Raw genomic sequence first — 115,343 nt, 5'->3', positions numbered from 1 at the left:
CGGCGTGCCCAGCAGCGCGGCTCGACCGCGTTATGACACCAGCCGCCGAGAGTCTATTTTCTGCAGCCCCATCGACAACAGCAGGCTGAGCGCCAACGCCACGCCAAATACCCAGAAGATATCCAGTAACGGATGGGCGGTCAGCGTCAGGTGACGGCTGCGCATAAAATTGACGATAATGGCGTGAAAACCGTAGATTGCCAGCGAATGTCGGGAAAAAATGCCCAACCAGCTAATAGGCTCGGGCAGACAATTTTTAAACCATACCACCAGGGATACCGCCGCGATAAACACCAGCGGCCCACAGTAGATGTAATAAATATCGGCAAAGTTACCGTTGATGAACATCTGGCTTTTGGTGCCCTGAACGATCAACGCCACGCTAGCCACAAACCCCAATATCGCCAGCCAACTGATACCTCGCCCCTGGGTGTCCATCATGCCAATCGCCCGGCCGGCCAACGCGTACAGCAGGTAGTAAAAGGTGTCCCCATAGATATACAGATTGACCGGCAGCAGATGAACGTTACCCAGGGTCATTGAGCTGGTATTGGGATTGGCAACCACCGCCAGGATCACCAGCACGCCGGCCAGATAGCGGCGTGATACCGGCTTGACGTTGATCAGCGGCGACAGCAGATAAATCACCGCGATCGCATAGAAGAACCACAGATGGTAGAACACCGGCTTTAACAATATGCCGCGCAGCGACGGCCAGAAACCGATTTTGGTAAACGCCGCGATATAAATCAGCGCGACCGCGCTGTAAAACGCAATACAGCAACCAATGCGGATGAAATGCTTTTTGCCGGCGCTTTTCTCGCCGAAAAACAGGTAGCCGGAAATCATGAAAAACAGGGGTACCGAAACGCGCGACAGTGAGTTCAGTACGTTAGCGATGTCCCAGTTATGTTCGCCCACCGCCACCCCGCTGATGACGTAGTAGGTGGTGGCGTGGATCATCACCACCATCATGCACGCCACTGCGCGCAAGTTATCTATCCAGCCAATTTTATTGCTCAAAAGATCGCCCGCAATATTGTCATCTTGATTTGTTAAAATAAGGTTATAGAGCGAAAGTGTGGGTGGCAACCCTGACGGCGAATATCAGAATGTGCTGAAACAACACCTTATCGTTGCTAAGGTGAACAATTGGCGGCAAAATAGCCGCCACAACTCGCTCAGATTGCGCTTCCCGCCCTGGCAGTTCCTTATTTCTTCTTTACTTTCAGTACGATAAATATGAAAACTACTTTACCACCTGCGGCTCGCTTGGGTCGACAGGCGCTTTTATTCCCGCTTTGTCTGGTGCTGTTCGAATTTGCCACCTATATCGGCAACGATATGATCCAACCTGGCATGTTGGCGGTAGTGGCCGATTTCAACGCCGGAGAAGAGTGGGTGCCAACCTCAATGACCGCCTATCTGGCGGGCGGTATTTTCCTGCAATGGCTGCTGGGGCCGTTGTCGGATCGGCGCGGGCGTCGCCCGGTCATGCTGGCCGGCGTGGCGTTTTTTATCGTCGCCTGTCTGGCTATTTTGCTGGTGACCAGCATCGAACAGTTTATCTTTATGCGTTTCCTGCAGGGGATTGGCCTGTGCTTTATCGGCGCAGTGGGTTACGCCACCATCCAGGAGTCGTTTGAAGAGTCGGTGTGCATCAAAATCACCGCGCTGATGGCCAACGTGGCGCTGATTGCCCCGCTGCTGGGGCCGTTGGCCGGTGCCGCGCTGATCCACGTCGCGCCGTGGCAGAGCATGTTCGTACTGTTCGCCGCACTGGCTGCGTTTGCCTTTTACGGCCTGTGGAAAGCCATGCCGGAGACGGCTTCGCTGCAGGGTGAGAAATTCTCGGCCGCCAACCTGTGGCGCGACTATCGTCAGGTATTGTCCAACCGCCGCTTTATCTGCGGCGCGCTGGCCATCGGTTTCGCCAGCCTGCCGCTGCTGGCCTGGATTGCCCAATCGCCGGTGATCCTGATCAGCGGCGAGTCGCTGTCGACGCTGGATTACGGTCTGCTGCAAATTCCGGTGTTCGGTGCGCTGATCCTCGGCAACCTGACGCTGGCACGTCTCACCGGCAAGAACAGCGTCCCGCGCCTGATCAAATTGGGTGCCGGGCCGATGATGCTGGGTTTGCTGATCGCGGCGCTGGCGACGATATTCTCCAGCCATGCCTATCTGTGGATGACTGCGGGTCTCAGCCTGTACGCTTTCGGCATCGGGCTGGCCAACGCCGGGCTGTACCGTTTGACGCTGTTCTCAAGCAACGTCAGCAAAGGCACGGTCTCCGCCACCATGGGCATGTTGAGCATGATGGTGTTCACCGTCGGTATCGAGCTGGCTAAAGTGGCTTACGTGTGGGGCGGCAGCGGGCTGTTCAATCTGTTCAACCTGCTCAGTGGCCTGTGCTGGCTGGCACTGGTGGCGCTGTTCCTCAGCAAACGCCGCAGCGGCGATGCAACACCGACGCCTAACGCTGCGTTATAACAAGCGCCGAGCTAACGACACGGGAAGAGACGATATCTCTTTCCGTGTTTCAAGATTTACACTGGATTTAACCCTATCAGTCAGATGAATCAGTTCTCAAACTTATAGCCCATGCCAGTACCGCCTCATGGCTGATAAAATTCATCTGTTCAACGTCACTCTGTTCTTTCTCTCGCACAAACCCGGCATACTTTTCATCATCTTTCTTATGGGCAGTGGTGATAAACCTTCAGTATTCATCCTGATGACCTCGCGACTTAATCAAAACACACGGCTATACCCAAAATAATTGGAGTTGCATCACAACAAAGCCGCGGCTTTGTTGAACAGCGCTTGCGCTGGCCCCAACGGGGCGAAGCTTTGCCGAGTAACGCGGCAAGAGCATGAGTCCCCAGGAGCTTACTCAAGTAAGTGACTGGGGTGAGTGCTGGCAGCCAACGCAGAGGCAGCTTCAGGTATGACGGGTATAGAGTCCGCTGTCGCGCAACAGGTGTTGGTTGCCCTTGCGGCGGGTAAATCCGCTGCGGTCGAAAAACTCCAGCACCTGAATGGCCAGTTTACGCCCCACGCCGAGCCGGTCACGAAAATCGGCGGCGTTGGCACTGCCCTGCGTTTCATCCAGTTCACGGATCAACGCGGCGAATTGTTCTATCCGTTGGCTTAGGTAGTAACGATCCACCACCACTGCCGTGACATGGCCCAACTGAGCGGCTTTACGCAGCGTGGTCCGCACCCATGCCTCGTCCTCGCCCAATTCGGCAGCCAGATCGCGCACCCACCAGGCTTCGTCACCGAACAACGGCTCAATACGGGCCCACAGGATTTGCTCTTCGGCGCTGAACGCCAAACCGTGCTCCGGCAGGTGCAGCCACCCGCGCGTATTGCTAAGTAAACCGGCAGCCAGCAGCCGATCGATCATCATAAATGTCAGCGCCTCAGACAGTTGCGGCACAGCCATGCGCCGCAGGCGCGCACGCCCCAGGCCGAGCTGATCGGCATGCTGCTGATGATACTCGGCCAACACCTGTAGCAGACGCTGTTGATCCAGCTGTGCATTCTCCTGCGCCAACGCCCTATCACCGGCAATCAGCAATTCATGACTCGCCAACAACTTCGCCAACGGTTTCTCGGTCAGTTGTCGTGCCCAGGCAAAGGCCGCCAGATCCAGCGCGCCCTTGGGCAAATGCAGCGCCAGCACCTGACAGTCATCGTCGGCCTGTGCCAGCGCCGCCAGCCAGGCCAAATACTCGGGTTGGCGCTTACCCCGTTTGGGCGTCGTCAAGCTCAGCACCCTTGCGCCGCCCAGGGTTTGGCGTGCGCCAATATCGCGCAGCACCAGCCGATCGTTTTCGGCCAGCCATAGCGGACGGTCAAGGATCAGTTCCGCCAGCCCATCACTGAGCAACGAAACTCGCCCGGTAATATGGCTGGCGGCATGATGTAAATGCAGCGGCTGCCAGTGCTTTATCGGCAAATCCTTATCCAACGCCACCAGAATTCGCTCGGCGGCGATCGGGGGCTTTTGCGCCAGCAACCAATCGCCACGTGCGACCTGATCTTTGCTGACGTCACCGCTAATATTCAACGCAATACGCTGTCCAGCCTGCGCTTGCTCAACCGGTTGGTTTTGCGCGTGCAAACCACGAACCCGCACCGGCGCGTCGGCACCGGTCAGCCACAGCGTGTCGCCTACCGCTACCTGGCCACCCAGTGCGGTACCGGTCACTACCAAACCAGCGCCTTTCACGCTGAACGCGCGATCCACCGCCAGGCGGAAGCGGCGCGTTACCGCATGTTCGTCAGGCCGCAGCGCCAGCAAATGCGCGCGCAGTGCGTCGATTCCCTGCGACTGCGGCGCGGCGGTGACAAACACCGGTGCCTGTTGCCAACCCTGGCGCGTCAGCTCCTCGTCAAGCTGCTGTCGAACCTCTTCGACACGCGTTTCATCCACCCGATCGGCTTTGGTCAAGGCCACAGTCAGCGCCGGACGCCCGCTCAATCGCAGTATCGCCAGGTGCTCGCGCGTTTGCGCCATCACGCCATCGTCGCAGGCCACCACCAGCAAGGCATGGTCGATGCCACCAACGCCCGCCAGCATATTGGCGAGGAATTTCTCGTGTCCCGGCACGTCGATAAAGCCCAACACCCGGCCATCGGGCTGCGGCCAGTAGGCATAACCCAGATCTATGGTCATGCCACGGCGTTTTTCTTCCGGCAGGCGATCCGCATTGATCCCGGAGATCGCTTGCAGCAGGGTAGTTTTGCCATGATCGACATGGCCGGCGGTAGCAATAATCATTCTCTCAGGGCCTCAATCAGCGCGTCTTCCTGCTCCAGACAGCGCAGATCGAGCCACAGCCTGCCGTCGTTAATTCGGCCGATCACCGGCTGCGGCAGCCGACGCCAGCGTTCTGCCAACGCTTCCAACGTTGCGCCACGGCCATCGAGCGGCGCAAAGGTCAGCGCATAGCTGGGCAGCCGATCGACCGGCAACGAACCGCTGCCAATCTGCGACCAGCAGGGTTCGGCACGCAGTTGGAAATGCCCGGCAAACTGTGGCGCCAGCACCTGCAACAGACGTTCGGCAGAACCCTGCATCGCCTGCTGCGGGCGGGTCAATAGCCGTAGCGTCGGCAGCTGTTGTGCCAACAGTTCGGGCTGTTGATAGAGTCGTAAAGTCGCTTCCAGCGCCGCCAGCGTCAGTTTGCCAACGCGTAGCGCACGCTTCAGAGGGTGTTGCTGCAGCTTGGCGATCAGCGCCTTTTTGCCGACGATGATGCCGGCCTGCGGGCCGCCGAGCAGCTTGTCGCCGGAGAACGTCACCAAATCTACTCCGGCGGCGAGCAACCGCTGCGGCATGGGTTCCGCCGGCAGACCGTATTGCGCCATATCAATCAATGAGCCGCTGCCCAGATCGGTGGCGGTAGGCAGGCCATGCTCTGCGCCGAGCTGCGCCAGTTCGGCTTCTTCCACCGCGGCGGTAAAACCCTGGATGCTGTAATTGCTGGTATGCACCTTCATCAGCAGCCCGGTCTGTTCGTTAATCGCGCTGCGGTAATCTTTCAGGTGGGTGCGGTTGGTCGTGCCGACCTCAACCAGTTGGCAACCGGCCTGGCGCATCACGTCAGGGATGCGGAACGCACCGCCAATTTCCACCAGTTCGCCACGCGACACCACCACCTGCTTGCCGGGGGCAATCGCCGCCAGCATCAGCAGCACCGCAGCCGCATTGTTGTTGACGATGCAGGCGTCTTCCGCGCCGGTCAATTGGCATAATAAATCCGCTACCGCGCGATCGCGGTGACCACGACCGGCACCGTCCAGATCGTATTCCAGCGTTACCGCCGCGCCCATGGAACTCGTCACCGCTTCTATCACCGGCTGCGCCAGCAGGGCCCGGCCAAGGTTGGTGTGCAGCACGGTGCCGCTGAGGTTGAATACCGGAGCCAATGCCGGACGCTGCCATTGCTCCAGCTCCGCGCTGAGCGCCTGTGCCCAGTCACCGCACCAGTCGGGTAACCTTTGGTGGTGTTTAATGGATTCACGCGCCTGCAGTTGCAATTGACGCAGTAACTCGCCAATCAGCGTTTGTCCGTGCTGCGTAACCAGCGGTTCGATAGCGGGATCGCGCAACAGGCGATCGATGGCGGGTAACTGGCTGTAAAGAAGCTGGGATTCAGTGCTCATGGTCGCTCGGTTTCAGTGTGGAGGTCTCGCATCAAGTAAAACCCCGCCGCAGCGGGGTGAGGGAAATCAGGGGGGCAAGGTGCGGGCAAAGCTTTCACGGGCAAACAGCCGCTCGGCCAGCTTGATCAGCGCCGGTCGCTCGACGCACCAGTTGGGCATGATCCGGCGGAAATTCAGGTAGCCCAGCGCACAACCGGTAGCAATATCCGCCAGCGTCAGCGCTTCGGCATTGAGCAACGTTTTTTCCTGCGCCAGTTTTTCCAGCGCATCCAGTCCGTGCGTCAGCTTGTCTCGCTGGCGCAAGATCCAGTTTTCGTCCTGTTTTTCCGACGCCCGTTTGCTCTCGCGAAACAGCGTGGCGGCAGCTTCCGTCACGCCATCGGCCAGGGCTTCCACCTGGCGTATGCGCAACGCGGCGGCGCGTTCGACAGGCAAAAAAGCCGGGGCCACGGACAACATTTCGAGGTATTCGGCAATCACCCGCGAGTCGTAAAATACGGCGCCATCATCGGCCACCAGCACCGGCACTTTGGCCAAGGGGTTCAGCTCAACCACCCGGCTGCCCGGTTCATACGGCGGATCGTTAACGAATTCGAACGCCATCCCCTTTTCCAGCAGCATCACGGAAATCTTGCGGACAAAAGGGCTGGTGTAACTGCCAATAAGCTTCATCAGTCTTCCCCTCGCTTGCAAACCACAACGTTGTTATTGCACCGCCAGCGTGTCGATAATCTTCTGGACCAGCGCCTGGTGCGCCTCCGGCGTTTTGGCCGGCGACAGCATCTGCAACGTCACCACCCGCTTGTTGAACACCGTCAACATGATGGTAGACACCACCTTCTGCCCGCTGACGCTCTGCTCGGTATCCAGCCGATGGAACTTCTGCTTGCCGACGGTGAAATTCTCTTCTTTGGTGGTCCGAATATTTTGATAGCGATCGGCCAGTTCGGTGAGCATGCTCTGCGTCAGGTCCTTGAGCATTTTATCGCTGCCGTTGAGCTTCATGCCGTCAGGCGGGATCACTTCGGAAGAGACGGTGCTCTGGCGTGATTTCCCGTCGAGGAAGCGCTGAATGGTGGACTGGCTGTCGTTGACGATGCCGCTGTTCTCAGTCTGATCGCTAAAGCCCGGCGGCAATTCAAAGGTGATCTTGCCCTTTTGCATCGAGACTTTCAGCCCCGGGGGCGTCGCTGGCGGGGTGTCGACCGCCGGCGGTGGCGGTGCAGGCTGCGTGACGGTCGGTTTGGGATCCGGCTTCGGTATCTCCGGCTTGGTATCGTCCTTGTTGTCACAGGCTGCCAGCCCTGCCGCTAAAACAGCAACCGCAGTGAATTTCGCAATGGTCTTCAACATCGTCTGTCCCTTTTCCTTTCGCTTCGCGCGTCATTGCGTAAACGTAGCAACTCGCCCGGGCGAATGCCAGAATCCCCGTCCGAAATTAATGGTATTTACGGCCTTAAAGGCGTAGCGGGCAAGGACAGTTTGAGTGCGGACAGCGCGCAGGCCCCGGAGCGTACACGCAGTACGTGAGGAGGCCGAGCACTGCCCAAGGTTAAAATGTCGCAGCCCGGTAGCCGATCATCATTCCCCCGGGAACAGGAATGGATTGATGCTGCTGCGGGCAAAGCCTTCGTCTTCCATTTTGGCGTCGAGCACCAGCGTGGCCAAATCATCAGCGACGGCCTCAACCTGCGGGTCTTTTTCCTGATACAAAATCTTCAGGTAGGTACCGCAGTCACCGCAGCTCTCCGCTTTAACCGATGCCAGCTCGGTGTCCAGCGACCAATAGTTGAGATCGCGGGTCTGCTCACAGTTGCTGCATTTGATCCGTACCACGTGCCACTCGCTTTCGCACAGGTTGCAGTGCAAATAGCGCAGGCCGCTGACGGTGCCGATATGCACCACGCTGGAAACCGGGATGCTTCCGCACACCGGGCAGAATTGACGGTGTTCGCCATATTCGGCGCGCGCCTTGCCGGGGATAAGGCTGGCCATCTGCGCCCAATAGAGCGACAGCGCGGCCCAGATGAACGGCGCTTTTTCGCTGCCGATCTTGGCGAAATCCTGGTTAAGCAACGCATCAGCCAACAATTCCAGCTCGTGCGCCGAGGCTTTTTCCAGGTTATCCAGCACCGCCAGAATGTGCTCCGGCGCCTGCGGGCGTAGCTCGGCAATCAGCGATGTCAGCAACCGGTGCCAGTGTTGGCTACGCGGGAAAACGCTCAGTTCCAGTGGCGGCTTGCCACTGTCGGCACCCTGCTGCAGGACTTCGGTAAGATCAAGCGTCAGCGGGTTGTCGTGCAACGCATGGTGCTGCGCTTCGGCCAGTTGGGCCGCAAAATTCAGGTAGTCGCCCAGCGGGTTGTCGGTCGCCAGCTTACGCAGGCGTTCAGCGCGGCGGCTGTACAGGCTTTTCAGATTAGCGAAAAGTAACGGCGGGATGGTCTCCGCCGTTGTGGACTTCTCGCGCTGTGCCCCTAACTGCTCTTTAGGAACGATGCGGATGCTCATCAGGGTTTGTCTTCCTGTTGTTTCTCGCGGACCTCTCGGTACCAGCGCGGGTGATGTTTTTTAGCCCAGGCCGCCGGCACCCAGCCTTCCACCATCGCGGTAATGGTGCCTTTTACCCACAGCGCGGCGTAAATGTGCACCATAATCACGATAATCAGACCGACCGCAGCCAGCGAATGCACCAGCAGCGCAATGCGGATCAGCGGTATCGGGAATGACGGCGCAAAGTAAGGCCGCCAGATCACCACACCGCTGGCCAACAGCAACACCAGGCTAATGATTGCCGCCCAGAATACGCACTTCTGACCGAAATTATAACGCCCGGTGTCACCCACTTCCTCGTTCATGGCGATTTTATGGATGTTTTTGGCCCAGACGATGTCCTCGCGATTGATCAGATTATGCTTCCAATAACGCAGGAACATCAGCAGGAAAGCCGCAAACATAATCACGCCGACAAAGGGGTGCAGAATACGCGCCAGCTGCGGCGTACCGAAAATGTTCATCAACCAGTTGAAGGAGGGGAAAAAGAACCCCAGCCCGCTGATGGCGGCGAACACAAAGCAGAACGCCACAATCCAGTGGTTAATCCGCTCCGGCGCGCTGTAGCGCTGAATACGCTTTTCCTTTTTCATTTGCGCGTCTCCTCATCATGCAGCTCGTCGTTATCTTCCTCTTCGACGCGGTTTGGTCCGACGCCGACGTAGTGGAACACGCTCGCTGCAAAGGTGGCGGCAAAGCCGATGGCCGCCAGGGGTTTCCACACGCCTTTCCAGAACGTGACCGCCGGGCTGATGCTCGGGTTATCCGGCAGACCGTGATACAGCTGCGGTTTGTCCGCATGGTGCAACACGTACATAACGTGCGTGCCGCCCACGCCCGCCGGATCGTACAAACCGGCGTTCTGATAGCCACGGGTGTTCAGCTCGCTGACGCGATCGGCGGCGACCTGCTTCATCGCTTCCTTGGTACCGAAGTGAATGGCGCCGGTCGGGCAGGTTTTCACGCAGGCCGGTTCCTGGCCAACATCAACGCGGTCGACGCACAGGGTACATTTGTACACCCGGTTGTCGTCCTTGTTCATGCGCGGCACGTCGAACGGGCACCCGGCGATGCAGTAACCGCAGCCGATACAGTGCTCAGACTGGAAGTCGACGATACCGTTGGCGTACTGGATGATCGCACCTTCCGATGGGCAGGCCTTCAGGCAGCCCGGGTCGGCGCAGTGCATGCAGCCGTCCTTGCGGATCAGCCACTCCAGCTTGCCGTTTTCCTCCACTTCGGAGAAGCGCATCACCGTCCACGACTTGGCGGTCAGATCGGCGGGGTTATCGTACACCCCGACGTTGTGCCCGACTTCGTCGCGAATGTCGTTCCATTCGGAACAGGCCACCTGACAGGCTTTGCAGCCGATACAGGTGGTGACATCGATCAGCTTGGCCACTTCTTCCTGGTGGTCACGGGCGCGCGGCGCCGGCGTGAAACCATTGGTGGCGGATTTACGAATGATGTCCTGAGATTGCATTGCCATAATTCGTCTCCGTTACACCTTTTCCACGTTAACCAGGAACGCCTTGAACTCTGGCGTTTGCGTGTTGGCGTCGCCGACAAACGGCGTCAGCGTGTTGGCGATAAAGCCTTTCTTGGCCACCCCTTCGTAACCCCAGTGGATCGGGATGCCGATAGTGTCGACCTCTTGGCCGTGCACCTGCAGGGTACGGATACGCTTGGTCACCACCGCCTTGGCCTTGATGTAGCCACGGTTGGAGCTGACCTTGACGGTATCGCCATGCTGGATGCCCTTTTTCTCCGCCAGTTTTTCGCCGATTTCCACGAACTGCTCCGGCTGCGCGATCGCATTGAGCAACGCGTGCTTGGTCCAGTAGTGGAAGTGCTCGGTCAGACGATAGGTGGTGCCGACGTAAGGGAACTTGTCGGATTTACCCATCGCTGCCAGATCGTCCTTGAACACGCGCGCCGCCGGGTTGGACACCACGTTCGGGTGCAACGGGTTGGTGCCGAGCGGCGTTTCGAACGGCTCGTAGTGTTCCGGGAACGGCCCTTCGGCCATTTTATCGGTGGCGAACAGGCGCCCCATGCCTTCCGGCTGCATGATGAACGGCCCGACGTCACTGCCAGGTGCGGCGGCGCTGTAGTCCGGGATATCCACCCCGCCCCACTTGGCACCGTCCCACTCCAGCAACTGACGTTTTGGATCCCAAGGCTTGCCCTGCGGATCCGCCGAAGCACGGTTGTACAGGATGCGGCGGTTAAGCGGCCATGCCCAGGCCCAACCCAACGTATTGCCGAGGCCGGACGGATCGGCGTTATCGCGCCGCGCCATCTGGTTGCCGGCCGGCGTCCAGCTACCGGCGAAGATCCAGCAACCGCTGGCGGTAGTGCCGTCGTCGCGCAGGTGAGCAAAGGTGCTGAGCTGCTCACCCTTTTTCGCCAAAACTTTGCCGTCGGCGTCGAGAATGTCCGCCAGTGCCTTACCGTTGCTCTCCATCGCCACTTCTTCGGCCGCAGGATTATCCGGCGTCAGGTAGTCCCAGGTCATGTTCAACACCTGTTCCGGCACCGCACCGCCGTCACGCGCGTACATCTCACGCAGACGGGTGAAGATGCCCGCAAGGATTTCGCCGTCGTTCAGCGCTTCGCCAGGGGCATCGGCGCCCTTCCAGTGCCACTGCAGCCAGCGGCCAGAGTTGACGATCGAGCCGTTTTCTTCGGCAAAGCAGGTGGACGGCAGGCGGAACACTTCGGTCTGAATCTTCGACGAATCGACGTCGTTGAACTCGCCGTGGTTCTGCCAGAAGTTCGATGTCTCGGTGTTAAGCGGATCTATGGTCACCAGGAACTTCAGTTTGGACAGGGAAGCCACGACCTTGTTCTTGTTCGGGAACGACGCCACCGGGTTGAAGCCCTGGCAGAAGTAGCCGTTGACCTTGCCTTGCGACATCATTTCGAAGTACTGCAGCACGTCGTAGCCTTTGTCCCACTTCGGCAACCAGTCAAAGCCCCAGCTGTTGTCCTTCTGCGCCTTGTCACCGTAGAAGCTCTTCATCAGGCTGACGAAGAATTTCGGGTAGTTGCCCCAGTAGTTCACCTGGCCCGGCAGCAGCGCCTTCGGCGTGTTGGCTTTCAGGTAAGTCTCGAGATCCGGTTGCTTATCCGACGGCAACGTCATGTAGCCCGGCAGGCTCTGCGACAGCAGACCCAGATCGGTCAGGCCCTGAATATTGGAGTGGCCGCGCAGCGCGTTAACGCCACCGCCCGCCATGCCCATGTTGCCGAGCAGCAGCTGGATCATCGCCATGGTACGAATGTTCTGTGCGCCGACCGAGTGCTGAGTCCAGCCCAGGGCGTACAGGAACGATGCGGTTTTATCCGCCACGCAGGTTTCGGCGATGTATTCACACACCTGGAGGAAGTCTTCCTTCGGCGTGCCGCAGATGTTGGTCACCACCTCTGGCGTATAACGGCTGACGTGTTCCTTGAGCAGGTTCCATACGCAGCGTGGATCTTGCAGCGTGACGTCGCGCTTGGCGAAGCCGTTCTCGTCGAACTGGTAGTTCCAGGTGGTTTTGTCGTATTTGCGGTTTTCCGCGTCATAGCCGCTGAACAGGCCGTCGTCGAAGGCAAAGTCTTCCCGCACCAGCAGGCTGGCGTTGGTGTAGGCCTCAACGTATTCGCGGTTAATTTTGTTGTTGGTCATCAGGTACAGCAACACGCCCGACAGGAAAGCAATGTCGGTCCCGGAACGGATTGGCGTATAGAAATCCGCTACCGATGCAGTACGGGTAAAGCGCGGATCGATAACGATCAGCTTGGCTTTATTGTGAATTTTGGCTTCCATCGCCCAGCGGAACCCCACCGGATGCGCTTCCGCCGCATTACCGCCCATGACGATAATCAGATTCGCGTTCTTGATATCAACCCAGTGGTTGGTCATCGCACCGCGACCAAATGTTGGAGCAAGACTTGCTACCGTTGGTCCGTGTCAGACACGCGCCTGGTTGTCTACGGCAAGCATGCCGAGAGCGCGACTAAATTTTTGCGACAAATAACCGGTTTCGTTGCTGGCGGCAGAGGCGCACAGCATGCCGGTGCTCAGCCAACGGTTGACGGTAACGCCCTGTTCGTTGGTTTTAATGAAATTGGCGTCACGATCTTCTTTCATCAGCTTGGCGATGCGGGTGAAGGCGTCGTCCCAGCTGATGCGTTGCCATTTGTCCGAACCTGGCGCCCGGTATTCCGGGAACTTGAGGCGGCTTTCGCTGTGGATGAAGTCGACCAGGCCGGCGCCTTTCGGGCAAAGCGCACCGCGGTTGACCGGGTGATCCGGATCCCCTTCAATGTGGAAAATGCTTTCTTTGGCGTTTTTGGCGCCATCACCAAGGCTGTACATCAACAGCCCACAGCCGACGGAACAATACGTACAGGTATTACGGGTTTCGCGCGCGCGCAGCAGTTTGTACTGCCGGGTTTCCGCCAACGCCACTTCCGGGGCAAAGCCCAGCGCAGCTACCGTCGTTCCTGCCATACCGCCAGCGCAGATCTTAAAGAACTGCCTTCTGCTGACCTGCATGGGGGTCTCCTTTCACTCTCGATTGTCACATTGTTTCAAATGGCGCTTTCCCCCTTGAAGCGGGAAGCGCTAAAATTACTGTTGTTTTTGCGGTGGCAATATTACCACAGCGTGTATGTGGTTGTTACAAACAGGTGCCAGTTAAGTGAACAATATAAACTCAGACCAACACATAAATGAGACCTCGCTCACAGGGGTGACCCAAGCTCAGGTTTATCAACGCGGGCAACTCGCCACCGCACAGCCGGATTGGCTGGCGGAAGAGGTTCCGGTCGCGCTGGTCTATAACGGCATCTCTCACGTGGTGATGATGTGCACGCCCAAAGATCTTGAGGCGTTCGCCCTGGGCTTTTCCCTGTCGGAAGGCATCATCGAATCGCCACGCGATATCTACAGTATAGAGATTAACCAAACCTGTAACGGACTGGAGGTGCAAATAGAGCTCTCCAGCCGTCGGTTTGCCGGTTTGAAGGAGCGCCGTCGCGCCATGGCAGGCCGCACCGGCTGCGGCGTATGCGGTATTGAACAGCTGGCAGACATTTTCCGTCCGCTGCCTGCACTGCCGTTCACCCAGACTTTTTCCCTGGATAATCTCGACTCCGCATTGAAACAGCTGCGAGAAGTACAGGAAGTTGGGCAACTGACCGGTTGCACCCATGCCGCCGCCTGGTTATCTCCACAGGGTGAAGTACTTGGCGGATGCGAAGACGTGGGCCGTCATGTCGCCCTGGACAAGCTGCTCGGCGTACGCGCCAAACAGGGCTGGTCTCAGGGAGCGGTATTAACCTCCAGCCGTGCCAGTTATGAAATGGTGCAGAAGGCCGCGATGTGTGGCGTGGAGATTTTGTTCGTGGTGTCTGCGGCAACCTCGCTGGCCGTGGAAATCGCCGAGCGCAGTAATCTGACGCTGGTCGGCTTCAGCAAACCCGGCCGCGCCACGGTGTTTACCCACCCGCAGCGCCTGGTTGATCAGATTAAACCCACACTGTAAGTGGGGCATTGATAATCATTTTCAATATCATTTAAATAACTATAATGATCCGACTGCTTACGCGGTGCTCACAACATTGCGCCGCCCATACACCACTGGAGATGATGATTATGAGTTATTCACTGCCATCCCTGCCGTACGCCTACGACGCACTGGAACCGCATTTCGACAAGCAGACGATGGAAATCCATCACACCAAACATCACCAGACCTACGTTAACAACGCCAACACCGTACTGGAAGCCTACCCAGAGCTGGCGCAATACAGCGTTGAAGAACTGATCCAGGATCTGGATAAAGTGCCTGCTGACAAGCGCACCTTCATGCGTAACAACGCCGGCGGTCACGCTAACCACAGCCTGTTCTGGAAAGGCCTGAAAACCGGCACCACGCTGGGTGGCTCCCTGAAAGCCGCTATCGAGCGTGATTTCGGCAGCGTAGAGAAATTCCAGGAAGAGTTCGAGAAAGCCGCAGCGACCCGCTTCGGTTCTGGTTGGGCCTGGCTGGTGCTGAAAGGCGACAAACTGGCCGTGGTATCTACCGCTAACCAAGACAGCCCGCTGATGGGCGAAGCCGTTGCCGGCGCTTCAGGTTTCCCAATCGTGGGCCTGGACGTGTGGGAACACGCTTACTACCTGAAATATCAAAACAAACGTCCAGATTACATCAAGGCATTCTGGAACGTGGTTAACTGGGATGAAGCGGCAGCACGCTTCGCTGCGAAGAAGTAATTCACTCCCGGTACTGAAGATGCCCGCGTAATGCGGGCATTTTTTTGCCTAAAATCCGCTAAAGTTTAACCGCCCTTTGCCGATGATTTGTTCAATTGACGTTCGCCCGGAAAGGAAAATCATTATGGCGGCATTGCAAACACTGGCAGGAAAGTTCGTTCATCTCACCGTGGGTAAAAAGCTCGGTCTCGGTTTTGGCCTGATGCTGTTACTGACGGCCATTATCGCCGGAACCGGCGCACAGTATCTGCATACCATCGAGTCCCGCGCCGATCGCATCGACTTCAGCAACAAGCTGAATGACGAGATCAATCAAGCCAAATACAACCGCGCGCTGTTCGGCCAAACCTATAAGCCTGAATACCTGAAAAATAACCGCACCAGCATCGAGAACGCGGTGAAGATGATTAACCAGGGTCAGGACCTGGACTGGGATCCCCAAAGCCGCAAAGACCTGCAGCGTTTGATGGAGCTGATCGGCCACTACCAGCAGCAGCAAAACGCTTTCGAGAAGGCGGTAGCGGCAAAGGATGCCGTGCGCCAAAGCTGGAACATGTCGGAAGTGCAAGACAGCCTGAATCAGGTAGAGCGTCAGCTTACCAATGGCGACCTGCAGCTGGCCTTCATTCAGTTGAACCAAAAACTGACCCTGGTGCGCTACGGCGCGCGCGGCCTGCTGTTGAGCCTGAGCAGCGAGTCCGAAGCCCCGCTGGTCGCGGCGATAGATGATGCCCGTAGCGCGGCCAACGCACTCAGCCGGCGGCTCAACGACGCTCAGCGTCCTCTGCTCCAACCGCTGCTGACCGCGCTTGATGATTACAAGAACCGTATCCAGGCCTACCTGCCGGCTTATCAGCAGGAGCAAAACATCAGCCAGCAGTTGGGCAACAGCGCGCAGGAAGTCGGTACGCTGGTCAACGCCTTTATGCAGGACGAACTGACGCAAACCCATAACGATATCAACGCCGCGCAGCTGCAAATGGGCATCACCACGCTGGTTGCCATCATTGCCGGGCTGCTGATCGCCTGGCGCATCACGCTGCAAATCACCCGACCGCTGCAAAGTACGCTGGCGCTGGCGGAACGCATTGCCAGTGGCGATCTGCGGCAGGCGCAGACCAGCACCCGTCGCGATGAACTGGGGCAATTGCTGAATGCCGTGGCGGCGATGAGCCAGAACCTGCGCGACATGATTGAGAAAATCCAGATGGGCGTCAGCCAGGTGTCCACCGCCGCTGCGGAGATTGCCGCAGGCAATACCGATTTGTCCTCCCGTACCGAGCAACAGGCCGCCGCGGTGGAAGAAACCGCCGCCAGCATGGAACAGCTCACCGCCACGGTGAAACAGAACGCCGAAAACGCCCATCACGCCAATCAGCTGGCCACGGACGCCTCACAAACCGCCCAGCAAGGTGGCAAACTGGTGGAAAGCGTCGTCAGCACCATGCGCGACATTTCCAGCAGTTCGCAGCGAATCGCCGAAATTACCACCCTGATCAACGGTATTGCCTTCCAGACTAATATCTTGGCGCTCAACGCGGCAGTGGAAGCAGCGCGTGCCGGTGAACAGGGCCGAGGCTTCTCGGTGGTGGCCAGCGAAGTACGCAACCTGGCGCAGCGCAGCGCCCAGGCGGCAAAGGAGATCGAAGGGCTGATTACCGAGTCGGTCAGCCGGGTACAGGCCGGCACCACTTTGGTGGAAAATACCGGCAACACCATGGAGCAGATCGTCCTGTCGGTCACCCATGTGCGCGACATCATGGCGGAGATCGCCGCCGCCTCCGACGAGCAGACCCGCGGTATTGCCCAAATTGGCCAGGCGATTGTGGAAATGGATCACACCACTCAGCAGAACGCCGCGTTGGTGGAAGAGTCTGCCGCAGCAGCCGACTCGCTGGAAGAACAGGCGGAAATGCTACTGCAAAGCGTCTCGGTATTCCGTCTGGCGGAACTTTCTGCACCGGCCGCCGTGAAAGGGACGGTGGTCAAGGCACCGGCGATGCAAAAGCCCGCGGCCAGCACCGAAGCAGAAGATAACTGGACCACCTTCTAACGTTTACCCGCCCGAACCTTTCGGGCGGTTATTGTTCCCTCCGGCCAACTCAGGCTATGCTGAACCTTCGAAGCGAGACATGGAGGCGCATATGCATCATCCTGAGGTTTATATCGGTACCGTTCAACCCTACGAGGGCGGGCGGCCGAGCGGTATCGCCAAGCGCCTGGTGGACGGTACCATCAAGCTGACGCCCCTCGGCCTGGAAGGCGATGAGCAGGCGGAGAAAAGCTATCACGGCGGGCCAGACCGCGCGCTGTGCCACTATCCCCGAGAACATTACCAACACTGGCGCGAACAGTTCCCGACGCAGGCGGAACAGTTCAGCGCGCCGGCCTTTGGTGAAAACCTTTCCACTCTGGGGCTGACCGAACACAACGTGTTTATGGGCGACATCTTCCGCTGGGGCGACGCGCTGATCCAGGTCACCCAACCGCGCTCTCCCTGCTTCAAGCTCAACTACCATTTTGATATCGACGACATCTCGGTGCTGATGCAACAAAGCGGCCGCTGCGGCTGGCTGTACCGTGTGATCTCCGCCGGTAAAGTCAGCGGCGAGCGCCCGTTGGAACTGGTAACACGCAGCAGCGATATCTCTGTCGCCGAGGCGATTGGCATCGCCTGGCATATGCCGTTTGATGAAGAGCAATATCGCCGTCTGCTGGCGGTGGCCGGGCTGTCCGCCAGCTGGAGTAAAACCATGCTGACGCGTATCAGTGAACACCGTATTGAAGACTTTAATCGCCGCTTGCTGGGCCGCTGAGAAACAGCGGCCGCGAAGGTAAAACGTGGCGCAGAATACTGCGTTAAGCCTTTTTACCGACCTATACTGTGATGCAACACAACCGGCAACCTCTTTCAGGCAGGAGCAAAGTTATGACCTCCCCATCTCATTCGATCCACCATGCCGCAGCCGCTGGCTATCAGGCCAATTCCGATCGCTACGTTAAAGGGCGACCGGATTACCCACCGGAAGTTGCCGCTTGGCTGCGCGACACCCTCGGCCTGCATGCCGGTATGACGGTGATCGATCTCGGGGCCGGCACCGGCAAATTCACGCCCCGCCTGCTGGAAACCGGCGCTCAGGTGATCGCCGTTGAACCGGTGGCGCAGATGTTGGAAAAGCTGTCGATTGCGCTGCCGCAGGTGAAAACATTGGCGGGCACTGCGGAGTCGATCCCGCTGCCGGATGAATCAGTGGACGCCGTGGTCTGCGCACAGTCCTTCCACTGGTTCGCCACGCCGCAGGCGTTGGCCGAGATAAAGCGTATTCTCAAACCCGGCGGCAAGCTTGGCCTGGTGTGGAACATGCGCGATGCGCGCGTAAGTTGGGTGCGTAAGCTGAACCAGATTGTCGACCGTCACGAAGGCGACGCCCCGCGTTTTTACACCGGAGAATGGCGTAAACTTTTCCCGTTCAAAGGGCTGGATGCGCTGCAGGAGCAGGTATTTATGCTCGCCCACCAGGGTGCGGCAGAAGATGTGATTTATAACCGGGTGCGTTCCACCAGCTTTATCGCTGCCTTGCCGCCCCAGCAGCAGGAAGAAGTGATCGATGAGATCCGCCAACTGGTGGCAGAAGAAGAGGAATTGCAGGGCAAAGAAAACCTGACCGTGCCCTATCAGACCAAGGCGTATTTCACCACCAAGCTATGAAAACGGGGCGCCATCGACGGCGCCCCTGGCGATCAGAAAGCTTTTCTGGCGTAGCCGGTGACCACTTTCAGGCCCATTTCACGGCCCAGAGCGGTCATTGGGTGCACCACGATCAGGCCGCGCACGTTTTTCTTCAACGAGCCCATATCCGCCTGTTCTTTCTTGGTGATTTCACGGCTGAACGGCAGTTGGCTCAGCTTTTGCGCTTCTGCGCTCAGCTTTTCAACACGTACGCCTTTCAGGCGCTCGATTTCTGCCGCCAGCTTTTCTTTTTCTTTGGTGTGCTGGGCAATCAGATCGGGATTGCCCTGTTGGATCACCAGGGTGTCTTTGTGGTTCAGTGCGTCCAGCAGGTCGCTAAGGCGCTTAATCTCTGCCTTTTCTATCTCTTTCATGGTTTCTGGCCTGTTGTGCCTGTCGGCACGCTAATCAATGATGCCCACATTGTAGCAAAATGCGCGCGTCGTTACCCGTCTTGCGCAATGCCCGGCGGCAAGCCACTCATCTCGCAGGCTTTAGCCCCCACGCGTGCCAGCGCCTGGCTGTAGCGCGCATTAAACGGATAACAACAGGAGAGCCGCAACGCATTACGATAGCGGCCGCTGGGAGAATACAGCGTGCCAGGCGTCAGGCAGATCTGCTCCTCCAACAGCTGGTGGAACAGCGCTACGCTGTCGACCCCGTCCGGAAACTCCACCCAGAACACAAATCCCCCCGCCGGTTGCGTGGCTCGCGTACCGCGTGGAAAGTGACGTGCAATCAACCCTCGCGCCTCATCCACCTGGGCGGCATAGCGCTTGCGCAGGTTACGCAGATGGTGATCGTAGCCACCGGTTTCCAGGAACATCGCCAGAGTTTCCGACAGCAACTGTGACTCGGACATTGACGACACCGCCTTCAGCTTGCGCAACGCATCGTTGAAACGTCCGCCGCTGATCCAACCGATGCGAAAATCCGGCGCCAACGTCTTGGTAAAGCTGGAACAAAACAGCACCCAACCGTCGCGGTCGAATGATTTCACCGCCGGGGAGAGTGCGCCACCGAACTGGATCTCCGCGTACAACCCGTCCTCAATTAGCGGCACCTGATGATCGTTCATCAGCCGCGCCAGGCGTTTTTTCGCCGCCAGCGGCATGGTGCAACCCAACGGATTTTGCACCGTCGGCATGGCGATCACCGCGTTCAGTCGTTTCTCGTTCAGCAATAGTTCCAGCGCGTCCAATGACAGCCCGTGTTGCGGATCGGTGGGGATTTCCAGCGCTTTCAGCCCCAGACTGGCCAGCAGCGGCAGCAGGTAAAAATAGGTCGGAGATTCCAGCCCGATACAGTCGCCCGGTTTGGTGGTTACCCGCAGCGCCAGTTGCAATGCTTCCATGCAACCGTGCGTCAGCGTGATATCGCCCGGTTCCAGCAGCATACCCAGCGTCATCGAACGACGCGTGATCTGCTGACGCAGCCGCAGGCTACCGGGCGGCAGCGCGTACTGACCGATCAGGTTCGGCTGGCGACGCAGCTGCGATGAAAGCATCCGCCCCAATTTCCCACCGGGGTAAAAATCCGAGGTCTGTGGGCAGGCCAGCGAAAGGTTGGTGAATGCCGGGTTCTGCTGGGCGGCAAACACGGTGTCGATCAAGGCCAGCACATCGTCCGCCGGTGGCTCTATTCGGCTGCTGGTCGGCAAAGCGGCTTTCAACGCCGGCAGAGTGTTGCACACATAAAACCCCGACTGTGGCCGCGCCTCTATCAATCCGCGATCTTCCAGCGTGCGGTAAGCCGCGACCACGGTATTGATGCTGACGCTGTGGGTTTGCGCGCAGCGACGCACCGAGGGTAAACGGCTGCCGGGCAGCAGCGTACCGCGGCGAATGGCTTCCGCCAGCGTATCCGCCAGCTGTTGGTAGCGCGTTTCCGACATTTCATCGAGCAGGGTCACAGTTTGTCTCCAGGCAATGGGTACAGTTTAATATTGGTATAACTGTATCCATAACAATAACTGGTTTTTGGTTCTGTCACCATCTATCAGCAGGTTTTATGCTGGTTCCCTTGCTCCCCCAGCCCTGTGAGGAACCCATTATGCTGGACTCCGCTTTTATCAGTTATGTCACTGTCATGTCGATCACCCCAGGTCCCAACAACCTGCTGCTGGCGTCGTCCGGCGTCAATTTTGGCCTGCGCCGTACTCTGCCGATGGTTTTTGGCATCAGCGTCGGCTGCGCAGTGCAGCTGGCCCTGACCACCACCCTGCTGGCGTTGATTTTGAGCTGGGCCGGTATGATCCGTTTTCCGTTGGCGGTGATCGGTTGTACCTATCTGCTGTGGCTATCCTGGAAGCTGTTCAAAGCGGCATCGCCGGACGGCAAACAGCAGGCGCAGCCAATGCGCTTAATCAACGGGGCGTTGTTCCAGGCGGTCAATCCCAAAGCCTGGCTGATGGCCATTAACGTCGCCATTCTGTTCACCCCGCGGGAAGGCGCCAGCCTCAGTCATACGTTGATGATTATCGCTGCCTTTACCGCGCTGAACATTCCCTGCGTCTTGGTCTGGGCGGTGTTGGGCGATCGCCTGCGTGATGCGCTGCGAGTGACCTGGAAACTGCGGTTGTTTAACGGCGTGATGGCGGGATTGATGGCAGCCACGGCACTGTGGCTGCTGTTCGACGAGTGGCGCGCGGCCTTTGCCTAACTGCGGCCGAGAGGAGAGAGCCGGGACGGTTGTTTGGCGCCGATACCGGCTATCAAATCGGTGACGGAAAGCACCATAGTGGAACGCAACACCTGTTGATAGCGCTGGCGCTGCATGGCGATCAGCGACTCTTCCGCTTCGCCGGGCTGCAGGAAAGTCGGCACCGGCGGCAACGCGGTCACGCAGTGCAACTCGCCGAACGGCCCGAGGATTTCATCATCGACAAAGCGGTATTCTGTGCCGTCGTGATTCAACTCTTCGCGCATCGCCATCAGCAACTCGGCATCTTCGTATTCGTGGCGGGAGATCACTCCCAGCCCGTACATCAGCTTCAGGCGCACCGACAACTCCCCCAGCGGACCGGCACCGGACAATAGCGGTTCGACGGCATACTTCACCGCATAATCGTCCTTGCGAAACACCTGCACCACCAGTACGTTGAGCGCTTCCGCCAGCAGCTCTACCGCCGCTATCAGGAAACTGCGCACCGTCTTGCCTGCGTTCAGCCTTTCCAGAACCTTATTTTCAAATGCCTGTGCTTCTTCCATCGTCGCTTTTCGAATGGCGTGGGAGGGGTATGCTGTATCGGCCACTAATTTAATACCATAGGCGTTATTGTCGCAGCCAGTTTGCGGGCGGACAGCGCGCAGAATCCGGAGCGTACACGTAGTACGTGAGGAATTCGAGCACTGCCCAACCATAAAATGGCAAGTAAAATAGCCTATTGGCGCTGCATGGCGTTATACACAGCAATGGCCTGTTCTACAACCTCGCTTTCCGCCGGCAGGCCGGAAATTTGCGCCAGCGCCGCTTTTGGCCCCAGTTCAGCCAGCAGTTCCACCAGCTCTTTAGCCTGCGGATCCTGCTCGCTGCGGTAGCTCATGGCGGCGGCGATGCCCTGAATCAGGTTCGCGTGCGGCAGGCCGTATTCCAAAGTGCCCAACAGGGGTTTGATCAGACGATCGCCCGCGCTCAGCTTGCGCAGCGGTTGGCGCCCCACACGCTCAACGTCGTCGTGCAGATACGGGTTCTCAAAGCGACTGAGGATTTTGTCGATATAAGCGGCATGCTTGGCGGCGTCAAAGCCATAACGTTTGATCAATACCGCTCCGCTCTCCTCCATCGCCCCTTTCACCACGCGGCGGATCGCCGGGTCCAGAATGGCATCGCGAATGGTCTGCAGACCGGCCTGCTGGCCAAGATAAGCGGTGATGGCATGACCGGTATTGAGCGTGAACAGTTTGCGTTCGACAAACGCCATCAGGTTATCGGTCAGCTCCATGCCGGCGATCGCCGGTGGCTGGCCCTTGAACTGGGTCTGGTCGACAATCCACTCGCTGAAGGTTTCCACCGTCACTTCCAGCGGATCGCTGCTGCCCGCTTCCGCAGGCGGCACAATGCGGTCAACCGCCGAGTCAACAAAGCCGACATGCTGCTCGACCCACGCCTGCTCGTCCTGCGGCAATGCATCGAACACATGTTGTTTTAACTGGCTGGTGCCGCGCACCATGTTTTCGCAGGCAATGATGTTCAGCGGTTGGTTGTTGCCCTGTTGATGACGCTTGATCAGCCCTTTGGCAATAGTACCGGCAATTTTACCCAGGATCTGCGGGCCCACGGCGGTCGTCACGATATCCGCTTCGGCGATCAGCGCTACCGCCTCTTCACTGCCGCTGTTCACTGCACTGACGTTGTTGACCGGCTCGACCCGCTCCTGCTCGCCGACCACGTGAACCTGGTAGCTTTTACGGCTGTTCAACAGATCCAACACCGTTTGGTTAACATCGGCAAAAGTCAGTTCGGCCTGCGCGTCCGCCAGCAGCTTGCCGATAAAACCACGCCCAATATTTCCCGCACCGAAATGTAATGCTTTCATATTCCTACCTTTCTAATGTCGAAGGGTGCAGCAAGCTGCACCCCTTAAAATGATTCTGTTATCCGGCTTTTTTGCCGCTAAGCAGGTCCAGCACTTCCTGTACGCTGGTGGTATTCGCCAGCCGCTCGATGACGCCGTCGTCGTCAAGAGCATTGGTCAGGCTGGTGATCACCTGGATATGTTCGTTGTTGCGTGCGGCGATACCGATAACCAGTCGTGCCACCTCGTCCTCTTCATCGCCAAAGCGCACGCCTTGCGGGTACTGGCAGAACACCACGCCGGTGCGCAACACCCGGTCCTTGGCTTCGATGGTGCCGTGCGGCACGGCGATTGACTCGCCCAGGTAGGTTGAGGTGAGTTTTTCACGCTCCAGCATCGCCGCGACGTATTCCGGCTCAACGTAGCCCCCTTTGACCAACTGCTCGCCGGCGAAGCGGATCGCCTGCTCCTTGTCGCTGGCCTGCAGGTTAAGGAACACGTTGCTTTCGCTCAGTTTGAACAGGTTTTGCTCGGTGGCCTCAAAGCTGTCGTCCAGCGTGCTGATGACTTTCTGCTGGTTATCGGTGGTTTTATTGGCCGCCACCAGGCGCTCGGTCAGATCGTTGTACAGCTTGCTGTCGAGGAAATTGGTCAGCGAGATGTGCTGTGCCTGCGGCGCATGACGCATCGCGCGCTCAGTCAGGTCACGGTGAGTGATCACCAGATCCACATCATCCGGCAGGTTGTTGATGGCACTGTTGGTCACGGAGATATTTTTCAGTCCGGCGTCCGCCACTTTTTTGCGCAGTACCCCGGCCCCCATGGCGCTGGAACCCATGCCCGCATCGCAGGCAACGATGATTTTACGCACCGTGGTCAGGTCACCATCCACCGCAGCATGAGCCGCAGCAGCGCCTTTAGACTGGGATTTCATCGCCTGTACGCGGCGAGTGGCCTCTTCCAGGTCATCCTCTTCTTTGGCTTTCGAAGTTTTCAGCAGGAACCCGGCAACCACAAAGGACACCACGAACGCTGCGGCTATCGCCGCCAGGTTGGCGAAGTAAGCGCCCTTAGGAGTCATCGCCAATACCGCCAGAATCGAACCCGGAGAAGCCGGAGACACCAGACCGCCGTTCAGCAGGGTCAGTGTGAACACGCCGGTCATACCGCCCAGGATCACCGCCAGCAGCAGGCGTGGATTCATCAGCACGTACGGGAAGTAAATTTCGTGGATACCACCGAAGAAGTGGATGATCGCGGCACCGCCGGCAGACTGCTTGGCACTGCCGCGGCCAAAGAACATGTAGGCCATCAGCACGCCCATACCCGGGCCTGGGTTGGCTTCAATCAGGAAGAAGATGGATTTACCGGTTTCGGTCGCCTGCTGAATGCCCAACGGCGAGAAGATACCGTGGTTGATGGCGTTGTTCAGGAACAGGATTTTCGCCGGCTCCACGAAGATTGACGCCAGCGGCAGCAGGTTGTTGGTCACCATGATGTTCACGCCGGTCGCCAGGATATGTGACAACCCTTCAACCAGCGGGCCAATGGCCAAAAATGCCAGAATAGCCAGCAGCATACCGATAATGCCGGCGGAGAAGTTGTTCACCAACATCTCAAAGCCGCTTTTGATTTTGCCGTCTACCCAGCGGTCAAAATGCTTGATGGCCCAGCCGCCCAGCGGACCGGCAATCATGGCGCCGAGGAACATCGGCATATCGGCCCCGACAATCACGCCCATGGTGGTGATAGCGCCCACCACCCCACCGCGATCGCCTCCCACCAGACGGCCACCGGTAAAACCGATCAGCAGCGGCAGCAGGTAAGTGATCATTGGGCCAACCAGTTTGGCTAAGGTTTCGTTCGGCAGCCAACCGGTAGGAATGAATAACGCGGTGATGATACCCCAGGCGATAAAGGCGCCAATGTTAGGCATCACCATGTTGCTTAAGAAGCGGCCAAAGTTTTGAACTTTGACTTTGATGTCTGGTGAAAACATAAAACACACCCCTATTGTTACGCGCTGACAATAAGAGCGCGTGATTATTGTTGTTACGATCCAGCCGTGTTGTTGCTGTATGCGAAATGGACTCTATCACGCAGTTTTTACCGTGCGAACTTCACGGAATTTTTGTGACAAACATCACACTAACACCCCCATTATCGGGGCACTTATAGTGATCATGATCACAGTTACTCAGTGTAAAAAAGCCACAACGAGAACAAAATTCGCCTAAAACCCAATTAAATGTGATTTGAGTCACATTTAATTGATGCGCGTTTGTTTTTAAATTGTGATGGTGATCACAATCTATTTTTCAGTGGCTACCGAATCCTGGCTTGAAGAAGGTCTTCCCTGTGAGCATTCATCCCGTCGGGAAATAGCGGTGCGATGAATGAAAGAAAACTACATGTCGGAAATAGATGATTAATTGAAGTGTAGTACAGATGCGTGGTGCAAGAAGTGAGCAAGCCGTTGGAAAGTCAGAAGGGAATGGCAGAAGCCGGACTGCCGGCTTCTGCGTTTGGAGATTACTGAGTAACGCTGGAGACGATTTTCTGTGCGTTAAGTAAATCCTGCTGCTTGGCCACCAGATTCGACATCATGGTGTTGTACTGCGTTGCCTGCTGGGAAGTACGGAACTGCACGCCGTTATTATTAAAGGCCACCTGATTGCCCTGGGCACGCAGGAAATCCCCCACCTGAACCAGATCCTGAACGAAGCTGGCCGTGGTCGGAATCACCGGCATCAGCGCATTGGCCGGCCCGGTAACAATCTTGTCGTACGCCTGGTTATACACGGCTTTCAGATCGTCAGGTTGCTTCAGCGCTGTCCGGGCAGTATCCGCCTGCGACTTGGCTGACTGGATTTGCTGCCCCAGCAGGTTCAGCGCCCCAACGGACTGTTGCAGCGTATCGCGCTTGCTCATGTAGTCCTGTGCGGTGCGGATCTGGTTAATCTGATCCAACGCCGGCGTCAGGCTGGCATCCAGTGATTTGGACAGTTGCTGAGAAAAACCGACCAGGATGGCGTAATCACCGGCATAGTTGCCGAACTTCTGTTTCTGATCTTCGCTCAGCGTCGGGATTTTCGCGCCGCTGCGCATCACCGTATTCTGGATGTAATCAATAAACGCCTTGCGTTGTTCCGGCTCTTTATCGCCGCAGGCAGTCAATTGCATGACCACCAACAATGCCAATACCGGGGCCAACCAACGCGCGAAAACTCTGCTCTTGATCCCTACCGCCATGTGACATAACTCCTGTTATAAACCTGCTTTTTCATCGGACTCCGTCCCTTTTGCTGCACTCCTTGCGCCTATAAGAATAGATCAACTGAATGCGATCCGATACGCGATTCACCTTTTGGTGGTTATTCTTGGGCGAAAGGCCAACATGCAAGGTGCTATACGCGCTGGCAAGGGGCTACTGTACCGACTCAGGGGCATGATACACTTTTGTATCATTTATCACCGGGCCAAGCTGCGCATGTCATCCTATCAGCCACCGTTGACCATCAGCTCACGCATGCTGCATCTGGTAACCGATGTTGGCGATCGGCTTGCGCGTTTAAAAATGCAGGCTGAGCAAGAACATGCCTTACGGCTACGCCGCATCAACCGCATCCGTACCATTCAGGGTTCTTTGGCTATCGAAGGCAATACTTTAAGTGAAGGGCAGATCACCGCCATCATCGAAGGTAAACGTATCATTGCGCCACCTCGCGATATTCAGGAGGCGCTTAATGCTATTCGTTGCTATGGAAACTTGAACAACTGGCGTCCCATGCAGGAGGAGGATTTACTCGCTGCACACCGGCTGCTAATGGCTGGCCTATTGCCAGATGCCGGACATTACCGCCATGGCGGTGTCGGGGTGATGAACGGTAAAACCGTCATTCATATGGCGCCACCTGCGGAAAGGGTTTGCCCGTTAATTCGGCAACTGCTGCTCTGGTTAAAAGAGACCGACCTACCGCCGCTGATCGCAAGCTGTGTATTTCATTACGAATTTGAGTTTATCCACCCTTTCGCCGATGGTAACGGACGAATGGGCAGACTGTGGCAAACGCTGATCCTGTCACGTTGGGAGCCCTTGTTTGCCAACGTGCCGGTTGAAAGCCTGGTACATGACAATCAGTCCGGTTATTACCAGGCGCTGAACACCAGTAACCAACAGAGTGACTGCGCTCCCTTTGTCGAATTTATGCTGGGCATGATCTTGCGAGCGTTAGAACATAGCCTTACCCCCCAAGTCACCCCCCAAGTCGCCGAACTATTGGCGATACTGAAAGACGAGATGTCACGCAAGGAAATTCAGCATGCGCTGCAACTGCAGGATCGAAAATCTTTCAGTGAGCGTTATTTACATCCTGCGCTAAACGCGCGGCTAATTGAAATGACCCTGCCCGAAAAACCCAACAGTCGCCTGCAAAAATACCGACTAACCGCTCAAGGTGTTTCGCTGTACCTACGGCAATAAAAAAGGCGCCCTAAGGCGCCTTTTCACGACAGAACCGCTTATTGCAGTACGGAGATATCCGCGACCTGCAGGAACAGCTCACGCAACTTGCTCAGCAACGTCAGACGGTTTACACGCACCGCTTCGTCATCGGCCATCACCATCACGTTGTCGAAGAACGCATCGACCGGCTCACGCAGCTCCGCCAATTCCACCAGCGCATCCTGGTAGCGGCCTTCAGCAAAGAAAGGCTCCAGCTTATCGCGCAGCACCACCAGGTGGGTCGCCAGTTGGATCTCAGCCGCCTCTTTCAACACCGAAGCGTGAACGCGATCGTTCAGCGTATCGGTAGATTTGGCCAGGATGTTGGAGACGCGCTTGTTGGCCGCCGCCAGCGTCGTAGCCGCTTCCAGCGTACGGAAGTGAGTGACCGCCTTAACGCGTGCGTCGAAGTCCGCAGGCTTGGTCGGACGACGTGCCAGCACCGCTTGAATGGTGTCGACGGCGTGACCTTCTTCCTGATACCAGGCGCGGAAACGGCCCAGCATGAATTCGACAACTTCGTCGACGACCTTGGCGTTGGTCAGCTTGCTGCCGTACAGGCGCACGGCCTCTTCGGTCAGGGTCTGCAGATCCAGCGGCAGGTTTTTCTCAACGATGATGCGCAGCACGCCCAGCGCGGCACGGCGCAGTGCGAACGGGTCTTTATCACCTTTCGGATGTTGCCCAATGCCGAAGATACCGGCCAGGGTGTCCATCTTGTCGGCGATCGCCAGCGAACAGGCCACCAGCGATTCCGGCAGCGCATCGCCGGCAAAACGCGGCTGATACTGCTCGTTCAGCGCAACGGCAACGTCTTCCGCTTCGCCGTCATGACGCGCATAGTGCATGCCCATCACGCCCTGAGTGTCGGTGAATTCGAAGACCATATTGGTCATCAGATCGCACTTCGACAGCAGGCCCGCGCGGGTGGCATGGTTAACGTCGGCACCAATTTGGCCGGCAACCCAGCCCGCCAGCGCCTGGATGCGATCGGTCTTGTCGCGCAAGGTTCCCAATTGCTGTTGGAACAGCACGGTTTCCAGACGCGGCAGATTGTCTTCCAGGCGTTTTTTACGGTCGGTATTGAAGAAGAACTCGGCATCGGCCAGACGCGGGCGCACCACCTTCTCGTTACCGGAGATGATTTGCTGCGGATCTTTGGATTCGATATTAGCCACGAAGATAAAGTTCGGCATCAGGTTGCCCGCGGCGTCATACACCGGGAAATACTTCTGATCGCCCTTCATGGTGTAGACCAGCGCTTCCGCCGGCACCGCCAGGAATTTCTCTTCGAATTTGGCCGTCAGTACCACCGGCCATTCCACCAGCGAGGCCACTTCTTCCAACAGGCTTTCGCTCAGATCGGCCTTGCCGCCAAGCTGCTGCGCTGCCAGCTCCGCATCGCGCTTGATCAGCGCCTTGCGGGTTTCATAATCGGCCACCACTTTACCGCGTTCCAGCAGGATCTGCGGATATTGGTCAGCGTTGTCGAGGGTGAGTTCGGCTTCACCCATAAAGCGGTGACCGCGAATAGTGCGGCCAGAATCGATGCCCAACACGGTGCCCGGGATCAGTTCTTCACCCAGCAACAGGGTCACGGTGTGTACCGGACGCACGAACTGCACGTCAGAATTACCCCAACGCATCAGTTTCGGGATCGGCAGCTTGGCCAACGAATTGCTGACCATGCCCGCCAGCAGCGCTTGCGCAGGCTGGCCTTTAACATGGGCGCGATACAGCAGCCATTCACCTTTATCGGTCACCAGGCGTTCAGCCTGATCGACGGTGATGCCACAACCGCGTGCCCAACCTTCGGCCGCTTTGCTTGGCTTGCCTTCGGCGTCAAACGCCTGGGCAATGGCCGGGCCGCGCTTTTCGACTTCGCGATCGGCCTGCGCAGCGCGCAAGTCGGCCACTTTCAGCGCCAGACGGCGCGGTGCGGCAAACCAGCTCACTTCGCCATGTTCGAGATTGGCACTGTCGAGCTCGGCGGTAAAATTCGCGGCAAAGGATTCTGCCAGTGAACGAAGAGCCTTCGGCGGCAGCTCTTCCGTGCCGATTTCCACCAGGAAAGTCTGTTGAGTCATGGCTGCCTCTTAGTTCTCGTTCTTTTTGCACATTGGGAAGCCCAGCGCTTCGCGGGAAGCATAGTAGGCCTCGGCAACGGCTTTGGTCAGCGTGCGGATACGCAGAATATAACGCTGACGCTCGGTCACCGAGATCGCCTTGCGCGCATCCAGCAGGTTGAAGGTGTGGCCGGCCTTCAGAATACGTTCGTAAGCCGGCAGCGGCAGCGGTTTCTCCAGCGCCAGCAGCGATTGGGCTTCTTTCTCGTACTGCTCAAAGCAGGAGAACAGGAAGTCCACATCGGCGTATTCGAAGTTATAAGTGGACTGCTCCACTTCGTTCTGGTGGAACACGTCGCCATAGGTGGTCACACCCAGCGGGCCGTTGCTCCACACCAGATCGTATACGCTGTCCACGCCCTGGATATACATCGCCAGACGTTCCAGACCGTAGGTGATCTCGCCGGTGACCGGTTTGCACTCCAGGCCGCCAACCTGCTGGAAGTAAGTGAACTGCGTTACTTCCATGCCGTTGAGCCAAACTTCCCAGCCCAGGCCCCAGGCGCCGAGCGTCGGGTTTTCCCAGTTATCTTCCACGAAGCGGATGTCGTGAATGGTCGGATCCAGACCCAGCTCTTTCAGCGAGCCCAGGTACAGTTCCTGAATGTTGTCCGGCGATGGCTTAATCACCACCTGGAACTGATAGTAGTGTTGCAAACGGTTCGGGTTTTCACCGTAGCGGCCGTCAGTCGGACGGCGGGACGGCTGCACGTAGGCGGTAGCCATTGGCTCCGGCCCCAGCGCGCGCAGGCACGTCATCGGGTGAGAGGTTCCCGCGCCGACTTCCATGTCCAGTGGTTGAACGATGGTGCAGCCTTGGCGCGCCCAATAGTCCTGCAGTGTCAGGATCAGGCCCTGAAAGGTCTTGGTATCAAACTTTTGCATGTTGAATTCGCACGCGATACAAGTGGATTTAAATGGGATGGGCCAGTATACCCGTTGACCGTAAGATATACAGCCAGAATCCCGCAACAAGTGTGAATCATCAAAGAAGCGCGGTCTTTTCGCGCACTAAAACGGGGCAAATGCCCCTCTGTAGCGCCGTTTCAGCGTCATAATCCCCCCAATTCCCCGGCCAGAAGGCGTCACTCAGGCTGGCACCAACCTTGCTAGCGTCCTGATATCCCCCTTTCAGGAGATTCGCTGATGACAACCGCCTTAACCGACAGCCGCTATCGCTACCGCATTTTCGCCATGGTGTTCTTCATTGCACTGATCAACTACGTCGATCGCGGCGCACTGTCCTTCGCCGCCAACGATATCTCCCATGAATTCAACTTCAACAAGGCGCAGCTGGGCGCCGTGCTGGGCTATTTTGGCTTTGGCTATTTGTTCGGTTCGCTGTGCGGCGGTTTTCTGGCCGACCGTATCGGCACCAAAAAAGTCTGGCTGATCGCCGGGGCGCTGTGGTCGCTGCTGGAGATTGCGACCGCCTGGGCCGGCGAGCTGGGCGTGGCGCTGTTCGGCGGTTCCGCCATTATGGGGTTTGCCGCACTGCGGATCATGTTCGGCTTTGCCGAAGGTCCGGCCTACGCGCTGATGAATAAAACCATCGCCAACTGGGCGCCGCGCAAAGAGCGTGGCTTTTCGCTGGGTATCGGGTTGCTGAGCACCCAGGTGGGTTCGCTGCTGACCGCGCCGCTGGCCGTGGGGTTACTGCTATTGACCGATGACTGGCGCAGCATGTTCATGCTGCTGGGCCTGTTTTCGCTGATCGCCATTTTGCTGTTTGCCCGTTTCTTCACCGACACGCCGCAGGAGCATCCTGAAGTCAACGCCGCCGAATTGGCCATCATCAGCGCCGATCAGGAAGCCGATAACGCACAAGCACCTCTGCCATGGTGGGCGTTTTTCACCAACCGCACGCTGGTGTTTAACGCGCTGGGTTACTTCTCATTCCTTTACGTCACCTTTGTATTGGTGACCTGGGGCCCCAAATACCTGCAGGATACTTTTAACTACGATCTGCATTCGCTGTGGTACGTCGCGATGATCCCGTGGAGCGGTGCCTGCTTCACCGTGCTGCTCGGCGGCCACATCGCCGATGCGCTGTTGAAACGCTTTGGCAACCTGCGGCTGGCGCGCAACCTGTTTGCGGCAGTCACCTTGTTGCTGACCGCCACCTGCTTCGTCTTGATCCCCTTTATGAGCACGCCGACCGAAATCATTTTGTTGATGACGCTGGGCAATGCGCTGAATGCGCTGGTCAATAACGTGTATTGGTCGGTGGTGATAGACGTCACGCCGAAGGCTTCGGTGGGGGCTTACAGCGGCATGACGCTGGCGATCGCCAATATTGCCTCGATCACCGCGCCGATGCTGAGTGGTTGGCTGGCACAGCATCACGGCTATGGCGCCATGTTCTTCGCCACCGCCGTGGTGTCTTTCTGCAGCATGCTGTGCATGACGCTGCTACAGCCGGAAAAAAAGATTATGGCAGATATCACGCTGCCCAACCGCCCAGGTATGCAGCAAACGGCCCCCTAAGCGATCGGGCATCGGCACTCAAAAACGGGCGCTGACCCCGACGTTATACATAAACTGTTCGCCACTGCTCAGGCCGCCGGTCTGAGAAACGGTGGCGAAAGCCGCCACCTGATCGGTCAACGGCATATTCGCCCCCAGCGTCACATCCACCCAGTTTTTATCCTGGCTGGCGCTGTCGCGAGTGAACGAAGTCTGCGTGGACTTCAGGCCACCGCCGGCACGGTAAACGTCATCACCAAACTGATGCTGATAGCTCACCTCGGCATAGGGATTAAACAGGCCGAACTTGCTGTCCAACCGCCAACCTAACGCACCGATCTGCGAATGGTAGGTCTGATCGTTAAAGCGCATGGCGGTGCTGTCATTGCCGTCTTCGCTGTAACCGGAGACGTTGCTGTAATCCCAGGCAAACTGTGCCATCGGTCCGGTGGTCAGGTAAGAGGTGACGGGGAAGTCGTAACCGGCGGTGATCCGCGCCCCCCACTGCTTGCCGTCGGTGCTGCCGGTTTCGGTACGGGTTAACGCCCCAAGCTGCATGCTGCGGCGAATATCATCGTAATTCATCGTCGCATAGTGCAGATCGGCATTCACCCAACCGTTTTCAAACAGCTCAAGGGCGGTAAAAGCGGAAAATAGCAGGCCACGCGCTTTGTAGTCGTAGCGGCTGGAGGGCTGTTGATCGTCATTGGAGCCGGAAATCAGCGCGCCGATCAGCCAGCCGTCGGTCAACTGGTAATCCACCCCTACCGTCAGATTATGAGTAGTGGCATTGCCGTCGCCCGCCGCCAGATTGGAAGAATAATCATAGTGCTGCCCGGCATAGCCTCCGAACACGCCCAGCGATCCTTGCGGGTTTTCGCCACTGCGCAACTGTTGAAAACGGCTGTCGAGGGTAGCACGGCTGTCACGCGCCATGGCCGCCGTCGCCTGATTCAGCGCCACCACCTGCGCAGGACCGTCGAGCACCGCCTGAATGTAATCGGCAATCAACAGATGCGCCTGCGGGCTGGGGTGGAAATGGTCGGCGAACAGGTAGGCCTGGCTGCTATCAAAACCCGGCATGGTAGAACGGCACACCGCAGAGGAGACGCCCGGCGGACAGGCCATGCCTGCGGTATTGGTGAAGCCAAACTGCGCCGGGTTGGCAATCGCCTCGCCAAACAGTTTGTTCACGTCAACCCGGACGATGTTCCCGCCCCCCTGCGCCAGCAGGTGGTCTTCGCTTTGGTTATAGAAATCGGTCAGTTGTGCCGCCTGCGCGCTGAGGCTGTCATAAGCGGCTATCAGCTGTGCGGCAATCGCCTGCTGCACCTGGGGGATCGCGCTGCCCTGCGCCGCTGCCGCCGTCAGGGCCTGGTGGATAGCCTCGGTACGCGAAGCGTTATCCGGCGTGGCCAGCGAATTCAGGGTGGCGTAGGCCGCCTGAACCGCTGCGTTTTGCACCGGCGTCAACGCCTGCTGGATGATCAGCTCCATCAACTGCGGCGTGGAACCAATATTCGGCACCGTCGGCACGATCACCGTACCGGCACCGGCATTCAGCAATGAATGAACCTGCGCGGCCGCCGCCGCTGCGCTGTTGTAGGCTACGCCCGGCGCGGTCGTCGGGTTTAATGCCGCCGCCGCCAGGTCGTTGCCGCCAATCCAGTGTATATACAGGCCATCGCCGTCAGCCCGTCCATTGACCTGACCGAGGTAGCTCTGCACCTGATCCTGCGTATTGTCCGCCGGGTTGAGCGCCGGCACCGCCACGCCCCCGCCGGCGGCGTAGTTATTGCCGCCATCGTCCGAAGCCACTAACGCCGCGCCGATGCGTTGCGCCAGTACTTCGTCGTATAACAGATGTTTATTGCTGTCATAGGTAAAGCGGCCATTGTTACCGGTATCGCTCAGACTGTCGCCGAAGACGTAGAGTTGGTCATAAGCCAGCACCGGGGTCGTCATACTGCATAATATCGCCACTGCAAGCACCGCCGGGCGGGGCAGACAGGTTATTTTAAGAGGCATGAATAGACTCCTGAGAGCCAGCAAATGAAGGAAAATACGTTTTTATCATTGGCCTTTTTACCTGCCGGCCATCTAGTAAATATTGCTGGCTTTTCCCCCACGTCAAGCCAACTGATGATAAAACAATCAGGGGCTTGCCAAGTGCACCACTTCAGGTAATGATTACTGTAAATAAACACAGCACAAGGACAGTCAGTATGGCCAATGAACGTTGCGGTTGGGTGACGGCGGATCCGTTATATCTCGAGTATCACGACAAGGAATGGGGCGCACCAACCACCGATGCGCGCGAGCTGTTTGAAATGCTATGCCTTGAAGGCCAGCAGGCCGGGCTGTCCTGGATCACCGTGCTGAAAAAGCGTGAGAATTACCGGCGCGCCTTCCACAATTTTGATCCGCTGCGCGTGGCCGCTATCGATGAACAAGAGATAGCCGCGCTGTTGCAAGACAGCGGCATTATCCGCCACCGGGGCAAAATTGAAGCCATCATCGCCAATGCCAAAGCCTATCTGGCCATGGAAGCGGCCGGGGAAGATTTTGTCACTTTTATCTGGTCATTTGTCGACGGCGAACCGCAGCTCAACAGTTGGCAGCAACTGAACCAGGTGCCGGCGAAAACCGAACGCTCGGACGCGATGTCCAAGGCACTGAAAAAACGCGGCTTCAAATTTATCGGCTCCACCACCTGTTACGCCTTTATGCAGGCCAGCGGGTTGGTGAACGATCATCTCACAGGATGCCTCTGCTACCCAAAGCCGCAGTGATCCGCCCCTGCCACCCGGCAGATATGGAGCGGTTAATGGCCTTGTGGTTGCCGAGCACCATTGCTGCGCACCCGTTCGTCAAGGAAAGCTACTGGCAAGAAAGCGCGACGCTGGTGCGGGAAAACTATCTGCCGCGAGCGCAAAGCTGGGCCTATTGGCATCAAGGGGAAATCGTCGGGTTTATCAGCGTGTTGGATCAACGCTTTATTGGCGCACTGTTCGTTGAACAGGCCTTTCACGGCCATGGCGTAGGACAGGCGCTGATGGCGCACGTACAACAGCGCTATCCCCAGCTAAGCCTGGAGGTGTATGAGCAAAACCTGCGCGCCTGCGCGTTCTACCACAAGCTGGGTTTTCAGGTGACGCAGCGTCTGTTTAACGAAGAAACTCAGGCCTATACCTTAATCATGAACTGGCCGTCCGCAGTTTAAATCTTGTCACTTCCGGCTAAAAAAGGCGCATCCCGCACCGGGATGCGTTCAATTCAGAATGCGCTGCATGGTATTCCCTCGCTTTTTGCCGGATAACAGGCTCAAGCCCGTTATCCGCTTATATTTTGTCACGTTTTTTTCCGGAACTGCCGGAAAGTATCCGCGTCATAGTAGCGCCTCGGCACGTCTTGGCATGCCGACAACGGTTTTTTAGCGCCCCAAAATTGGATTGGCGCACCCAGATTCTGATGCCACAAAGGAAAAAAGATGAAAAAACGCATTGCGATTATTGCCGGCGCGGTGAGCGTGGCGCTCACGCTGTCAGCCTGTACCACCAACCCGTACACCGGGGAATCCGAAGCCGGTAAATCCGGTATTGGCGCAGGCCTGGGCGCCGCGCTGGGTGCCGGCGTTGGCGTGCTGTCCTCGTCGAAAAAAGACCGCGGCAAAGGCGCACTGATCGGCGCAGCGGCCGGTGCAGCATTGGGCGGCGGTGCCGGCTATTACATGGACGTGCAGGAAGCCAAGCTGCGCGACAAAATGAAAGGCACCGGCGTCAGCGTTACCCGTCAGGGCGACAATATCGTGCTGAACATGCCGAACAATGTCACCTTTGACAGCAGCAGCGCCACCCTGAAACCGGCGGGTGCCAACACCCTGACCGGCGTTGCCATGGTACTGAAGGAATACCCGAAAACGGCGGTTAACGTGGTCGGCTACACCGACAGCACCGGCTCCCGTTCACTGAACATGACCCTGTCGCAGCAACGTGCCGACGGCGTGGGCAGCGCGTTAATCACCCAGGGCGTGGCGGCTAACCGCATTCGCACCACCGGGGCAGGCCCGGATAATCCGATCGCCTCCAACAGCACGGCAGAAGGCAAGGCGCAAAACCGTCGCGTCGAGATCACCCTCAGCCCGCTGCAATAATCCCGAGCGGGGCACAATGCCCCGCCATTTTTATCCTGTCGATCCCCTTCCCGTACCCCATTCAACATTCCCGGCTATACATTCTGTGTGATAGTCTCCTTGGCAATTAACCTCAGGGGAGATCGGTTGTGAGCAGTGTTAAGGCAATACGCGCCTCGGGGCGGGCCACCATCAGCGATGTGGCGAAAACCGCCAAGACCGGTAAAACCAGCGTATCGCGCTACTTGAATGGTGAGCAGCACCTGCTTTCTGACGATCTCAAACAGCGCATCGAGCAGGCTATCCTCCAGCTCGACTACCGTCCAAGCCAGATGGCGCGGAGCCTGAAAGGCGGACAGACGCGGCTGATTGGCCTGATCATCGCCGATATAACCAACCCCTATTCGGTGGACGTGATGCGCGGCATCGAAGCCGCCTGCCGTCAGCACGGCTTTACCCTGCTGGTGTGTAACACCAACAACGAAGTCAATCAGGAACAGCACTACCTGCAACTGCTCAGCAGCTACCGGGTAGAGGGCATTGTGGTCAACGCCGTTGGTATGCGCGAAGAGGCGTTATCGACGCTGCAACAATCCATGCTGCCGATGGTACTGATCGACCGAAAAATTCATGATTTCGCCTGCGATGTCGTGGGCCTCAACAACCACGAGGCCGCAACGACCGCCACGGAACACCTGCTGCAACAAGGTTTCGAAGCCATTTTGTTTCTCAGCGAGCCCATTGGCACGGTCAATACCCGCCTGGAGCGGCTGCACGCGTTTAACCAAACCATGGCGCAACATGCCGGTCTGTTGGCCGAACAGGCCGAAGTTCCGCTGAACGACGTCAAGCTGCTGGAAGGGGTGCTCGGCGACTTCAATACTCGCCATCGCGGCATGCGCAAAGCGGTGATTTCCGCCAACGGTGCCCTGACCCTGCAGGTAGCGCGCGCCATGCGTCGACTGGGTATCCAATGGGGCAGCGATATCGGCCTGCTGGGCTTTGACGAACTGGAATGGGCCGAACTGGCCGGCGTAGGCATCACCACGCTGAAACAGCCGACCTATCAAATGGGCCACGCCGCGCTAGAGCAACTGGTGCAACGCATTCAGGGTCTGGATACCCCCATCAGCGAGCAGATGTTCCCCGGTGAACTGATCGTGCGCGGCTCCACCACCCGATAATCCCCCCTTCTTTCCCGCTCAGGGCGCGACATACGGCGCCCCAGCCACATCCTCCTCAGACTATTTTTTGCTCATGTTCGTGATTGCGATCATATTTTTACACTCTGTCGCTTTCGCCTGGAACCGGTACCATTTAACGTGTGGTTAACAGCAGCGGTGGGATAACGCCACCTCAGGAGCAAAAAATGACAAGAGAAATTATCGTGGTGAGCGGTGCCTACGGCACCGATACCGTCCAACAGCTCGGCGGCCAGACCGCATTATTGCCGATCATTGCCGATGCCGGCGCCGACGGTGTAGAGATCCGCCGCGAACTGTTTTCTGCCCAGGAGCTGGAAAACCTGCCGGCACTGGCTCAGGCCATCGAACAACAGCAGCTGTTTGCCGTTTACTCTGCGCCTGAGGCTCTGTTCACTCCACAACATACGCTCAACCCGAACCTGCCGGCACTGCTGGCGGAAGCCCAAACGCTGAACGCGCGTCAGTTGAAACTCTCGCTTGGGCATTACCAGCCGGGCTTCGACTTTACCGAACTGAAAGTGGCACTGGAGCAACATCCGGTCAGCCTGGTGGTCGAGAACGATCAAACGCCTGACTGCGGGATTTTGTCGCTGCTCAACGCCTTTTTCCACGCCGCAGAAGATAACCGTCTGCCGGTCAGCATGACGTTCGACATGGCCAACTGGCACTGGGTGGGGCAAGACGCCTTCGCCGCCGCCGATCGCCTGGCCCGCCACGTCAGCTACGTTCACGTTAAAGCCGCAACTCATAGCCTGAAAGGCTGGCGTGCCGTGGCGCTGGATGACAGCGACGGCAAATGGCGCGATCTGCTGACTCGCCTGCCGCTGGACGCACCACGCGGCATTGAATTCCCACTGCAAGGTGACAGTCTGGAAGACGTGACCCGCTACTACGTTAACCTTTTGCGCGCGGAGTAAACATCATGACAACGCTGACTACCGCGCATCGCGCGCAACTGGACGTCGTCACTCTGGGTGAAGCCATGGCGATGTTCGTGGCAACCCAAACCGGCGATCTGGCGGAAGTGGACAACTTCACCAAACGCATTGCCGGCGCCGAGCTGAACGTCGCAATCGGCCTGGCTCGCCTGGGGCTGAACGTCGGCTGGGTCAGCCGCGTCGGCAACGACACTTTCGGCCGCTTCACCCTGCAGCAGTTGAAAAAAGAAGGCATCAACGCCCAGCAAGTGACGGTGGATGCTAATTATCCGACCGGCTTTCAGATCAAATCTAAAACCTCCGATGGTACCGATCCCAGTGTGGAGTATTTCCGCAAAGGCTCGGCGGCCAGCCACCTGTCGGTCGACGACTTCAACCGCGATTACTTTGGTTCCGCACGCCACCTGCACCTGAGCGGCGTGGCGGCAGCGCTGTCCGGTCAATCGCTGGCGCTGTGCAACCACGCGGCGCGCGAGATGCGGGCGATGGGCAAAACCATTTCATTTGACCCCAATCTGCGCCCGGTGTTGTGGTCCAGCCAACAGGTGATGATCGAGCAGCTGAACAAGCTGGCGTTTGCCGCCGACTGGGTGCTGCCGGGGCTGAAAGAAGGGCAAATTCTTACCGGCCAGTCGACACCGGAAGGGATTGCCGATTTTTATCTGGAGCGCGGCGTACAGGCGGTGATCATTAAAACCGGCCCGGACGGCGCCTGGTTTAAAACCGCAGCGGGCGATCAGGCGGCGGTAGCCGCAATCAAAGTCAGCAATGTGGTGGATACCGTAGGTGCAGGAGACGGCTTTGCCGTCGGGACCATCAGCGCCCTGCTGGAAGGCAAAACGCTGAAACAGGCGGTGCAACGCGGCAATAAAATCGGCTCGCTGGCCATTCAGGCCATCGGTGACAGCGAAGGGTTGCCGACCCGCGCGGCACTGGCTGAATAAATATAACAAAACAATATCAGTTAATAGCCTTCTCCGAACGGCTGATGTCTCTGGCCCTACAACCAGATCCGCCGGGAGAGCACCACGACACCACTGAAGGAATCTGAACATGACCAAAGCGACTATCGCGGCTAAACGCTGGTGGTACATCATGCCCATCGTGTTTATCACCTACAGCCTGGCCTATCTCGACCGAGCCAACTTCAGCTTTGCCTCGGCGGCTGGCATCAATGACGATCTGGGCATCACCAAAGGCATGTCATCGCTGCTGGGCGCGCTGTTTTTCCTCGGCTATTTCTTTTTCCAAATCCCGGGGGCGATCTATGCCGAACGCCGCAGCGTTAAAAAACTGATTTTCTGGTGCCTGATCCTGTGGGGCGCCTGCGCCTCGCTGACCGGCATGGTCAGCAATATCCCGATGCTGGCGGCCATCCGTTTTATCCTCGGCGTGGTGGAGGCCGCGGTGATGCCGGCAATGCTGATTTACATCAGCAACTGGTTCACCAAGTCCGAACGTTCGCGTGCCAATACCTTCCTGATCCTCGGTAACCCCGTCACCGTGCTGTGGATGTCGGTGGTTTCCGGCTACCTGATCCATGCCTACGGCTGGCGTGAAATGTTCATCTTTGAAGGCATTCCGGCGGTGATCTGGGCCTTCTGTTGGTGGGTGCTGGTCAAAGACAAACCGGCGCAGGCCAAATGGTTGAGCGATGACGAAAAGCTGGCCCTGCAGCAGCAGTTGGAAGAAGAGCAGAAAGGCATCAAAGCGGTGCGTAACTACAGCGAAGCCTTCCGCTCACGCAACGTGATCCTGCTTTGCGTCCAGTACTTCGCCTGGAGCATTGGCGTGTATGGCTTCGTGCTGTGGTTGCCTTCTATCCTGCGCAGCGGCATGGAAATGGGCATGGTGGAGGCCGGCTGGCTGTCGGCAGTGCCTTACCTGGCGGCGACCATCGCCATGATCCTGGTGTCCTGGGCTTCGGACAAAATGCAAAACCGTAAGCTGTTCGTCTGGCCACTGCTGCTGATTGGCGCGCTGGCGTTCTTTGGTTCTTATGCCGTAGGCGCCAACCACTTCTGGATCTCTTATGCCCTGCTGGTGATTGCCGGTGCGGCAATGTACGCCCCTTACGGGCCGTTCTTCGCCATCATTCCCGAGATGCTGCCGAAAAACGTCGCCGGCGGTGCCATGGCATTGATCAACAGCATGGGTGCGCTGGGTTCCTTCTTCGGTTCCTGGTTCGTCGGTTACCTCAACGGCGCAACCGGCAGCCCGGCAGCTTCGTATATGTTTATGGCCATTGCGCTGCTGGTGGCCGTGGTGGTGACGCTGATCGTCAAGCCCGCTCGCAACGAGGCTCACCCACAACTGGCTTAGTCTCGTTATAATTTATTTTCTGTTGAATATACCCAATGGATTTCAGGCTGCAGCCAGGCGACAAACGAACTTCCCCCAGACGCTGACTTAAGTAAGTCACTGGGGGAAGTTCGAGCAGTTAACAACGCTGCAGTCTGAAAGACGAAGGGTATTGCTGGAGTAAGTGATGAAGCCTTCTATCGTGTTATACAAAAGCATTCCCACCGATCTGCGTGAACGACTGGAACAGCACTTCACCGTGCACGCCTTCAACGGGCTAAATCCGGAAAACCGCGATGAGTTACGCCAGGCGCTGCAACAGGCAGAAGGGATCATCGGTTCCGGCGGCAAAATTGATGAGGCTTTCTTGCAGCAGGCACCCAAACTGCGCGCGGCTTCAACCATTTCCGTCGGTTACGATAATTTCGACGTTGACGCGCTTAATGCCCATAACGTGCTGCTGATGCACACCCCAACCGTGCTGACTGAAACCGTCGCCGACACCATCATGAGCCTGGTTTTGGCGACAGCTCGTCGCGTGGTAGAAGTGGCCGATCGAGTGAAAGCCGGCGAATGGCAAGGCAGCATCGGGGCAGACTGGTTTGGCGTTGACGTGCACCACAAAACTATCGGCATCCTCGGCATGGGTCGTATTGGTCTGGCGCTGGCGCAACGCGCTCATTTCGGCTTCGGCATGCCGGTGCTGTATAACGCCCGCCGCACTCATGAAGAAGCAGAGCAGCGTTTTAATGCCCGCCGCTGTGACCTGGATACCCTGTTGGCCGAATCCGATTTCATCTGCATTACGCTGCCGCTGACCGACGAAACTTTCCATATGATCAGCCGTGACCAACTGGCGAAGATGAAAAAGAGCGGCATTCTGATCAACGCCGGCCGTGGTCCGGTGGTGGATGAAGCGGCACTGGTTGAGGCGCTGCAACACGGCACTATTCATGCCGCCGGGCTGGACGTGTTCGAACAGGAACCGCTGCCGGTATCTTCACCGCTGTTGACGTTGCCAAACGTGGTGGCGCTGCCGCATATCGGTTCTGCGACCCATGAAACCCGTTATGGCATGGCCGCCTGCGCCGTGGACAACCTGATCGCCGCGCTGACCGGCAAGGTCACAGAAAACTGCGTTAACCCGCAGCTGCTGAAGAAGTAACTTTCATGGGCGGGAGTTTTCCCGCCCTATCTCTTGCCCTTCACCTCCCCCTGCCTTCTCCTCCCTGAAAATCTCGCGCCGGGATGAGGCTATTTTTTCATCGTTCGTCACACTGGGCGTTACCCTACGATAAAAACGCTTCCTGCCACGCGTAAGGAGAGCCATGAAACGCCTGACCCTTCCCCTGCTGATGCTGCTGTCGCCTGCGGCAATGGCAAGCTGGACGCTGCAAAGCTTCCCAGCCTTTGACGGTACCTCCGCCGACGGCTTGTTCACCAGCCACGCCACGCTGCCCAAAGGCGAACTGCCGCTGAAAATTTACCAAGACCAGCAATGCTGGCAGCCAACCACGCCGGTCAAACTGAACCAGACGTTGTCACTGCAACCCTGCGGCGATAACCCGCCGGTTAACTGGCGGCTGTTTCGCACCGGGGAATACCAGGTGCGCATCGACACGCGCAGCGGCACGCCGACGTTACAACTCAGTCTGAAAACCGCAGCGGAAATCGCCACTGCCGCCGCCACGCGCACCTGCCAACGCTGGGACGGTAAACCGGTCACCCTTGACGTCGCGGCAACCTTTGACGAAGGCGAATTGGTACGCGATTTCTATTCAGGCCAAACGGCAAAGGTCAGCCAGGGAAAAATCACCCTGCAACCCGCCACCGGTAGCGGTGGATTGCTGTTGTTGGAATCTGCCGGTAGCGAAAAACCGGCGCCCTTCAATTGGCACAACGCCACGGTGTATTTTGCCCTTACCGATCGCTTTGAGAACGGCAACCCGGCCAACGACCACAGCTACGGACGCCGCAGCGACGGCATGCAGGAGATCGGCACCTTCCACGGCGGCGATCTGGCTGGCCTGATGAACAAACTGGATTATTTGCAACAGCTTGGCGTCAATGCGCTGTGGATCAGTTCGCCGCTGGAGCAAATCCACGGTTGGGTCGGCGGCGGTACCAAAGGAGACTTCCCGCATTACGCTTACCACGGCTATTACGCGCTGGACTGGACCCGACTCGATGCCAATATGGGCAGCGAGCAAGACCTGCGCACGCTGGTCGATCAGGCGCACCAACGCGGTATCCGCATTCTGTTTGACGTGGTAGTGAATCACGTCGGCTACGCCACGCTGGCAGATATGCAGACCTTCCAATTCGGTTCGCTGTATCTGAAGGAGGAAGAAATCGAAAAAACGTTGGGTAAACATTGGGGCGACTGGCGACCAGGCCCAGGTCAAAACTGGCACAGCTTCAACGATTACATCAACTTCAGCGATAAAGCGGGCTGGAGTTCATGGTGGGGCAAAAACTGGATCCGTACCGATATCGGTGACTACGATCCACCCGGCTATAACGATCTCACCATGTCGCTGGCTTTCCTTCCGGACATCAAAACTGAAGCGCCCGGAGCCAGTGGTCTGCCCCTGTTTTACCGCCATAAACCCGATACCGCCGCGCGGGAGATTTCCGGCGCCACCACACGCGACTACCTGACCACCTGGCTTAGCCAGTGGGTACGTGACTATGGCATTGACGGTTTTCGCGTCGACACCGCCAAGCACGTAGAAAAACCAACGCTGGCGCTATTGAAACAGCGTGCCACCGCAGCTCTGGCAGAGTGGAAAACCGCCCATCCACAACAGGCGCTGGATGATGCTCCTTTCTGGATGACCGGCGAAGCCTGGGGCCATGGCGTGATGAAAAGCGACTATTACCAGAACGGCTTCGACGCGATGATCAATTTTGACTTCCAGGATCAGGCTTCCCAGGCCTTGGCTTGCTTCTCCAACATCGATGCCACCTACCGACAGATGGCTGACAAGCTGCAGGATTTCAACGTGTTGAGCTACATCTCCTCGCACGATACCCGGCTGTTCTTTGCCAGCGATGCTAAAGGGTCGCTAACGCTGCAGCAGCGCGCTGCCGATCTATTGCTGTTGGCACCCGGTGCGGTGCAGATTTACTACGGCGATGAAAGTGGCCGTGATCTAGGCCCTACCGGTTCAGATCCGTTGCAGGGTACCCGTTCCGATATGAACTGGGCCGAGTTGCAGGGTAGCAAAGCTCCTCTGTTGGCACACTGGCAGCGGCTGGGTCAATTCCGCGCTCGTCACCCGGCGATCGGTGCCGGCACACAGCAGTCGCAGCAAACGGCACACTACTATGCTTTCAGCCGTCGGCTCGGCGACGATAAAGTGATGGTGGCCTGGGTCGGCGATCGGTCACAATAATTCAGAGAGATATGCTGCTAAAAAACCATCGGGTGAAGTTTACTCCCGGTGGTTGTTTTATGAACCGCATTGCACCGGAAATTGTCTGGCGGTATGGTGGGGTATTACCTGCTAAAAACAATACAGTTGCACCTATGACTTTTTCACTTTTCGGCGACAAATTTACCCGTTACGCGGGCATTACCCGTTTAATGGATGACCTGAACGAAGGCCTGCGCACCCCCGGTGCCATCATGCTCGGCGGCGGTAATCCGGCGCAAATTCCAGAGATGGAAAGCTACTTCAAACAACTGTGCCAGGACATGCTCGATCAGGGCAAACTGACCGAGGCGCTGTGTAACTATGACGGCCCGCAGGGCAAAGACGCCCTGCTGAAAGCGCTGGCTAATTTGCTGCGCGATGAGCTGGGCTGGCAGATCTCGCCACAGAACATTGCACTGACAAATGGCAGCCAGAGCGCGTTTTTCTACTTGTTTAACCTGTTTGCCGGGCGCTATGCCGACGGCAGCCGTCGCCGCGTGCTGTTTCCGTTGGCGCCGGAATATATCGGCTATGCCGATGCCGGGTTGGACGAGGGGCTGTTTGTTTCGGCCAAGCCCAACATTGAGCTGCTGCCGGAAGGTCAGTTCAAGTATCACGTTGACTTCGAACATCTGAATATTGGCGACGATATCGGCATGATCTGCGTGTCGCGCCCAACCAACCCGACCGGTAACGTGATCACCGACGAAGAGCTGATGAAACTCGATCGGCTGGCGCAGCAGCGCAATATCCCGCTGGTGATCGATAACGCTTACGGCGTACCCTTCCCCGGCATTATCTTCAGCGACGCTACGCCGCTGTGGAACCCGAACATTATCCTGTGCATGAGCCTGTCGAAACTTGGCCTGCCCGGCTCGCGCTGCGGCATCGTGATTGCCGATGAGAAAACCATCGGCGCCCTGACCAACATGAACGGCATTATCAGCTTGTCGCCAGGCAGCATGGGGCCGGCCATGGCAACGGAAATGATCGAACGTGGCGACCTGTTGCGACTGTCAAACGAGGTGATCCGTCCGTTCTACAAGCAGCGCGTCGAGCAAACTATCGGCATTATCCGCCGCTATCTGTCGCCGGAACGCTGCCTGATCCATAAACCGGAAGGGGCGATTTTCCTGTGGCTATGGTTCAAGGATCTGCCGATCACCACCGAGCTGTTGTATCAGCGCCTGAAAAAGCGCGGCGTGCTGATGGTGCCAGGCCACTACTTCTTCCCGGGGCTGGAACATGAATGGCCGCATACTCATCAGTGCATGCGGATGAACTACGTGCCGGATCCGGAGAAAATTGAACGTGGCGTGGCGATACTGGCGGAAGAGATCGAGCGTGCTCATCAGGAGGCTGGCTGATTTGAATAAGGGGCGCTCAGACAGCGCCCCAAAGCCTTACATTGCCCAGAACAGCACCGCCAGCAGCTGCGGCGACATGATGCGCAGGAACATCGCCAACGGATATACCGTGGCGTAAGACAGCGCGGCAGCGCCGCTGGTCGGGTGCAGGCCGTTAGCAAATGCCAGCGCCGGCGGATCGGTCATTGAACCTGCCAGCATGCCGGACAGCGTCAAATAATTCATCTTGCCCACCATCCGCGCCAATATGCCAACGCTGAGCAACGGAATTGCGGTGATCAGTGCACCGTAACCAATCCACGCCAACCCTTCGCCATTAATCAGGGTATCGACAAAATTGCCGCCCGACTTCAGCCCCACCACCGCCAGAAATAGCACGATACCCAGTTCACGCAACGCCAGGTTAGCGCTGGGCGGCATAAACCAATACAGCTTGCCAATGCTACCGATACGCCCGAGTATCAAGGCCGCAACCAGCGGCCCACCGGCCAGGCCCAAGCGCAACGCAGCAGGGAAACCCGGTATAAACAGCGGCACAGATCCCAACAGTACCCCCAAACCGATACCGATAAACACCGGCAGCATTTGCACCTGCTGCAACTTCTGTTGGGCATTGCCGACAATGGCCGCCACCGCCTCGATGGACTCCGGGCGGCCAACCAGATTGAGGATGTCGCCGAATTGCAGCGTTACATTGCTGCCTGCCACCAGTTCAACCCCCGCGCGGTTGAGGCGCGAGATCACCACGTCGTACTTTTGCTTCAGGTTCAGATCGCGGATTTTGCTGCCCAAGACTTTTTCATTGGTCACCACCGCCCTCACCACCTGCAGTTCCGTCCCCCGCGTTGACAGCGAGACGTCAACCTCTTCGCCAATCACCAACCGCGCATTTTCCAGACTTTCACGTTTGCCCACCAGATGCAGATAGTCGCCCAGCTCCAGCCTCTCAAGCGGCGCCGGTACCATCAGCAACTCACCGCGTTTCAGGCGTGAACAGATAATATCCTCACCGTTCAGCAGCGGCACATTCTTGATCGCCATCCCTTGCAGGTTCGGGTTACGCACCGCGATATTCATGGTTTGCAGCAGCTCGCGCTGGTTGCCCAGGCTGCTTTCAAAAGCCTGAGCCTCCCGTTCGATATTGATGCGGAAAAACAGGCGTATCAGCCACATCACCAGCAGAATGCCGCAGATACCGAACGGATAGGCCATGGCATAGCCCATCCCCATGCGATCGACCATTGCCGGATCTGAGCCCAAATCGGTAAGAATTTGCTGCCCGGCGCCGAGTGCGGGGGTATTGGTGACGGCACCGGAGAACACGCCAAGAATGATCGGCAGCGGGACGTCAAACAGCTTGTGAACCACCGCCGCGACCACCCCGCCTACCAGCACCAGCAAAATGGCGAAGCCGTTGAGCCGCAACCCGGACACCCGCAAAGAAGAGAAGAAACCAGGCCCGACCTGAATACCTATGGTGTAAACGAACAGGATCAGGCCAAACTCCTGAATGAAGTGCAGCATGTCGCCATTCAGACTGAGCTGCCAACTCTGGGCGAAATGCCCGACGATAATGCCGCCAAACAGCACCCCGCCAATCCCCAACCCAACCCCATACAGCTTCCAGTTACCCATCCACAGCCCGAGAACGGCCACCAACGCCAACATACTGACGGTCAGGGCGATTTCGCTCATAGGTCACATCCTTGCCAGAAGTTTAACAACCGGTTTGCGGTCAAAGTCACACAATTAACAGGGATTTTGGCATAGGTAGGAAAACGCGACTGTGGGTTAAGCCACATAATGCAACGGGGGAAGCCCGTTTGGACTTCCCCCGTCGATACCTTTCCTCTTTCAGGCCGCCGTACGAACCTCTGCGGCCTGAAATGCATAGGTAAAACTATGAATTTTTCAAAGCGTTATTTTGATTCCAATCCCGGCGTGGTGCCGATGGCGATACGCTGTGGCTGCAGAGCTTCTGGGACATGACGCACCAGATCGATATGCAGCAGACCGTTTTCAAACTTGGCCTCAGAGACCTGCAGGTGTTCAGCCAGCGTGAAGGTCAGGTTGAAGTCTTTGAACACCAGCCCCTGATGCAGATATTCCACCTGTTTTTCTGGCGGTGTCGGCTTGCCACGCACGGTCAGGCGTGGGCCTTCTACTTCAATATCCAGCTCACTTTGTTTAAACCCGGCTAACGCCAGAGAAATGCGGTAATGGTTGTCGTCGCTTTTCTCTATGTTGTAAGGCGGGAACCCCTGTGGCTCCTGGCCGCCCATTGAACTGGCCAGTTTGTCGAAACCAATCCACTGACGAAGCAAAGGTGAAAGATCGTAATTACGCATGATGTAAACTCCTTCTATGAAGCGAGATTTTACCCGTAGCTTGAAATTCATAGGGTAAATTAAGGTATGCCCCCTGTCGGCAGGCATTAACATTGCACCAGCGAGACGTTTCGCCGATGAAATATGAATTATTTAATTTCTATACGACGCGGTTTTAATGTTTCCGGTACCAGTCGTTCCATATCGATATACAGCAACCCGTTTTCCAGTTTGGCGCCTTTAATTTGGATATGCTCGGCCAACTGGAATTTACGTTCAAAGTTTCGCTCGGCAATACCTTGATATAAGTAGGTTCTTTCCGCTGGATCGTTATTATGAGCGCCACGGACTATCAGCAGATTGTCCTGGGTAGTGATTTCCAGCTCCTGTTCGGCAAATCCGGCCACCGCGATCGCAATGCGGTAATGATTTTCATCGACCAGCTCAACGTTATAGGGTGGATAACCGCCATTGCTTTGGCTCTGACCTGCCTCCAACGCGTTAAACAAACGGTCAAACCCAATAGCGGAACGGTAAAGCGGTGAAAGATCAAAGTTACGCATAAAACAGCCTCCTAAGGCACTTCAGCGAGGTTGAATAATTAAGCCTTCCATCATGGACAGACTAAATAGCCAGAATTCCCTTACGGCAAATTCTTAATTTGGCCTTGATAAGAAAATGGGGGTCGCTTTCACCATTTCAACCGCTCACGATCAAAAAAATGACAATCAGTTCGGCGAAAGTTTTTTTATCCCTTACAATAAAGTGAGACAACCGCCACAGAGCGGGTCCTTGCTCCTTTTAAAACATCCAGAGGATGTTATAGATCAGCAGATTTTGGGGAACAGCACCCTGCAGGATGGAAAATGAAAACGATAAGAGTCATAGCAACCAGTTGCATGCTGTTAGCGACCAACGGCTGCTCCAGCGTAATGAGTCATACCGGCCCTAATCAGGGTTACTATCCTGGCACCCGTGCCAGCGTGGATATGCTGAAGGACGACAATACCAGCTGGGCAATGATGCCGCTGGTGGCGTTGGACCTGCCATTCTCGGCGGTGATGGATACCGTATTACTGCCTTACGACTACATGCGCTCCGGCAGCGACAGTACCGCGGACTCACCTAAAGCGCGTATTTTGCGCGGCGAAGAGCAGAACCTGGCCGCTAGCGGCGATCCGGCCCATGCCGCTACGACCACACCCCAGTAAAATATTCTGATGCGGGCTTCTCGCCCGCCCCCTCGATCAGACTTCAACCACAAAAATCTGGCTGAATCCGTCGACCTCGCGCATAAAGGCCACTTTGTTTCCATCCGGTGAAAATACGATAGCATCGCCCGATGGGGGTAGCGCCGTCCGCTGAGTCAGGCGCTGCATGCGGCCGCTGGCCACCTCGCACAGCATCAGGCTGTTGTCACACACCAGCGCAATTCGCCCACCCTGTGGGTGCCAACTGAACGCCGATTGGATCCCCTGTTCACCACGAGTGACCTGCCGCGGTTCACCGCCGTTTGGCGAAACCGTCCACAGCTGTACCACACCCGCATCATCCTTCATTAAACAGGCAATCATGCTGCCATCGGGCGAGCTGCGCAGCCAGTGACGAGGGGCGGTTACCACGCCTGGATAACGACGCTCGCCGGTAAAGGTCAACCGCCGTTGGTGCACGCCCCGCGGTGGCGCAGGCAAGCTGTTTGCGGTCCCCTGCAGCGGCCGGGAACCTGCCCTGGCGTAATCAGCGTCATCCTGCGGCAAATCCACAATGAATACTTCCGGCAACTTTTCACCGTGATGAGAAAGAGTGTCGCCGATAAATGCCAGCGCCCAGCGCTGCTGACGCCCATCGGGCCGTACATAGCCCCTTTGCCCGACCCAGCCCTCTTCATAGGCGCGGTTAATCTGATCGCTGCCGGGTTGGGGTTGTGTCGTGGTCTCGCTCACCAGCACGCAGTAATGGCTGCCGTCATATTCACGAGGATGCTGCTTCGGCGGGTTCACTCCCTGTAACGGTACGGCCACGCCAACGTTACGCAGGTCCTGCGCCCGATCCAGTTCGTGCATGACGTGGTCGTTATAAGTAAAGCTCAGGCGACTGCCGTCCGGGCTGAACACATGTACGTGAGTGCCGCCACGCAGTGCACCCGGCGTATAAGGGGGAGTGATATCCATCGCATCAAGGGTAATAGCCAGCTCACGGTCGGGTTCGCTGACGATCACCCCGCGGCGATGGTGAAAATCGTAATGCCAGACGCTGTCTGGGTGTTCAGGCCCATGAATGAAAGCATAGCGGGCGGGTTCATCCGGGCAGACGGTCACTACACCAACGTGGGCGCCCTGTTGGGCGCGATACACGACTTCGACTACGCCGGTATCGACATTCACCCGCTCGATGCTCAGACCGGTGAAGGAGGCACCGTTCGGGCGTACGTCGTAAGCCAGCCACTGGCTGTCCGGCGTCCAGACATTAATATTGGTTAACTGATGCCCACGTGGGTCAAAAGTCAGCTGTTTTTCCCGATGGCTCATGGCGGCTCCCCTGCGCATGCTGGCACTGAGCCGCCATCTTACCGGATCACCCGACGCGTTTCACATCACCCACCAACAGCAGGTACGACAGCGCACCAATCAATGCCACGACGGAGATATAAATCAGCGAAGGAGCAAAACCATAATCCTGCGCCAAATATCCCACCACCAGTGGTACGGTGATGCCACCCAGCCCGCCGACAAAGTTGAAAACCCCGCCGGTCAGGCCAATCAAGCGGGTAGGCGCCAGCGATGACACCAGCGACCAGGTGATGGAAGCGAAACCGTTGCCAAAGAACGCCAGTGCCATCAGCACCATAATCCACAGCGGATCATTGGTGTAATTTGCCCCCATGATGCAGGTGGAAAGCAGCAATCCGCAGATAATCGGCGTTTTCCGCGCAAAACCGATAGAGCGGCCGCTGCGTAGCAAACGATCGGCCACGAAGCCGGATAGCAAGACGCCACAAAATGCGGCCAGAAATGGCACCGTAGTCATAAAGCCTGCGGTCAGTGCGGCGATATGCTTTTCCTGGGTCAGGTAGTTAGGGAACCAGGTGAGGAAAAACCACAGCGTAGAGGTAATGGCAAACTGGCCGATATAAACCCCCACCAACTTGCGGTGGAACACCAGTTTCCAATCGGCGGCGGTGAGCGCCACGCGGCTTTTCTTTTCCGATGCAACGTCGCCGTCGACCATGCCGCCACCGGCTTGAATATATGTCAGTTCGGCAGCGTTCACCCCTTTGCTGTTGCGCGGTGATTGGTACACCCGCTGCCATATCAGCGCCCAAACGATGCCGATACCGCCAGTGATAATAAATACCCAGTGCCAGCTCAAAATTTCCTGCACCCATATCAGCAGCGGCGTCAGAAACGCCAGCCCGACAAACTGACCGGATGTATAAAACCCAACCGCCGATGCACGCTCCTGCTCGGGGAACCAACTGGTGACTATCCGGTTATTGGTGGGAAACGCGGGCGCTTCAAATAAGCCGGTCACTGCGCGCAGACCGATCAGGGATGCCAGACCGCCAGCAAATCCCTGCAGCAGCGTGGCGATCGACCAACCCATGATGGCAATAAAATAGGTTAGTTTTGACCCGACGCGATCCAGAAACCAACCGCCGGGGATCTGACACAGAGTATAGGTCCAGGCAAAAGCCGAGAAAATATAGCCCATCTGCGCCTTGCTGATGCCAAATTCCTGTTGAATATGCGCCGAAGCTACCGCCAGGTTGGCGCGGTCGACATAACAAATGACTACGGTGACAAATATCATTAATAGCGTCAGGTAGCGGCGTTTACTTCGTGGTGTTGAGGTCAAGGTTGTGTCCATTCTTGTTATTCCGTTATTTTTCGGATTTTAATAATGGTGAGAAGAAACTGTAGGGCAACTCACCAGCTGAAATTACAAATGATGATTAATGGTTTTTATATTCTCAGGCGAGACTGTACTTTTTCTTTGCCTACCCAGTTTTATGCCCATCACGCCGCCGATAATTAATGCTATAGCGACAATAATCAGCGCTGCCGTATAACTGTCGGTTACGTCCTTAATTCGCCCCATCACCGGTGGAAAAATAAGTCCGGCAATATTGGCCACCGCATTAATCAAGGCGATCGATGCCGCACCGGCAACCCCCGCCACCGTTTCTGTCGTCACGGCCCAGAATATGGGAGTGATCGCCCAATTCAGACCCACGGTCAGCACCAGCAGACCGTAGGCCAGGATCAGGTTATGGCTGTAAATCGCCAATAGCAGCAATCCCCCGGCGACCATCAGTGGAAGCCCAAGGTGCCAAGAGCGCTCCTTGGTAAGATCGGAATGCCTTCCGTTCAAATACATAAAGAGACAGGCGAAAAGGAAGGGGACCGCGGAAAGCAGACTAACAATAAAATTGCTCTGCTCGGCCACCACGCCCTTAACTATCAGAGGTAAAAACAGCGTGATGCCTATGGTGCCGAATGCCTGCAACAACCACAGTAAACTCAACGCCCACACGCGTTGGCTTTTCAGCGCCGCCTTCCAGCCATGGTGGTGGCCCAGAGTCGCCTGCCCAGATTCATTCGTCAGGGTTTCGGCTAACCATGCACGCTGTTGTGGCGTCAGCCAGCGCGCTTTCTCCGGCGCATCGTCAAGGTAGAAATACACCATGATACCCAGTGCCATCGCCGGAATGCCTTCCAGCAGGAATAACCAGCGCCAGCCTTCAATTCCGAAAAAACCATGCATGCCGAGGATGGATCCGGATATCGGCAACCCAATCACCGAAGCCAATGCAGCACCTATATAAAACAATGACATCGCACGTGCACGATCGCTGCGGGGATACCAGCAGGAGAGATAATAGATAATCCCAGGGGTAAACCCGGCCTCCGCAATACCCAGCAAGAAACGCATCGCATACAGCTGATTCGCGGTTTGCACCAGGCTCATGCCGGCGGCGACAACCCCCCAGGTGATCATAATGCGCGCGATCCACAGTTTGGCGCCCACGCGGGTTAATATGACGTTGCTCGGCACCTCGAAAATAATATAAGAAATATAAAATATACCGGCCGCAATGCCGTACATTTCCGCCGTCATGGCCAAATCGGCATTCATCTGCAATGCAGCCACGGAAATATTTGAGCGATCTATATAAGCAACCAGGTAAAGAATCATAATGAAAGGTATGATTCTTATATTCATTTTTTTAATTATTGAGGAGTACAGATCGTTATTCATCGCCTACCCTCACATTCTATTTTGCAGGTGTGCATCTCGCCTGACAGCAATGACAGGCGAGACCTGATCGAGGTATCTTTTCAGCGTTAATTTACAATGTGTTATTTAATAAAGAATTACCACTCGGCAATGGCACCGTCCGGGTGACGCCATACCGGATTACGCCAGTCAGGCGCCTGTTTACTGCGTTCGATCACCAGTTCTTCGTTGATCTCTACGCCAAGACCCGGCTTGGTCAGTGGATAAAAATGACCATCGGTCATTTTGAAATCCTCTTTATTCACAACATAATCCAGCAACTCGGCACCCTGGTTATAGTGAATGCCCATGCTTTGTTCCTGGAACACCGCGTTGCGCGCTACAAAATCCACATGCAGACAAGAGGCCAGCGCGATCGGCCCCAGTGGGCAATGCGGTGCCAACGCGACGTCATAAGATTCCGCCATGGCAGCAATCTTAAAGCATTCGGTAATGCCGCCGGCGTGGGACAGGTCAGGCTGAATAATTGCCAGGCCACCGTCCGCCAACACCCTTTTAAAATCAAAACGCGAGTACATACGTTCACCGGCGGCAATCGGGATATGGGTCTGCGCAGCCAGTCGTGGATAGTATTCCGCCTGCTCCGCCAACACCGGCTCTTCTATAAACAGCGGGCGATAAGGCTCCAGCTCTTTGATCAGGATTTTCGCCATCGGTGCATCAACACGCCCATGGAAGTCCAAGCCAAACTCGATCCTGTTGCCAAAAGCTTCGCGGATCTGCGCAACCACCGCCACCGCAGCATCCACCTTGCGCGCGCTGTCGATAATGCCCATTTCTTCACAGCCGTTCAGCTTAAAGGTATCGAAGCCGATTTCCGTCAGCTTGTTGATTCCCGCTATCACATCGGAGGGACGGTCGCCACCTACCCAGCTATAGGCCTTGATTTTGTCACGCACCAGACCACCCAGCAGCTGATAGACCGGCACACCCAACGTCTTACCCTTGATATCCCACAACGCCTGGTCGATACCGGCTATCGCGCTCATCAGTATCGGCCCGCCACGATAGAAACCGCCGCGATACAGCGTTTGCCAGATATCGTTTATCCGCGCCGGATCCTGGCCGACCACATATTCCGACAGCTCATGTACCGCCGCTTCTACACTACGCGCGCGCCCTTCAATAACCGGCTCGCCCCAGCCGACAATGCCCTCGTCGGTTTCAATTTTCAGGAACATCCAGCGCGGCGGCAGCCGATAGGTGGTCAGTTTGGTTATTTTCATTGAGTCGCTTCCTTATAGGCCCGAACAAATGCAGCAGCCTGCTGTGCCGTGCGCTCAACCGATTGACCGGCGCGATAGAGATCGCCCCCCAACCCGGCACCCGCACAGCCTGCGGCCAGATATTGATGCAGGTTTTCCGGCGTAATACCGCCGACGGCAAACACCGGCACCTGCGGTGGCAATACTGCCTTCAATGCCTTTATGTAATCTGGGCCAAAGGACACCGACGGAAAAATCTTCAGCGCCTGGGCGCCGGCTTCCAGCGCGTTGAACGCTTCCGAGGCGGTGGCGCAACCGGCACAGACCGTCATGCCGAGCTCAACCGCCCGGCGGATCACCGTCGGCTGGGTGTTGGGCGTCACTACCAGTTTGCCCCCCAACCTGGCCAACTCATCGACCTGTGTCGATTGCAGCACGGTGCCGGCGCCAATCAACGCACGATCGCCGTATTTTTTTACCATATCGCCAATGCTTTGCTGCCAGTCCGGCGAGTTCATCGGTATTTCGATCGCGTCGAACCCTTCACGTAATAGTGCCTGGACGTGTTCGCCTACATCCTGCGGCGTAATACCGCGCAAGATGGCGATCAACGGCAACTCAGTATTCCAGCTCATGCACAATGCTCCTTATCCCCGATTGAAAAGCCCGATCGCCGTCCAGTATCTGGTGGCATATCCCGGCCATATTCAGCGCCTGAGCGTAACGTTCACCCAGTTGCGGATTACCGATTACCGTGAGCTCCGCTCCCGGCGGCAGCGGATACTCACGCTGCATCTGCGCGACCTCGTTGCCAATCAGCAACCCCGAAAGCCAGTCGCTGACCGCGCTTTTTTCCAGTTTTCCAAGCACATGAGCGGCACGGGTTTCAAACAGGCTGCGCACAATATGAGTTTCATGCATGCCGGTCTCCAACCCACGCACAAATGCCTGCGGATCAGGATGCTGCCTGCCCAGCCCTGCACCAATCAGCGAATGCTGGAGCAGCAGATGATGCAACTCACCGGTCATGACCGTGCGGAAATCGGCCAAAGTATCCCCCTCCATCCGCACCCATTTGCTGTGGGTGCCGGGCATCACATACACCGCCGAGGGCCGTTCCGCATAAGCGCCAATCAGTTGGGTTTCTTCACCGCGCATGACATTGCAATTATCTGCACGTTCGACGCATATTCCCGGGATGATCCATGCGGAATAAGGTAAAGCCTGCTCTACCACGGTTAACTGCTGCGCCACATCGTTCAGACGGGTTGGACATTGCAGATAAGGTGCCTGCAACCAACCGGCATTGCTGCCGATCATCCCCGCCATCACCACCGGCAGCGGTTCCGCCCAGCGAGCCATCAGCTCACTGAAAACCTGCTGCGGCGAACGGTCGCCAAGGCGGGTAACACCGGCCTCCGACTGCAGGCTGTCGACACAGACACCCTGTTCGTAGCGCCAGACACGCAAGTTAGTGGAACCCCAGTCAATCGCGATAAAGCTGTCACTCATGTAATGTCCTTTAACCTTTTGGTAGAGCTGGCAATCATTGCCAGTGCCGCCTGTTCGGCAGCATCTGGATCCTGATGACGGATAGCGTCATACAATTCCCGATGCTCACGCAGGGTACGCGGCATATTGCCCTCATCCGGCATATAGGTACGCTCAAACACCGCGCGCTGGAGCGAACTAATCGCTACGCTAAGTTGTTGCAATACCGGGTTATGCACCGCCGCCAGCACCGCTTCGTGGTAGCGGATATCAGCTTCATTGAAGCGTTCACGATCCTGGTGATGGGTCATCATGTCGTTCAGCGCCGACTCAATCACCGCCAGTTCGCTGGACGTCGCCCGTTCCGCTGCCCAGCGGGCTATAGAAGGCTCCACCAGGTTACGAACCTCGCTCATCGCAGCAATCAGCCGTGGGTCGTAATCCTGGGCCAACACCCAGTTCAGTACGTCGGTATCCAGGTAATTCCACTGATTGCGCAGGGTGACAAAGGCGCCGCGATAGCGTTTAACCTCGACCAAACGCTTTGCCATCAACGCGCGGAGCACTTCGCGGATAATGTTGCGCGAGGTCTGAAACTCTTCGCACAACTCGGCCTCGGCCGGCAGTGGTGAACCCGGCATATACTTTCCGCCGACGATCTGCCGGCCAATCTCAATAATGATTCGGTCTGTTTTCCCGATCTGCTGCTTATTCATAATGACTCCGTGGCGTTCGCCATGCTGTGGTGACGGATTCACTTTACCCGTAGCGCCTGCTGGCGTCCTGCGGTTGCAGCACAATCTTCATAACTCACTCACCTACCGACGCCTGATTGTAGTACTAATTATTAATATCGTACTACAATCAAGATCACAAAAAAGACAATAAGATAAACGCCTTCTGGTTGTGTAACTTCGGGGTTTACATAAAAGACTAAAAAGTACAAACTGGATTCTAAAGTCTACATCACCTTCTTTACTGGAGCCGTCATGAGCCACTTATTCGATGCAATTGTTTCCGCCCATCAACAATTGCGCCCACAGGTTCGCGTCACCCCACTGGAACGCAGCGTACTGTTGTCGCAACGCTTGGGTTGCGAACTGTTCCTGAAATGCGACCACCTGCAGCCTACCGGCTCTTTTAAGTTTCGCGGCGCCAGTAATAAACTGCGGCTACTGAGTGAAGAGCAACGCCAACGCGGAGTGATCGCCGCCTCCAGCGGCAATCATGGCCAGGCGATGGCGCTGGCGGGAAAGTTGATGGGCGTTGAGGTCAAGGTTTATGCCCCGGAGACGGCAGCGGCGATAAAACTCGACACCATTCGCGCGCTGGGCGCGCAGGTCGAGCTGGTGGCGGGCGATGCGCTAAATGCCGAGCAGGCGGGGGAAAAGGCGGCGCAGGAACAAGGGAAGGTTTATGTCTCTCCCTATAATGACGAGCAGGTCATCGCCGGTCAGGGGACCTGCGGCATGGAGCTGGTCGAACAACAGCCGGATTTGGATGCGGTGTTTGTCGCGGTGGGGGGTGGCGGCTATATTTCGGGCATTGGCAGCGTTTTGCAGCAACTATCGCCGAAAACGCAGCTAATTGCCTGTTGGCCGGAAAACGCCACCAGCATGTACAGCGCATTGGAAGCCGGCCACATTTTCCCGGTGGAAGAGCAAGATACCCTGTCCGACGGCACTGCCGGGGGCGTGGAGCCAGGCGCCATTACCTTCCCTCTGTGTCAGCAACTGATCGACCGAAAAGTCTTGGTCAGTGAAACTGAAATCAAGCAGGCTATGCGCCAAATTGCCGTCAGCGATCGCTGGATTATCGAAGGGGCGGCCGGGGTAGCCTTAGCCGCCGCCATTAAGCTGGCACCGGAATTTCAGGGGAAAAAAGTGGCCGTCGTCCTGTGCGGAAAAAACATCGTGCTCGAGAAATACCTCAAGGCGATCGCCGATGAAAATCCTTAACAAAAGGCAGATACTTGAAGCTTTCGACGCAGATGCCACCACGTTACTGCTAAAAGAAGGGTTTATTGCCTATTCAAAACGGCAGGTACAGCAACCGCCGGTACAACATTTTCTGTTTGAGCAGGCAGCCGGCGACTGCTGTATTAAATCGGCGTGGCTGGAAGGAGACGAGCAGTTTGTCCTCAAGGTTTCCTCCGGTTTTTACCGTAATCCAGCGCAGGGGTTGGCCAGCAATCAAGGGCTGATGATGGCTTTCTCAGCACAAACCGGTGAACCGCAGGCGTTGTTGCTGGACGAAGGCTGGTTAACCGCATTACGCACCGCTCTGGCCGGGCGCATCGTCGCCGAACTGTGCGCACCGACGGAGATCCCGGCCATAGGTATCGTCGGCTGCGGCATGCAGGCCCTGCTGCAGTTGCAACAGCTAAAACCTCTGACCGCCTGCCGTGAAGTCTGGGTATGGGGCCGCAACGAGTCGGCGCTGCAAGCCTACCGCCACAGTGCCGAGGCCGAAGGATTTCGGGTGCATACAACCCAGGATGCGGCAGAACTGGCGGCACACTGCCGGTTGATTATCACCACCACGCCCAGCCGAGAGCCAATTCTGCGGGCGACGGATATTCGGCCCGGCACCCACATCACCGCGGTAGGCGCCGATTCCCATGGCAAGCAGGAACTGGAGAGCGGTCTGGTGGCCAGGGCGGATGTGTTGCTGGCAGACTCTGTGTCTCAATGTACAGAATACGGCGAAATCGCCACGGCTTACCGGCAGGGATTGTTGGCTTCGATACCCATCGTCGAATTAGGTACCGCCCTGGCGCAAGGAAAGAAGGTGCGCAGCGATCCGGAGCAAATCACCCTGGCCGATCTGACCGGCTTGGCGATTCAGGATGTGCAGATTGTGAAGGGAATTTTAGCGCGGTTATAACGAAATTAAGGGGCGCAACTGCGCCCCCTGATGCAAAACAACGTTAGGCATTCAGTACAAATTTCTCGATGGCGCGTGCCACGCCGTCTTCGGTATTGGTGGTGGTCACAAACTGCGCCACCGCCTTCAGTTCCTCAATGGCATTGCCCATGGCCACGCCAACGCCGGCATACTCGATCATTGCGGTGTCGTTGGCTTGATCACCCAACGTCATCACGTTTTGCTGTGCAATACCGAGATGATCGGCCAGCATTTTCACGCCGGTCCCTTTATCCACGTTCTTATGCAGGATCTCCAGGAAATACGGCGCGCTTTTCAGGATGGTATAACGCTCACGCGTTTCAGCCGGGATCCGGGCGATGGCACGATCCAACAGCTCAGGCTCGTCAACCATCATCAACTTAGGGAAACGGATCGCCGGATCCATCTCTTCCACGCTGCGGTACTTGAGCGGAATGCCGGTCATCTCCGATTCGTGCACGGTGTATTTGCCGATATCTTTGTTCGGTGTATACAACGTATCGAAATCAAACGCCTGATAGTGAACGCCGAGTTCGCGCGCCATCTGCTCGAAGTAGAGATAATCCTCAAAGCCCAGCGTTTCCTGCAGGATGCAGGCACCATCTACCGCCTTCAAAACCAGCGCACCGTTATAGGTAATACAAAAATCACCAGGTCCCTGAATGTCCAACTGACGCAGATAGTCTTGCACGCCGACGTAAGGCCGCCCGGTGGCCAGCACCACATGCACCCCTTTGCGGCGCGCCTCGGTGATTGCCTGCTTTACCGCCGGCGTAATTTGGTGCTGCGGGTTGAGCAGCGTGCCGTCCATATCAATCGCAATCAGTTCAATAGCCATTCGATCCTCTCCCAGTGGTTTTTTCCCATGCTAACGCGTTTCAGCCCGCCGTGTCAGCGTCAAAAACGGCGTAAAAAAATCCGCGCGGGTTGCCCGGCGCGGATTTTCACAGTCATCAATGCGTTAGATATCGATATTTGCCGCTTTCAGGGCATTCTCTTCGATAAAGGCACGACGAGGTTCAACCGCATCACCCATCAGGGTGGTGAACAATTGGTCTGCAGCAATGGCGTCCTTTACGGTCACGCGCAGCATACGGCGGCTTTCCGGATCCATGGTGGTTTCCCACAGCTGCTCTGGGTTCATCTCGCCCAGACCTTTATAGCGTTGTACCGCCAGGCCGCGACGTGACTCTTTCACCAGCCACTCCAATGCCTGCTCGAAACTTTCAATCGGCTGACGGCGCTCACCACGTTCGATGAAGGCCCCCTCTTCGATCAGGCCGCGCAGTTTCTCGCCCAACACGCAGATTTTGCGGTACTCGCCACCGTGGATGAAGTCGAAGTCCAGCGCGTAATCGGTATCCACACCGTGGGTACGAATGCGCAGCACCGGCTCAAACATCTGGCGCTCGCGGTTCTCGAAGATCACCGAGTCATAGCTGCTACCGTGCTGCTCTTTGTCGTTCAGCAGTTTCACCAGAGAATCAATCCAGGTCTTAACCTTGGACTGATCGCTCAGGTCTTCTTCCTGCAGAGTCGGCTGGTAGATCAGGTTGTTCAGCAGCGCGCGCGGGTAGCGACGCTCCATACGACCGATCAGCTTCTGCACGCTGTAGTGTTCGGCAACCAGTTTTTCCAGTTGCTCACCGCCCAGTGCCGGGGCGCTGGCGTTGGTGTGCAGGGTTGCGCCGTCCATCGCGATGGCGATTTGGTATTGATCCATCGCCTCGTCATCTTTGATGTACTGTTCCTGCTTGCCTTTTTTCACCTTGTACAAAGGCGGCTGAGCAATGAACACGTGGCCGCGCTCAATGATTTCCGGCATCTGACGGTAGAAGAAGGTCAACAGCAGCGTACGGATGTGCGAGCCATCGACGTCGGCATCGGTCATGATGATGATGCTGTGATAGCGCAGTTTGTCCGGGTTGTACTCGTCACGGCCAATACCGCAGCCCAGCGCGGTGATCAACGTCGCCACTTCCTGCGAAGACAGCATCTTGTCGAAGCGCGCCTTCTCTACGTTGAGGATTTTACCTTTCAACGGCAGGATTGCCTGGTTCTTACGGTTACGTCCCTGCTTGGCAGAGCCGCCCGCTGAGTCCCCTTCCACCAGGTACAGTTCAGACAGCGCAGGGTCACGTTCCTGGCAGTCCGCCAGTTTGCCCGGCAGGCCGGCCAGATCCAGCGCGCCCTTGCGGCGGGTCATTTCACGCGCTTTACGCGCCGCTTCACGAGCACGTGCCGCGTCGATGATTTTACCGACGACGATTTTCGCATCGCCCGGGTTTTCCATCAGATAATCGACCAGCTTCTCGTTCATCAGCGTTTCAACCGCGGTTTTCACCTCGGAAGACACCAGCTTGTCTTTGGTCTGAGAAGAGAACTTCGGATCAGGCACCTTCACCGAAACCACGGCAATCAGACCTTCACGCGCATCGTCGCCGGTGGCGCTGATTTTGGCCTTTTTGCTGTAGCCTTCTTTATCCATGTAGCTGTTCAGGGTACGGGTCATCGCGGTACGGAAACCGACCAGATGGGTACCGCCGTCACGCTGCGGGATGTTGTTGGTGAAGCAGTAGATGTTTTCCTGGAAACCGTCGTTCCACTGCAGCGCCACTTCCACACCGATGTCGTCTTTGACGGTCGAGAAGTAGAACACGTTCGGGTGGATCGGGGTTTTGTTCTTGTTCAGATATTCAACAAACGCCTTGATACCGCCTTCGTAGTGGAAGTGGTCTTCTTTGTCGGTACGTTTGTCTTTCAGGCGGATAGACACGCCGGAGTTCAGGAAAGAGAGTTCGCGCAGGCGCTTGGCCAGAATGTCGTACTCAAATTCGGTATTGTTGGTGAAGGTTTCATAGCTCGGCCAGAAACGGACCGTGGTGCCGGTCTGATCGGTTTCACCGACCACTTTCAGCGGCGACAATGGCTCGCCCATGGCATAGGTTTGCTCATGCACCTTGCCTTCACGACGGATCACCAGTTCCAGCTTCTCAGACAGGGCGTTAACAACGGAGACGCCCACGCCGTGCAGACCGCCGGAGACCTTGTAGGAGTTGTCATCAAATTTGCCGCCGGCATGCAGCACGGTCATGATCACCTGTGCTGCGGAAACCCCTTCCTCTTCGTGAATACCGGTTGGGATACCGCGGCCATCATCCTGTACCGAAACGGAATTGTCGGCATGGATGGTCACCTGAATGTCACTACAGTGGCCAGCGAGTGCTTCGTCGATAGCGTTGTCCACAACCTCGAATACCATGTGGTGCAGACCGGTGCCATCATCGGTGTCGCCGATATACATGCCCGGGCGCTTACGCACCGCGTCCAGCCCTTTTAATACCTTGATACTTGAGGAGTCATAAGAATTCGACATCAACGTTTCTCGCTCATTTTAGTCCTGTGGTTGAACCTCTATTTTACCTTGTTCCACGCGGAACATCTTGCCCTTTTCACCGGCCATATCGGTCACTTGTTCAGCGCTCACGGCACTGACAAAGACCTGGGCCTGGGTGGCTTTCAGGCGATCGGCCAGCAACCGGCGACGGCCGGTGTCCAGCTCGGAGGCAAAATCATCAATCAGATACAGGCAACGCCGCCCGCTCTGCCGGGTGAGAAACTCACCCTGCGCTAAGCGCAATGCGCACATCAGCAATTTAAGCTGACCGCGCGATAACAAATCCTCTACCGGCGTGCCGTCGGCACGAATGCGGAAGTCCGCCTTATGCGGCCCCACCGCGGTATAGGTTAACGCCCTGTCGCGCTCAAACTGGCGCTCCAGCAGCTCTCCGTAGTCGCTCTCTTTGTCCCAGCCGCGCTGGAAAGAGAAACTCAGGGCAAATTCGGGCAAAAACTGCGCGCACGTCGCGGTAATATCCGCGGCAATCGCGTCGCTGTAAGCTGCCCGCCACTCGCTGATGCGCTCTGCCAACGGGATCAGTTCCTGATCCCAGGCGCGGATTTGCGCATAGCGACTGACCTGGCGCAGCGCGGCATTGCGCTGCTTCAGTAACCGTTTCAGGTTGCTCCAGGCGGTGAAAAAACCGGGTTCGTTATGAAAACAGCCCCAGTCCAGGAAGGCGCGCCGGAATTTCGGCCCGCCGTTTAGCAGGGTAAAACCTTCGGGGGTGATCAGTTGCATCGGCAATAACTGCGCCAGTTCAGCCACTTTGTGGCCGTCGCTGCCATCGATGCGTACCTTGCTGTCACCCTGACGGCTCTTGCTTAATCCTACGGATATTTCACGTTCTACACCGTCAATGCGGCCGTGCAAAATGAACTCCGGCTGGTCGTGGCGGATCACCCGGCCGGCCTGCAGGCTGCGAAACGCACGCCCGTGCCCAAGGGTATACACCGCCTCAAGCACGCTGGTTTTCCCGCTGCCGTTGGCACCAACCAGGAAGTTGAATCCCGGCGCCAGCGCCAAATCCGCCGCTTCTATATTGCGGAAGTCTTTAATCAGTAAACGCGTTAATGCCATGCAATCTCTTTACCGATAACGGTGCTGTAATTCAAGGTAACGAGACTACAGCCGCATTGGCATGACGACGTAAGCAGCAGACTTACTGGCACCGTCTTCGATCTGCACGCTGGAAACCGAGTCGGTCAGCAGCAGACGCACATCTTCACACTTGAGCGCGTTCAAAACGTCCAGCACGTAACTGACGTTAAAACCAATTTCCATCTCAGTGCCGTCGTAGCTGACATCGAGGATCTCTTCCGCTTCTTCCTGTTCCGGGTTATTGGCGGTGATCTTGAGCTGGTTCTGGCTAACGTACAGGCGCACGCCGCGGAACTTTTCGTTCGACAAAATAGCCGCACGGGCAAACGCCTGCTTGAGCAAGTCGCAGCCGGCTTCCAGCGTTTTGTCCGGGTTCTTCGGCAATACGCGGCGATAATCAGGGAAACGGCCGTCAACCAGCTTGGAGGTGAAGATAAAGTCACCGACGTGAGCGCGAATGTTGTTGCTGCCGATCTGCAGTTGCAACAAGGTCTCGCCACCGTCCAGCAGACGCACCAGCTCCATCACGCCTTTACGCGGCACGATCACCGAATGCGACGGCAATTCCTGGCCGATCGGCATCGAGCACACCGCCAGGCGGTGACCGTCGGTCGCCACGGTACGCAGCTCTTCCCCTTCGGTTTCGAACAGCATACCGTTTAAGTAGTAACGCACGTCCTGATGAGCCATCGAGAACTGCGTAGCTTCAATCAGGCGCTTCAGCGTTGCCTGTGGCAGCGAAAATTCAACTTCGCTCTGCCAGTCGTCCAGGTTCGGGAAATCCGACGCCGGCAACGTAGAAAGTGAGAAGCGGCTGCGGCCGGAACGCACCAGCATGCGCTCGCTTTCAAGCGTTACGGTGATCTCGGCCCCTTCAGGCAGACCACGGCAGATATCAAAGAATTTACGCGCGGGGACGGTAGTCGCGCCCGCTTCATGGGGCTGGGACAGGGCAACGCGCGCCACCATCTCCATCTCCAGATCGGTGCCGGTCAGCAGCAGGGAGCCTTCCGTCACCTGCAACAGCAGGTTACCCAGAATTGGCAAGGTTGGGCGGCCGCCCAGCGGGCTGCTCACCTGTTGCAGCGGTTTTAGCAGATGCTCACGTTCAACGATAAATTTCATAGCGCTAGGAAGATAATGTTCTGATTAAATTGGAGAAATCTTCTTTGATGTCGTGACTTTCCTCACGCAACTGCTCAATCTTCCGGCAGGCGTGCAACACCGTGGTATGGTCGCGGCCACCAAACGCATCGCCGATTTCTGGCAGGCTGTGGTTGGTGAGTTCTTTTGCCAATGCCATCGCCATTTGGCGCGGGCGGGCAACGGAACGCGAACGCCGCTTGGACAACAAATCCGCGACTTTAATTTTATAGTATTCCGCCACCGTCTTTTGAATATTATCGATGGTGACCAGCTTTTCCTGCAGAGCCAGCAGATCGCGCAGCGCTTCACGCACGAAATCAATGGTAATGGCACGGCCGGTAAAGTTTGCGTTGGCAATCACGCGGTTCAGCGCCCCTTCGAGCTCACGCACGTTGGAACGCAGGCGCTTGGCGATAAAGAACGCCACTTCGCCCGGCAGACGGATATCGTTCTCGTCGGCCTTTTTCATCAGGATCGCCACGCGGGTTTCCAGCTCAGGCGGCTCGATCGCTACCGTCAGCCCCCAACCGAAGCGCGACTTCAGGCGATCTTCCACGCCGTTAATCTCTTTCGGGTAGCGGTCTGAGGTCAGGATAATCTGCTGATTGCCTTCCAACAGGGCGTTAAAGGTATGGAAGAACTCTTCCTGCGAACGCTCTTTATTGGCAAAAAATTGGATGTCATCGATCAGCAGCGCATCGACCGAGCGGTAATAACGCTTAAATTCTTCAATGGCATTGTTCTGCAAGGCTTTGACCATGTCCTGAACAAAGCGTTCAGAGTGCATATAGACCACTTTGGCGTTGGCCTTGCGGGCCATGATGCCGTTGCCTACCGCGTGCAACAGGTGAGTTTTACCCAGGCCGGTGCCGCCATACAGGAACAGCGGGTTATAGGCGCCGCCCGGGTTATCCGCCACCTGGCGGGCCGCCGCGCGCGCCAACTGGTTGGATTTACCCTCAACAAAGTTATCAAAGGTATGCTTTGGGTTAACGTTGGAGCGGTAGGAAAGTTCAGGCTGAGGAGCCGCGTTGTCCCAACTGGGGCGGGACGGCGCCACGGCGCGCGCTACCGGTGCGCTGGGTGCGCTTGCACTCACGCTGGCGGTAACGGTCTGGCTGATGATTTGGGAGATCGGTTTGCTGCCCACTTCAAAACGCAGCAAGGGGGCATCCGTACCGCAGAAATCATTCAACAGGCCATTGATATTGTTTAAGTACTTATCGCGAACCCAATCCAGCACAAAACGATTGGGCGCATAAAGCGCCAGGGTGTTGTCACTCAGTTCCGCCTGCAATGGGCGTATCCACATACTAAATTCTGTGGCAGGTAACTCATCCTGCAATCGGGCAAGACACTGCTGCCAAAGCGAAAGTGACACGGCGGACTCCACTCGAACAAGATCAATAAAAGAAAAGAATCAGGCTAATTTTTTATAACTCATGATTTTTGACACATACCCGGCATCGGCTGTTTGCCTGTGGGGGATGCGAACCGCCTTTCACGGTTTATGTCCCTCACGATCCCCGCTTGAGAGATCGCGATCGGAATGACGGATCATAGCGCAATCCGCGCAAGAGATCCTCCCCTTCATCACAGATTAGATCCATTTTATCCACAGGCCCCGGCCTGCGGCGATCTTTTCGCCAGCCACGCCAAATTGCAGGCGAAATACCGCCTGAGGAACGGTATTTTTTACATTGTCAACCGGTTATACCCTGTTATCCACGTCGGATCCTTGGCTTTAACCACAAGGATCGCGTCGGGATCCTTGCGATTTACCCCCGAGTCCGTATAATCTTCGCCCTACGTGTGTACCTGGTTCCTTAATGGTGTGTCATTAACCAGACAGGATTCTGCGGTGACCACGGGCCAAGACCGGATTTTACTCCGTATTGGCAGACAACCAGGTAGGCTAGCGCGATGTGAATTGACTCAGGACTGTACAATTATTACAATCCCGCTTCTTTATATATTGCGATTGAGGCGTCGGTCGTCTTCACGCCGAATAGCCAAACGCGTTTACTGATCAGTAATTATTTAAGTTTAGGTAGAAATCGCCATGAAACGCACTTTCCAACCGTCCGTATTGAAGCGCAACCGTAGCCACGGTTTCCGTGCTCGTATGGCCACCAAAAATGGTCGTCAAGTTCTGGCCCGCCGTCGTGCGAAAGGCCGTTCTCGTCTGACTGTTTCTAAGTAATAAAAGCTAACCCGCTGAGTGGTTAAGCTAGCTTTTCCCAGGGAGTTACGTTTGTTAACTCCCACTCATTTCACTTTCGTCTTCCAGCAGCCACAACGGGCTGGCACGCCGCAAATCACCATCCTCGGCCGCCTGAACCAGCTGGGGCATCCCCGCATCGGTCTTACCGTCGCCAAAAAACACGTCAAACGCGCGCATGAACGCAATCGGATCAAACGCCTAACCCGCGAAAGCTTCCGTTTACGTCAGCACGAGTTACCGGCGATGGATTTTGTCGTGGTGGCCAAAAAAGGGATAGCGGATTTGGATAACCGCGCGCTGACGGAAGCTTTGGAAAAATTATGGCGTCGCCACTGTCGCCAGGCTCCCGCATCCTGATCGGGCTGGTGCGGGCTTACCAGCTCGTCATCAGTCCGCTGCTTGGGCCTCGTTGTCGCTTCCAGCCGACATGCTCTCATTACGCAATTGAGGCATTAAGCAGGTTTGGCATGATAAAAGGCAGTTGGTTAGCATTGAAACGCGTATTAAAATGCCACCCCTTGAACCCAGGTGGCGATGATCCCGTGCCGCCGAAACCCGACGATAACAGAGAACACTAACGATGGATTCGCAACGCAATCTTCTCCTCATCGCTCTGCTGTTCGTGTCTTTCATGATCTGGCAAGCCTGGCAAACGGACAACGCTCCGCAACCAGTCGCCCAGACCACGCAACAGACTTCGAACACTGCTACCGGTGATGCCGCAAGCTCAGCAGTTCCAGCCAGTGGTCAGGGTAAACTGATTACCGTTAATACTGACGTGCTGTCGCTGACCATCAACACCCGTGGTGGTGATATCGAGCAGGCTAAACTGTTGGCTTACCCGGACACTCTGGGTTCATCGACGCCATTCCAACTGCTGGAAACCACACCGTCATTTGTTTATCAGGCGCAAAGCGGCCTGACCGGCAGAAACGGCCCGGATAACCCGGCAAACGGCGAACGTCCTCTGTTCCAGGCGGCGCAGGACAGCTACACCCTGCCGGAAGGCCAGGAAGAGCTGCGCATTCCGCTGACCTTTACCGGTAAAGACGGCGCTATCTACACCAAGACTTTCGTGCTCAAGCGTAATCATTACGCGGTTGCTGTTGACTACAACGTCGACAACAAAGGCACCACCCCGCTGGAACTGACCCTGTTCGGCCAACTGAAGCAGACGACCGAGCTGCCTAAGCACCGTGACACCGGCAGCAACAACTTCGCTCTGCACACCTTCCGTGGCGCGGCGTACTCTTCCAGCGAAGACAAATATCAGAAGTATGCGTTCGATAAGGACGAAAACCTGAGTGTCACCACGCAGGGCGGTTGGGTTGCCATGCTGCAACAGTACTTCGCCACCGCATGGGTGCCGGCAACTCAAGGCAGCAACACCTTCTATACCGCCAAGCCTGGCGACAACCTGTCCACCATTGGCTTCAAATCTACTCCGGTAGTGGTGCAGCCTGGTGCGCAGCAGCAGCTGAATGCCACCCTGTGGGTGGGGCCGGAACTGCAAGACCAGATGGCCCAACTGGCGCCGCACCTGGATCTGACCGTGGATTACGGTTGGTTGTGGTTCATCTCTCAGCCGCTGTTCAAATTGCTGAAGTTTATCCACGGCTTTATCGGTAACTGGGGCTTCTCAATTATCATCATCACCTTCATCGTGCGTGGCATCATGTACCCGCTGACCAAAGCGCAGTACACCTCGATGGCCAAAATGCGCATGCTGCAGCCAAAACTGCAGGCGATGCGTGAGCGTATCGGTGATGACAAACAGCGCATGAGCCAGGAAATGATGGCGCTGTACAAGTCTGAGAAAGTGAACCCGTTGGGTGGGTGTTTGCCGCTGGTTATCCAGATGCCAATCTTCCTGGCGCTGTACTACATGTTGATGGGCTCGGTTGAGCTGCGCCATGCGCCATTCGCCCTGTGGATCCATGACCTGTCGGCGCAAGACCCGTACTACATCTTGCCAATCCTGATGGGCGTGACGATGTTCTTCATCCAGAAGATGTCGCCAACCACCGTCACTGACCCGATGCAGCAGAAAATCATGACCTTTATGCCGGTGATCTTCACAGTGTTCTTCCTGTGGTTCCCGTCAGGTCTGGTGCTGTACTACATCGTCAGTAACCTGGTGACCATCCTCCAGCAGCAGCTGATTTACCGCGGCCTGGAAAAACGTGGCCTGCACAGCCGCGACAAGAAAAAGACCTAAGCGTATTGTAGGGGTTCGGCGCGCTGAACCCTTGCAGCAAAAGATAAGAGGCGGTCATTAAGACCGCCTTTTTGCATATTGAATCGTCAGAGAGAATCACTATGAGCACTACCGATACCATCGTAGCCCAAGCCACCCCGCCGGGACGCGGCGGCGTCGGCATTTTGCGTATTTCCGGCCGTGGCGCCAAAGACGTAGCCCAGGCCCTGCTCGGCAAACTGCCGAAGCCGCGTTACGCCGATTACCTGCCGTTCCGTGATGCCGAAGGCGCCACTCTGGACCAGGGCATCGCGCTGTGGTTTCCTGGCCCGAACTCGTTTACCGGCGAAGACGTGCTGGAACTGCAAGGCCACGGCGGGCCGGTTATCCTCGATTTGCTGCTCAAACGCGTACTGGCGCTGCCCGGCGTGCGTATCGCCCGTCCCGGCGAATTTTCCGAGCGTGCCTTCCTTAATGACAAGCTGGATCTGGCGCAGGCCGAAGCGATTGCCGACCTGATCGACGCCAGTTCCGAGCAGGCGGCACGCTCTGCAATGAACTCGCTGCAGGGGGCGTTCTCCACCCGCATCAACCAGCTTGTGGAAGCACTTACTCACCTGCGAATCTATGTAGAAGCAGCGATAGACTTCCCGGATGAGGAAATCGACTTCCTGTCTGACGGTAAAATCGAGGCGCAGCTCAACGGAGTCATGGCCTCTCTTTCCAACGTACGCGCAGAAGCGCGTCAGGGCAGCCTGCTGCGCGAAGGGATGAAAGTGGTGATCGCCGGGCGTCCTAACGCCGGTAAATCCAGCCTGTTGAACGAACTGGCCGGTCGCGAAGCGGCTATCGTCACCGATATCGCCGGCACCACTCGCGACGTGCTGCGCGAGCATATTCACATCGACGGCATGCCTTTACACATCATCGACACCGCCGGCCTGCGCGAAGCCAGCGACGAAGTGGAGCGTATCGGTATCGAACGTGCGTGGAACGAGATCGAACAGGCCGACCGCGTGCTGTTTATGGTCGATGGCACCACCACCGCGGCAACCGAACCGGCAGAGATTTGGCCGGAGTTTATGGCACGTCTGCCGCATCGTCTGCCGATCACCGTAGTACGTAACAAAGCCGACATCACCGGTGAACCCTTGGGCATGACAGAAGTAAATGGTCACTCACTTATTCGCCTGTCGGCGCGCACCGGTGAAGGTATCGACCTGCTGCGGGACCACCTGAAGCAGAGTATGGGCTTCACCAGCAATATGGAAGGCGGTTTCCTGGCACGTCGCCGCCACCTGCAGGCGCTTGAGCAAGCAGCCCAGCATCTGGTCGAGGGCAAAGAACAGTTAGTGATCGCTTACGCGGGGGAGCTGCTGGCCGAAGAATTGCGACTGGCGCAGCAAGCGCTGAGTGAAATCACCGGCGAATTTACCTCAGATGACCTGCTGGGACGCATTTTCTCCAGCTTCTGCATCGGTAAATAAACGGCGGTAACGTAACAAGCGACCTATTCACGGCCAGGACAAACCTTTGTTCTGGCCGTTTTTCTTTGCCCCGCTCTGCGCCTTGGCTCACAGAGCCGTCATAACTCCCTAGATATACTGGTGGGTCAGGGATCCTTCTCAGGAACGAGCAAAGATGGCATTAACCTTCAAGGTGCTGCTGGAAAACCGCCGCGCCGCCAGCGCCAATCCGTCACTGCTGGCCAAGGCAGGCTTAAGCCTGCTGCTTCAGGATGAAACTGCCAGCGTTTTATTTGATACCGGCCCTGACGGCAGTTTCCTGCACAATGCGCGGCTGATGGGCGTAGATCTCTCCACAATAACCGCAACCGTGCTCTCTCATGGCCACTATGACCACTGCGGCGGCGTCACCTGGCTGCCTGACGGCAGCCGCATTATCTGCCATCCGCAGATCGGCGACGAACGCTATGCGGCGCTGAAGGTACTGGGCCACACCCGCAAAATCAAAAAGCTCTCTTTGGATATCGATTACTCACGCCACCGCATGGAGTACAGCCGCAAACCACTGTCTATCAGCGATCGTTTTATGTGGTCAGGCGAAATCGTAGTACCCGCACCGCGCGCCTATGGCGTGATTGTCGGGGAAAATGCAGGAGTGGACTATGTCATCGACGAAGGCGTGCTGATTTATAAATCCGATCGCGGGCTGGTGATTATTACCGGTTGCGGGCATCGCGGGATCATTCACATCGTGCGTCACTGCCAGAAAATCACTGGGATCGATCGGATCCACGCTTTGATCGGCGGTTTTCATCTCCGCTGCGCGTCGCCGCGCACCCTATGGCGGGTAAGACATTTTCTTCATCAGCAAAAACCAGAGAAATTAATGGGGTGCCATTGCACCGGAACCTGGGGACGCCTGTGGTTACCGGAGGTGGTGTCACCCGCGACCGGAGACACTTTCGTACTGGAATAAGACGTTAACAAGCCAGCTGGTTTTCGCTTCCTGCCACAGAATCTGGCAGGAAGAACCCCCGACAAACGCCTGCTTTCTCCTCCTTCTTGCCAAAATTCACCTAAGCTTATCTCAGCAATTTCCATCAAAGAGATAAGAAAAAATGAATGAACCACTGGATTTACTCGGCGTCGGCCTTGGCCCTTTCAACCTCAGCCTGGCGGCGTTGGCCTATGAAAGTGGTGCACTGAATTATGCCTTTCTCGATCGCAACGCCAGCTTCCGTTGGCATCCCGGCATGCTGCTCCCTTCCGCCTATATGCAGACCTATGTGTTGCAGGACCTGGTTACGGCGGTAACGCCTCGCAGCCAATTCTCCTTTATCAATTACCTGGTCGAGCAGAAAAAAATTTATCGTTTTCTGATTACCGAACAGCAAATTATCAGCCGCGAAGAGTTCTCCGACTATTTGAGCTGGGCCTGTAATAGATTAGAAGGGTTACAGTTTTCGCAGTCGGTTGAAAGCATCGATTTTGACGATGAAAAACAGCTGTTCAAAGTACGCACCCGCGACCAAACCCTGTGGGCGAAGAATATCTGTCTGGGCACCGGCCACGACCCCTGGCTGCCTGAGGAGTTTTATCCGGCGCTGGGCGAAAACTGCCTGCATGCCGCCGAAATCGGCCTGCGTAATCCGGATCTGACCGGTAAGCGGGTGGCGGTGATTGGCGGCGGCCAAAGCGGTGCCGATATTTTTCTGAACGCGCTGCGGGGGCACTGGGGCGAACCGGCACAGCTCGACTGGATTTCCCGTCGGCCCAATTTTCAGCCGCTGGACGAGTCTGCCTTCACCAATGAATATTTCACCCCGGAGTACGTCGATTATTTTTATACGCTGCCGCAGGATATCCGCGAGCGCGAACTCAAGACTCAGAAACTGCCGGCCGACGGTATTAGTAACCATACGCTACGTACTTTGTACCGGGAGCTTTATATGCGTTTCGATGTGATGCACCAGCCGCGCAACGTGCGTCTTTTGCCGCATCGCACTCTGCTGGCGATCGAGCCGACAGGCAAAGGGTTCCAATTGCGCACCCGACACGGCCTTGAAAATCGCCAGGAAGGATTCAATGCCGATGTCGTCATTTTAGCAACCGGTTATCGCCCTTCACTCCCTGCCTATTTAAAACCCCTGTTGCCACGCATTCCTTTCGACGACCAACAACACTTGCCGTTACTGCCCGATTTTAACCTCGAATGGCAAGGGCCTGAGCAGAATCGCATTTATGCGGTGAATGCCGGTATCCACAGCCACGGCAGCGCGGAAGGCGGGCTCAGCCTGATGGCCTGGCGCTCAGCACGAATTCTGAATCATCTGCTCGGTAAACCCCATTTTGATCTGGCACCAAACGCCTCGCTGATCCAATGGTGGAGCGGCGCTGCCCCGGACGATGATATTACTCAAACAGATAAATAGGATAAAACGCATACTGTTTTTTGATGATAAATCCTCGACTTATGCTTAATCTAACTCCCCTGCGTTTTCAGCGACCCTTCTGGTATGGAGTGAATAATGGCGTGTCATTTTGCCCGATGGATCCCCACGTCCACCGCACTGGATACCCGGAGGCTCTCCGCCGAGGTCGTTGCTGCTACCACCGCTTTTTCCATTAAACGCCGCCAACGCTTTCTGCAGGGGCGTATCCTGCTCGCCGAAATGATGTTTTATCTCTACGGCCTGCCGACATTGCCCCCCATCGCTACCACACCTACCGGCCGCCCCTGCTTTGTCGATAACCACCTGCCCGATTTCAGCCTGGCCTACGCCAGCGATACGGTAGGGGTTTTATTAAGCGATGAAGGCAAGGTGGGGCTGGATATTGAAGTCATGCGCGCCCGGGGCGGGCAACAGAAAAGGCTGCAAGACCAATTTCAAACGCCGGCAGAAAGTGCCTGGATCAGTGCGCAATACGATCGGCTGGAGGCGGAAACGCAGCTGTGGAGCATCCGTCAAAGCGTGTTGAAAATTTCCGGCCTGGGTAACAGCGGGCAATCGTCGCTGCTGCTGCACCCTTTTTCCGGCCACCTGCGATCCAGCATCACCCCCCAGGTTCAGGTGATGAGCGATGCCGACGAATATCTGAGCTGGGCTTGCGCGCGCGAACCCAGCCTGGAACGTCTGGTATGCTGGCAGTATGAAGCCAATAAAGGCCTGCAGAAAAACGGGGAGATCTCTCCACGAGCACCGGCCAGTTCCACCCGCTTTATCAAACTGACCAGCCTGGCACTTCACCGCTGACATCGGCCGCTTACCCTGCGACGAACCCCTGAGATAAAACTTTCTTTAACGCATAAATTCCTGCATAAAACTGTAAAGTCAGCTAAATATTCAGCAATCATCTATTCTCTCCTGCAGCTTTGCCCTACTATCTCCTGATGTTCTAAGCTGAATCTGTTCATTCGAAAGGGAGAATCACCATGTCAGACCAAGCATTAAAAATCGTTACCCTGCTCGGCAGCCTGCGTAAAGGCTCGTACAACGCCATGGTCGCCAATGCCCTGCCGGGCCTTGCGCCACAAGGCGTCACCATCGAAGCGCTTCCTTCAATCCGTGATATCCCGCTGTATGATGCCGATGTGCAACAGGAAGAAGGTTTCCCTGCTGCAGTGGAAGCGATCGCAGAGCAAATCCGTCAGGCGGACGGCGTTATCATCGTTACCCCGGAATATAACTACTCGGTGCCGGGCGGGTTAAAAAACGCCATCGACTGGCTGTCTCGCCTGCCGAACCAGCCGTTAGCCGGTAAACCCGTAGCCATTCAGACCAGCTCTATGGGGCCGATTGGCGGCGCGCGCTGCCAGTATCATCTGCGTCAGATCCTGGTGTTTCTCGATGCCATGGTGATGAACAAACCGGAATTTATGGGCGGCGTGATCCAGAATAAAGTGGATGCTCAGGCTGGGGAGTTGATTGATCAGGGCACGCTGGACTTCCTCACCGGCCAGCTGTCCGCATTCAGTGATTATATTCGTCGACTGAAGTAAGATTATTTTACAGACGCCTTCGGCAGAAAATTGACTGAAGGCGTCATTCTTATGAGAGATCACTTTATAACCCATTAAAATTAAAGTCATAAAATTATGTATTTTCTCATTTTAGCCATATTACTGGCTTTCATCACCAGACCATTATCAGCCGCAGAAATGCGTTATCCCGCCGGAGAAGAGCCGATCGAGCTGCCGGTACATAGCCCTTTGAATGCCCAATACCCACGCACCGCCCAGGGCCAGGAAGACAAAAAGATCGCGGCCATGTCGCTGTACCTGACGCTGATGCGCGAAGACGGGCGGAACATATGGGCCCCCTATCAATTGGCGGCCTCTTCGGCGGAAAAGGGCCAAACCGAACTGGCGGAGCGCTATCTGCAGCTGAGTGCCGATCGCGGGTTGTGGTATTACTACAACCTGTTGGAGGACGACGCCTTCAATAGCATTCAGCACAGCAGGACCTATCAATCAATATTGGCGGTCACCAAAGCCCGCTACCTGCAACATGCGCATTGGTACGAAGGCAAAGCCAGCTACGCCATTCCTGAAGGCACACCGCCTGCCGGCGGCTGGCCAACGGTGGTGTACCTGCATACCTACGGCAAGAGCGCCAGCATCACACCCGAAGAGCGTTTGTTGTTTAGCGAGATGGGCGTGGCCTATGTTGAGATCAACGGTACCCAGATGCTGTCGGAGAACAGCTTCCGCTGGTCGAATTACAGTGACGAAAGCACCCAAAGCGCGATCCGGCGGGCTTTGCAACCGGCCGCAGAACTAAAACTCAACCCGCAGCAGGTCTACCTCACCGCCCGTGGGCAAGGAGCGCTGCACGCGGCCAATCTGCTGGCCAAATATCCCCAGCTATATGCCGGCGCGATGCTGATCGCCCCCAATGGTGAGATCAAGCAGGCTCAGCAATCGCTGGCGACCAATAAGCGCTTGGTGGTGGCGTATTACGATCGGCAAAACTTCAGCGATCAGGCGCTGGCGATGCATTTCGCCAATTTGTTCAGTGAGAATAACCAGGTAGAAACGCTGCATTTTTCTCAGGGAGAGAACCCCGACGGCGGCTGGCAGGCCCGTTTTAAACGGCCTTTACAGTGGATGTTGCAGCAGGCGCCCGACGCAACGCCGGGTGCCTAAAAGATAACAGGGCCGACCAGCGTCGGCCCTTGCCGTATTAATGGCCGTCTACAAACACAATTTTCAGCACAAACAGCAGCGCCACCACCACCACGCACGGGCTGATTTCGCGCCAGCGACCGGTCCCCAGCTTCATCACGCAATAGGAAATAAAGCCGAGCGCAATGCCTTCGGTGATCGAGAAGCTGAATGGCATCATCACTGCCGTGACGAACGCCGGAACGGCTTCGGTCAGGTCATCCCACTTCACCCGCGCCAAACTTGATGTCATCAGCACGCCAACGTAGATCAACGCGCCGGCTGCGGCATAAGCCGGCACCATACCCGCCAACGGCGACAGGAAAATCACCAACAGGAACAGGATACCGGTTACCACAGCGGTCAGGCCGGTACGGCCGCCGACAGACACCCCGGCGGAGCTTTCAATGTAGGCGGTAACCGAAGAAGTGCCGACAAAGGAACCGGCTACCGAGCTGATGCTGTCGACATACAGCGCCTGCTTCATGCGCGGGAACTTACCCTTGTCGTCAGTCAGCCCGGCCTTGTCGGTTACGCCAATCAAGGTACCAGAGGAGTCGAACAGGTTGACCAGCATAAAGGAGAAAATCACCCCGGCCAGGCCAATATTCAGCGCCCCGGCCAGATCAACCTGACCCACTACCGAAGTGATGTTAGGAGGCATCGAGAATACGCCGCCGTATTTCACATCACCCAACGCCCAGCCGATCAGCGTAGTCACCACGATAGAAATCAGCACTGCCGCATGGAAGTTGCGTGAAGACAATACCGCGATGATAAAGAAGCCCAGCGCGCCCAGCAGCACGTTGTGCGAAGTCAGGCTGCCGATGGTCACCAGCGTGTCCGGGTTAGCCACCACGATACCGGCATTTTTCAGCCCCATCATGCCGATAAACAGACCGATACCGCTGGTAATGCCCACCCGCAGGCTCATCGGAATATTGGCAATCATCCAGTAGCGAACGCGGAAAATGGTCAGCAGCAATAAACCGACTGCCCCCCAGAAAATGGCACCCATGCCGATCTGCCATGAGATGCCCATTGCGCCGACCACCACAAACGCGAAGAACGCATTGAGGCCCATCGCCGGTGCCAGCGCTACCGGCAGGTTCGCCAGCAGGCCCATGAAAATGCTGCCGAAGGCGGCAATCAGACAGGTTGTCACGAACACCGCCTGCGTATCCATGCCCGCCGCGCCCAGGATTTGGGGGTTAACGAACACGATATACACCATGGTCAAAAAGGTAGTAATACCGGCAATCGTTTCCGTACGCGCCGTAGTGCCATGTTGCTTGAGTTTAAACACGCGCCCAAGCAAGCCTTGCTCGACGTCAAGGCCAGATACTGGTTTGCTCATTATCAGAATTCCGAAGAGGGGAATGGACAGTCGCCGGCTATCCTATACCCAAAATAATTGGAGTCGCATCACGGCGGCAAGAACGCGAATCCCCAAGAGCTTACTCAAGTAAGTGACTGGGGTGAGCGTTCGCAGCCAACACAGATGCGGTTTCAAGTATGCCGGGTATATAACAAAAAGTCAGGGTTTTGATGCTGATCACAGGTTTTTTTCGCCGTCCTTACGGCCATAAACCCCAACAGGTTGTATTTGCTGATATTCATCGGAAAACCAGGATTCAGGAGTCGCAATCCTGCCTGATGCGGTTAAAGTGGCATTATCGCTGTTGACTCGAAGGACACTGACGCTGATGAACCAGATTGACTGTATTTTGTTTGATTGCGACGGCACGCTGGTGGACAGCGAAGTGCTGTGCAGCAAAGCCTATGTGCACATGTTTGCCCACTTCGGCATCCACCTGTCGCTGGACGACGTGTTCAGAAGATTCAAAGGAGTGAAGCTGTACGAAATTATCGAACAGGTTAATGCAGAACAGGGCACCACGCTGGCAAAGGAAGAGCTTGAACCGCTGTACCGCCAGGAAGTGGCCCGCTTGTTCGATAGCGAGCTGCAACAAATCGCCGGGGCGCGTGAACTGCTGGCGCAGGTGAAGGTGCCAATGTGCACGGTTTCCAACGGCCCGGTCAGCAAAATGCAACACTCGCTCGGCCTGACCGATATGCTGCACTATTTTGATGACCGGTTGTTCAGCGGTTATGACATCCAACGCTGGAAGCCGGATCCGGCCATTGTGTTCCACGCCGCCGAAAAAATGCAGGTGCCGGTGGAGCGCTGCATCCTGGTGGACGATTCCGCCGCCGGTGCACAGGCAGGGATCGCCGCCGGGATCCCGGTGTTTTACTTCTGCGCCGATCCGCACAATAAACCTATCGATCACCCCTTGGTCACCGCATTCGACAATCTGGCGCAATTGCCGGCGCTCTGGCGTGAACGCGGCTGGCAGCTGACTAACTAGCCGGCAACGGCGGTTTGTTGCGCCACCAGCGCCATGACCGTTTTACAGCCCGGGTCTGCGGGCTGTAGCGGCGATTGATCGCATTGGCCAGCAGATCCAACGCCAGGCAGAACACGAAGTACACCAACGCGATAAACAGGAATACCTCCATCGGATACACCATGCTGCGGTTGTTGACCTGTGTCGCCAGAAAGGTCAGCTCACTGACACCAACGATATAGGCCAGAGAGGTGTCCTTGATCAGCGAAATCCACTGGTTGATAAACGACGGCACCATCATGCGCAGCGCCTGCGGCAGCACTATCAACCACAGCGTTTGCCAGCGGGTCAGCCCCAACGATAACCCGGCCTGCCACTGCCCCGGCCCGATGGCGGCAATGCCGGCTTTCACCGCATGCGCCAGATAGGCGGAGGCGATCAACGCCAGAGCGCAAACCACCGTGGTAATTTCAGGAATATCTACGCCAAAAACGATGGGCAGCAGGAAATAGGTCCAGAAAATCAGCATGATCACCGGGATTGCGCGGAAAAAGCCCAAAATCGCCGCCAACAGCCCGGCTACCACACCGCGTGACATCGCCAATGCCACCCCCAGCAGCGTGCCGAGAATAGCCGAAGCCACCCCCGCCATCAGGCTGATAGCCAGTGTCAGCGCCGCGCCCCCCAGCGGCCCATCCGGCCAGGTGCCCCACAGCAGATATCCCAGGTTGTCGTAAATGATGCTGAAATCCATCTTAATGTCCTCCCAGCGGTTTACGCTGCTGCCGCCACATGCCCCAACCTTCTAATAGCGCAATGATGGCGATATACAACACCGTCGCCACGCCAAAGGCCTGGAAGGTGCGTAGCGTCTCGGTTTCTACCTGACGCGAAGCATAGGAAAGTTCAGCGACGCCGATCGCCATGGTCAGCGAGGAGTTTTTTATTACGTTCATGTATTGGCCCAGTAGCGGCGGCATGGCAATTTTAAGCGCCTGCGGCAGCACCACATAGCGCATGGCCTGCCATCCGGTCAGCCCCAGCGCGTTGGCGGCGTACTTTTGTCCGCTGGCGACACCACGGATGCCGGAGCGGATCTCTTCAGCGATAAAAGCGGTGGAGTAAAGCGTCAGGCCGAAGAAACCGGCCAGAAATTCAAATGAGGGCCACTCAAGCAGGCCGATGTGGTGTGGCGTATTCAGCCACTGCATGGCGGCAGACGGCAAAATCTGCCCGGCGGCGAAATACCAGAAGAACAGCTGCACCAGCAGCGGCGTATTGCGAAACAATGAGCTGTAACCGACCGCCAGCCAGCGCAGCACCCTCAGGCGGCTGTCACGCATCGCCGTCAGTAAAAACCCCAACAGCGTGGCTGCCAGGCTCGCACAGGCGGAAAGCCACAGCGTCAGCAGGAAGCCATCCCATAACCAGCTCAGATACTGCGGCGCCAGCAGCCAGTCTGAGAGTTGTTGCAGATTCATGCCTAATCCTTGTTTTGCACCATGCGCCAAGGGCGCAGCAAGCTGCGCCCCTCCGTTCTGACTTCACGACCCCGCAGAATCAGGCCTTAGGCTGCTGATCCAGGGGTGCGATGGTGAAATCGCCGCGCGGTTGAGCCGTTTTGGTTTCCGGCCCGAACCAGCGATTGTAGATTTTCACCGCTTCGCCGTCCTTTTCCAGTTTGATCAGCGTGTCGTTAACGCTGGCGGTCAGGCGATCTTCGCCTTTGGGAATGCCGACTCCCTGGTACTCTTTGGTAATGCTGAACGGCGAGATCTCGAAGTCAGCTTTCTGGGCGGCCGGCAGGTTGCCGAGCAGGCCCACCAGCTTGGCGTCATCCTGGGTGATCGCCTGCACGTTACCGTTACGCAGCGCCACGAACGCCAGCGGGGTATCGTCGTAAGAGATCACTTTCGCCGTCGGATAATGTTCACGCAGGGTAATTTCCTGCACCGTGCCTTTGTCCGCGCCAATGCGCAGCTTTTTGATGTCTTCCGGGGTTTTCAGCACGCCTTTATGGGCGATAAATTTCTGGCCGGTGGCGAAATACGGCACGCTGAAGTTCACTTCCTTGGCGCGCTCGTCGGTAATGGTGAAGTTAGCGGCAATCAGGTCGACCTTTTTCGAGACCAGCAAAGGAATACGGTTGGCCGGGTTGGTGGCTCGCAGCTCAACCTTCACGCCCAGCGCTTTGCCGATCGCATCGGCGACATCTACATCGTAACCCACCAGCTTTTTGCTTTGCGGGTCGATATAACCGAAGGGCGGATTGCTGTCGAACACCGCGATACGCACTACGCCGGCTTTCTTGATGTCGTCGAGTTTGTCCGCATGCGCGGCACCGGTGGCGAGGCTGGTCAGGCTGGCTAATAAGGTTAAGGCCAAAGCGCGATGTTTCATGGGGAGCTCCTAAGGGTTGATGTCCTGCTGGCTGCTAAGCTAGCAAGACCCACTTAGGTCAGGAAATAATATAAAAAGCTATATTTATAACCTTTTTGTCTTTAAGGGTTTTAAACAGCATAAAGGCGCAGTTTTCTGCGCCTTCAGGGGTAACTCTCGGGGGAAATTACTCTTTTTTATCGTCTTTTCCGTCGGATGACAGCAGCTTTTCCAGCGCGTCGCCACCGATATGACGGAAGTCCTGACCTTTGACGAAATAGAAGATAAATTCGCAAATGTTCTGGCAGCGGTCACCGATACGCTCGATCGAACGGGCACAGAATAACGCGGTCAGCACGCTTGGGATAGTACGCGTATCTTCCATCATGTAGGTCATCAACTGGCGTACGATGCCCTCATATTCCTGATCGACCTTCCGGTCTTCGCGGTAAATGCGGATAGCTTCATCCAAATCCATGCGCGCGAAGGCGTCCAGCACGTCGTGCAGCATCTGCACGGTATGGCGACCAAGCGACTCCAGGCTGACCAGCAGTGGCTGGTGCTGGTGCGAGAATTTCTCCAGCGCGGTGCGGCAAATCTTGTCCGCCACGTCGCCGATGCGTTCCAGCTCGGAAATGGTTTTGATGATCGCCATCACCAGACGCAGGTCGCTGGCGGTCGGCTGGCGTTTGGCGATGATCCGCACGCAGGCTTCGTCAATCGCCACTTCCATCATATTGACCTTGGCGTCGCCTTCGATCACGCGTTTGGCCAATTCACCGTCCTGATTGTGCATCGCGGTGATAGCGTCGGTCAGTTGCTGTTCCACCAGCCCGCCCATGGTCAATACCTGGGTGCGGATATGCTCCAGTTCTGCGTTGAACTGGCCGGAAATGTGCTTATTTAAATTCAGGTTATCCATGATGCATCCTATCAACCATAACGGCCGGTGATGTAGTCTTCGGTCTGTTTTTTCTGTGGCGCGGTGAACAGGTTATCAGTATCACTGAACTCGATCAGTTCGCCCAGATACATAAATGCCGTGGAGTCGGAGCAACGCGCGGCCTGCTGCATGTTGTGGGTTACGATCACCACGGTGTAGTCAGACTTCAGTTCGCTGATCAGCTCTTCAATCTTCCCGGTGGAAATCGGATCCAGCGCCGAGCAAGGTTCGTCCAGCAATAACACGTCCGGACGAATGGCAATGCCGCGGGCGATGCACAGACGTTGCTGCTGGCCACCCGACAGGCTGTAACCGCTCTGGTGCAGCTTGTCCTTGGTTTCGTTCCACAGCGCCGCCTTGGTCAAGGCCCACTGCACACGCTCATCCATGTCGGCACGTGACAGCTTTTCAAACAGGCGCACGCCGAAGGCGATATTGTCGTAAATCGACATCGGGAACGGCGTCGGCTTCTGGAACACCATGCCGACTTTGGCACGCAGCAGTGCGATATCCGAGTTGTCGGTCAGAATGTTCTGCCCATCCAGCAGAATGCCACCTTCGGCACGCTGCTCGGGGTAAAGCTGATACATTTTGTTGAAGGTGCGCAGCAGGGTAGATTTGCCGCAGCCGGACGGGCCGATAAACGCGGTGACCTTGTTCTTGGCGATATCCAGCGTGATGTTTTTCAGCGCATGGAATTTGCCATAGTAGAAGTTCAGATCGCGTACCTGAATTTTGCTGCTGGAAGCGTCAGTAACCATACTCATCAAGACTTCTCTCTTTTCATCAGCGCCGCCACGGCAGCGCTCAAAATTTTATGAATGCTTTTTCTTGGCGAAAACCACACGCGCCAGGATATTCAGTAGCAGTACGCACAGGGTTATCAACAGCACCCCGGCCCAGGCCAGCTCTTGCCATTCGGCGAACGGGCTCATGGCGAATTTGAAAATGGTCACCGGCAGGTTGGCGATCGGCTGCATCAGATCGGTGCTCCAGAACTGATTCGACAGCGAGGTAAACAGCAACGGTGCGGTTTCCCCTGCGATACGCGCAATCGCCAGCAGCACGCCGGTGATGATGCCGGAGACCGAGGCTTTCAACGTGATGGCGGAAATCATGCGCCATTTCGGCGTGCCCAGCGCATAAGCGGCTTCGCGCAGCGTATCCGGCACCAGCTTCAGCATATTCTCGGTGGTACGGATCACGATCGGTACCTGCAACAGCGCCAACGCGATGATCCCGGCCCAACCGGAGAAGTGTTCCATCTTCGCCACCACGATGGTGTACACGAACAGGCCCACAACAATCGACGGTGCCGATAACAGAATGTCGTTAATAAAACGGATGACTTCCGCCAGCCAGGATTTACGGCCATATTCCGCCAGGTAAATCCCCGCCATGATGCCCAGCGGCGTACCGAACACGGTAGCCCACAGGATCAACAGGCCGCTACCGGCGATGGCGTTTGCCAGGCCACCGCCCGCGGTATTCGGCGGAGGAGTCATTTCGGTGAACAGCGCCAGCGACATGCCGTCGATGCCCTTGGTCACGGTGGAGAACAGGATCCACACCAGCCAGAAAAGGCCAAACACCATGGTCGCCATCGACAGGAACAGCGCCAGTCGGTTCTTCTGGCGGCGCCAGGCCTGCATTTTGCGGCGGCTTTCCAGCAGCGCTACGCTATTTTGCATATCCATAGTCGTCACGTTAGCGTCCCTCACTCTTTGCCAGGCGCATCACCATCAGCTTCGACAGCGCCAGCACGATAAAGGTGATAACAAACAGAATCAGCCCCAACTCCATCAACGCGGCGGTGTGCACGCCCGACTCCGCTTCGGCGAATTCGTTGGCCAGTGCAGAGGTGATGCTGTTGCCCGGCATATACAGTGAAGCGCTGTCGAGCTGGTAGGTGTTACCGATGATGAAGGTCACCGCCATGGTTTCCCCCAGCGCACGGCCCAAGCCGAGCATTACACCGCCAATTACGCCATTCTTGGTAAACGGCAATACGATGCGCCAAATCACTTCCCAGGTGGTGCAGCCGATGCCATAGGCCGACTCTTTCATCATCACCGGGGTTTGTTCGAACACGTCGCGCATTACGGCGGCGATATAAGGAATAATCATAATCGCCAGGATCACCCCGGCAGCCAGAATACCGATACCGAACGCCGGGCCAGAGAACAGCTCACCGACAATCGGAATGCCGGACAGCACCTCGCCGACCGGGGTCTGGAAATATTCGGCAAACAGCGGGGCGAACACGAACAGGCCCCACATGCCATAAACGATACTCGGGATCGCCGCCAGCAATTCAATGGCGATACCCAGCGGGCGCCTCAGCCAGTTTGGTGCCAGCTCGGTCAGGAACAGCGCAATGCCGAAGCTGACGGGTACGGCGATAATCAATGCGATCAGCGAGGTGACGACGGTGCCGTAGATCGGTACCAGGGCGCCGAACTGCTCAGCAGGCGCGTCCCATTCTTTGGTCCACAGGAAGGAGAAACCGAATTTCTGTATGCTCGGCCAGGAGGCGAAGATCAGCGAAACAATAATGCCGCCCAGCAACAATAGGGTAATCAGCGCCGCCAGTTTAACCAGCGCGCTGAAGATGACGTCACCATTTTTACTCGGTGCTTTAATGGTCGGCTTGTACTCAGCCATAGATCACTCTCTGTGTTAACCCTGGCAGGCCCAACCTGAATTGAGCCCTGAAAAACTGAGTGGGGCGCGCCGAATCACGCGCCCCTGCGTTGTTAGTACAGCGCTTTACCGGAACTGTCTTTTACGTTGGTTTTCCATGCTGCACGCACCTGCTCGATAACTTCGTTCGGCAGCGTGGCGTAATCCAGGTCGTTAGCCTGCTTGGCGCCGGTTTTGTACGCCCAGTCAAAGAACTTCAGAACTTCGGTGCCCTGAGCCGGGTTTTTCTGCTCTTTGTGCACCAGGATGAAGGTGGTGGAGGTGATTGGCCAGGCGTTGTCACCTTTCTGGTTAGTCAGGTCCTGGGCGAAGGTTTTGCTCCAGTCAACGCCTTTAGCGGCGGCGCTGAAGCTCTCTTCTGTTGGGCTAACCGCTTTGCCGTCGGCAGAAATCAGCTTGGTGTAAGCCAGGTTGTTTTGTTTGGCATACGCGTATTCAACGTAACCGATGGAGCCTGGCAGACGCTGTACGAATGCGGCGATGCCGTCATTGCCCTTGCCGCCCAGACCGGTTGGCCAGTTAACGGTAGAACCTGCACCGATTTTCTCTTTCCACTGCGCGTTGGCTTTAGACAGATAGCTGGTGAACACGAAAGAGGTGCCTGAACCGTCCGCGCGACGAACAACCGCAATGTTCTGATCCGGCAGCTTGACGCCTGGGTTCAGCTTGGTGATCGCCGGGTCGTTCCATTTTTTCACGTTGCCCAGGTAGATATCACCCAGGGTTTTCCCATCCAGGGTCAGCTCACCGGATTTGATGCCCGGGATGTTAACGGCCAGCACCACGCCACCGATCACGGTAGGAAACTGGAACAGGCCATCGGCCGCCAGCTTGTCATCACTCAAAGGTGCATCGGAGGCACCAAAGTCAACGGTATTGGCGACGATTTGCTTCACGCCACCAGAAGAGCCGATGCCCTGATAGTTAACTTTGTTGCCGGTTTCTTTCTGATAAGAATCTGCCCACTTGGCATAAACCGGAGCGGGGAATGTCGCACCTGCACCGGTCAGGCTAGCAGCAGCGAACGCGGACACGGCGGTCAGGGAGAAAGTCGCTGCCACAATACTGGCGACGGTGGTACGCATCAGTTTCATAATCCCTCCTAATGGGATATTCAAAAATCGACTTTGAGTCGTTTTCATCAGAGTAAGTATTGCTGCAGGAGGGAAAATAGGACAGTTTGGTGACAGTAAAATGTACGAAATATGACAGTTATATTACAGTGAGAGCGCGGATATGATTACTCTATAAAAATCAAACCATTAAACATAAAACCACTCAGTAATTAATCAATAAAAAAAACCTTTCCAGCGCCGCTATCCGTTTGAATATGACAACTTTTATCTCCGCTGTAGCACTCTTGTCATATTTGATCCCGTTATGAAAAAAGCCGGCACAGTGGCCGGCTTTTAGAGATTAACAGCAGCGGATTACTCTACGGTGACAGACTTAGCCAGGTTACGCGGTTGGTCAACATCGGTGCCTTTGATCAACGCCACATGGTAAGACAGCAGCTGCAACGGCACGGTATAGAAGATAGGGGCCACGATTTCTTCTACGTGCGGTAATGGAATGATGGTCATCCCTTCGCTGCTGACGAAACCGGCATCCTGATCGGCGAACACATACAGCTGGCCGCCACGCGCGCGAACTTCTTCGATGTTGGATTTCAGTTTTTCCAACAGTTCGTTGTTCGGCGCCACCACGATCACCGGCATATCGGCATCGATCAACGCCAGCGGGCCGTGCTTCAATTCACCGGCCGCATAGGCTTCCGCGTGAATGTAGGAGATCTCTTTCAGCTTCAGCGCACCTTCCATGGCAATCGGATACTGATCGCCACGGCCGAGGAACAGCGCGTGGTGCTTGTCGGAGAAGCCCTCCGCCAGCGCTTCAATGCTTTTGTCCAGCGACAGCATCTGTTCGATACGCGCCGGCAACGCCTGCAGGCCGTGTACGATTTCATGCTCAACGCTTTCCGCCACGCCTTTCAGTCGGCCCAAACGCGCCACCAGCATCAACAACACCGCCAACTGGGTGGTGAAGGCCTTGGTAGAGGCCACGCCAATTTCGGTCCCGGCCTTGGTCATCAGCGCCAAATCGGATTCACGCACCAGCGAAGAACCGGCCACGTTACACACCGCCAACGAACCGAGGTAGCCCAATTCCTTCGACAGGCGCAGCGCCGCCAGGGTATCGGCGGTTTCGCCGGACTGTGACAGCGTGATGATCAGGCTGCCCGGACGCACGGCAGATTTGCGGTAACGGAATTCAGACGCGATCTCGACGTCGCAAGGCACACCGGCCAGAGATTCGAACCAATAGCGAGCAACCATGCCAGAGTGGTATGACGTACCGCAGGCAATGATCTGCACATGCTGCACCTTCGCCAGCAGCTCATCGGCGCGCGGGCCCAGCTCGCTCAGGTTGATTTGGCCATGGCTGAAACGCCCTTCCAGGGTGTTTTTCAGCGCCAGCGGCTGTTCGTAAATCTCTTTTTGCATGTAATGGCGGTAAGCGCCTTTATCACCGGCGTCGTATTGCACTTGAGATTCAATCTCAGGGCGTTCAACGGCGTTACCCTGTTTGTCGAAAATGTTGACGGTGCGGCGGGTCATTTCCACCACGTCGCCTTCTTCCAGGAAGATAAAGCGACGGGTCACCGGCAGCAGCGCCAATTGGTCGGATGCCAGGAAGTTTTCACCCACGCCGCGGCCGATCACCAGCGGACTGCCGGAACGCGCTGCCACCAGTACGCTCGGGTCGCGGCTATCCATTACCACGGTGCCGTAGGCGCCACGCAGCTGTGGGATCACGCGCTGAACCACTTCCAGCAAGCTGCCGCCCTGGCGCTGTTCCCAATGCACCAGGTGAGCAATCACCTCGGTATCGGTCTCGGAGCTGAAGTGATAGCCCCGTTCGATCAGCAATTCACGCAGCGGTTCGTGGTTTTCGATGATGCCGTTATGCACCACGGTAATGTAATCAGAAACATGCGGGTGCGCATTCGCTTCGGTAGGTTCACCGTGCGTTGCCCAGCGGGTGTGAGCAATACCGGTGCCGCCGTGTAATGGATGTTGTTCCGCGGCTTCGGCCAGTTTATTGACCTTGCCCACGCGGCGTAAACGGTTCACGTTGCCTTCCGCATCCACCACTGCCAAACCGGCTGAGTCATAGCCACGGTACTCAAGGCGGCGTAAACCTTCCAACAGGATCTCTGCAATATCACGTTGCGCTACTGCGCCTACAATTCCACACATCAGTTGTATTCCTAATTAAACGCCTTTCGGGGCGCTTTCGATGTCTTGACCTGATTTTGCCGGTTTTTACCGTGCGTCCCCGAGCCTGTAGAGAATGGGGATTATTATGTTTTGTATTGGGCTCGTCCGCGGAGCCCAACGCAAAACACAATGCTTATTTCTTTTTCACCGGACGCTGCCAGCCCTGGATGTGCACCTGCTTAACGCGGCTCAGCACCAGTTCGTCCTCGCCGATATCACGGGTAACCGTAGTGCCAGCGGCGATGGTAGAGCCTTTGCCGACGGAGACCGGTGCCACCAGTTGGGTATCGGAACCAACAAACACGCCGTCGCCAATAATGGTTTTATGCTTGTTGGCGCCATCATAGTTACAGGTGATAGTACCGGCGCCGATATTCACATCGTCACCAATCTCGGCATCGCCCAGGTAGCTCAGATGGCCCGCCTTGGAACCTTTGCCCAAGCGTGCTTTTTTCATTTCGACGAAGTTGCCAACATGGGCGCCCACCGCCAGCTCTGCGCCCGGACGAAGACGGGCGAATGGCCCCACGGTGCATTCCGCTGCCAGCACCGCATCTTCCAATACGCTATACGGGCTGATCTCGCAGTCGTCGCCAATTACGCAGTTTTTCAGCACGCAGCCGGCACCGATTTTCACGCGGTCGCCCAGCTTGACCGAACCTTCAATAATCACGTTGGCATCAATAGAGATGTCGCGACCGTGCACAAGTTCCCCGCGCAGATCAAAACGCGCCGGATCCAACAGCATTACGCCGGCCAACAGCAACTTTTCAGATTGTTCTGCCTGATAAATGCGCTCAAGTCGCGACAGCTGCAGGCGGTTATTCACGCCTTCCACTTCACTCAGGCGAGATGGATGGACCGCCTCAATTTTCTTGCCGTCGGCATGTGCCAACGCGATGATATCGGTGATATAGAACTCACCCTGCGCATTGTCGTTGTTCAGCATCCCCAGCCAGCGCTTCAGATCGCGCCCGTTGGCCACCAGGATACCGGTATTGATTTCATTGATCTGACGCTGGGCTTCGCTGGCATCCTTGTGCTCAACAATTCCCACCACCGTATCCTGCTCGCGCACGATACGACCGTAACCGCTTGGGTCAGCCAGTTTTACGGTCAGCAGACCAATACCGCCCTGAGGCTTCGCCGCCAGCAGGCGCTGCAGGGTATCGACAGAGATCAGCGGAACGTCACCGTACAGCATCAGCACGTCTTCATCATCGGCAAAATGCGGTGCAGCCTGCTGCATGGCGTGGCCGGTCCCCAACTGCTCGGCCTGCAGCACCCAGTTCAGCGCACTGTCGGTCAGGGTCTTTTTCAGCAACTCACCGCCGTGGCCGTAGACCAAATGGACGTTTTTCGCGCCCAGTTTCATCGCGGCATCAATGACGTGCTGCACCATCGGCTTACCGGCCAATGGATGTAACACCTTGGGAAGATCGGAATACATGCGTGTTCCCTTGCCCGCGGCGAGGATCACCACACTCATTGCGCTGTTCGACATAAGCAACCTGATAACTCCATTTTGATAGACGAAAGTAGAACTCTTTAGTGACGATATTACTACATATTTCTCTTCACGAACCCGGCGCAGGCCATGGGGCACTAGGCGCGCCGCAGTTAACATTCAGATAACCCCAGTCTGGGTGGAACTGTCGGCGATCGGAGACATTTTTAGCCTCTCTCGAGGGTTATACATCACAATGCCCACCGGGTTGAAACGCTTATTTTAAAGCAAAAAAAAAGCGACCAAATAGGCCGCTTTCTTAATTTTGGTTGCGTTATGCACGCGCCAAAATGTTACATCGCTCTTCTGGTGAGCTCGATAACGCGCAGTTTTGCGATCGCTTTCGCCAGTTCCGCAGATGCCTGAGCATAGTCGACATCGCCATGAGAGCTACGGATGTGCTCTTCAGCTTTACGCTTAGCTTCCAGCGCTCTCGCTTCGTCGAGGTCCGTTCCACGGATGGCAGTGTCCGCCAACACGGTGACCACGCTCGGCTGTACCTCAAGGATACCGCCGGACAGGTAGATGAACTCTTCTTCACCGTGCTGTTTAACAATACGCACCATGCCAGGCTTGATGGCAGTCAGCAGCGGCGCATGGCCAGGGAAAATCCCCAGTTCGCCTTCGCTACCTGTCACCTGGATCTTTTGCACCAGGCCGGAAAACATATGTTTTTCCGCGCTGACTACATCCAGATGGTAAGTCATAGCCATATCACCCTCCTCTCAAGGCGTTACAGTTTCTTGGCTTTTTCCACTGCTTCTTCAATGGCGCCAACCATGTAGAACGCTTGTTCAGGCAGGTGGTCATAGTCGCCGTCCATAATGCCTTTGAAACCACGAATGGTGTCTTTCAGCGATACGAACTTGCCCGGAGAACCGGTGAAGACTTCTGCCACGAAGAACGGCTGAGACAGGAAGCGTTGGATTTTACGCGCACGGGATACGACCAGTTTGTCATCTTCTGACAGCTCGTCCATACCCAGGATTGCGATGATATCTTTCAGTTCCTGGTAGCGTTGCAGAATAGACTGCACGCCACGCGCTACATCGTAGTGCTCCTGGCCAACTACCAGCGGATCCAGCTGACGGCTGGTGGAATCCAGCGGGTCAACGGCCGGGTAGATACCCAGAGAAGCGATATTACGGCTCAGTACCACGGTTGCATCCAAGTGAGCAAAGGTGGTGGCTGGTGACGGGTCAGTCAAGTCATCCGCAGGAACGTAAACGGCCTGTACGGAAGTGATAGAACCGGTCTTGGTAGAGGTGATACGTTCTTGCAGAACACCCATCTCTTCCGCCAGCGTTGGCTGATAACCTACCGCAGATGGCATACGGCCCAGAAGTGCGGACACTTCGGTACCGGCCAGGGTATAACGGTAAATGTTATCAACGAACAGCAGAACGTCGCGGCCTTCGTCACGGAATTTCTCCGCCATGGTCAGACCGGTCAGAGCAACGCGCAGACGGTTACCCGGTGGCTCGTTCATCTGGCCGTAAACCAGGGATACTTTGTCCAGTACGTTGGAGTCGTTCATTTCGTGGTAGAAGTCGTTACCCTCACGAGTACGCTCACCCACGCCTGCAAACACGGAATAACCGGAGTGCTCGATCGCGATGTTACGGATCAGCTCCATCATGTTTACGGTTTTACCAACACCAGCACCACCGAACAGACCAACTTTACCGCCCTTAGCGAACGGACAAATCAGGTCCATAACCTTGATACCGGTTTCCAGCAGATCCTGGGAGTTTGACAAATCTTCGTAGCTTGGCGCTGGACGGTGAATCGCCCAACGTTCTTCTTCGCCGATGTCGCCTTTCATGTCGATTGGTTCACCCAATACGTTCATGATACGGCCCAGGGTAGCTTTACCTACCGGTACTTCAATTGGGTGTTCCAGATCGTTCACTTTCAGACCGCGGCGCAGACCATCTGAGGTCCCCATCGCGATACAGCGAACTACGCCACCGCCCAACTGCTGCTGAACTTCCAGCACCAGCTTCTCGGTACCGTTTTCTACCTCAAGAGCATTGTACACTTTTGGTACGGCATCCTGAGGGAACTCGACGTCCACTACGGCGCCGATTACCTGGATAATCTTTCCAGTAGCCATCTTGAATCCTCTACGTAATTCGTAAACCTAGCTTAAACCGCGGAGGCTCCCGAAACGATCTCGGTGAGTTCCTGAGTGATGCTGGCCTGACGAGCCTTGTTGTATACCAACTGCAGCTCTTTGATCAGGCTACCGCCGTTATCGGTTGCGGCTTTCATCGCTACCATTCGTGCGGCCTGCTCGCTGGCCAGGTTTTCCACGACGCCCTGATAAACTTGCGATTCCACATAGCGGCGCAGCAAGGTATCAAGCAGCACTTTTGGATCGGGTTCATACAGGTAATCCCAAGATTTTTTCTTCAGCTCACCGTCATCGGAAGGCGGCAACGGCAGCAGCTGAATAATCTGTGGTTCCTGGGACATCGTATTGATAAATTTGTTGCTGACAATGTACAGCTTGTCCAAACGACCTTCGTCGTAGGCTTGCAGCATCACTTTCACCGGACCGATCAGTTCCGACAGGGAAGGTTTATCCCCCATGCCGGTAACCTGGGCAACCACGTTGCCGCCCACGGAACCAAAGAAAGAGGCCGCTTTAGAGCCAATCAGCGCCAAATCAACTTCAACGCCTTTTTCGGACCAGCCTTTCATCTCTGCCAACAGACGCTTGAACAGGTTGATGTTCAAGCCGCCACAGAGACCACGGTCAGTAGACACCACCAGATACCCGACGCGCTTAACGTCACGCTCATCCAGGTACGGGTGCTTATATTCCAGATTACCCAACGCAAGGTGACCAATCACTTTGCGCATGGTCTCTGCATAAGGACGGCTGGCCGCCATGCGTTCCTGCGATTTACGCATTTTGGAGGCGGCGACCATTTCCATCGCTTTAGTGATCTTTTGCGTGTTTTGCACGCTCGCGATCTTACTACGTATCTCTTTTGCGCCGGCCATCTCTGCTTCTCCTCATTGCCAGACGGCCTGCTGTCTTTCAACTGCAGGCCGCTGAGCGTTACCAGGACTGGGTTTTCTTGAAGGTCTCGAGGACGGCTTTCAGTTTGCCCTCGATCTCATCGTTGAAATTGCCAGTTTGGTTGATGTGGTTCAGCAACTCGGCATGCTCGCGGTCTGCGTAAGCAACCAGCGCGGCTTCGAAGCTCACGACTTTCGCGACTTCAACGTCGTTCAGGTAGCCACGTTCTGCGGCAAACAGCACCAGAGACTGTTGTGCGACGGACATCGGCGCATACTGTTTCTGTTTCAGCAGCTCGGTCACTTTCTGACCGTGGCTCAGCTGTTTGCGGGTCGCATCATCCAGATCGGAAGCGAACTGAGAGAACGCAGCCAGTTCACGGTACTGTGCCAGCGCGGTACGAATACCACCGGACAGTTTTTTCATGATCTTGGTTTGCGCTGCACCGCCCACACGGGATACGGAGATACCCGGGTTAACCGCCGGACGAATACCGGAGTTAAACAGGTTGGATTCCAGGAAGATCTGACCATCGGTAATCGAGATTACGTTGGTCGGAACGAACGCGGAAACGTCACCTGCCTGGGTTTCAATGATCGGCAGAGCGGTCAGTGAACCGGTTTGGCCTTTGACTTCACCTTTGGTGAAGGCTTCAACGTAGTCGGCGTTAACACGCGCAGCACGCTCCAGCAAACGGGAGTGGAGGTAGAATACGTCGCCTGGGTAAGCTTCACGACCTGGTGGACGACGAAGCAGCAGGGAAATCTGACGGTAAGCAACGGCCTGTTTGGACAGGTCATCATAAACGATCAGTGCATCTTCACCGCGGTCACGGAAGTATTCGCCCATCGCACAACCGGCATATGGCGCCAGGTATTGCAGTGCAGCGGATTCAGACGCGGTAGCAACCACAACGATGGTGTTTGCCAGTGCGCCGTGCTCTTCCAGCTTGCGCACCACGTTAGCGATGGTAGACGCTTTCTGGCCGATAGCCACGTAAACACATTTGATGCCGGAGTCGCGTTGGTTGATGATCGCATCGATAGCCAGAGCGGTTTTACCGGTCTGACGGTCACCGATCACCAGCTCACGCTGGCCACGGCCGATTGGGATCATGGCGTCGACAGATTTGTAGCCAGTTTGAACCGGCTGATCTACGGACTGACGCTCGATAACACCAGGGGCGATAGCTTCAACCGGGGAGAAACCGTCGTTATCAACCGGGCCTTTACCGTCAATAGGTGCACCCAGGGTGTTAACTACACGGCCCAGCAGGCCACGGCCAACCGGAACTTCCAGAATACGGCCGGTACATTTTACCTTCATGCCTTCGGCCAGATCCGAGTACGGACCCATAACCACGGCACCTACGGAGTCGCGCTCCAGGTTCAATGCGATTGCGTAACGGTTGCCTGGCAGTGCGATCATTTCGCCCTGCATAACTTCGGCCAGACCGTGTACGCGGATGATCCCGTCGCTGACGGAAACAATAGTACCTTCATTGTGAGCTTCGCTCACCACATTGAACTGAGCAATGCGCTGCTTGATCAGTTCGCTGATTTCGGTGGAATTCAGTTGCATGCTCCAGTCCCCTTAAGACTGCAAGACGTCTGTCAGGCGTTCAAGACGACCGCGAACGCTGCCATCAATCACCATATCGCCAGCACGGATAATTACGCCGGCCAGTACAGACTTGTCAATTTTGCAATTCAGCTTAACTTTGCGTGACAGACGTTTTTCCATCGCAGCGGCAATATTAGCCTGCTGTTTGTCGCTCAGTGCGCTCGCAGAGAGCACGTCGACTTCGACGGTGGATTCCAGCAAGGCGCGCAGTTCGTTGAACTGCTGCAGCACGGCAGGAAGAACCAGTAAACGTCCATTTTCGGCCATTACACGGATAAAGTTCTGGCCATGTTCGTCGAGTTGATCGCCACATACCGCGATGAACGTCTTGGACAGCGTCTCTGGCGCCATAGCGCCAGACAGCAGTTCAGAAATCTGTTCATTGCGAGTGACATCAGCAGCAAACGCCAGCATATCTTGCCAGCGCTCTACGCTTTGATGCTCAACGGCAAAGTCAAAAGCTGCTTTGGCGTAGGGGCGAGCTACAGTTACAAATTCAGACATCAGCCCCTCCCTCCTTACAGTTCAGCGACCAGTTTATCAACGATGTCGCTGTTAGCAGCTTCATCCACGGAACGTTCGATGATCTTCTCGGCGCCGGCAATTGCCAGCATCGCGACTTGCTTACGCAACTCTTCACGAGCGCGCTTACGTTCGGCTTCGATCTCAGCCTGAGCCTGCGCCACGATTTTGTTACGTTCCTGCTCGGCTTCGGCTTTCGCTTCATCCATGATCTGAGCTTTGCGTTTGTTTGCTTGCTCGATGATCACCTGAGCTTCTGCTTTAGCAGTTTTCAGCTGGTCGGTCGCATTGGCTTGCGCTAAGTCCAAATCTTTTTTGGCACGTTCTGCAGAAGCGAGACCGTCAGCAATTTCTCCCTGACGCTTCTCGATGGCTGCCATAATCGGCGGCCATACATACTTCATGCAGAACCAGACAAACAGAACGAACGCGATGGCCTGGCCGAGGATTGTTGCGTTAAGATTCACAGCACAATGCCTCTTTAAAAGTTAATAGTGTGGTTTCAGTGTAGAGAAATTCTCTACTTACGCGACAGCGAACATCACGTACAGACCCAGACCAACAGCGATCATCGGGATGGCGTCAACCAGACCCATAACGATAAAGAACTGTGTACGCAGCAGAGGAATCAGGTCAGGCTGACGTGCAGCGCCTTCCAAGAATTTACCACCCAGGATGCCGATACCGATCGCAGCACCGATTGCCGCTAAACCCATCATCACAGCGGCAGCCATGTACAGCAGATCCATACTCAGGTTTTCCATGACAGTCTCCAGTTTGTTTCAGTTTAAAAGTGCAAGTGTTTTAAGAAAATCAGTGCTCTTCAGATGCCATCGAGAGATAGACAATCGTCAGAACCATGAAAATAAAGGCTTGAAGCGTAATGATCAGGATGTGGAAAATAGCCCAAGGCAAGCTCAGGACCCACTGTGACCACCACGGCAACAGGCCGGCAATCAGGATGAAGATCAACTCACCCGCATACATGTTGCCGAACAGTCGCAGGCCCAGTGAAACAGGCTTGGACAGCAGGCTGACACCTTCAAGGATCAGGTTGATAGGAATGAATACAGGGTGGTTGAACGGCTGCATGGTTAACTCTTTAACGAACCCACCAACGCCTTTCATTTTAATGCTATAGAACAGAATCAGGATAAATACGCCCAACGCCATCGACAGGGTGACGTTCACGTCAGCCGTAGGCACCACACGCAGTGCCGGCAGACCGAGCTGAGCACCGATGAATGGCAGGAAGTCGACCGGGATCAGGTCCATCATGTTCATCAGGAATACCCAGACAAACACCGTCAGCGCCAGCGGAGCAATTACCTTGCTCTTGCCGTGGTACATATCGCGTACGCTGCTGTCGACAAACCCGACGACCAGTTCCACTGCGGTTTGCAGCTTACCCGGTACGCCGCTGGTGGCGTTTTTGGCAACCCGGCGGAAAATCACCAGGAACAGAACCCCGAGGACAACGGAGAAAAACATCGAGTCGAGGTTAATCGACCAAAAACCAGTCCCGACCTGAAGTTGCGTCAGGTGGTGACCGATATACTCCTGTGGACTGTTGTATCCCTCTGCAGACATGATGCCTCTACCCTTATTTAGTTAATTTCGGTAACTGTTAATCACGGCGGGTGCGATAATTTGCACCGCTAACACCGCTAAATAGGTCAGGCCAAGCGGTATAAACTCCGCTTTGAACACCCCAAGCGCCACGATCAACAAAACTATGGTGATCAAGACCTTTAACCCCTCGCCGATGGCGAATGACCAGGCGACCCGACCGGGTGCCTGCGTCTGCGTCTGATGACGCAAGGCAAACAGCATAAACATGGTACTCGGCAACCAGGCTGCGAGACCGCCCGCCAGTGCCGAACCGCTCCATTCCAGGCTTTTCAGTCCGAAAGCAGCGCTGATCAGAACAAAAGTCATTAACTGCAGAAACAGCAATTTACGAGCAACTTTTCCGCTGTAAAGGGACACAGACATGACGTTTGTTCTCTCCGTACCCCAGAGGGGGTATGCTGAGTGACGTATAAAACTGTTTTTACTGATCTGAGTCAAGCAGCAAAAAACGAGCAAATTATACGGGGCATACCAACGAATTCAATCGATAAGTAGCGAAAAGGTGAACAATTATTTAAATTCCCCTATTTCAGGCTATTTTCACAAGAAAACGGTCGGAATATAGGGCGCATTAAATTGTCTGATTATTCCAGCGTTACAGTACGAAACGTCGAACCGCTCACAATAATGCCTCTTTCTGATTTATAACTCACCGACGTGTAAACCGTCTTTAGCAAATTGAGTGATCAAAAAACATTATAAATCAAAATATTACAAGTTAACCGTTCAAAAACAATCCATCTACTCGGTAAAAACCTTTTATTGACAGCTTGTCGCGTAATATTACAACAGCCAATTAACATTAGCGCCAAAGCAGAATCGTTAACTTATCGTTGCTAACGTGACTATTTCGAACTGCAATTAGTCTATTGTCGCTAATTGGCGGCTATTTTTGTGTTAATAAAAAGTAAATTAACTAAAAAAACTGCCATTTAATTAGCATGCTTACATTTACTCTGGGCACTATCTTTTAATTCACGCTTATTTGATCAAAAACAAACTCAGTTTGCTTTAAGTATCACCAAATGACGTTCGCCTTCGAGTTCCGGCACCTGCAAGCGCACCACCGACTCGAGTTCGATACCTTCCGGCAGCTGCGTCAGCTCTTCATCAGGACGAACCCCTTTCAGCGCGTAGAAACGCCCCTGCCCTTTCGCCGGCAAATGGTGGCACCAGGACAGCATGTCCTGCAGCGAAGCAAAAGCACGGCTGATCACACCGTCAAACGGTGGTTCGGCCGGGAACTCCTCAACGCGGCTCTGTACCGGCTCAACGTTGGTCAGGCCCAGTTCGTGCTGCACCTGACGCAGGAAGCGCACGCGCTTGCCCAGGCTGTCCAGCAAGGTGAAATGGGAATCAGGACGAACGATCGCCAACGGAATGCCCGGCAGACCGGGGCCGGTGCCTACGTCGATAAAACGGGAGCCCTGCAAATGCGGGTTTACCACGATGCTGTCGAGAATATGGCGTACCAGCATTTGCTGAGGATCGCGCACCGAGGTGAGGTTATAAGCCTTGTTCCACTTGTCCAGCATGCCGACATAGCCCAGCAATTGCTGTTTTTGCTGATCGGGAAGCGCAATGCCTGCTGCAGTGAGCAGCGAGTCTAATTTTTTCTGCACAACGGGTCCTCTGACTGGCGTGGAACGACGAGCCAAATTGGGGCTGGCCAAGAAGCCAAGCATGATAATTCAGGCACGGGACGATGTCAGCGACCGTTTGTCTATCAAGTAGACAAACGGTCGCACAAAAACAAGATTTATGCGCTGCGGCGCAGCAAACCCTGCTTTTTCAGCCAGATCAGCAAAATTGAGATCGCCGCCGGTGTGATGCCGGAGATGCGTGAAGCCTGGCCGATCGAGTTCGGCTTGTGGTCATTCAATTTGGCAATCACTTCATTCGACAAGCCGGAAACTTGCTGATAATCGAGATCCAACGGCAGCACGGTGTTTTCGTTACGCTGTTGTTTTTCGATCTCTTCCTGCTGACGAGCGATGTAGCCTTCGTATTTTACCTGGATCTCAACCTGCTCTGCGGCCTGGGTATCGGCCAACGGCGGCGCAAATGCGGCTACGGAGGTCAGCTGTTGGTAATCCATTTCAGGGCGACGCAGCAACTCTTCGCCATTCGCTTCACGCGACAGCGGCGCTTTCAGCAGTACGTTGACCTGATCGACATTCTCCGCATGCGGGTGCATCCAGATGTCGCGCAGGCGCTGACGTTCTTGTTCGATGTGTTCCAGCTTTTCGCTAAAGCGCGCCCAGCGGGCATCGTCCACCAGACCCAGTTCGCGGCCTTTTTCGGTCAGGCGCAGATCGGCATTGTCTTCGCGCAGCATCAGGCGGTATTCGGCGCGTGAAGTGAACATGCGATACGGTTCTTTGGTACCCAGGGTACTGAGATCGTCCACCAGCACGCCGAGGTAAGCCTGATCGCGACGTGGTGACCAGCCTTCATCTTCGTTGGCATAACGTCCGGCATTCAGACCGGCCAGCAGGCCCTGTGCAGCGGCTTCTTCGTAGCCGGTGGTGCCGTTAATCTGACCGGCGAAGAACAAGCCTTGGATAAATTTGCTTTCCAGCGTCGGTTTTAAATCGCGCGGATCGAAGAAATCATACTCGATGGCATAACCCGGACGAACGATGCGGGCATTCTGCATCCCTTCCATCGAACGAACGATCTGCATCTGTACGTCAAACGGCAGGCTGGTGGAAATGCCGTTAGGATAAATTTCGTTGCTGGTCAGGCCTTCCGGTTCAAGGAAGATCTGGTGAGCGTTACGATCGGCAAAGCGCATGACTTTGTCTTCGATCGATGGGCAATAGCGTGGGCCGATCCCTTCGATGATCCCGGCATACATCGGGCTGCGATCGAGGTTATTGCGGATCACGTCATGAGTTTTTTCGTTGGTATGGGTGATGTAGCACGCCATTTGCTCCGGGTGTTGCCCGGCATTGCCCATAAACGAGAACACCGGGATCGGTGTATCACCGTGTTGCGGCGTCAGAACGCTGAAATCGATAGTGCGTGCATCGATACGCGGTGGCGTACCTGTTTTCAAGCGATTAACGCGCAAAGGCAATTCACGCAGGCGCTGTGACAATGAGATCGACGGAGGATCCCCGGCGCGGCCTCCGCTGTAGTTTTCCAAGCCGATATGGATCTTGCCATCCAGGAAGGTGCCGACGGTCAGTACCACCGCTTTGGCACGGAACTTCAGCCCCATTTGGGTTACCGCACCAACAACGCGATCGTTTTCCACAATCAGATCTTCGACCGGCTGCTGGAAGATCATCAGGTTAGGCTGGTTCTCCAGGGCGGTGCGTACAGCCTGCCGATACAGTACGCGGTCAGCCTGGGCACGAGTGGCTCGTACCGCCGGGCCTTTGCTGGCGTTTAGTATCCTAAACTGGATGCCGGCATGGTCAATCGCCGTGGCCATCAGGCCGCCAAGTGCATCAATTTCCTTAACCAGATGCCCTTTACCAATACCGCCAATCGCCGGGTTGCAAGACATCTGCCCCAGCGTATCGATATTGTGTGTCAATAATAAAGTCTGACGCCCCATGCGTGCCGCAGCCATTGCGGCTTCGGTACCGGCATGGCCACCACCGATGATGATGACGTCAAATTGCTCTGGATAAAACATGGAACTGCACCTCGCCGTATTGCGAACGATCGTTGTTTGCCCTGGGGAGGGCGATTCTACTCAAGTTTAGTCGATCGACCAAGTGGTCAGGATCGTCGGTAATTAAAAGAAGATCTTTTTTATTTAAAGATCTCTTTATTAGATCTCTTATTAGGATCGCGATCTTCTGTGGATAAGTGATTATTCGTGATTGAGATCAGCGGATTAAGGAGGATCGTTAGCTGTGAATGATCGGTGATCCTATAGCTTATAAGCTGGGATCTAAATGGCATGTTATGCACAGGACAAAAAGCGACCTAAGGTTGTTATTGGGATAACTACCGCTTTTACCCTGCTTTTAAGCATAGTTATCCACAATCGTTCGGGTGTTCTTTGAACAAATTAGAGTAAATTAATCCAAATTTTCACCCATTCCTCTGCCGGATCCTCAGGAATTTCGTGTTCAGTCACGTCGATCTCGAGCCGATCGCCGATCCTTTTCGCCCCGCGAGCGATCAGAAGATCGTCGATCCGTTGGATCGCACCACAGAAAGTGTCGTATTCCGAGCTGCCCAAACCGACTGCGCCGAACTGCACCTGGGATAAGTCAGGAAGCTGTTCTTCTATTTGTTCCAGCAGCGGTTGCAGGTTATCCGGTAAATCGCCAGCACCGTGGGTAGAAGACACCACCAGCCAGCGCCCGGACAGGGTCAGTTCATCCAATTCAGGGCCGTGCAGGGTTTCGGTCGTAAAACCCGCAGCTTCCAGTTTTTCAGCCAAGTGCTCGGCTACGTACTCGGCGCTGCCAAGCGTACTGCCACTGATCAGAGTAATGTCTGCCATGAAATGAATGATCCCAGCCTTCTCAAAGTGGCAGCATTGTACGCTGTGAATCGGCTGGGATCTACCTGTGGATAATATGGGTATAGTAATTAATTGGCTAGGGCGTGATGGTACGCATGATGGGGTTCTGCAGCGAGATCAGCGTTTCGGTGGACTGGATCTCGTCAATGGTCTGGATCTTGTTGATAAGTACCTGTTGCAACGCATCTATTGAGCGGCACATCACTTTGATAAACACGCTGTAGTGGCCGGTGGTGTAGTAAGCCTCAACCACTTCCTCCAGGCTTTCGAGCTTTTTCAGTGCCGAAGGATAGTCTTTGGCACTCTTTAATATAATGCCGATAAAACAGCAGACATCGTAACCCAGGCGTTTAGGGTTCACGTCAACCCGTGCGCCGGTGATGATACCGGCCTGCTTCATCTTTTCTACTCGCACATGAATGGTACCGGGACTGACGGCAAAGTTCTTGGCCAGTTCGGCATAAGGCGTGCGGGCATTCTCCATCAAAGCGTTAAGAATGCCGCGATCGAGATTATCGATCTGATAATTTTCAGCCATTTAATCCCCCACTAATTGCTGATTGTTGAATTATTACCGCATCAAAATGAACGATTAAAAGTGAAAAGGCAATATTGATTAGCGGATATTGAATTACGGTGCCGTTCTGTTGCTTAATCGTTGGCAACAGAGACAGGTTTATAAGAGATACGGCAATGAAAAAACAGTTTATTCAAAAACAACAACAAATCAGCCTGGTTAAATCCTTCTTCTCACGCCAGCTGGAACAGCAGCTTGGCCTGATCGAAGTGCAGGCGCCGATCCTCAGCCGCCTGGGTGACGGTACCCAGGATAACCTGTCAGGCAGTGAGAAAGCGGTGCAGGTAAAGGTCAAAACCCTGCCGGAAGCCACCTTCGAAGTGGTGCACTCACTGGCGAAATGGAAACGTAAAACGCTGGGCAGCTACGATTTTGGCGCCGGTGAAGGCCTGTATACCCATATGAAAGCATTGCGTCCTGATGAAGATCGTCTGAGCGCGATCCATTCGGTCTACGTCGATCAATGGGACTGGGAGCGGGTGATGGGGGATGGTGAGCGCAGCCTGGATTACCTGAAAAGCACCGTGAGCAGTATTTATGCGGCGATTAAGGCCACTGAAGTCGAAGTGAGCCGCGAATATGGCTTAACGCCGTTCCTGCCAGAGCAGATTCATTTTGTTCACAGTGAAACCCTGTTGCAACGCTACCCGGAACTGGATGCCAAAGGCCGTGAGCGGGCGATTACCAAAGAGCTGGGCGCGGTATTTCTGATCGGGATCGGCGGTAAGCTGTCGCACGGCAAATCACACGATGTCCGTGCGCCGGATTATGATGACTGGACGACACCGGCGGCAGAAGGCCTGGCAGGTTTGAACGGCGATATTCTGGTCTGGAACCCAGTATTGCAGGATGCCTTCGAGCTTTCTTCTATGGGGATTCGCGTTGACGCCAGTGCGCTGAAGCGCCAGTTGGCGCAAACCGGCGATGAAGATCGTCTGGCACTGGAGTGGCATCAGTCATTGCTGCGTGGCGATATGCCGCAGACTATCGGTGGCGGTATCGGCCAGTCACGCCTGGTGATGCTGTTGCTGCAACTGTCGCACATTGGTCAGGTGCAGTGTGGCGTGTGGTCACCGCAAGTGCGTGACGCGGTCGAAGGGCTTCTGTAACAATCAGCGCCGCCAGCGGCGCATCAAGCGGCTTTTTAACCCGGTATCAAAGCGCCAGATATGATCGAAGATGCGCATGATGCCGGGTTTGCCATAGCTGGACATCGCCACCGCGTGAAAGCGTTGCTGGTGGTTCTGCTGCTGCTGTTTGACCTTCTTTATGACCTCCTCCGGTAACCGCTGGGCAATAAAGTCAGAAATGATCACCGCATCCGCGTCGAACCAGCCGCTCTCCGCCATTTTACTCACCGTGGCGTTCAGGCAGGCTGCCAGATCGGTGCCGCCGCGAAACTGCTGACCGAGAAAACGCACTGCCTGTTCAATTCCGCTGGCGGCCGTAAGCTCGTAATGCACTATCTGGTTGGCAAACAGCATGATGTAGCAGCGGCGATTATCCGCCAGCGCAATGCGCAGCAGCGCCAGACAAAACGCCTTGGCGCACTGCTCATTGAACCCACCCATGGAGCCTGAGGTATCGACACAGACGATAAACGGGCCGCGTGGCTGCTGATCCTGCTGCTGGTGGGTGACCTGCCGGATCGTTATCTGTTCCTGCCAGACATCGCCCTGCAGGCGGTAGCTCAATAACTGCTTTTCCAGCAGGCGCCGGTAAAACTCAAATTCCAATTCTTCGATACCCAGCGTGACCAACTCAGGCGGCAGCAGGCGCAGAATATCGTCGCTCTGATGAATACCGCTGACCTCTTCCGGCAGCGTGGCGGGTACCTGCACCATGACGCGAAACGGCTCTGGCAAAGCATCCTGTTGCTGTACCGCTTTGGCTTGATAGCTGCGCCCAAGCTGCTGCGCCAGCTTTTTCAGTTCCGGCTGCTGCTGCAGGAAGTTGCCGTATTCCACCAGCCGTTGATAATCGCCGCGCTGAAGATGGCCTTTGCTCATGTCCCACAGTCGCCCGGCGGCGGTGTCGTTTTCCGACAGCAGCGGTTCCAGCGCCCCACTCAATGCCAGACGCTCCTGCAGCTCTGCCATCAGCTGTTCGCGTTCCTGTTCCAGCAACTGGTGATGCATCATGGTGGCCTGCAGCGTCAGGCTGATACGCCAGCGTTGTAAAAACAGGGTCTGGAAACTGTCGTCCAGCGGATGATTGGGCAGATCGGCGGCGTCCACCAGCGAGCGGGCCTGCTCATAGAAAGGAGAAACCAGTTGGCGCAGCAGGTCCAGAGTGTCATTGAGGTTATGAAAGAACTGGGTATTGTTCTCTAACTGGCACTGTTGATAGCGGTAAAATTCTTGCGCCAGCGCAGGTGGCACCATGGCTTCATGCAGACGCTGTTTCAACTGCAGCTTCCAGCGCGGCAGGTCGCGATCCAGCGCCCGGCGGATCGCCGGAAACTTCTTGAAGAAAATCGACAGCTGCGGGGCCGCCAGCATACCGATGATCATCTCCTCGATCAGTTCACCTTCGGTGATCGCCAGCAGCAGATCGAGCGTTTCCAGGCTGAGCATGCTTACTGACCGCGCATCTGCTGGTGCTGCTGTTTGATTTGTTCCGCCACCTGCAACAGGCTGGCCTCAATTTTTGCCAGCCTGGCGGCCGGGGTAAACAGGCAGGGCTGATGCTGACTGAACAACCGACGCTGTTCCGCCAGACGCTGAGCCAACTGGTCCATTTCGTCGAGCATTGCCTGAGGCGTTCCCCCGGTCTTTATACCGGGCAGGGCCAGCAGCGAAGGCTGACGACTGACGTCCAGTACCGTCAGATGCAGTTTTTCGTCCACTTCCAGATCGATCTGCTGGGCAAAGCCGATGCCGTTCAGTTTGGCGCGTACGTCGCCGCCTTTTTGCAGCCAGTTTTCCAGTACGCTGTTTTCAATACTCAGATGGTTAACCTGAATATCATGCAGCTGCAGCGGTTTTTGCAGCAACAGTGTCAGGGGGCCGGTGCCGAGCGGCGTGGCCAGGGCAAACTGCGGCTTTCGGCTGAACATGCCGCCTTTTTTTACCAGTGTGATCGCCTGACTGTCGCTCTGCTGTTGTTGGTGCTGCAGCCAGCGGGTGTGGATCTGTTGCAGCTGGATCAGCAGCGTTTGCTGTTGGTAGGCCGACTCGTTCAGCAACTGCTCTACTTGCTGCTGCAGCAGTTTTAGCGAGGTGAGATCGTGCCACAGGCAGTCTTTCAGCAGCAGCAGGTCGATCGGGGCCACGGCGTCGCGACCACTGAAAAAGGCGCAGGCCTGCAACAGGCGCAATGCCTTTTTCCATCGGCGATCGGAAACGTAAGGAGCATAGTCCAGCGCATCCAGCCGCTGACGCAGTTGGAATATCAGTTCGAAGCAGCTTTCAGGCAGCTTGATTTTGTCGATCTGCGATTGCCACTGATGATACTCCTCGTCGGTGATGCTCAGGGCTTCCGGCACCGGGTTTTCATTCTCGTTCTGGCGGCTGACCAGCAACGAGCGAAAGTTCTGCTTGTCCTGCACTTTGTCCAACCATAGGCGTATCAGCATGCGGTCGTACAGCGCTTCCAGGCTGCTGTCGGCTTCCGGTAATTCATTGGAGGCGGTAACCAGCAACCGCAGGGGGATCGGTTCCTCCGCGTTGCCGTTACGGAAGCGACGTTCGTTGATCGCGGTCAGCAGGGTATTGAGGATTGCCGGGCCGGCTTTCCAGATCTCATCCAGAAATACGATTTCCGCTTCGGGCAGGTAGCCGGCGGTCAGGCGCTGATAGCGGCCTTCGTCTTTTAACGCCTGGATGGATAACGGGCCGAACACCTCTTCCGGCGTCGAGAAGCGCGTCATCAGGTATTCAAAGGAGCGCGCATGGCGAAAGGCGAATTTTAACCGTCGTGCAATCAGGCTTTTGGCAATGCCCGGTGGACCGAGCAGGAACACGCTTTCACCGCTGAGCGCCGCCAGCAGACACAGGCGAATGGCTTCCTGACGTTCATAAAGACCGCTCTCCAGCGCGCTGCTGAGGCGGGAAATCCGTTCTGCAAGAAGTGATGATGGCGCCATATTATTGTCGTGTTGTCCGAGAGTTAGCCAATCTTGGTGGATAATCCGATGATAAACCACCATTATTTTTAATGGTATAGCTTGTTGATTAGTAAAATCTTTCTATTATCAAAAGAGCGGCCGGTTCACATTTTGTTTATTTTTTGGGTCTGATATAAGAGTAGGCAAGCAGTATAAATCGTGCATACTGTGCGCCTTTTAGTGGGCGTAACGGATCTTAGAGCCCGTATCTCTGGCTGATGCGGATGCATCGCTAACGGATGTTCTAATAAAGAAACGAATTATGAGCACAGAGCATAAGCAGTCCTTATCGGCGGTAACCCTGGCGGCAATTGGGGTGGTTTACGGTGATATCGGCACCAGTCCTCTCTATACTCTCAGAGAGTGTTTCTCCGGCCATTACGGCTTCGATGTTCGTCCAGACGTAGTTTTCGGCTTCCTGTCGCTGATTTTCTGGATGCTGATCATCATTGTTTCCCTTAAATACCTCACTTATGTCATGCGGGCAGATAACGCCGGCGAAGGCGGGATCCTGACGCTGATGTCGTTGGCCGGGCGTAATACTTCAGCGCGCACTACCGCAGTGTTGGTGATCCTGGGCCTGATTGGCGGCAGCTTCTTCTATGGCGAGGTGGTGATCACCCCGGCGATATCGGTGATGTCCGCGATAGAAGGTTTGGAAATCGCCGCTCCGTCGCTCGATGGCTATATCGTTCCGCTGTCGATACTGGTGCTGACGCTGCTGTTCGCCATCCAGAAACACGGTACCGGCAGCGTCGGTAAGCTCTTTGCACCGGTGATGCTGCTGTGGTTTATCGTCCTGGCGGTACTGGGTGCGCGCAGCATTATGGCTAACCCGGAAGTGTTGCAGGCGTTGAACCCGAAATGGGCGCTGAACTTCTTTATTGAATATAAGAAGGTTTCGTTCTTTGCGCTGGGTGCGGTGGTGCTGTCGATTACCGGCGTTGAGGCGTTGTACGCCGATATGGGCCACTTCGGCAAATTCCCTATTCGCCTGGCCTGGTTCACCGTGGTGCTGCCTTCACTGGTGCTGAACTATTTTGGTCAGGGCGCTCTGTTGCTGAAAAATCCGGAGGCGATCAAGAATCCGTTCTTCCTGTTGGCGCCGGACTGGGCGCTGATCCCGCTATTAATTCTGGCGACGCTGGCCACGGTTATCGCCTCGCAGGCGGTGATCTCCGGCGTGTTCTCTCTGACCCGTCAGGCGGTGCGCCTGGGTTATTTGTCGCCAATGCGCATCATCCATACGTCTGAGATGGAATCCGGCCAAATCTACATTCCGGTGATCAACTGGACGCTGTATATCGCGGTGGTGCTGGTGATTGTCGGTTTCGAACACTCCAGTAATCTGGCGGCGGCCTACGGCATCGCCGTGACCGGCACCATGGTGCTGACCAGTATTCTGGTGACGTCGGTGGCGATTAAAAACTGGCACTGGAATCGCTTCTTCGCCGTCGGCATTCTGGTTGTCCTGCTGATTATCGACATCCCGATGTTCTCCGCCAACGCCCTGAAACTGTTCTCGGGGGGTTGGCTGCCGCTGATGTTGGCGCTGGTGATGTTCATCATCATGACCACCTGGAAGAGCGAACGTTTCCGCCTGCTGCGCCGCATGCACGAGCACGGCAATTCCCTGGAGGCGATGATCGCCTCACTGGAAAAATCGCCACCGGTGCGGGTGCCTGGCACCGCGGTCTTTATGTCACGCGCCATCAACGTGATCCCTTTTGCGCTGCTGCATAACCTAAAGCACAACAAGGTGCTGCACGAACGCGTGGTGCTGTTGACGTTGCGTACCGAGGATGCACCTTACGTTCACAACGTGCGGCGAGTGACCATCGAACAGCTGTCACCGACCTTCTGGCGGGTGGTGGCCAGCTATGGCTGGCGTGAAACGCCGAACGTTGAAGAAGTGTTCCACCGCTGCGGGCTGGAAGGGCTGCCGTGCCGGATGACGGAAACCTCGTTCTTTATGTCGCACGAGTCGTTGATCCTGACCAAACGGCCGTGGTACCTGTTCCTGCGCGGCAAGCTGTTTATTGCATTGAGCCGCAATGCGCTACGCGCGCCGGACCAGTTTGAGATCCCGCCCAATAGGGTGATCGAGCTGGGAACCCAGGTCGAGATTTAACACCCCCTCAAGGGCTCAGCCACCGCTGGGCCCTTTCTGTTTAACCCCGTCATACTTGAAGCTGCCTCTTTGTTGGCTGCACCAGCTCATTCCGGTCACATAGTGGACTATGCTCCCGGGAATTCGCAGGCTTGCCGTTGCGATGCAACGTCAATTATTTAGGGTATCTGTTCTCGGTAACACGAGCGAAACGTTTCGATGACGATCACACTTCTGCATTATCCCGGTTGCCTTCTACTGACGTTTTTTTAAACTCCAGACACAAGCGAAACGTTTCGCTGGCGGAATGAGAAGAACAAGATGAAAAAAGGCGTGTTGCTGAATGCTGATGTCTCTGCCGTGGTTTCCCGTCTCGGTCATACCGATCAGATAGCTATCGGCGATGCCGGGCTGCCTATTCCGGCGGCCACGCAGCGCATCGATTTGGCGCTGACTCAGGGGGTGCCGACTTTTCTACAGGTACTCGAGGTCGTGACGCAGGAGATGCAGGTCGAAAGCGCCATTCTGGCGGAAGAGATCGTTAAGCAAAATCCACAGCTTCATAGCGCGTTATTGGCTCAGCTGACCGAACTTGGCCAACGCCAGGGGAAGAGCATCAGCCTGAGCTATATCAGCCACCAGGCTTTTAAAGCACAAACGGAACACTGCCGTGCGGTGATCCGCAGCGGGGAATGTTCGCCCTACGCGAACGTGATCCTTTGCGCCGGCGTAACTTTCTGAGGCACCTATGCAACCTTTACTGCAACTGAAAGGGATCGATAAAGCCTTTCCCGGCGTGAAGGCGCTTTCCGGCGCTGCGCTCAGCGTGTACCCGGGCAAGGTGATGGCGCTGGTGGGTGAAAACGGCGCCGGGAAATCCACCATGATGAAGGTGCTGACTGGCATTTATAACAAAGACGCTGGCAGTCAGTACTTTCTCGGAAAAGAGGTGGCGTTCAACGGCCCAAAGGATTCGCAGGAAGCGGGCATCGGCATCATCCATCAGGAACTGAACCTGATCCCGCAATTAACCATTGCGGAGAACATCTTCCTCGGGCGTGAGTTCGTTAACCGTATCGGCCGCATCGACTGGAAGCGCATGTATGCCGAAGCAGACAAACTGCTCGCACGACTGAACCTGAGTTACAGCAGCCACCGGCTGGTGGGGGAACTGTCGATCGGCGATCAGCAAATGGTGGAAATCGCCAAGGTGCTGAGCTTCGAATCGAAAGTCATCATTATGGATGAGCCGACGGATGCGTTGACCGATACCGAGACGGCCTCTTTATTTAAAGTGATCAATGAACTGAAGGCCGAAGGGCGAGGGATTGTTTACATCTCCCACCGGCTGAAAGAGATTTTTGAAATTTGCGATGACGTCACGGTGTTTCGTGACGGGCAGTTTATCGCCGAGCGTCCGGTCAGTGAGCTGCAGGAAGATTCGCTGATAGAAATGATGGTCGGCCGCAAGCTGGAAGAACAATACCCGCGCCTCAACCAGCCGCGCGGTGAAAAACGGCTGGAGGTCAGTCAGGTTTCCGGTCCGGGTGTACATGACGTCAGCTTTACGCTGTACCGTGGCGAAATTCTTGGCGTCGCCGGGTTGATGGGCGCCGGACGTACCGAGCTGATGAAAATTCTCTACGGGGCAGCACCACGCAAGGCCGGCACGGTCAGCCTCGATGGCCGCCAGGTGGTCACTCATTCTCCACAGGACGGTTTGGCGAACGGCATTGTGTATATCTCCGAAGACCGCAAGCGCGATGGTCTGGTGTTGGAGATGTCGGTGAAGGAAAACATGTCGTTGACCGCGCTGCGCTATTTCAGCCGTGCCGGCGGCAGCCTGAAACAGGCCGAAGAACAGCAGGCGGTGGGGGATTTCATCCGCTTGTTCAATATCAAGACGCCGTCGATGGAACAGCCCATTGGCCTGCTCTCCGGCGGCAATCAGCAAAAAGTGGCAATCGCCCGCGGCCTGATGACGCGGCCAAAGGTGTTGATCCTCGATGAACCGACGCGCGGTGTCGACGTCGGTGCCAAAAAAGAAATCTATCAGTTAATTAACCAGTTCAAGCAGGAAGGTCTGAGCATCATTCTGGTGTCGTCGGAAATGCCGGAGGTCATGGGCATGAGCGACCGCATTCTGGTGATGCACGAAGGACACCTTAGCGGCGAGTTCCCGATTGAACAGGCCACCCAGGAAGCGTTGATGGCTGCGGCCGTTGGCAAGCAATACGGCGTAAAGCAGGAGTAATCAGATATGAGTTCCCAGAGTGTGGCAAAGCGCTGGTTCAGTAAAGAGTGGCTGTTAGAGCAAAAATCACTGATTGCTCTGCTGGTGCTGATCGCCGTGGTCTCTTCAATGAGCCCAAATTTCTTCACCCTAAATAACCTGTTCAATATTCTGCAGCAAACCTCTGTTAACGCCATTATGGCGGTGGGGATGACGCTGGTGATCCTCACTTCCGGCATCGATTTGTCGGTGGGATCGCTACTGGCGTTAACTGGTGCGGTAGCGGCATCGATCGTGGGCTTTGAAGTTAACGCGGTGGTGGCCGTGGCGGCGGCACTGGCATTGGGGGCCGCGGTCGGCGCCTGTACCGGGGTGATTGTTGCCAAAGGCAAGGTGCAGGCATTTATTGCGACCCTGGTGATGATGCTGCTGTTGCGCGGCGCCACCATGGTGTACACCAACGGCAGCCCGGTGAACACCGGCTTTACCGACGTGGCCGATACTTTCGGCTGGTTCGGCATCGGCCGGCCGCTGGGCGTGCCAACCCCGATCTGGATCATGGCGATCGTCTTTATCGCTGCGTGGTACATGCTGCACCATACCCGTCTGGGCCGCTATATTTATGCTCTGGGCGGCAACGAGGCGGCGACCCGCCTGTCCGGTATCAGCGTCGATAAAGTAAAGATTATCGTTTATTCGCTTTGTGGTTTGTTGGCGGCGTTGGCGGGCGTGATCGAAGTGGCGCGCCTGTCTTCCGCGCAGCCGACCGCCGGCACCGGCTATGAGTTGGACGCCATTGCCGCAGTGGTGCTGGGCGGTACCAGCCTGGCCGGCGGCAAGGGCCGCATCGTTGGTACCTTGATCGGGGCGCTGATCCTTGGCTTCCTGAACAACGGATTGAATTTACTGGGTGTTTCTTCTTACTACCAAATGATCGTGAAGGCAGTGGTGATACTGCTGGCGGTTCTGGTAGAGAACAAAAGCAACAAATAACCTCCCCCTACAGGAATCACGATGATGAAAATGAAAAAACTGGCAATTTTGGCTTCAGCCTTCGCACTGAGCGCCACCCTGAGCGCTAACGCGCTGGCGAAAGACACCATTGCGCTGGTGGTTTCCACGCTGAACAACCCGTTCTTTGTCTCAATGAAAGAGGGGGCGCAGCAGGAAGCCAACAAGCTGGGTTACAACCTGGTGGTGCTGGATTCGCAGAATAACCCGGCGAAAGAGCTGGCTAACGTGCAGGATCTGATGGTGCAGGCGCCTAAGCTGCTGCTGATTAACCCAACCGATTCCGATGCGGTCGGTAACGCCATCAAGATGGCCAATCAGGCCAAGATCCCGGTCATCACCCTGGACCGCGTGGCGAGCAAGGGCGAAGTGGTCAGCCATATCGCTTCGGATAACCGCGTTGGCGGCAAAATGGCCGGTGATTTCATTGCCAAAAAAGTGGGCGCAGACGCTAAAGTGATCCAACTGGAAGGGATCGCCGGTACCTCCGCTGCCCGTGAGCGTGGCGAAGGCTTTAAACAATCACTGGATCAGAACAAATTCAAACTGTTGGCCAGCCAACCGGCAGATTTCGACCGTACCAAAGGCCTGAACGTGATGCAGAACCTGCTGACCGCTCACCCAGATGTGCAGGCGGTGTTTGCCCAGAACGATGAAATGGCGCTGGGCGCCCTGCGTGCGCTGCAAACCGCCGGTAAAACCGATGTGGTCGTGGTAGGCTTCGACGGCACTGCCGACGGCGTGAAAGCGGTTGAAAGCGGCAAGCTGGCGGCTACCGTCGCGCAGCGTCCGGATCAGATCGGCGTGATCGGCGTAGAAACCGCCGATAAAGTGCTGAAAGGCGAGAAAGTGTCGGCTACCATTCCGGTGGATTTGAAACTGGTCACCCAATAAGTCATACCAGCGCCATCAAAACGGGGCGTTTATGATGGCGCGTAATTCAGGAATCAATGCGATGGCAACAGGTAAGCTGGTGGTTCTGGGCAGTATCAATGCCGACCATATCCTTAATATTGAGCAGTTTCCTCGCCCGGGCGAAACGGTGATCGGGAAACAGTATAAAGTGGCGTTTGGCGGCAAAGGCGCAAACCAGGCAGTGGCGGCTGGGCGCAGCGGTGCAGATATCGCTTTTATCGCCTGCGTGGGTGCCGATGACATCGGTGAACGCGTACGTCAGCAACTGGCAAGCGATCGCATTGATACCCAACCGATAGAAGCTATTGCTGACAGCACCACGGGCGTCGCGCTGATTTTTGTTAATGCGGAAGGCGAGAACGTGATCGGCATCGATGCGGGTGCCAATGCCGCAGTGACCCCCGATTATCTTGCACGTTATCAGCAAAAGGTTATCGACGCCGACGCGTTGCTGATGCAGCTCGAGTCTCCGTTGGAAACCGTTATCGCAGCCGCCAGCCTGGCGAAACAGCATCAGACGCAGGTTATCCTTAACCCGGCACCTGCTCGTGAGCTGCCGGACGAGCTACTGGCGACTATCGATATGATTACGCCAAACGAAACCGAAGCTCAGCGCCTGACCGGTATTGCGGTCAATGACGATAATGATGCCGCGCGCGCCGCTCAGGCGTTGCACGATAAAGGTATCGCAACGGTGATCATCACCCTTGGTAGCCGTGGCGTGTGGCTGAGTGAGAACGGCAACGGCAAATTGGTACCCGGTTTCAAGGTTAAAGCGGTCGATACTATCGCCGCTGGCGATACCTTCAACGGGGCGCTGGTCACGGCGTTGCTGGAAGGCAAAACCATGGCGGATGCGGTGCGCTTTGCTCATGCAGCAGCGGCAATTGCGGTGACCCGTCCCGGCGCCCAACCTTCCGTGCCCTGGCGCGAAGAGATTGACGCCTTCTTGCAGCAGCAGGAGTAACCCCCTTGGCCACCATGAAAGATGTCGCCCGCCTGGCGGGTGTTTCAACCTCAACGGTTTCGCACGTCATTAATAACAATCGCTTTGTCAGCGACAGCGTGCGAGCCAAAATCATGGCGGCTATAGAACAACTGAACTATGCGCCTTCCGCCCTGGCGCGCAGTCTCAAACTGAATCAGACGCGAACCATCGGCATGCTGGTCACTTCCAGCAACAACCCCTTTTATGCTGAGGTGGTGCGTGGCGTCGAGCGCAGTTGTTATGAACGTGGCTACAGTTTGATCCTGTGCAATACCGAAGAAGATGCCGCGCGCATGAACCGCAATATGGAGACGCTGCTGCAAAAGCGCGTCGACGGTTTGCTGTTGATGTGTACCGAAAACCATCGGCCATCGCAGGATGCGCTGAGTCGCTACCCGTCTCTACCAATAGTGATGATGGACTGGGCGCCGTTCGAAGGGGCTAACGACATCATCCAGGACAACTCTTTGTTGGGCGGCGAGATGGCGACCGATCATCTGATCGCTCGCGGGTATCGCAAAATCGCCTGCATCGCCGGCCCGCAGGATAAAACCACGGCACGCCACCGACTGGAAGGCTACCGCAGCGCCATGCAGCGTGCTGGGCTGGCGATCCTGCCGGGGTATGAAGTGCACTGCGATTTTGAATTTGAAGGTGGTGTCATCGCCATGAAACAGCTGTTGGCCTTGGCTGAGCCACCCCACGCGGTGTTCGCCGGCAACGACGCGGTCGCGGTGGGGGCTTACCAGGCGTTGTATCAGGCTGGGTTATCGGTACCGCAGGACATGGCGGTGATGGGTTACGACGATATCGAACTGGCCAAATACCTTGCGCCGCCTCTAAGCACTATCCATCAACCTAAAGATTCGCTGGGCGAATTGGCGATCGATGCGTTGATCAACCGCCTGCAGAATCCGGAACGTGAAGCTCAGGTTCTGGTACTGACCCCTGAGCTGGTGGAACGCGCTTCTGTTGGCCGCCGCTAGCGAGTAGCTTCGGCTTCTTTCTTGCTGTCACGGCCACTGATCAGGTTACGGCCATCCTTCCTTTTTAACAGCATAAAGACAAACGCTGAGGCCAGGGTGACAATCCCCATGGTGATAAAGGTGTAGTGGAAGTGATCGACCATGGTGCCGAGCGACATAGATTCATAGAAACGCAGCACTGCTGCGCTGATCGCAACGCCAAAGCTGATGGAAAGCTGCTGAGTAACCGCCAGCACGCTGTTGCCGGAACTGGCATTGGCATCGTTTAAATCCGCCAGGCTGATGGTATTCATGGCGGTGAACTGCGTAGACATCGCCATCCCCAGCACGAACAGCGGCAGGATCATCAACCACAGCGGCATTCCCGGGCTTTGTAATGCAAACTGGGCGATCAGCACGCCGATAATCAACGTGATACCAACCAGCGTTTTGCGATAGCCGAACCAGCGCAGCACTTGAGTCACGGTGGATTTCGCCATCAGTGAGCCGATGGCCGTTGGTGCCATCATGCAGCCCGCAATAATCGCCGAGTAACCGAAACCGACCTGCAGCATCAGCGGCATCAGGAACGGCACGCAGCCGGTACCCAGGCGTGAAGCGACATTGCCGGCGATCCCCACGGAGAAGGTGCGAGTCTGGAATAAATCCAAACCAATCAGTGGCTGAGGGTGCCTGCGGGCATGAGCGATATAGCCGAACAGCATCACCACGCCGCTGAGCAGAATACCCAGTGAGATATAGCTGGCCAGCACCTGTTCGCCAAACAGCTCAAGCCCGGTAGAAACCAGCACCAGACTCAGGCCAAACAGCATAAAGCCGAGGAAATCGAACCGACGCTTGGGCGTGGTGAAGTCCGGCATATATTTGCGTGCATAGAAGATGCCGAGCAGGCCAATCGGGATGTTGATAAGGAAAATCCAGTGCCAGGTGGCATAGGTGACCAGCCATCCCCCCAGCATCGGCCCCATGATCGGGCCAACCAGCCCGGGCATAGTCACGAAGTTCAGAACCGGCAACAGCTCGCTGCGCGGGTAGGCGCGCAACAGGGCCAAACGTGCTACCGGCATCATCATCGCACCACCAACGCCCTGAATGACGCGTGAGGTCACCAACACGCTTAGCGTTGGGGAAAGCGCACACAGCAGCGAACCGAGAGTAAATAGCGAAACCGCAAAGATAAACACCCGCCGGGTACCGAAACGGTCTGCCAGCCAGCCACTGACCGGGATCAGCATGGCAACCGTCAACGTATAGCTGATTACGGCAGACTGCATCGCCAGTGGCGAGCGCTCCAGGCTTTGCGCTATCGCAGGCAACGCCGTGTTGAGGATGGTGGCGTCCAGCGCCTGCATAAAGAATGCCATTGCGGCGATCCAGGGGAGCCCTGCCATACTGCGCGCGGATTTAGTCATTATGATTCCCGGTTAACTGTCGTATTCGTCCCTTCATTGTTCTTCTATATATAAGTAGGGCATGAGTTAGTCTTTCTCTCTGAGCAAGACCTGGCAGGCGGCTAATGCCCCTGCGCCGTCGCCGGCGAGTATCGCATCGACAATGGCCTGATGGTTCTGGAGCTTAATCACTTCGTTACCTGTGATGGCGCGGAAGTAACTTTGATACACCGAACTGAACAGGTTGGCGAATGATGTGAGAAACGGATTACCGCTGGCCTCATAGATAAGCTGGTGGAACTGGGTATCAACCTGGATCCAGTGCTCGCGGTCAAACTGAACATGCAGTGCCCGCATTTCCGCCATCAGTTCAGCCAACCGCGCAGTTTGCTGCGTGCTGGCGTTGGCAGCCGCCAATGAGCAGGCCTGAGGTTCCAGCGAGGTTCGCAGGATAAGGAAATGCTGCATCACCTGATCGAAGTTCTCTTTGGTCATCCACCAGGTCAGTAAATCCTGATCGAGAAAGTTCCACTGGCTTTGCGGCATGACCCGGGTGCCGATGCGCGGACGGGGGAGCAGCATGCCTTTGGCGGCCAGCATCTTCACCGCTTCACGTACCGCGGTGCGGCTCACGCCAAATTGTTCCCCGAGTTCCATCTCCCCGGGCAGGATACTGCCGGCCTGATAATCGCCTGCCAGAATTTGTTGGCCGAGTTTTTCTGCAAGTAGATAAGAAAGATTGCGTTGGGCGGCCTGTTGTTGAGCATTAAATTGCATGGCTGCGAGTCCTTACTGACATTGTTACTCTTATTTTACTCTACGGATCGCCAGCTTTTGTCGCTGATTTCCGGAAAAAGTGACGAAAACGCTGGCTTGTGCAGCGTTTTGTCGAAAAATACCGCGCTTGAAAAGTTTTTTGCATTTAGGGG

103 protein-coding genes (1 of these 103 running past the window's edge) are annotated in these 115,343 nt (G+C 56.1%); 42 read left to right on the top strand and 61 right to left on the bottom strand.

What is annotated here, in order from left to right; genetic code table 11:
* Positions 1 to 36: the 3' portion of a GlxA family transcriptional regulator gene (locus tag AC1RKC_RS12595; protein ID WP_020824688.1), read on the top strand. It extends 888 nt beyond the left edge of the window; the window shows 36 of its 924 coding nt (coding positions 889-924); its start codon lies off the left edge, out of view; it ends in the stop codon at positions 34 to 36.
* Here the strand turns inward: AC1RKC_RS12595 and AC1RKC_RS12590 are convergent.
* Positions 31 to 1,023, bottom strand: coding sequence for an acyltransferase (locus AC1RKC_RS12590; protein ID WP_493092587.1), 993 nt, complete (start codon positions 1,021 to 1,023; stop codon positions 31 to 33). The genes AC1RKC_RS12595 and AC1RKC_RS12590 overlap by 6 nt on opposite strands.
* A 219-nt stretch (positions 1,024 to 1,242) precedes the next feature.
* Between AC1RKC_RS12590 and AC1RKC_RS12585 the strand changes: the two genes are divergently transcribed.
* On the top strand, positions 1,243 to 2,490 hold the full coding sequence (locus tag AC1RKC_RS12585) for an MFS transporter (protein ID WP_128864800.1): 1,248 nt from the start codon (positions 1,243 to 1,245) through the stop codon (positions 2,488 to 2,490).
* A 451-nt stretch (positions 2,491 to 2,941) separates the two neighbouring features.
* On the opposite strand, the gene selB is transcribed toward AC1RKC_RS12585, so the two are convergent.
* From selB to fdnG, 8 genes are all read right to left on the bottom strand, one after another.
* The gene (selB, locus tag AC1RKC_RS12580) at positions 2,942 to 4,789 is read right to left on the bottom strand and encodes a selenocysteine-specific translation elongation factor (protein WP_493092588.1); all 1,848 of its coding nucleotides are present in this window, start codon (positions 4,787 to 4,789) and stop codon (positions 2,942 to 2,944) included.
* Positions 4,786 to 6,177 (bottom strand): L-seryl-tRNA(Sec) selenium transferase, encoded by a 1,392-nt coding sequence (gene selA, locus AC1RKC_RS12575; RefSeq protein ID WP_493092589.1) that lies wholly within the window; start codon positions 6,175 to 6,177, stop codon positions 4,786 to 4,788. Before selA ends, selB begins: the two co-directional genes overlap by 4 nt.
* A gap of 66 nt (positions 6,178 to 6,243) precedes the next feature.
* Positions 6,244 to 6,849 carry a glutathione S-transferase gene (locus tag AC1RKC_RS12570; protein ID WP_116691495.1) on the bottom strand — a complete coding sequence of 202 codons (606 nt, stop codon included), beginning with the start codon at positions 6,847 to 6,849 and terminating at the stop codon, positions 6,244 to 6,246.
* Positions 6,850 to 6,882: 33 nt separating this feature from the next.
* Complete coding sequence (locus AC1RKC_RS12565) at positions 6,883 to 7,530, bottom strand: DcrB/PsbP domain-containing protein (RefSeq protein WP_493092590.1); 648 nt, start codon at positions 7,528 to 7,530, stop codon at positions 6,883 to 6,885.
* A 228-nt stretch (positions 7,531 to 7,758) separates the two neighbouring features.
* Positions 7,759 to 8,688, bottom strand: a complete 930-nt coding sequence (fdhE, locus tag AC1RKC_RS12560; protein ID WP_493092591.1) for a formate dehydrogenase accessory protein FdhE — start codon at positions 8,686 to 8,688, stop codon at positions 7,759 to 7,761.
* Positions 8,688 to 9,323, bottom strand: a complete 636-nt coding sequence (gene fdoI / locus AC1RKC_RS12555) for a formate dehydrogenase cytochrome b556 subunit (RefSeq protein ID WP_013810963.1) — start codon at positions 9,321 to 9,323, stop codon at positions 8,688 to 8,690. Before fdoI ends, fdhE begins: the two co-directional genes overlap by 1 nt.
* Positions 9,320 to 10,219: a formate dehydrogenase subunit beta gene (gene fdxH / locus AC1RKC_RS12550; protein ID WP_020824680.1), complete on the bottom strand. Its 900-nt coding sequence runs from the start codon at positions 10,217 to 10,219 to the stop codon at positions 9,320 to 9,322. Before fdxH ends, fdoI begins: the two co-directional genes overlap by 4 nt.
* Before the next feature lie 12 nt (positions 10,220 to 10,231).
* On the bottom strand, positions 10,232 to 13,279 hold the full coding sequence (gene fdnG / locus AC1RKC_RS12545; RefSeq protein ID WP_129941232.1) for a formate dehydrogenase-N subunit alpha: 3,048 nt from the start codon (positions 13,277 to 13,279) through the stop codon (positions 10,232 to 10,234).
* A 145-nt stretch (positions 13,280 to 13,424) separates the two neighbouring features.
* Between fdnG and fdhD the strand changes: the two genes are divergently transcribed.
* The 5 genes from fdhD to AC1RKC_RS12520 all read left to right on the top strand — a co-directional run bounded on the left by fdhD (position 13,425) and on the right by AC1RKC_RS12520 (position 18,710).
* Positions 13,425 to 14,270 (top strand): formate dehydrogenase accessory sulfurtransferase FdhD, encoded by an 846-nt coding sequence (gene fdhD, locus AC1RKC_RS12540; RefSeq protein WP_046374813.1) that lies wholly within the window; start codon positions 13,425 to 13,427, stop codon positions 14,268 to 14,270.
* 110 nt (positions 14,271 to 14,380) lie between these two features.
* A complete protein-coding gene (sodA, locus tag AC1RKC_RS12535) occupies positions 14,381 to 15,001 on the top strand; it encodes a superoxide dismutase [Mn] (RefSeq protein WP_041414081.1) in 621 nt (206 codons plus the stop codon).
* Between the two features lie 124 nt (positions 15,002 to 15,125).
* On the top strand, positions 15,126 to 17,054 hold the full coding sequence (locus AC1RKC_RS12530) for a methyl-accepting chemotaxis protein (RefSeq protein WP_258090444.1): 1,929 nt from the start codon (positions 15,126 to 15,128) through the stop codon (positions 17,052 to 17,054).
* Between the two features lie 91 nt (positions 17,055 to 17,145).
* Positions 17,146 to 17,817, top strand: coding sequence for a 6-hydroxyaminopurine reductase (gene yiiM / locus AC1RKC_RS12525; RefSeq protein ID WP_142816170.1), 672 nt, complete (start codon positions 17,146 to 17,148; stop codon positions 17,815 to 17,817).
* A gap of 113 nt (positions 17,818 to 17,930) precedes the next feature.
* Complete coding sequence (locus tag AC1RKC_RS12520; protein WP_020824673.1) at positions 17,931 to 18,710, top strand: methyltransferase domain-containing protein; 780 nt, start codon at positions 17,931 to 17,933, stop codon at positions 18,708 to 18,710.
* Positions 18,711 to 18,742: 32 nt separating this feature from the next.
* Here AC1RKC_RS12520 and AC1RKC_RS12515 read toward each other — a convergent pair whose 3' ends face one another.
* A complete protein-coding gene (locus AC1RKC_RS12515; protein ID WP_020824672.1) occupies positions 18,743 to 19,105 on the bottom strand; it encodes a YibL family ribosome-associated protein in 363 nt (120 codons plus the stop codon).
* Between the two features lie 71 nt (positions 19,106 to 19,176).
* Positions 19,177 to 20,643 (bottom strand): aminotransferase-like domain-containing protein, encoded by a 1,467-nt coding sequence (locus AC1RKC_RS12510; protein ID WP_493092592.1) that lies wholly within the window; start codon positions 20,641 to 20,643, stop codon positions 19,177 to 19,179.
* 140 nt (positions 20,644 to 20,783) lie between these two features.
* Between AC1RKC_RS12510 and AC1RKC_RS12505 the strand changes: the two genes are divergently transcribed.
* Positions 20,784 to 21,392 carry a LysE family translocator gene (locus AC1RKC_RS12505; RefSeq protein ID WP_020824670.1) on the top strand — a complete coding sequence of 203 codons (609 nt, stop codon included), beginning with the start codon at positions 20,784 to 20,786 and terminating at the stop codon, positions 21,390 to 21,392.
* Here AC1RKC_RS12505 and AC1RKC_RS12500 read toward each other — a convergent pair.
* The 4 genes from AC1RKC_RS12500 to AC1RKC_RS12485 form a co-directional block, all read right to left on the bottom strand.
* Positions 21,389 to 21,940, bottom strand: a complete 552-nt coding sequence (locus AC1RKC_RS12500) for an MltR family transcriptional regulator (RefSeq protein ID WP_020824669.1) — start codon at positions 21,938 to 21,940, stop codon at positions 21,389 to 21,391. The two genes, AC1RKC_RS12505 and AC1RKC_RS12500, sit on opposite strands and share 4 nt — an antisense overlap.
* A gap of 173 nt (positions 21,941 to 22,113) precedes the next feature.
* On the bottom strand, positions 22,114 to 23,268 hold the full coding sequence (locus AC1RKC_RS12495; protein WP_020824668.1) for a mannitol-1-phosphate 5-dehydrogenase: 1,155 nt from the start codon (positions 23,266 to 23,268) through the stop codon (positions 22,114 to 22,116).
* Positions 23,269 to 23,326: 58 nt separating this feature from the next.
* Positions 23,327 to 25,246 carry a PTS mannitol transporter subunit IICBA gene (locus tag AC1RKC_RS12490; protein WP_261136423.1) on the bottom strand — a complete coding sequence of 640 codons (1,920 nt, stop codon included), beginning with the start codon at positions 25,244 to 25,246 and terminating at the stop codon, positions 23,327 to 23,329.
* A 533-nt stretch (positions 25,247 to 25,779) separates the two neighbouring features.
* The gene (locus AC1RKC_RS12485; RefSeq protein ID WP_020824666.1) at positions 25,780 to 26,499 is read right to left on the bottom strand and encodes a DUF3053 domain-containing protein; all 720 of its coding nucleotides are present in this window, start codon (positions 26,497 to 26,499) and stop codon (positions 25,780 to 25,782) included.
* Between the two features lie 277 nt (positions 26,500 to 26,776).
* Between AC1RKC_RS12485 and AC1RKC_RS12480 the strand changes: the two genes are divergently transcribed.
* Entirely contained in the window at positions 26,777 to 27,730 is a 954-nt protein-coding gene (locus AC1RKC_RS12480) for a Fic family protein (protein ID WP_401661535.1), read from the top strand.
* Positions 27,731 to 27,768: 38 nt separating this feature from the next.
* On the opposite strand, the gene glyS is transcribed toward AC1RKC_RS12480, so the two are convergent.
* Positions 27,769 to 29,838, bottom strand: coding sequence for a glycine--tRNA ligase subunit beta (gene glyS / locus AC1RKC_RS12475; RefSeq protein ID WP_020824664.1), 2,070 nt, complete (start codon positions 29,836 to 29,838; stop codon positions 27,769 to 27,771).
* Between the two features lie 9 nt (positions 29,839 to 29,847).
* On the bottom strand, positions 29,848 to 30,762 hold the full coding sequence (gene glyQ, locus AC1RKC_RS12470; protein WP_020824663.1) for a glycine--tRNA ligase subunit alpha: 915 nt from the start codon (positions 30,760 to 30,762) through the stop codon (positions 29,848 to 29,850).
* 261 nt (positions 30,763 to 31,023) lie between these two features.
* Here glyQ and AC1RKC_RS12465 point away from each other — a divergent pair, with 261 nt between their 5' ends.
* Complete coding sequence (locus AC1RKC_RS12465) at positions 31,024 to 32,364, top strand: MFS transporter (RefSeq protein ID WP_493092593.1); 1,341 nt, start codon at positions 31,024 to 31,026, stop codon at positions 32,362 to 32,364.
* A gap of 18 nt (positions 32,365 to 32,382) precedes the next feature.
* On the opposite strand, the gene AC1RKC_RS12460 is transcribed toward AC1RKC_RS12465, so the two are convergent.
* Complete coding sequence (locus AC1RKC_RS12460; RefSeq protein WP_198639907.1) at positions 32,383 to 34,371, bottom strand: autotransporter outer membrane beta-barrel domain-containing protein; 1,989 nt, start codon at positions 34,369 to 34,371, stop codon at positions 32,383 to 32,385.
* A 197-nt stretch (positions 34,372 to 34,568) separates the two neighbouring features.
* Between AC1RKC_RS12460 and AC1RKC_RS12455 the strand changes: the two genes are divergently transcribed.
* The 10 genes from AC1RKC_RS12455 to AC1RKC_RS12410 all read left to right on the top strand — a co-directional run bounded on the left by AC1RKC_RS12455 (position 34,569) and on the right by AC1RKC_RS12410 (position 45,705).
* Positions 34,569 to 35,135 carry a DNA-3-methyladenine glycosylase I gene (locus AC1RKC_RS12455; protein WP_020824660.1) on the top strand — a complete coding sequence of 189 codons (567 nt, stop codon included), beginning with the start codon at positions 34,569 to 34,571 and terminating at the stop codon, positions 35,133 to 35,135.
* Positions 35,132 to 35,566: an N-acetyltransferase gene (locus AC1RKC_RS12450; protein ID WP_170868541.1), complete on the top strand. Its 435-nt coding sequence runs from the start codon at positions 35,132 to 35,134 to the stop codon at positions 35,564 to 35,566. Before AC1RKC_RS12455 ends, AC1RKC_RS12450 begins: the two co-directional genes overlap by 4 nt.
* Before the next feature lie 267 nt (positions 35,567 to 35,833).
* Positions 35,834 to 36,496, top strand: a complete 663-nt coding sequence (locus AC1RKC_RS12445) for an OmpA family lipoprotein (protein ID WP_020824658.1) — start codon at positions 35,834 to 35,836, stop codon at positions 36,494 to 36,496.
* 128 nt (positions 36,497 to 36,624) lie between these two features.
* Positions 36,625 to 37,659, top strand: a complete 1,035-nt coding sequence (locus AC1RKC_RS12440; protein ID WP_020824657.1) for a LacI family DNA-binding transcriptional regulator — start codon at positions 36,625 to 36,627, stop codon at positions 37,657 to 37,659.
* Positions 37,660 to 37,844: 185 nt separating this feature from the next.
* Positions 37,845 to 38,597, top strand: coding sequence for a sugar phosphate isomerase/epimerase family protein (locus AC1RKC_RS12435; protein WP_261136417.1), 753 nt, complete (start codon positions 37,845 to 37,847; stop codon positions 38,595 to 38,597).
* Positions 38,598 to 38,602: 5 nt separating this feature from the next.
* Positions 38,603 to 39,562, top strand: a complete 960-nt coding sequence (locus tag AC1RKC_RS12430; protein ID WP_046374822.1) for a sugar kinase — start codon at positions 38,603 to 38,605, stop codon at positions 39,560 to 39,562.
* A gap of 109 nt (positions 39,563 to 39,671) precedes the next feature.
* The gene (locus AC1RKC_RS12425; protein WP_020824654.1) at positions 39,672 to 40,940 is read left to right on the top strand and encodes an MFS transporter; all 1,269 of its coding nucleotides are present in this window, start codon (positions 39,672 to 39,674) and stop codon (positions 40,938 to 40,940) included.
* A gap of 166 nt (positions 40,941 to 41,106) precedes the next feature.
* Positions 41,107 to 42,084 carry a glyoxylate/hydroxypyruvate reductase GhrB gene (gene ghrB, locus AC1RKC_RS12420; protein ID WP_115057908.1) on the top strand — a complete coding sequence of 326 codons (978 nt, stop codon included), beginning with the start codon at positions 41,107 to 41,109 and terminating at the stop codon, positions 42,082 to 42,084.
* Positions 42,085 to 42,247: 163 nt separating this feature from the next.
* Positions 42,248 to 44,317, top strand: a complete 2,070-nt coding sequence (locus tag AC1RKC_RS12415; RefSeq protein WP_308529937.1) for an alpha-amylase — start codon at positions 42,248 to 42,250, stop codon at positions 44,315 to 44,317.
* A gap of 134 nt (positions 44,318 to 44,451) precedes the next feature.
* The gene (locus AC1RKC_RS12410; RefSeq protein WP_041415136.1) at positions 44,452 to 45,705 is read left to right on the top strand and encodes a valine--pyruvate transaminase; all 1,254 of its coding nucleotides are present in this window, start codon (positions 44,452 to 44,454) and stop codon (positions 45,703 to 45,705) included.
* Between the two features lie 36 nt (positions 45,706 to 45,741).
* On the opposite strand, the gene AC1RKC_RS12405 is transcribed toward AC1RKC_RS12410, so the two are convergent.
* The 3 genes from AC1RKC_RS12405 to ibpA form a co-directional block, all read right to left on the bottom strand.
* Positions 45,742 to 47,400, bottom strand: coding sequence for a putative transporter (locus AC1RKC_RS12405; protein WP_046374825.1), 1,659 nt, complete (start codon positions 47,398 to 47,400; stop codon positions 45,742 to 45,744).
* A gap of 224 nt (positions 47,401 to 47,624) precedes the next feature.
* Positions 47,625 to 48,053 (bottom strand): small heat shock chaperone IbpB, encoded by a 429-nt coding sequence (ibpB, locus tag AC1RKC_RS12400; protein WP_020824647.1) that lies wholly within the window; start codon positions 48,051 to 48,053, stop codon positions 47,625 to 47,627.
* Between the two features lie 128 nt (positions 48,054 to 48,181).
* Positions 48,182 to 48,595: a small heat shock chaperone IbpA gene (ibpA, locus tag AC1RKC_RS12395; protein WP_046374826.1), complete on the bottom strand. Its 414-nt coding sequence runs from the start codon at positions 48,593 to 48,595 to the stop codon at positions 48,182 to 48,184.
* Between the two features lie 303 nt (positions 48,596 to 48,898).
* On the opposite strand from ibpA, the gene AC1RKC_RS12390 reads away from it, so the two are divergent.
* Positions 48,899 to 49,243 carry a YceK/YidQ family lipoprotein gene (locus tag AC1RKC_RS12390; protein ID WP_041414075.1) on the top strand — a complete coding sequence of 115 codons (345 nt, stop codon included), beginning with the start codon at positions 48,899 to 48,901 and terminating at the stop codon, positions 49,241 to 49,243.
* A 36-nt stretch (positions 49,244 to 49,279) separates the two neighbouring features.
* On the opposite strand, the gene AC1RKC_RS12385 is transcribed toward AC1RKC_RS12390, so the two are convergent.
* The 7 genes from AC1RKC_RS12385 to dgoR all read right to left on the bottom strand — a co-directional run bounded on the left by AC1RKC_RS12385 (position 49,280) and on the right by dgoR (position 56,742).
* Complete coding sequence (locus AC1RKC_RS12385; RefSeq protein WP_493092594.1) at positions 49,280 to 50,560, bottom strand: YidR family protein; 1,281 nt, start codon at positions 50,558 to 50,560, stop codon at positions 49,280 to 49,282.
* A gap of 46 nt (positions 50,561 to 50,606) precedes the next feature.
* Positions 50,607 to 51,899 (bottom strand): MFS transporter, encoded by a 1,293-nt coding sequence (locus tag AC1RKC_RS12380; RefSeq protein ID WP_261136405.1) that lies wholly within the window; start codon positions 51,897 to 51,899, stop codon positions 50,607 to 50,609.
* A 72-nt stretch (positions 51,900 to 51,971) separates the two neighbouring features.
* The gene (locus AC1RKC_RS12375) at positions 51,972 to 53,291 is read right to left on the bottom strand and encodes an MFS transporter (protein WP_041414071.1); all 1,320 of its coding nucleotides are present in this window, start codon (positions 53,289 to 53,291) and stop codon (positions 51,972 to 51,974) included.
* 116 nt (positions 53,292 to 53,407) lie between these two features.
* Positions 53,408 to 54,556, bottom strand: a complete 1,149-nt coding sequence (gene dgoD, locus AC1RKC_RS12370; RefSeq protein ID WP_046374829.1) for a galactonate dehydratase — start codon at positions 54,554 to 54,556, stop codon at positions 53,408 to 53,410.
* A complete protein-coding gene (locus tag AC1RKC_RS12365; RefSeq protein ID WP_020824639.1) occupies positions 54,553 to 55,170 on the bottom strand; it encodes a 2-dehydro-3-deoxy-6-phosphogalactonate aldolase in 618 nt (205 codons plus the stop codon). The genes dgoD and AC1RKC_RS12365 overlap by 4 nt, the downstream gene beginning before the upstream one ends.
* On the bottom strand, positions 55,154 to 56,047 hold the full coding sequence (locus AC1RKC_RS12360; protein WP_046374830.1) for a 2-dehydro-3-deoxygalactonokinase: 894 nt from the start codon (positions 56,045 to 56,047) through the stop codon (positions 55,154 to 55,156). Before AC1RKC_RS12360 ends, AC1RKC_RS12365 begins: the two co-directional genes overlap by 17 nt.
* A complete protein-coding gene (gene dgoR, locus AC1RKC_RS12355) occupies positions 56,044 to 56,742 on the bottom strand; it encodes a D-galactonate utilization transcriptional regulator DgoR (RefSeq protein WP_020824637.1) in 699 nt (232 codons plus the stop codon). Before dgoR ends, AC1RKC_RS12360 begins: the two co-directional genes overlap by 4 nt.
* Positions 56,743 to 57,015: 273 nt before the next feature.
* Here dgoR and AC1RKC_RS12350 point away from each other — a divergent pair, with 273 nt between their 5' ends.
* Both AC1RKC_RS12350 and AC1RKC_RS12345 read left to right on the top strand, forming a co-directional pair.
* Positions 57,016 to 57,984: a threonine/serine dehydratase gene (locus AC1RKC_RS12350; RefSeq protein ID WP_046374831.1), complete on the top strand. Its 969-nt coding sequence runs from the start codon at positions 57,016 to 57,018 to the stop codon at positions 57,982 to 57,984.
* Entirely contained in the window at positions 57,971 to 58,912 is a 942-nt protein-coding gene (locus AC1RKC_RS12345; protein WP_130016561.1) for an ornithine cyclodeaminase family protein, read from the top strand. The genes AC1RKC_RS12350 and AC1RKC_RS12345 overlap by 14 nt, the downstream gene beginning before the upstream one ends.
* Before the next feature lie 43 nt (positions 58,913 to 58,955).
* Here the strand turns inward: AC1RKC_RS12345 and yidA are convergent, their stop codons facing one another.
* The 5 genes from yidA to dnaA all read right to left on the bottom strand — a co-directional run bounded on the left by yidA (position 58,956) and on the right by dnaA (position 65,961).
* Positions 58,956 to 59,771, bottom strand: a complete 816-nt coding sequence (gene yidA, locus AC1RKC_RS12340) for a sugar-phosphatase (RefSeq protein ID WP_115057903.1) — start codon at positions 59,769 to 59,771, stop codon at positions 58,956 to 58,958.
* Between the two features lie 123 nt (positions 59,772 to 59,894).
* Positions 59,895 to 62,309: a DNA topoisomerase (ATP-hydrolyzing) subunit B gene (gene gyrB / locus AC1RKC_RS12335; protein ID WP_020824633.1), complete on the bottom strand. Its 2,415-nt coding sequence runs from the start codon at positions 62,307 to 62,309 to the stop codon at positions 59,895 to 59,897.
* An 18-nt stretch (positions 62,310 to 62,327) separates the two neighbouring features.
* Positions 62,328 to 63,413: a DNA replication/repair protein RecF gene (gene recF, locus AC1RKC_RS12330; RefSeq protein WP_493092595.1), complete on the bottom strand. Its 1,086-nt coding sequence runs from the start codon at positions 63,411 to 63,413 to the stop codon at positions 62,328 to 62,330.
* A 45-nt stretch (positions 63,414 to 63,458) separates the two neighbouring features.
* On the bottom strand, positions 63,459 to 64,559 hold the full coding sequence (gene dnaN / locus AC1RKC_RS12325; protein WP_046374835.1) for a DNA polymerase III subunit beta: 1,101 nt from the start codon (positions 64,557 to 64,559) through the stop codon (positions 63,459 to 63,461).
* A 4-nt stretch (positions 64,560 to 64,563) separates the two neighbouring features.
* On the bottom strand, positions 64,564 to 65,961 hold the full coding sequence (gene dnaA / locus AC1RKC_RS12320) for a chromosomal replication initiator protein DnaA (protein ID WP_041414068.1): 1,398 nt from the start codon (positions 65,959 to 65,961) through the stop codon (positions 64,564 to 64,566).
* 681 nt (positions 65,962 to 66,642) lie between these two features.
* Here dnaA and rpmH point away from each other — a divergent pair.
* From rpmH to AC1RKC_RS12270, 10 genes are all read left to right on the top strand, one after another.
* The gene (gene rpmH, locus AC1RKC_RS12315) at positions 66,643 to 66,783 is read left to right on the top strand and encodes a 50S ribosomal protein L34 (protein WP_003849659.1); all 141 of its coding nucleotides are present in this window, start codon (positions 66,643 to 66,645) and stop codon (positions 66,781 to 66,783) included.
* Between the two features lie 18 nt (positions 66,784 to 66,801).
* Positions 66,802 to 67,161, top strand: coding sequence for a ribonuclease P protein component (rnpA, locus tag AC1RKC_RS12310; RefSeq protein ID WP_004950547.1), 360 nt, complete (start codon positions 66,802 to 66,804; stop codon positions 67,159 to 67,161).
* Positions 67,125 to 67,382, top strand: coding sequence for a membrane protein insertion efficiency factor YidD (gene yidD / locus AC1RKC_RS12305; RefSeq protein WP_012004505.1), 258 nt, complete (start codon positions 67,125 to 67,127; stop codon positions 67,380 to 67,382). Before rnpA ends, yidD begins: the two co-directional genes overlap by 37 nt.
* 2 nt (positions 67,383 to 67,384) lie before the next feature.
* Positions 67,385 to 69,022, top strand: a complete 1,638-nt coding sequence (yidC, locus tag AC1RKC_RS12300) for a membrane protein insertase YidC (RefSeq protein WP_020837770.1) — start codon at positions 67,385 to 67,387, stop codon at positions 69,020 to 69,022.
* Between the two features lie 101 nt (positions 69,023 to 69,123).
* Positions 69,124 to 70,488 (top strand): tRNA uridine-5-carboxymethylaminomethyl(34) synthesis GTPase MnmE, encoded by a 1,365-nt coding sequence (mnmE, locus tag AC1RKC_RS12295; RefSeq protein ID WP_493092596.1) that lies wholly within the window; start codon positions 69,124 to 69,126, stop codon positions 70,486 to 70,488.
* Between the two features lie 154 nt (positions 70,489 to 70,642).
* Complete coding sequence (locus AC1RKC_RS12290; RefSeq protein ID WP_493092597.1) at positions 70,643 to 71,443, top strand: MBL fold metallo-hydrolase; 801 nt, start codon at positions 70,643 to 70,645, stop codon at positions 71,441 to 71,443.
* 142 nt (positions 71,444 to 71,585) lie between these two features.
* On the top strand, positions 71,586 to 72,899 hold the full coding sequence (locus AC1RKC_RS12285; RefSeq protein ID WP_020837737.1) for a lysine N(6)-hydroxylase/L-ornithine N(5)-oxygenase family protein: 1,314 nt from the start codon (positions 71,586 to 71,588) through the stop codon (positions 72,897 to 72,899).
* Positions 72,900 to 72,995: 96 nt separating this feature from the next.
* Positions 72,996 to 73,721 carry a 4'-phosphopantetheinyl transferase family protein gene (locus tag AC1RKC_RS12280; protein ID WP_020837736.1) on the top strand — a complete coding sequence of 242 codons (726 nt, stop codon included), beginning with the start codon at positions 72,996 to 72,998 and terminating at the stop codon, positions 73,719 to 73,721.
* 179 nt (positions 73,722 to 73,900) lie between these two features.
* On the top strand, positions 73,901 to 74,467 hold the full coding sequence (locus tag AC1RKC_RS12275; protein ID WP_020837735.1) for an NADPH-dependent FMN reductase: 567 nt from the start codon (positions 73,901 to 73,903) through the stop codon (positions 74,465 to 74,467).
* A gap of 96 nt (positions 74,468 to 74,563) precedes the next feature.
* Positions 74,564 to 75,613: an alpha/beta hydrolase gene (locus AC1RKC_RS12270; RefSeq protein ID WP_493092598.1), complete on the top strand. Its 1,050-nt coding sequence runs from the start codon at positions 74,564 to 74,566 to the stop codon at positions 75,611 to 75,613.
* 37 nt (positions 75,614 to 75,650) lie between these two features.
* Here the strand turns inward: AC1RKC_RS12270 and AC1RKC_RS12265 are convergent, their stop codons facing one another.
* Complete coding sequence (locus AC1RKC_RS12265) at positions 75,651 to 76,988, bottom strand: NCS2 family permease (RefSeq protein ID WP_020837732.1); 1,338 nt, start codon at positions 76,986 to 76,988, stop codon at positions 75,651 to 75,653.
* Positions 76,989 to 77,337: 349 nt separating this feature from the next.
* On the opposite strand from AC1RKC_RS12265, the gene yieH reads away from it, so the two are divergent.
* Positions 77,338 to 78,003 (top strand): 6-phosphogluconate phosphatase, encoded by a 666-nt coding sequence (gene yieH / locus AC1RKC_RS12260; protein ID WP_115060905.1) that lies wholly within the window; start codon positions 77,338 to 77,340, stop codon positions 78,001 to 78,003.
* Here yieH and AC1RKC_RS12255 read toward each other — a convergent pair.
* From AC1RKC_RS12255 to asnC, 23 genes are all read right to left on the bottom strand, one after another.
* The gene (locus AC1RKC_RS12255) at positions 77,996 to 78,736 is read right to left on the bottom strand and encodes an amino acid ABC transporter permease (RefSeq protein WP_048759323.1); all 741 of its coding nucleotides are present in this window, start codon (positions 78,734 to 78,736) and stop codon (positions 77,996 to 77,998) included. The two genes, yieH and AC1RKC_RS12255, sit on opposite strands and share 8 nt — an antisense overlap.
* Before the next feature lies 1 nt (position 78,737).
* Positions 78,738 to 79,463 carry an amino acid ABC transporter permease gene (locus AC1RKC_RS12250; RefSeq protein WP_116691524.1) on the bottom strand — a complete coding sequence of 242 codons (726 nt, stop codon included), beginning with the start codon at positions 79,461 to 79,463 and terminating at the stop codon, positions 78,738 to 78,740.
* Positions 79,464 to 79,542: 79 nt separating this feature from the next.
* The gene (locus AC1RKC_RS12245) at positions 79,543 to 80,382 is read right to left on the bottom strand and encodes an ABC transporter substrate-binding protein (RefSeq protein ID WP_044554285.1); all 840 of its coding nucleotides are present in this window, start codon (positions 80,380 to 80,382) and stop codon (positions 79,543 to 79,545) included.
* A 166-nt stretch (positions 80,383 to 80,548) separates the two neighbouring features.
* Entirely contained in the window at positions 80,549 to 81,283 is a 735-nt protein-coding gene (gene phoU, locus AC1RKC_RS12240) for a phosphate signaling complex protein PhoU (protein WP_020837725.1), read from the bottom strand.
* Positions 81,284 to 81,294: 11 nt separating this feature from the next.
* Positions 81,295 to 82,065 carry a phosphate ABC transporter ATP-binding protein PstB gene (pstB, locus tag AC1RKC_RS12235; protein ID WP_369982368.1) on the bottom strand — a complete coding sequence of 257 codons (771 nt, stop codon included), beginning with the start codon at positions 82,063 to 82,065 and terminating at the stop codon, positions 81,295 to 81,297.
* A 54-nt stretch (positions 82,066 to 82,119) separates the two neighbouring features.
* Complete coding sequence (pstA, locus tag AC1RKC_RS12230) at positions 82,120 to 83,010, bottom strand: phosphate ABC transporter permease PstA (protein WP_041415128.1); 891 nt, start codon at positions 83,008 to 83,010, stop codon at positions 82,120 to 82,122.
* Position 83,011: 1 nt separating this feature from the next.
* The gene (gene pstC / locus AC1RKC_RS12225; protein ID WP_044554283.1) at positions 83,012 to 83,968 is read right to left on the bottom strand and encodes a phosphate ABC transporter permease PstC; all 957 of its coding nucleotides are present in this window, start codon (positions 83,966 to 83,968) and stop codon (positions 83,012 to 83,014) included.
* A 92-nt stretch (positions 83,969 to 84,060) separates the two neighbouring features.
* A complete protein-coding gene (pstS, locus tag AC1RKC_RS12220; RefSeq protein ID WP_020837719.1) occupies positions 84,061 to 85,101 on the bottom strand; it encodes a phosphate ABC transporter substrate-binding protein PstS in 1,041 nt (346 codons plus the stop codon).
* Positions 85,102 to 85,437: 336 nt separating this feature from the next.
* Positions 85,438 to 87,267 (bottom strand): glutamine--fructose-6-phosphate transaminase (isomerizing), encoded by a 1,830-nt coding sequence (gene glmS, locus AC1RKC_RS12215; protein ID WP_129941910.1) that lies wholly within the window; start codon positions 87,265 to 87,267, stop codon positions 85,438 to 85,440.
* Positions 87,268 to 87,421: 154 nt separating this feature from the next.
* Positions 87,422 to 88,792, bottom strand: a complete 1,371-nt coding sequence (gene glmU, locus AC1RKC_RS12210) for a bifunctional UDP-N-acetylglucosamine diphosphorylase/glucosamine-1-phosphate N-acetyltransferase GlmU (RefSeq protein ID WP_261279794.1) — start codon at positions 88,790 to 88,792, stop codon at positions 87,422 to 87,424.
* Positions 88,793 to 89,088: 296 nt separating this feature from the next.
* Positions 89,089 to 89,508: a F0F1 ATP synthase subunit epsilon gene (locus tag AC1RKC_RS12205; protein WP_020837715.1), complete on the bottom strand. Its 420-nt coding sequence runs from the start codon at positions 89,506 to 89,508 to the stop codon at positions 89,089 to 89,091.
* 20 nt (positions 89,509 to 89,528) lie between these two features.
* Positions 89,529 to 90,911 (bottom strand): F0F1 ATP synthase subunit beta, encoded by a 1,383-nt coding sequence (gene atpD, locus AC1RKC_RS12200; protein ID WP_020837712.1) that lies wholly within the window; start codon positions 90,909 to 90,911, stop codon positions 89,529 to 89,531.
* 32 nt (positions 90,912 to 90,943) lie between these two features.
* Positions 90,944 to 91,807: a F0F1 ATP synthase subunit gamma gene (atpG, locus tag AC1RKC_RS12195; RefSeq protein WP_020837711.1), complete on the bottom strand. Its 864-nt coding sequence runs from the start codon at positions 91,805 to 91,807 to the stop codon at positions 90,944 to 90,946.
* 58 nt (positions 91,808 to 91,865) lie between these two features.
* A complete protein-coding gene (gene atpA, locus AC1RKC_RS12190) occupies positions 91,866 to 93,407 on the bottom strand; it encodes a F0F1 ATP synthase subunit alpha (RefSeq protein ID WP_020837710.1) in 1,542 nt (513 codons plus the stop codon).
* A gap of 12 nt (positions 93,408 to 93,419) precedes the next feature.
* Positions 93,420 to 93,953, bottom strand: coding sequence for a F0F1 ATP synthase subunit delta (atpH, locus tag AC1RKC_RS12185; protein WP_020837709.1), 534 nt, complete (start codon positions 93,951 to 93,953; stop codon positions 93,420 to 93,422).
* Between the two features lie 14 nt (positions 93,954 to 93,967).
* Positions 93,968 to 94,438 (bottom strand): F0F1 ATP synthase subunit B, encoded by a 471-nt coding sequence (atpF, locus tag AC1RKC_RS12180; RefSeq protein WP_004950476.1) that lies wholly within the window; start codon positions 94,436 to 94,438, stop codon positions 93,968 to 93,970.
* Positions 94,439 to 94,495: 57 nt separating this feature from the next.
* Positions 94,496 to 94,735: a F0F1 ATP synthase subunit C gene (gene atpE, locus AC1RKC_RS12175; protein ID WP_004093904.1), complete on the bottom strand. Its 240-nt coding sequence runs from the start codon at positions 94,733 to 94,735 to the stop codon at positions 94,496 to 94,498.
* Positions 94,736 to 94,784: 49 nt separating this feature from the next.
* Positions 94,785 to 95,561: a F0F1 ATP synthase subunit A gene (gene atpB / locus AC1RKC_RS12170; RefSeq protein ID WP_020837705.1), complete on the bottom strand. Its 777-nt coding sequence runs from the start codon at positions 95,559 to 95,561 to the stop codon at positions 94,785 to 94,787.
* Between the two features lie 21 nt (positions 95,562 to 95,582).
* Complete coding sequence (atpI, locus tag AC1RKC_RS12165) at positions 95,583 to 95,966, bottom strand: F0F1 ATP synthase subunit I (protein ID WP_020837704.1); 384 nt, start codon at positions 95,964 to 95,966, stop codon at positions 95,583 to 95,585.
* 638 nt (positions 95,967 to 96,604) lie between these two features.
* Entirely contained in the window at positions 96,605 to 97,225 is a 621-nt protein-coding gene (gene rsmG, locus AC1RKC_RS12160) for a 16S rRNA (guanine(527)-N(7))-methyltransferase RsmG (protein ID WP_020837703.1), read from the bottom strand.
* Positions 97,226 to 97,362: 137 nt separating this feature from the next.
* A complete protein-coding gene (mnmG, locus tag AC1RKC_RS12155) occupies positions 97,363 to 99,252 on the bottom strand; it encodes a tRNA uridine-5-carboxymethylaminomethyl(34) synthesis enzyme MnmG (protein WP_046374845.1) in 1,890 nt (629 codons plus the stop codon).
* 381 nt (positions 99,253 to 99,633) lie between these two features.
* On the bottom strand, positions 99,634 to 100,074 hold the full coding sequence (mioC, locus tag AC1RKC_RS12150) for an FMN-binding protein MioC (protein WP_115060894.1): 441 nt from the start codon (positions 100,072 to 100,074) through the stop codon (positions 99,634 to 99,636).
* Between the two features lie 97 nt (positions 100,075 to 100,171).
* Entirely contained in the window at positions 100,172 to 100,633 is a 462-nt protein-coding gene (gene asnC, locus AC1RKC_RS12145) for a transcriptional regulator AsnC (RefSeq protein WP_004950461.1), read from the bottom strand.
* A gap of 155 nt (positions 100,634 to 100,788) precedes the next feature.
* Between asnC and asnA the strand changes: the two genes are divergently transcribed.
* Positions 100,789 to 101,781, top strand: coding sequence for an aspartate--ammonia ligase (gene asnA / locus AC1RKC_RS12140; protein WP_020837701.1), 993 nt, complete (start codon positions 100,789 to 100,791; stop codon positions 101,779 to 101,781).
* 3 nt (positions 101,782 to 101,784) lie between these two features.
* Here asnA and viaA read toward each other — a convergent pair whose 3' ends face one another.
* Both viaA and ravA read right to left on the bottom strand, forming a co-directional pair.
* The gene (gene viaA, locus AC1RKC_RS12135; protein WP_046374847.1) at positions 101,785 to 103,248 is read right to left on the bottom strand and encodes an ATPase RavA stimulator ViaA; all 1,464 of its coding nucleotides are present in this window, start codon (positions 103,246 to 103,248) and stop codon (positions 101,785 to 101,787) included.
* Between the two features lie 2 nt (positions 103,249 to 103,250).
* Entirely contained in the window at positions 103,251 to 104,759 is a 1,509-nt protein-coding gene (ravA, locus tag AC1RKC_RS12130; protein ID WP_261136383.1) for an ATPase RavA, read from the bottom strand.
* Positions 104,760 to 105,042: 283 nt separating this feature from the next.
* Here ravA and kup point away from each other — a divergent pair, with 283 nt between their 5' ends.
* The 7 genes from kup (at position 105,043) to rbsR (ending at position 113,023) form a co-directional block, all read left to right on the top strand.
* A complete protein-coding gene (gene kup / locus AC1RKC_RS12125) occupies positions 105,043 to 106,911 on the top strand; it encodes a low affinity potassium transporter Kup (protein ID WP_020837698.1) in 1,869 nt (622 codons plus the stop codon).
* A gap of 300 nt (positions 106,912 to 107,211) precedes the next feature.
* Positions 107,212 to 107,631 carry a D-ribose pyranase gene (rbsD, locus tag AC1RKC_RS12120; protein ID WP_020837697.1) on the top strand — a complete coding sequence of 140 codons (420 nt, stop codon included), beginning with the start codon at positions 107,212 to 107,214 and terminating at the stop codon, positions 107,629 to 107,631.
* Between the two features lie 7 nt (positions 107,632 to 107,638).
* A complete protein-coding gene (gene rbsA / locus AC1RKC_RS12115) occupies positions 107,639 to 109,144 on the top strand; it encodes a ribose ABC transporter ATP-binding protein RbsA (RefSeq protein ID WP_493092599.1) in 1,506 nt (501 codons plus the stop codon).
* A gap of 6 nt (positions 109,145 to 109,150) precedes the next feature.
* Entirely contained in the window at positions 109,151 to 110,116 is a 966-nt protein-coding gene (rbsC, locus tag AC1RKC_RS12110; RefSeq protein ID WP_493092600.1) for a ribose ABC transporter permease, read from the top strand.
* Positions 110,117 to 110,140: 24 nt separating this feature from the next.
* Complete coding sequence (gene rbsB, locus AC1RKC_RS12105; protein ID WP_129941917.1) at positions 110,141 to 111,028, top strand: ribose ABC transporter substrate-binding protein RbsB; 888 nt, start codon at positions 110,141 to 110,143, stop codon at positions 111,026 to 111,028.
* A gap of 61 nt (positions 111,029 to 111,089) precedes the next feature.
* Positions 111,090 to 112,016, top strand: coding sequence for a ribokinase (gene rbsK / locus AC1RKC_RS12100; RefSeq protein WP_046374851.1), 927 nt, complete (start codon positions 111,090 to 111,092; stop codon positions 112,014 to 112,016).
* Between the two features lie 5 nt (positions 112,017 to 112,021).
* Positions 112,022 to 113,023: a ribose operon transcriptional repressor RbsR gene (gene rbsR, locus AC1RKC_RS12095; RefSeq protein WP_020837691.1), complete on the top strand. Its 1,002-nt coding sequence runs from the start codon at positions 112,022 to 112,024 to the stop codon at positions 113,021 to 113,023.
* Here rbsR and mdtD read toward each other — a convergent pair.
* A complete protein-coding gene (mdtD, locus tag AC1RKC_RS12090; RefSeq protein ID WP_041415120.1) occupies positions 113,020 to 114,435 on the bottom strand; it encodes a multidrug transporter subunit MdtD in 1,416 nt (471 codons plus the stop codon). The genes rbsR and mdtD overlap by 4 nt on opposite strands.
* Positions 114,436 to 114,501: 66 nt before the next feature.
* Positions 114,502 to 115,191, bottom strand: a complete 690-nt coding sequence (locus AC1RKC_RS12085) for a FadR/GntR family transcriptional regulator (protein WP_046374852.1) — start codon at positions 115,189 to 115,191, stop codon at positions 114,502 to 114,504.
* Positions 115,192 to 115,343: the final 152 nt, after the last annotated feature.

This window comes from Serratia sp. GW822-FHT06E05 (assembly GCF_058799445.1).
The sequence above is the reverse complement of the archived record's forward strand: the minus strand, read 5'-3'. Positions and strand labels throughout refer to the sequence as shown.

Bases quoted from the DNA above. Each gene is read 5' to 3' on its own strand.
- AC1RKC_RS12520 (WP_020824673.1), top strand. From the start codon at position 17,931: ATGACCTCCCCATCTCATTCGATCCACCATGCCGCAGCCGCTGGCTAT.
- AC1RKC_RS12245 (WP_044554285.1), bottom strand. From the start codon at position 80,382: ATGAAACATCGCGCTTTGGCCTTAACCTTATTAGCCAGCCTGACCAGC.
- AC1RKC_RS12405 (WP_046374825.1), bottom strand. From the start codon at position 47,400: ATGAGCGAAATCGCCCTGACCGTCAGTATGTTGGCGTTGGTGGCCGTT.
- ibpA (WP_046374826.1), bottom strand. From the start codon at position 48,595: ATGCGTAACTTTGATCTTTCACCGCTTTACCGTTCCGCTATTGGGTTT.
- AC1RKC_RS12380 (WP_261136405.1), bottom strand. From the start codon at position 51,899: ATGGACACAACCTTGACCTCAACACCACGAAGTAAACGCCGCTACCTG.
- AC1RKC_RS12275 (WP_020837735.1), top strand. From the start codon at position 73,901: ATGTCAGACCAAGCATTAAAAATCGTTACCCTGCTCGGCAGCCTGCGT.
- mioC (WP_115060894.1), bottom strand. From the start codon at position 100,074: ATGGCAGACATTACTCTGATCAGTGGCAGTACGCTTGGCAGCGCCGAG.
- rpmH (WP_003849659.1), top strand. From the start codon at position 66,643: ATGAAACGCACTTTCCAACCGTCCGTATTGAAGCGCAACCGTAGCCAC.
- AC1RKC_RS12585 (WP_128864800.1), top strand. From the start codon at position 1,243: ATGAAAACTACTTTACCACCTGCGGCTCGCTTGGGTCGACAGGCGCTT.
- glyS (WP_020824664.1), bottom strand. From the start codon at position 29,838: ATGACTCAACAGACTTTCCTGGTGGAAATCGGCACGGAAGAGCTGCCG.
- AC1RKC_RS12465 (WP_493092593.1), top strand. From the start codon at position 31,024: ATGACAACCGCCTTAACCGACAGCCGCTATCGCTACCGCATTTTCGCC.
- AC1RKC_RS12570 (WP_116691495.1), bottom strand. From the start codon at position 6,849: ATGAAGCTTATTGGCAGTTACACCAGCCCTTTTGTCCGCAAGATTTCC.
- pstC (WP_044554283.1), bottom strand. From the start codon at position 83,968: ATGGCTGAGTACAAGCCGACCATTAAAGCACCGAGTAAAAATGGTGAC.
- pstS (WP_020837719.1), bottom strand. From the start codon at position 85,101: ATGAAACTGATGCGTACCACCGTCGCCAGTATTGTGGCAGCGACTTTC.
- AC1RKC_RS12415 (WP_308529937.1), top strand. From the start codon at position 42,248: ATGAAACGCCTGACCCTTCCCCTGCTGATGCTGCTGTCGCCTGCGGCA.
- atpB (WP_020837705.1), bottom strand. From the start codon at position 95,561: ATGTCTGCAGAGGGATACAACAGTCCACAGGAGTATATCGGTCACCAC.
- selB (WP_493092588.1), bottom strand. From the start codon at position 4,789: ATGATTATTGCTACCGCCGGCCATGTCGATCATGGCAAAACTACCCTG.
- glmS (WP_129941910.1), bottom strand. From the start codon at position 87,267: ATGTGTGGAATTGTAGGCGCAGTAGCGCAACGTGATATTGCAGAGATC.
- atpG (WP_020837711.1), bottom strand. From the start codon at position 91,807: ATGGCCGGCGCAAAAGAGATACGTAGTAAGATCGCGAGCGTGCAAAAC.
- AC1RKC_RS12490 (WP_261136423.1), bottom strand. From the start codon at position 25,246: ATGTTTTCACCAGACATCAAAGTCAAAGTTCAAAACTTTGGCCGCTTC.
- fdhE (WP_493092591.1), bottom strand. From the start codon at position 8,688: ATGAGCATCCGCATCGTTCCTAAAGAGCAGTTAGGGGCACAGCGCGAG.
- rbsB (WP_129941917.1), top strand. From the start codon at position 110,141: ATGAAAATGAAAAAACTGGCAATTTTGGCTTCAGCCTTCGCACTGAGC.
- selA (WP_493092589.1), bottom strand. From the start codon at position 6,177: ATGAGCACTGAATCCCAGCTTCTTTACAGCCAGTTACCCGCCATCGAT.
- rbsK (WP_046374851.1), top strand. From the start codon at position 111,090: ATGGCAACAGGTAAGCTGGTGGTTCTGGGCAGTATCAATGCCGACCAT.
- ibpB (WP_020824647.1), bottom strand. From the start codon at position 48,053: ATGCGTAATTACGATCTTTCACCTTTGCTTCGTCAGTGGATTGGTTTC.
- AC1RKC_RS12385 (WP_493092594.1), bottom strand. From the start codon at position 50,560: ATGAGCCATCGGGAAAAACAGCTGACTTTTGACCCACGTGGGCATCAG.
- rbsA (WP_493092599.1), top strand. From the start codon at position 107,639: ATGCAACCTTTACTGCAACTGAAAGGGATCGATAAAGCCTTTCCCGGC.
- AC1RKC_RS12290 (WP_493092597.1), top strand. From the start codon at position 70,643: ATGGCATTAACCTTCAAGGTGCTGCTGGAAAACCGCCGCGCCGCCAGC.
- AC1RKC_RS12085 (WP_046374852.1), bottom strand. From the start codon at position 115,191: ATGCAATTTAATGCTCAACAACAGGCCGCCCAACGCAATCTTTCTTAT.
- sodA (WP_041414081.1), top strand. From the start codon at position 14,381: ATGAGTTATTCACTGCCATCCCTGCCGTACGCCTACGACGCACTGGAA.
- AC1RKC_RS12530 (WP_258090444.1), top strand. From the start codon at position 15,126: ATGGCGGCATTGCAAACACTGGCAGGAAAGTTCGTTCATCTCACCGTG.
- AC1RKC_RS12485 (WP_020824666.1), bottom strand. From the start codon at position 26,499: ATGGCGGTAGGGATCAAGAGCAGAGTTTTCGCGCGTTGGTTGGCCCCG.
- dnaN (WP_046374835.1), bottom strand. From the start codon at position 64,559: ATGAAATTTATCGTTGAACGTGAGCATCTGCTAAAACCGCTGCAACAG.
- AC1RKC_RS12410 (WP_041415136.1), top strand. From the start codon at position 44,452: ATGACTTTTTCACTTTTCGGCGACAAATTTACCCGTTACGCGGGCATT.
- AC1RKC_RS12255 (WP_048759323.1), bottom strand. From the start codon at position 78,736: ATGGATTTCAGCATCATTTACGACAACCTGGGATATCTGCTGTGGGGC.
- recF (WP_493092595.1), bottom strand. From the start codon at position 63,413: ATGGCATTAACGCGTTTACTGATTAAAGACTTCCGCAATATAGAAGCG.
- kup (WP_020837698.1), top strand. From the start codon at position 105,043: ATGAGCACAGAGCATAAGCAGTCCTTATCGGCGGTAACCCTGGCGGCA.
- mdtD (WP_041415120.1), bottom strand. From the start codon at position 114,435: ATGACTAAATCCGCGCGCAGTATGGCAGGGCTCCCCTGGATCGCCGCA.
- atpD (WP_020837712.1), bottom strand. From the start codon at position 90,911: ATGGCTACTGGAAAGATTATCCAGGTAATCGGCGCCGTAGTGGACGTC.
- AC1RKC_RS12515 (WP_020824672.1), bottom strand. From the start codon at position 19,105: ATGAAAGAGATAGAAAAGGCAGAGATTAAGCGCCTTAGCGACCTGCTG.
- ghrB (WP_115057908.1), top strand. From the start codon at position 41,107: ATGAAGCCTTCTATCGTGTTATACAAAAGCATTCCCACCGATCTGCGT.
- AC1RKC_RS12280 (WP_020837736.1), top strand. From the start codon at position 72,996: ATGGCGTGTCATTTTGCCCGATGGATCCCCACGTCCACCGCACTGGAT.
- rbsD (WP_020837697.1), top strand. From the start codon at position 107,212: ATGAAAAAAGGCGTGTTGCTGAATGCTGATGTCTCTGCCGTGGTTTCC.
- AC1RKC_RS12435 (WP_261136417.1), top strand. From the start codon at position 37,845: ATGACAAGAGAAATTATCGTGGTGAGCGGTGCCTACGGCACCGATACC.
- AC1RKC_RS12365 (WP_020824639.1), bottom strand. From the start codon at position 55,170: ATGAGCTGGAATACTGAGTTGCCGTTGATCGCCATCTTGCGCGGTATT.
- AC1RKC_RS12495 (WP_020824668.1), bottom strand. From the start codon at position 23,268: ATGAAAGCATTACATTTCGGTGCGGGAAATATTGGGCGTGGTTTTATC.
- yiiM (WP_142816170.1), top strand. From the start codon at position 17,146: ATGCATCATCCTGAGGTTTATATCGGTACCGTTCAACCCTACGAGGGC.
- dgoD (WP_046374829.1), bottom strand. From the start codon at position 54,556: ATGAAAATAACCAAACTGACCACCTATCGGCTGCCGCCGCGCTGGATG.
- atpE (WP_004093904.1), bottom strand. From the start codon at position 94,735: ATGGAAAACCTGAGTATGGATCTGCTGTACATGGCTGCCGCTGTGATG.
- yidC (WP_020837770.1), top strand. From the start codon at position 67,385: ATGGATTCGCAACGCAATCTTCTCCTCATCGCTCTGCTGTTCGTGTCT.
- AC1RKC_RS12375 (WP_041414071.1), bottom strand. From the start codon at position 53,291: ATGAATAACGATCTGTACTCCTCAATAATTAAAAAAATGAATATAAGA.
- AC1RKC_RS12430 (WP_046374822.1), top strand. From the start codon at position 38,603: ATGACAACGCTGACTACCGCGCATCGCGCGCAACTGGACGTCGTCACT.
- ravA (WP_261136383.1), bottom strand. From the start codon at position 104,759: ATGGCGCCATCATCACTTCTTGCAGAACGGATTTCCCGCCTCAGCAGC.
- rbsC (WP_493092600.1), top strand. From the start codon at position 109,151: ATGAGTTCCCAGAGTGTGGCAAAGCGCTGGTTCAGTAAAGAGTGGCTG.
- phoU (WP_020837725.1), bottom strand. From the start codon at position 81,283: ATGGATAACCTGAATTTAAATAAGCACATTTCCGGCCAGTTCAACGCA.
- yidA (WP_115057903.1), bottom strand. From the start codon at position 59,771: ATGGCTATTGAACTGATTGCGATTGATATGGACGGCACGCTGCTCAAC.
- AC1RKC_RS12250 (WP_116691524.1), bottom strand. From the start codon at position 79,463: ATGAATCTGCAACAACTCTCAGACTGGCTGCTGGCGCCGCAGTATCTG.
- pstB (WP_369982368.1), bottom strand. From the start codon at position 82,065: ATGGTTACTGACGCTTCCAGCAGCAAAATTCAGGTACGCGATCTGAAC.
- AC1RKC_RS12565 (WP_493092590.1), bottom strand. From the start codon at position 7,530: ATGTTGAAGACCATTGCGAAATTCACTGCGGTTGCTGTTTTAGCGGCA.
- AC1RKC_RS12460 (WP_198639907.1), bottom strand. From the start codon at position 34,371: ATGCCTCTTAAAATAACCTGTCTGCCCCGCCCGGCGGTGCTTGCAGTG.
- AC1RKC_RS12350 (WP_046374831.1), top strand. From the start codon at position 57,016: ATGAGCCACTTATTCGATGCAATTGTTTCCGCCCATCAACAATTGCGC.
- atpI (WP_020837704.1), bottom strand. From the start codon at position 95,966: ATGTCTGTGTCCCTTTACAGCGGAAAAGTTGCTCGTAAATTGCTGTTT.
- mnmE (WP_493092596.1), top strand. From the start codon at position 69,124: ATGAGCACTACCGATACCATCGTAGCCCAAGCCACCCCGCCGGGACGC.
- asnA (WP_020837701.1), top strand. From the start codon at position 100,789: ATGAAAAAACAGTTTATTCAAAAACAACAACAAATCAGCCTGGTTAAA.
- AC1RKC_RS12390 (WP_041414075.1), top strand. From the start codon at position 48,899: ATGAAAACGATAAGAGTCATAGCAACCAGTTGCATGCTGTTAGCGACC.
- AC1RKC_RS12270 (WP_493092598.1), top strand. From the start codon at position 74,564: ATGTATTTTCTCATTTTAGCCATATTACTGGCTTTCATCACCAGACCA.
- AC1RKC_RS12265 (WP_020837732.1), bottom strand. From the start codon at position 76,988: ATGAGCAAACCAGTATCTGGCCTTGACGTCGAGCAAGGCTTGCTTGGG.
- yidD (WP_012004505.1), top strand. From the start codon at position 67,125: ATGGCGTCGCCACTGTCGCCAGGCTCCCGCATCCTGATCGGGCTGGTG.
- fdxH (WP_020824680.1), bottom strand. From the start codon at position 10,219: ATGGCAATGCAATCTCAGGACATCATTCGTAAATCCGCCACCAATGGT.
- AC1RKC_RS12500 (WP_020824669.1), bottom strand. From the start codon at position 21,940: ATGGAAGAAGCACAGGCATTTGAAAATAAGGTTCTGGAAAGGCTGAAC.
- AC1RKC_RS12480 (WP_401661535.1), top strand. From the start codon at position 26,777: ATGCTGCATCTGGTAACCGATGTTGGCGATCGGCTTGCGCGTTTAAAA.
- yieH (WP_115060905.1), top strand. From the start codon at position 77,338: ATGAACCAGATTGACTGTATTTTGTTTGATTGCGACGGCACGCTGGTG.
- asnC (WP_004950461.1), bottom strand. From the start codon at position 100,633: ATGGCTGAAAATTATCAGATCGATAATCTCGATCGCGGCATTCTTAAC.
- AC1RKC_RS12285 (WP_020837737.1), top strand. From the start codon at position 71,586: ATGAATGAACCACTGGATTTACTCGGCGTCGGCCTTGGCCCTTTCAAC.
- AC1RKC_RS12445 (WP_020824658.1), top strand. From the start codon at position 35,834: ATGAAAAAACGCATTGCGATTATTGCCGGCGCGGTGAGCGTGGCGCTC.
- glmU (WP_261279794.1), bottom strand. From the start codon at position 88,792: ATGTCGAACAGCGCAATGAGTGTGGTGATCCTCGCCGCGGGCAAGGGA.
- AC1RKC_RS12455 (WP_020824660.1), top strand. From the start codon at position 34,569: ATGGCCAATGAACGTTGCGGTTGGGTGACGGCGGATCCGTTATATCTC.
- AC1RKC_RS12505 (WP_020824670.1), top strand. From the start codon at position 20,784: ATGCTGGACTCCGCTTTTATCAGTTATGTCACTGTCATGTCGATCACC.
- atpH (WP_020837709.1), bottom strand. From the start codon at position 93,953: ATGTCTGAATTTGTAACTGTAGCTCGCCCCTACGCCAAAGCAGCTTTT.
- mnmG (WP_046374845.1), bottom strand. From the start codon at position 99,252: ATGTTTTATCCAGAGCAATTTGACGTCATCATCATCGGTGGTGGCCAT.
- AC1RKC_RS12425 (WP_020824654.1), top strand. From the start codon at position 39,672: ATGACCAAAGCGACTATCGCGGCTAAACGCTGGTGGTACATCATGCCC.
- gyrB (WP_020824633.1), bottom strand. From the start codon at position 62,309: ATGTCGAATTCTTATGACTCCTCAAGTATCAAGGTATTAAAAGGGCTG.
- glyQ (WP_020824663.1), bottom strand. From the start codon at position 30,762: ATGCAAAAGTTTGATACCAAGACCTTTCAGGGCCTGATCCTGACACTG.
- dgoR (WP_020824637.1), bottom strand. From the start codon at position 56,742: ATGAATAAGCAGCAGATCGGGAAAACAGACCGAATCATTATTGAGATT.
- fdoI (WP_013810963.1), bottom strand. From the start codon at position 9,323: ATGAAAAAGGAAAAGCGTATTCAGCGCTACAGCGCGCCGGAGCGGATT.
- AC1RKC_RS12360 (WP_046374830.1), bottom strand. From the start codon at position 56,047: ATGAGTGACAGCTTTATCGCGATTGACTGGGGTTCCACTAACTTGCGT.
- viaA (WP_046374847.1), bottom strand. From the start codon at position 103,248: ATGCTCAGCCTGGAAACGCTCGATCTGCTGCTGGCGATCACCGAAGGT.
- AC1RKC_RS12345 (WP_130016561.1), top strand. From the start codon at position 57,971: ATGAAAATCCTTAACAAAAGGCAGATACTTGAAGCTTTCGACGCAGAT.
- AC1RKC_RS12205 (WP_020837715.1), bottom strand. From the start codon at position 89,508: ATGGCTATGACTTACCATCTGGATGTAGTCAGCGCGGAAAAACATATG.
- atpA (WP_020837710.1), bottom strand. From the start codon at position 93,407: ATGCAACTGAATTCCACCGAAATCAGCGAACTGATCAAGCAGCGCATT.